The 113,042-nt window shown below is 68.0% G+C and carries 101 protein-coding genes, 2 tRNA genes, 1 pseudogene and 1 riboswitch (2 of these 105 cut by a window edge); of the genes and pseudogenes, 37 read left to right on the top strand and 67 right to left on the bottom strand.

Annotated elements, in window-relative coordinates:
• The 4 genes in view from ABIB26_RS10500 to ABIB26_RS10485 are tightly spaced (at most 55 nt apart) and all read right to left on the bottom strand, a layout consistent with a single transcriptional unit that may run on beyond the window.
• Positions 1 to 456 carry the 5' end (the start) of a carbohydrate ABC transporter permease gene (locus ABIB26_RS10500; protein ID WP_354242319.1) on the bottom strand. The gene continues 558 nt to the left of window position 1, outside the view, so the window shows 456 of its 1,014 coding nt (coding positions 1-456); the start codon lies at positions 454 to 456; its stop codon lies beyond the left edge, outside the window.
• Between the two features lie 55 nt (positions 457 to 511).
• The gene (locus ABIB26_RS10495) at positions 512 to 1,834 is read right to left on the bottom strand and encodes an ABC transporter substrate-binding protein (RefSeq protein ID WP_354242317.1); all 1,323 of its coding nucleotides are present in this window, start codon (positions 1,832 to 1,834) and stop codon (positions 512 to 514) included.
• A 50-nt stretch (positions 1,835 to 1,884) separates the two neighbouring features.
• Positions 1,885 to 3,030, bottom strand: coding sequence for a Gfo/Idh/MocA family protein (locus tag ABIB26_RS10490; RefSeq protein WP_354242314.1), 1,146 nt, complete (start codon positions 3,028 to 3,030; stop codon positions 1,885 to 1,887).
• Positions 3,027 to 3,767 carry a sugar phosphate isomerase/epimerase family protein gene (locus ABIB26_RS10485; RefSeq protein WP_354242311.1) on the bottom strand — a complete coding sequence of 247 codons (741 nt, stop codon included), beginning with the start codon at positions 3,765 to 3,767 and terminating at the stop codon, positions 3,027 to 3,029. Before ABIB26_RS10485 ends, ABIB26_RS10490 begins: the two co-directional genes overlap by 4 nt.
• 202 nt (positions 3,768 to 3,969) lie before the next feature.
• Between ABIB26_RS10485 and ABIB26_RS10480 the strand changes: the two genes are divergently transcribed.
• Positions 3,970 to 5,181, top strand: coding sequence for an ROK family transcriptional regulator (locus ABIB26_RS10480; RefSeq protein WP_354242308.1), 1,212 nt, complete (start codon positions 3,970 to 3,972; stop codon positions 5,179 to 5,181).
• Between the two features lie 107 nt (positions 5,182 to 5,288).
• Complete coding sequence (locus tag ABIB26_RS10475; RefSeq protein WP_354242306.1) at positions 5,289 to 6,482, top strand: MFS transporter; 1,194 nt, start codon at positions 5,289 to 5,291, stop codon at positions 6,480 to 6,482.
• Between the two features lie 121 nt (positions 6,483 to 6,603).
• Here the strand turns inward: ABIB26_RS10475 and aceB are convergent, their stop codons facing one another.
• Both aceB and aceA read right to left on the bottom strand, forming a co-directional pair.
• Entirely contained in the window at positions 6,604 to 8,268 is a 1,665-nt protein-coding gene (gene aceB, locus ABIB26_RS10470) for a malate synthase A (protein ID WP_354242303.1), read from the bottom strand.
• A gap of 225 nt (positions 8,269 to 8,493) precedes the next feature.
• Positions 8,494 to 9,825, bottom strand: coding sequence for an isocitrate lyase (aceA, locus tag ABIB26_RS10465; protein WP_354242301.1), 1,332 nt, complete (start codon positions 9,823 to 9,825; stop codon positions 8,494 to 8,496).
• 141 nt (positions 9,826 to 9,966) lie between these two features.
• On the opposite strand from aceA, the gene ABIB26_RS10460 reads away from it, so the two are divergent.
• The 3 genes from ABIB26_RS10460 to ABIB26_RS10450 all read left to right on the top strand — a co-directional run bounded on the left by ABIB26_RS10460 (position 9,967) and on the right by ABIB26_RS10450 (position 14,867).
• Positions 9,967 to 11,478 (top strand): helix-turn-helix domain-containing protein, encoded by a 1,512-nt coding sequence (locus ABIB26_RS10460; protein ID WP_354242298.1) that lies wholly within the window; start codon positions 9,967 to 9,969, stop codon positions 11,476 to 11,478.
• Positions 11,479 to 11,692: 214 nt separating this feature from the next.
• The gene (locus ABIB26_RS10455; RefSeq protein ID WP_354242296.1) at positions 11,693 to 13,441 is read left to right on the top strand and encodes a pyruvate dehydrogenase; all 1,749 of its coding nucleotides are present in this window, start codon (positions 11,693 to 11,695) and stop codon (positions 13,439 to 13,441) included.
• Between the two features lie 160 nt (positions 13,442 to 13,601).
• The gene (locus ABIB26_RS10450; protein WP_354242293.1) at positions 13,602 to 14,867 is read left to right on the top strand and encodes a serpin family protein; all 1,266 of its coding nucleotides are present in this window, start codon (positions 13,602 to 13,604) and stop codon (positions 14,865 to 14,867) included.
• A gap of 52 nt (positions 14,868 to 14,919) precedes the next feature.
• Here the strand turns inward: ABIB26_RS10450 and ABIB26_RS10445 are convergent, their stop codons facing one another.
• From ABIB26_RS10445 to ABIB26_RS10430, 4 genes and pseudogenes are all read right to left on the bottom strand, one after another.
• Positions 14,920 to 15,792 (bottom strand): hydroxymethylpyrimidine/phosphomethylpyrimidine kinase, encoded by an 873-nt coding sequence (locus ABIB26_RS10445; RefSeq protein ID WP_354242290.1) that lies wholly within the window; start codon positions 15,790 to 15,792, stop codon positions 14,920 to 14,922.
• A gap of 93 nt (positions 15,793 to 15,885) precedes the next feature.
• Entirely contained in the window at positions 15,886 to 16,908 is a 1,023-nt protein-coding gene (locus tag ABIB26_RS10440; protein ID WP_354242287.1) for a TAXI family TRAP transporter solute-binding subunit, read from the bottom strand.
• A pseudogene (locus tag ABIB26_RS10435) lies at positions 16,901 to 18,338 on the bottom strand (sensor histidine kinase). Before ABIB26_RS10435 ends, ABIB26_RS10440 begins: the two are co-directional and overlap by 8 nt.
• Complete coding sequence (locus tag ABIB26_RS10430; RefSeq protein ID WP_354242284.1) at positions 18,335 to 19,003, bottom strand: response regulator transcription factor; 669 nt, start codon at positions 19,001 to 19,003, stop codon at positions 18,335 to 18,337. The pseudogene ABIB26_RS10435 and the gene ABIB26_RS10430 overlap by 4 nt, the downstream one beginning before the upstream one ends.
• Positions 19,004 to 19,261: 258 nt before the next feature.
• On the opposite strand from ABIB26_RS10430, the gene ABIB26_RS10425 reads away from it, so the two are divergent.
• A complete protein-coding gene (locus tag ABIB26_RS10425; protein WP_354242281.1) occupies positions 19,262 to 20,689 on the top strand; it encodes an MFS transporter in 1,428 nt (475 codons plus the stop codon).
• 272 nt (positions 20,690 to 20,961) lie between these two features.
• On the top strand, positions 20,962 to 21,657 hold the full coding sequence (locus tag ABIB26_RS10420; protein ID WP_354242278.1) for a queuosine precursor transporter: 696 nt from the start codon (positions 20,962 to 20,964) through the stop codon (positions 21,655 to 21,657).
• Between the two features lie 159 nt (positions 21,658 to 21,816).
• Here ABIB26_RS10420 and ABIB26_RS10415 read toward each other — a convergent pair whose 3' ends face one another.
• Together ABIB26_RS10415 and ABIB26_RS10410 are read right to left on the bottom strand one after the other, a co-directional pair.
• Entirely contained in the window at positions 21,817 to 22,758 is a 942-nt protein-coding gene (locus ABIB26_RS10415) for a type IV toxin-antitoxin system AbiEi family antitoxin domain-containing protein (protein ID WP_354242276.1), read from the bottom strand.
• 153 nt (positions 22,759 to 22,911) lie between these two features.
• On the bottom strand, positions 22,912 to 23,925 hold the full coding sequence (locus tag ABIB26_RS10410; RefSeq protein WP_354242273.1) for a LacI family DNA-binding transcriptional regulator: 1,014 nt from the start codon (positions 23,923 to 23,925) through the stop codon (positions 22,912 to 22,914).
• Positions 23,926 to 24,079: 154 nt separating this feature from the next.
• Here ABIB26_RS10410 and ABIB26_RS10405 point away from each other — a divergent pair, with 154 nt between their 5' ends.
• Positions 24,080 to 25,258, top strand: coding sequence for a Gfo/Idh/MocA family protein (locus ABIB26_RS10405; RefSeq protein WP_354242270.1), 1,179 nt, complete (start codon positions 24,080 to 24,082; stop codon positions 25,256 to 25,258).
• Positions 25,255 to 26,274, top strand: coding sequence for a sugar phosphate isomerase/epimerase family protein (locus ABIB26_RS10400; RefSeq protein ID WP_354242267.1), 1,020 nt, complete (start codon positions 25,255 to 25,257; stop codon positions 26,272 to 26,274). Before ABIB26_RS10405 ends, ABIB26_RS10400 begins: the two co-directional genes overlap by 4 nt.
• A gap of 113 nt (positions 26,275 to 26,387) precedes the next feature.
• Here ABIB26_RS10400 and tgt read toward each other — a convergent pair whose 3' ends face one another.
• The 5 genes from tgt to ABIB26_RS10375 form a co-directional block, all read right to left on the bottom strand.
• Positions 26,388 to 27,692: a tRNA guanosine(34) transglycosylase Tgt gene (tgt, locus tag ABIB26_RS10395; RefSeq protein ID WP_354242264.1), complete on the bottom strand. Its 1,305-nt coding sequence runs from the start codon at positions 27,690 to 27,692 to the stop codon at positions 26,388 to 26,390.
• A 33-nt stretch (positions 27,693 to 27,725) separates the two neighbouring features.
• On the bottom strand, positions 27,726 to 28,451 hold the full coding sequence (locus ABIB26_RS10390; protein WP_354242261.1) for an SRPBCC family protein: 726 nt from the start codon (positions 28,449 to 28,451) through the stop codon (positions 27,726 to 27,728).
• Positions 28,452 to 28,500: 49 nt separating this feature from the next.
• The gene (locus ABIB26_RS10385) at positions 28,501 to 29,499 is read right to left on the bottom strand and encodes a DUF6707 family protein (protein ID WP_354242258.1); all 999 of its coding nucleotides are present in this window, start codon (positions 29,497 to 29,499) and stop codon (positions 28,501 to 28,503) included.
• 130 nt (positions 29,500 to 29,629) lie between these two features.
• Positions 29,630 to 30,169, bottom strand: a complete 540-nt coding sequence (locus tag ABIB26_RS10380) for an NUDIX hydrolase family protein (RefSeq protein ID WP_354242255.1) — start codon at positions 30,167 to 30,169, stop codon at positions 29,630 to 29,632.
• Positions 30,170 to 30,212: 43 nt separating this feature from the next.
• Positions 30,213 to 30,380: an RraA family protein gene (locus tag ABIB26_RS10375; protein WP_354242252.1), complete on the bottom strand. Its 168-nt coding sequence runs from the start codon at positions 30,378 to 30,380 to the stop codon at positions 30,213 to 30,215.
• Between ABIB26_RS10375 and ABIB26_RS10370 the strand changes: the two genes are divergently transcribed.
• On the top strand, positions 30,370 to 30,840 hold the full coding sequence (locus tag ABIB26_RS10370; protein WP_354242250.1) for a M20/M25/M40 family metallo-hydrolase: 471 nt from the start codon (positions 30,370 to 30,372) through the stop codon (positions 30,838 to 30,840). The genes ABIB26_RS10375 and ABIB26_RS10370 overlap by 11 nt on opposite strands.
• A gap of 7 nt (positions 30,841 to 30,847) precedes the next feature.
• Here the strand turns inward: ABIB26_RS10370 and ABIB26_RS10365 are convergent, their stop codons facing one another.
• On the bottom strand, positions 30,848 to 31,585 hold the full coding sequence (locus ABIB26_RS10365) for a VOC family protein (RefSeq protein WP_354242247.1): 738 nt from the start codon (positions 31,583 to 31,585) through the stop codon (positions 30,848 to 30,850).
• 90 nt (positions 31,586 to 31,675) lie between these two features.
• Between ABIB26_RS10365 and ABIB26_RS10360 the strand changes: the two genes are divergently transcribed.
• Together ABIB26_RS10360 and ABIB26_RS10355 are read left to right on the top strand one after the other, a co-directional pair.
• Positions 31,676 to 32,275 (top strand): YdeI/OmpD-associated family protein, encoded by a 600-nt coding sequence (locus ABIB26_RS10360; RefSeq protein WP_354242244.1) that lies wholly within the window; start codon positions 31,676 to 31,678, stop codon positions 32,273 to 32,275.
• 158 nt (positions 32,276 to 32,433) lie between these two features.
• A complete protein-coding gene (locus ABIB26_RS10355; protein ID WP_354242242.1) occupies positions 32,434 to 33,180 on the top strand; it encodes a phosphatase PAP2 family protein in 747 nt (248 codons plus the stop codon).
• A 3-nt stretch (positions 33,181 to 33,183) separates the two neighbouring features.
• On the opposite strand, the gene ABIB26_RS10350 is transcribed toward ABIB26_RS10355, so the two are convergent.
• From ABIB26_RS10350 to ABIB26_RS10335, 4 genes are all read right to left on the bottom strand, one after another.
• Positions 33,184 to 34,320, bottom strand: coding sequence for an ABC transporter ATP-binding protein (locus ABIB26_RS10350; RefSeq protein WP_354242428.1), 1,137 nt, complete (start codon positions 34,318 to 34,320; stop codon positions 33,184 to 33,186).
• 50 nt (positions 34,321 to 34,370) lie between these two features.
• Positions 34,371 to 35,963 carry an ABC transporter permease gene (locus ABIB26_RS10345; RefSeq protein ID WP_502913652.1) on the bottom strand — a complete coding sequence of 531 codons (1,593 nt, stop codon included), beginning with the start codon at positions 35,961 to 35,963 and terminating at the stop codon, positions 34,371 to 34,373.
• Between the two features lie 5 nt (positions 35,964 to 35,968).
• The gene (locus ABIB26_RS10340) at positions 35,969 to 37,021 is read right to left on the bottom strand and encodes an iron ABC transporter substrate-binding protein (RefSeq protein ID WP_354242240.1); all 1,053 of its coding nucleotides are present in this window, start codon (positions 37,019 to 37,021) and stop codon (positions 35,969 to 35,971) included.
• Between the two features lie 165 nt (positions 37,022 to 37,186).
• The gene (locus ABIB26_RS10335; RefSeq protein WP_354242237.1) at positions 37,187 to 38,446 is read right to left on the bottom strand and encodes a glycoside hydrolase family 76 protein; all 1,260 of its coding nucleotides are present in this window, start codon (positions 38,444 to 38,446) and stop codon (positions 37,187 to 37,189) included.
• A 184-nt stretch (positions 38,447 to 38,630) separates the two neighbouring features.
• On the opposite strand from ABIB26_RS10335, the gene ABIB26_RS10330 reads away from it, so the two are divergent.
• The gene (locus ABIB26_RS10330; protein ID WP_354242234.1) at positions 38,631 to 39,494 is read left to right on the top strand and encodes an SDR family NAD(P)-dependent oxidoreductase; all 864 of its coding nucleotides are present in this window, start codon (positions 38,631 to 38,633) and stop codon (positions 39,492 to 39,494) included.
• Positions 39,494 to 40,720 carry an acyl-CoA dehydrogenase family protein gene (locus ABIB26_RS10325; protein WP_354242423.1) on the top strand — a complete coding sequence of 409 codons (1,227 nt, stop codon included), beginning with the start codon at positions 39,494 to 39,496 and terminating at the stop codon, positions 40,718 to 40,720. The genes ABIB26_RS10330 and ABIB26_RS10325 overlap by 1 nt, the downstream gene beginning before the upstream one ends.
• Before the next feature lie 31 nt (positions 40,721 to 40,751).
• On the opposite strand, the gene ABIB26_RS10320 is transcribed toward ABIB26_RS10325, so the two are convergent.
• Together ABIB26_RS10320 and ABIB26_RS10315 are read right to left on the bottom strand one after the other, a co-directional pair.
• On the bottom strand, positions 40,752 to 41,582 hold the full coding sequence (locus tag ABIB26_RS10320; protein ID WP_354242231.1) for a DUF1684 domain-containing protein: 831 nt from the start codon (positions 41,580 to 41,582) through the stop codon (positions 40,752 to 40,754).
• Positions 41,583 to 41,667: 85 nt separating this feature from the next.
• Positions 41,668 to 42,315, bottom strand: coding sequence for a TetR/AcrR family transcriptional regulator (locus tag ABIB26_RS10315; protein ID WP_354242228.1), 648 nt, complete (start codon positions 42,313 to 42,315; stop codon positions 41,668 to 41,670).
• A 131-nt stretch (positions 42,316 to 42,446) separates the two neighbouring features.
• Between ABIB26_RS10315 and ABIB26_RS10310 the strand changes: the two genes are divergently transcribed.
• Positions 42,447 to 43,127: an NADPH-dependent F420 reductase gene (locus ABIB26_RS10310; RefSeq protein ID WP_354242225.1), complete on the top strand. Its 681-nt coding sequence runs from the start codon at positions 42,447 to 42,449 to the stop codon at positions 43,125 to 43,127.
• A gap of 196 nt (positions 43,128 to 43,323) precedes the next feature.
• On the top strand, positions 43,324 to 46,155 hold the full coding sequence (ppc, locus tag ABIB26_RS10305) for a phosphoenolpyruvate carboxylase (protein ID WP_354242223.1): 2,832 nt from the start codon (positions 43,324 to 43,326) through the stop codon (positions 46,153 to 46,155).
• Here ppc and ABIB26_RS10300 read toward each other — a convergent pair.
• The 3 genes from ABIB26_RS10300 to ABIB26_RS10290 are packed head-to-tail and all read right to left on the bottom strand — an operon-like array spanning position 46,152 to position 49,192.
• Positions 46,152 to 46,946, bottom strand: coding sequence for an ABC transporter ATP-binding protein (locus ABIB26_RS10300; protein ID WP_354242220.1), 795 nt, complete (start codon positions 46,944 to 46,946; stop codon positions 46,152 to 46,154). The two genes, ppc and ABIB26_RS10300, sit on opposite strands and share 4 nt — an antisense overlap.
• The gene (locus ABIB26_RS10295; RefSeq protein WP_354242217.1) at positions 46,939 to 48,048 is read right to left on the bottom strand and encodes a FecCD family ABC transporter permease; all 1,110 of its coding nucleotides are present in this window, start codon (positions 48,046 to 48,048) and stop codon (positions 46,939 to 46,941) included. Before ABIB26_RS10295 ends, ABIB26_RS10300 begins: the two co-directional genes overlap by 8 nt.
• The gene (locus ABIB26_RS10290; RefSeq protein ID WP_354242214.1) at positions 48,038 to 49,192 is read right to left on the bottom strand and encodes an ABC transporter substrate-binding protein; all 1,155 of its coding nucleotides are present in this window, start codon (positions 49,190 to 49,192) and stop codon (positions 48,038 to 48,040) included. The genes ABIB26_RS10295 and ABIB26_RS10290 overlap by 11 nt, the downstream gene beginning before the upstream one ends.
• A 142-nt stretch (positions 49,193 to 49,334) precedes the next feature.
• Here ABIB26_RS10290 and ABIB26_RS10285 point away from each other — a divergent pair, with 142 nt between their 5' ends.
• A complete protein-coding gene (locus tag ABIB26_RS10285) occupies positions 49,335 to 50,108 on the top strand; it encodes a DUF6390 family protein (protein ID WP_354242211.1) in 774 nt (257 codons plus the stop codon).
• A gap of 144 nt (positions 50,109 to 50,252) precedes the next feature.
• Positions 50,253 to 51,554: a macrolide family glycosyltransferase gene (locus tag ABIB26_RS10280; RefSeq protein ID WP_354242208.1), complete on the top strand. Its 1,302-nt coding sequence runs from the start codon at positions 50,253 to 50,255 to the stop codon at positions 51,552 to 51,554.
• A 153-nt stretch (positions 51,555 to 51,707) separates the two neighbouring features.
• Here the strand turns inward: ABIB26_RS10280 and ABIB26_RS10275 are convergent, their stop codons facing one another.
• The 14 genes from ABIB26_RS10275 to ABIB26_RS10215 all read right to left on the bottom strand — a co-directional run bounded on the left by ABIB26_RS10275 (position 51,708) and on the right by ABIB26_RS10215 (position 62,876).
• Positions 51,708 to 52,046, bottom strand: coding sequence for a hypothetical protein (locus ABIB26_RS10275; RefSeq protein ID WP_354242206.1), 339 nt, complete (start codon positions 52,044 to 52,046; stop codon positions 51,708 to 51,710).
• A gap of 111 nt (positions 52,047 to 52,157) precedes the next feature.
• On the bottom strand, positions 52,158 to 52,415 hold the full coding sequence (locus ABIB26_RS10270; protein WP_354242204.1) for a HypC/HybG/HupF family hydrogenase formation chaperone: 258 nt from the start codon (positions 52,413 to 52,415) through the stop codon (positions 52,158 to 52,160).
• Between the two features lie 52 nt (positions 52,416 to 52,467).
• Positions 52,468 to 53,052, bottom strand: coding sequence for a hydrogenase maturation protease (locus ABIB26_RS10265; protein WP_354242201.1), 585 nt, complete (start codon positions 53,050 to 53,052; stop codon positions 52,468 to 52,470).
• On the bottom strand, positions 53,049 to 53,168 hold the full coding sequence (locus tag ABIB26_RS23760) for a DUF6893 family small protein (RefSeq protein ID WP_502913651.1): 120 nt from the start codon (positions 53,166 to 53,168) through the stop codon (positions 53,049 to 53,051). Before ABIB26_RS23760 ends, ABIB26_RS10265 begins: the two co-directional genes overlap by 4 nt.
• Positions 53,165 to 54,553 (bottom strand): hypothetical protein, encoded by a 1,389-nt coding sequence (locus tag ABIB26_RS10260; RefSeq protein ID WP_354242198.1) that lies wholly within the window; start codon positions 54,551 to 54,553, stop codon positions 53,165 to 53,167. The genes ABIB26_RS23760 and ABIB26_RS10260 overlap by 4 nt, the downstream gene beginning before the upstream one ends.
• A complete protein-coding gene (locus ABIB26_RS10255; RefSeq protein ID WP_354242195.1) occupies positions 54,550 to 55,206 on the bottom strand; it encodes a DUF6084 family protein in 657 nt (218 codons plus the stop codon). Before ABIB26_RS10255 ends, ABIB26_RS10260 begins: the two co-directional genes overlap by 4 nt.
• Positions 55,203 to 55,910 carry a DUF5947 family protein gene (locus ABIB26_RS10250; protein WP_354242192.1) on the bottom strand — a complete coding sequence of 236 codons (708 nt, stop codon included), beginning with the start codon at positions 55,908 to 55,910 and terminating at the stop codon, positions 55,203 to 55,205. The genes ABIB26_RS10255 and ABIB26_RS10250 overlap by 4 nt, the downstream gene beginning before the upstream one ends.
• 1 nt (position 55,911) lies before the next feature.
• Positions 55,912 to 56,877, bottom strand: a complete 966-nt coding sequence (locus tag ABIB26_RS10245; protein WP_354242190.1) for a NifU family protein — start codon at positions 56,875 to 56,877, stop codon at positions 55,912 to 55,914.
• Between the two features lie 5 nt (positions 56,878 to 56,882).
• Positions 56,883 to 58,658: a nickel-dependent hydrogenase large subunit gene (locus ABIB26_RS10240; protein WP_354242188.1), complete on the bottom strand. Its 1,776-nt coding sequence runs from the start codon at positions 58,656 to 58,658 to the stop codon at positions 56,883 to 56,885.
• Positions 58,659 to 58,702: 44 nt separating this feature from the next.
• A complete protein-coding gene (locus tag ABIB26_RS10235; protein ID WP_354242185.1) occupies positions 58,703 to 59,761 on the bottom strand; it encodes an NADH-quinone oxidoreductase subunit B family protein in 1,059 nt (352 codons plus the stop codon).
• A 21-nt stretch (positions 59,762 to 59,782) separates the two neighbouring features.
• The gene (gene hypB / locus ABIB26_RS10230; RefSeq protein ID WP_354242183.1) at positions 59,783 to 60,652 is read right to left on the bottom strand and encodes a hydrogenase nickel incorporation protein HypB; all 870 of its coding nucleotides are present in this window, start codon (positions 60,650 to 60,652) and stop codon (positions 59,783 to 59,785) included.
• Between the two features lie 3 nt (positions 60,653 to 60,655).
• On the bottom strand, positions 60,656 to 60,985 hold the full coding sequence (locus ABIB26_RS10225) for a hydrogenase maturation nickel metallochaperone HypA/HybF (RefSeq protein WP_354242181.1): 330 nt from the start codon (positions 60,983 to 60,985) through the stop codon (positions 60,656 to 60,658).
• A gap of 124 nt (positions 60,986 to 61,109) precedes the next feature.
• A complete protein-coding gene (nicT, locus tag ABIB26_RS10220) occupies positions 61,110 to 62,201 on the bottom strand; it encodes a Nickel transporter NicT (protein WP_354242420.1) in 1,092 nt (363 codons plus the stop codon).
• Between the two features lie 156 nt (positions 62,202 to 62,357).
• Complete coding sequence (locus ABIB26_RS10215; protein ID WP_354242178.1) at positions 62,358 to 62,876, bottom strand: putative immunity protein; 519 nt, start codon at positions 62,874 to 62,876, stop codon at positions 62,358 to 62,360.
• Between the two features lie 203 nt (positions 62,877 to 63,079).
• Between ABIB26_RS10215 and ABIB26_RS10210 the strand changes: the two genes are divergently transcribed.
• Positions 63,080 to 63,385 (top strand): hypothetical protein, encoded by a 306-nt coding sequence (locus tag ABIB26_RS10210; RefSeq protein WP_354242175.1) that lies wholly within the window; start codon positions 63,080 to 63,082, stop codon positions 63,383 to 63,385.
• Between the two features lie 16 nt (positions 63,386 to 63,401).
• Here ABIB26_RS10210 and ABIB26_RS10205 read toward each other — a convergent pair whose 3' ends face one another.
• Both ABIB26_RS10205 and ABIB26_RS10200 read right to left on the bottom strand, forming a co-directional pair.
• Positions 63,402 to 64,028, bottom strand: a complete 627-nt coding sequence (locus ABIB26_RS10205; protein WP_354242173.1) for a DedA family protein — start codon at positions 64,026 to 64,028, stop codon at positions 63,402 to 63,404.
• Positions 64,029 to 64,118: 90 nt separating this feature from the next.
• Positions 64,119 to 65,090 (bottom strand): RluA family pseudouridine synthase, encoded by a 972-nt coding sequence (locus ABIB26_RS10200; protein WP_354242418.1) that lies wholly within the window; start codon positions 65,088 to 65,090, stop codon positions 64,119 to 64,121.
• A gap of 275 nt (positions 65,091 to 65,365) precedes the next feature.
• Between ABIB26_RS10200 and ABIB26_RS10195 the strand changes: the two genes are divergently transcribed.
• Both ABIB26_RS10195 and ABIB26_RS10190 read left to right on the top strand, forming a co-directional pair.
• Entirely contained in the window at positions 65,366 to 66,055 is a 690-nt protein-coding gene (locus ABIB26_RS10195) for a helix-turn-helix domain-containing protein (protein WP_354242170.1), read from the top strand.
• Positions 66,048 to 66,746, top strand: a complete 699-nt coding sequence (locus ABIB26_RS10190) for an SRPBCC domain-containing protein (protein WP_354242168.1) — start codon at positions 66,048 to 66,050, stop codon at positions 66,744 to 66,746. Before ABIB26_RS10195 ends, ABIB26_RS10190 begins: the two co-directional genes overlap by 8 nt.
• 160 nt (positions 66,747 to 66,906) lie before the next feature.
• On the opposite strand, the gene yczR is transcribed toward ABIB26_RS10190, so the two are convergent.
• A complete protein-coding gene (gene yczR / locus ABIB26_RS10185; protein WP_354242416.1) occupies positions 66,907 to 68,379 on the bottom strand; it encodes a MocR-like transcription factor YczR in 1,473 nt (490 codons plus the stop codon).
• 73 nt (positions 68,380 to 68,452) lie between these two features.
• Between yczR and yczE the strand changes: the two genes are divergently transcribed.
• The gene (gene yczE / locus ABIB26_RS10180) at positions 68,453 to 69,082 is read left to right on the top strand and encodes a membrane protein YczE (protein WP_354242165.1); all 630 of its coding nucleotides are present in this window, start codon (positions 68,453 to 68,455) and stop codon (positions 69,080 to 69,082) included.
• Positions 69,083 to 69,240: 158 nt separating this feature from the next.
• Here yczE and ABIB26_RS10175 read toward each other — a convergent pair whose 3' ends face one another.
• The 7 genes from ABIB26_RS10175 to ABIB26_RS10145 all read right to left on the bottom strand — a co-directional run bounded on the left by ABIB26_RS10175 (position 69,241) and on the right by ABIB26_RS10145 (position 81,399).
• Complete coding sequence (locus ABIB26_RS10175) at positions 69,241 to 70,191, bottom strand: Fpg/Nei family DNA glycosylase (RefSeq protein WP_354242163.1); 951 nt, start codon at positions 70,189 to 70,191, stop codon at positions 69,241 to 69,243.
• Complete coding sequence (locus tag ABIB26_RS10170; protein WP_354242160.1) at positions 70,184 to 75,211, bottom strand: Lhr family helicase; 5,028 nt, start codon at positions 75,209 to 75,211, stop codon at positions 70,184 to 70,186. Before ABIB26_RS10170 ends, ABIB26_RS10175 begins: the two co-directional genes overlap by 8 nt.
• A 96-nt stretch (positions 75,212 to 75,307) precedes the next feature.
• A complete protein-coding gene (locus ABIB26_RS10165; protein WP_354242158.1) occupies positions 75,308 to 75,961 on the bottom strand; it encodes a DUF4232 domain-containing protein in 654 nt (217 codons plus the stop codon).
• Positions 75,962 to 76,829: 868 nt separating this feature from the next.
• On the bottom strand, positions 76,830 to 77,075 hold the full coding sequence (locus ABIB26_RS10160) for a hypothetical protein (RefSeq protein WP_354242155.1): 246 nt from the start codon (positions 77,073 to 77,075) through the stop codon (positions 76,830 to 76,832).
• Between the two features lie 123 nt (positions 77,076 to 77,198).
• On the bottom strand, positions 77,199 to 77,750 hold the full coding sequence (locus ABIB26_RS10155) for an SRPBCC family protein (protein ID WP_354242153.1): 552 nt from the start codon (positions 77,748 to 77,750) through the stop codon (positions 77,199 to 77,201).
• A gap of 258 nt (positions 77,751 to 78,008) precedes the next feature.
• Complete coding sequence (gene ppsA, locus ABIB26_RS10150) at positions 78,009 to 80,429, bottom strand: phosphoenolpyruvate synthase (protein WP_354242151.1); 2,421 nt, start codon at positions 80,427 to 80,429, stop codon at positions 78,009 to 78,011.
• A 151-nt stretch (positions 80,430 to 80,580) separates the two neighbouring features.
• Entirely contained in the window at positions 80,581 to 81,399 is an 819-nt protein-coding gene (locus ABIB26_RS10145; protein WP_354242148.1) for a pyruvate, water dikinase regulatory protein, read from the bottom strand.
• A gap of 125 nt (positions 81,400 to 81,524) precedes the next feature.
• On the opposite strand from ABIB26_RS10145, the gene ABIB26_RS10140 reads away from it, so the two are divergent.
• Both ABIB26_RS10140 and ABIB26_RS10135 read left to right on the top strand, forming a co-directional pair.
• Positions 81,525 to 81,863, top strand: coding sequence for a hypothetical protein (locus ABIB26_RS10140; RefSeq protein WP_354242145.1), 339 nt, complete (start codon positions 81,525 to 81,527; stop codon positions 81,861 to 81,863).
• Positions 81,864 to 82,212: 349 nt separating this feature from the next.
• Positions 82,213 to 83,076 (top strand): endonuclease/exonuclease/phosphatase family protein, encoded by an 864-nt coding sequence (locus ABIB26_RS10135; protein ID WP_354242142.1) that lies wholly within the window; start codon positions 82,213 to 82,215, stop codon positions 83,074 to 83,076.
• Between the two features lie 101 nt (positions 83,077 to 83,177).
• On the opposite strand, the gene ABIB26_RS10130 is transcribed toward ABIB26_RS10135, so the two are convergent.
• A tRNA-Ser gene (locus tag ABIB26_RS10130) sits at positions 83,178 to 83,267 on the bottom strand.
• 139 nt (positions 83,268 to 83,406) lie between these two features.
• Here ABIB26_RS10130 and ABIB26_RS10125 point away from each other — a divergent pair.
• From ABIB26_RS10125 to ABIB26_RS10110, 4 genes are read left to right on the top strand one after another with little or no spacing between them, the layout of a single operon-like run.
• Positions 83,407 to 84,444, top strand: a complete 1,038-nt coding sequence (locus ABIB26_RS10125; RefSeq protein WP_354242141.1) for a dehydrogenase — start codon at positions 83,407 to 83,409, stop codon at positions 84,442 to 84,444.
• Positions 84,445 to 84,448: 4 nt separating this feature from the next.
• Positions 84,449 to 84,847: a 6-pyruvoyl trahydropterin synthase family protein gene (locus tag ABIB26_RS10120; RefSeq protein ID WP_354242139.1), complete on the top strand. Its 399-nt coding sequence runs from the start codon at positions 84,449 to 84,451 to the stop codon at positions 84,845 to 84,847.
• Positions 84,848 to 84,856: 9 nt separating this feature from the next.
• Positions 84,857 to 86,116 (top strand): glycosyltransferase, encoded by a 1,260-nt coding sequence (locus ABIB26_RS10115; RefSeq protein ID WP_354242136.1) that lies wholly within the window; start codon positions 84,857 to 84,859, stop codon positions 86,114 to 86,116.
• 4 nt (positions 86,117 to 86,120) lie between these two features.
• On the top strand, positions 86,121 to 87,428 hold the full coding sequence (locus ABIB26_RS10110; protein WP_354242133.1) for a DNA glycosylase AlkZ-like family protein: 1,308 nt from the start codon (positions 86,121 to 86,123) through the stop codon (positions 87,426 to 87,428).
• Between the two features lie 50 nt (positions 87,429 to 87,478).
• On the opposite strand, the gene ABIB26_RS10105 is transcribed toward ABIB26_RS10110, so the two are convergent.
• Complete coding sequence (locus tag ABIB26_RS10105) at positions 87,479 to 87,982, bottom strand: nucleoside deaminase (RefSeq protein WP_354242130.1); 504 nt, start codon at positions 87,980 to 87,982, stop codon at positions 87,479 to 87,481.
• Between the two features lie 61 nt (positions 87,983 to 88,043).
• On the opposite strand from ABIB26_RS10105, the gene ABIB26_RS10100 reads away from it, so the two are divergent.
• The 3 genes from ABIB26_RS10100 (at position 88,044) to ABIB26_RS10090 (ending at position 90,053) form a co-directional block, all read left to right on the top strand.
• Positions 88,044 to 88,907 carry a phosphatase PAP2 family protein gene (locus ABIB26_RS10100; protein ID WP_502913650.1) on the top strand — a complete coding sequence of 288 codons (864 nt, stop codon included), beginning with the start codon at positions 88,044 to 88,046 and terminating at the stop codon, positions 88,905 to 88,907.
• A gap of 24 nt (positions 88,908 to 88,931) precedes the next feature.
• On the top strand, positions 88,932 to 89,567 hold the full coding sequence (gene upp, locus ABIB26_RS10095) for a uracil phosphoribosyltransferase (protein ID WP_354242128.1): 636 nt from the start codon (positions 88,932 to 88,934) through the stop codon (positions 89,565 to 89,567).
• A 108-nt stretch (positions 89,568 to 89,675) separates the two neighbouring features.
• Entirely contained in the window at positions 89,676 to 90,053 is a 378-nt protein-coding gene (locus tag ABIB26_RS10090; RefSeq protein WP_354242125.1) for a glyoxalase superfamily protein, read from the top strand.
• 925 nt (positions 90,054 to 90,978) lie between these two features.
• Here ABIB26_RS10090 and ABIB26_RS10085 read toward each other — a convergent pair.
• The 3 genes from ABIB26_RS10085 to ABIB26_RS10075 form a co-directional block, all read right to left on the bottom strand.
• A complete protein-coding gene (locus tag ABIB26_RS10085; RefSeq protein WP_354242122.1) occupies positions 90,979 to 91,788 on the bottom strand; it encodes an aggregation-promoting factor C-terminal-like domain-containing protein in 810 nt (269 codons plus the stop codon).
• Positions 91,787 to 91,944, bottom strand: a riboswitch (cyclic di-AMP (ydaO/yuaA leader). It overlaps the preceding gene by 2 nt.
• A 156-nt stretch (positions 91,945 to 92,100) precedes the next feature.
• Complete coding sequence (locus ABIB26_RS10080; protein WP_502913655.1) at positions 92,101 to 93,576, bottom strand: HAMP domain-containing sensor histidine kinase; 1,476 nt, start codon at positions 93,574 to 93,576, stop codon at positions 92,101 to 92,103.
• 96 nt (positions 93,577 to 93,672) lie between these two features.
• Positions 93,673 to 94,413: a response regulator transcription factor gene (locus ABIB26_RS10075; RefSeq protein ID WP_354242116.1), complete on the bottom strand. Its 741-nt coding sequence runs from the start codon at positions 94,411 to 94,413 to the stop codon at positions 93,673 to 93,675.
• Between the two features lie 706 nt (positions 94,414 to 95,119).
• Between ABIB26_RS10075 and ABIB26_RS10070 the strand changes: the two genes are divergently transcribed.
• The 4 genes from ABIB26_RS10070 to ABIB26_RS10055 all read left to right on the top strand — a co-directional run bounded on the left by ABIB26_RS10070 (position 95,120) and on the right by ABIB26_RS10055 (position 98,280).
• On the top strand, positions 95,120 to 95,983 hold the full coding sequence (locus ABIB26_RS10070) for a winged helix-turn-helix domain-containing protein (RefSeq protein ID WP_354242115.1): 864 nt from the start codon (positions 95,120 to 95,122) through the stop codon (positions 95,981 to 95,983).
• Positions 95,984 to 96,126: 143 nt separating this feature from the next.
• A complete protein-coding gene (locus ABIB26_RS10065) occupies positions 96,127 to 96,654 on the top strand; it encodes a SixA phosphatase family protein (RefSeq protein ID WP_354242112.1) in 528 nt (175 codons plus the stop codon).
• Positions 96,655 to 96,768: 114 nt separating this feature from the next.
• Positions 96,769 to 97,266, top strand: a complete 498-nt coding sequence (locus ABIB26_RS10060; protein ID WP_354242109.1) for a hypothetical protein — start codon at positions 96,769 to 96,771, stop codon at positions 97,264 to 97,266.
• A gap of 99 nt (positions 97,267 to 97,365) precedes the next feature.
• Complete coding sequence (locus ABIB26_RS10055; protein WP_354242106.1) at positions 97,366 to 98,280, top strand: EamA family transporter; 915 nt, start codon at positions 97,366 to 97,368, stop codon at positions 98,278 to 98,280.
• On the opposite strand, the gene ABIB26_RS10050 is transcribed toward ABIB26_RS10055, so the two are convergent.
• The 6 genes from ABIB26_RS10050 to ABIB26_RS10025 all read right to left on the bottom strand — a co-directional run bounded on the left by ABIB26_RS10050 (position 98,277) and on the right by ABIB26_RS10025 (position 104,326).
• On the bottom strand, positions 98,277 to 99,050 hold the full coding sequence (locus ABIB26_RS10050) for a hypothetical protein (RefSeq protein ID WP_354242104.1): 774 nt from the start codon (positions 99,048 to 99,050) through the stop codon (positions 98,277 to 98,279). The two genes, ABIB26_RS10055 and ABIB26_RS10050, sit on opposite strands and share 4 nt — an antisense overlap.
• 25 nt (positions 99,051 to 99,075) lie before the next feature.
• Complete coding sequence (locus ABIB26_RS10045; RefSeq protein ID WP_354242101.1) at positions 99,076 to 99,738, bottom strand: TetR/AcrR family transcriptional regulator; 663 nt, start codon at positions 99,736 to 99,738, stop codon at positions 99,076 to 99,078.
• A complete protein-coding gene (locus ABIB26_RS10040) occupies positions 99,735 to 101,780 on the bottom strand; it encodes a YhgE/Pip family protein (protein ID WP_354242098.1) in 2,046 nt (681 codons plus the stop codon). Before ABIB26_RS10040 ends, ABIB26_RS10045 begins: the two co-directional genes overlap by 4 nt.
• Positions 101,777 to 102,520, bottom strand: a complete 744-nt coding sequence (locus ABIB26_RS10035; RefSeq protein WP_354242095.1) for an ABC transporter ATP-binding protein — start codon at positions 102,518 to 102,520, stop codon at positions 101,777 to 101,779. Before ABIB26_RS10035 ends, ABIB26_RS10040 begins: the two co-directional genes overlap by 4 nt.
• A 92-nt stretch (positions 102,521 to 102,612) precedes the next feature.
• Positions 102,613 to 104,070, bottom strand: a complete 1,458-nt coding sequence (locus tag ABIB26_RS10030) for a dihydrolipoyl dehydrogenase family protein (protein WP_354242092.1) — start codon at positions 104,068 to 104,070, stop codon at positions 102,613 to 102,615.
• 182 nt (positions 104,071 to 104,252) lie between these two features.
• A tRNA-Arg gene (locus tag ABIB26_RS10025) sits at positions 104,253 to 104,326 on the bottom strand.
• Positions 104,327 to 104,604: 278 nt separating this feature from the next.
• On the opposite strand from ABIB26_RS10025, the gene ABIB26_RS10020 reads away from it, so the two are divergent.
• Positions 104,605 to 106,431, top strand: coding sequence for a phosphoenolpyruvate carboxykinase (GTP) (locus tag ABIB26_RS10020; RefSeq protein ID WP_354242090.1), 1,827 nt, complete (start codon positions 104,605 to 104,607; stop codon positions 106,429 to 106,431).
• Between the two features lie 91 nt (positions 106,432 to 106,522).
• On the opposite strand, the gene ABIB26_RS10015 is transcribed toward ABIB26_RS10020, so the two are convergent.
• The 4 genes from ABIB26_RS10015 to ABIB26_RS10000 all read right to left on the bottom strand — a co-directional run bounded on the left by ABIB26_RS10015 (position 106,523) and on the right by ABIB26_RS10000 (position 110,303).
• Positions 106,523 to 107,683, bottom strand: coding sequence for a globin domain-containing protein (locus ABIB26_RS10015; RefSeq protein ID WP_354242087.1), 1,161 nt, complete (start codon positions 107,681 to 107,683; stop codon positions 106,523 to 106,525).
• A gap of 226 nt (positions 107,684 to 107,909) precedes the next feature.
• Complete coding sequence (locus tag ABIB26_RS10010; RefSeq protein ID WP_354242084.1) at positions 107,910 to 108,359, bottom strand: RrF2 family transcriptional regulator; 450 nt, start codon at positions 108,357 to 108,359, stop codon at positions 107,910 to 107,912.
• A gap of 20 nt (positions 108,360 to 108,379) precedes the next feature.
• Entirely contained in the window at positions 108,380 to 108,853 is a 474-nt protein-coding gene (locus ABIB26_RS10005) for a hypothetical protein (RefSeq protein WP_354242081.1), read from the bottom strand.
• Between the two features lie 37 nt (positions 108,854 to 108,890).
• Positions 108,891 to 110,303 (bottom strand): phosphomannomutase/phosphoglucomutase, encoded by a 1,413-nt coding sequence (locus ABIB26_RS10000; protein WP_502913654.1) that lies wholly within the window; start codon positions 110,301 to 110,303, stop codon positions 108,891 to 108,893.
• Positions 110,304 to 110,459: 156 nt separating this feature from the next.
• Here ABIB26_RS10000 and ABIB26_RS09995 point away from each other — a divergent pair, with 156 nt between their 5' ends.
• Entirely contained in the window at positions 110,460 to 112,661 is a 2,202-nt protein-coding gene (locus tag ABIB26_RS09995; protein WP_354242076.1) for a RecQ family ATP-dependent DNA helicase, read from the top strand.
• Here the strand turns inward: ABIB26_RS09995 and ABIB26_RS09990 are convergent.
• Positions 112,606 to 113,042 carry the 3' portion of an MFS transporter gene (locus tag ABIB26_RS09990; RefSeq protein ID WP_354242074.1) on the bottom strand. The gene runs 1,063 nt beyond the window's last position, so only the last 437 of its 1,500 coding nucleotides appear in the window; its start codon lies off the right edge, out of view; its stop codon occupies positions 112,606 to 112,608. The genes ABIB26_RS09995 and ABIB26_RS09990 overlap by 56 nt on opposite strands.

The following is a 113,042-nucleotide window of genomic DNA, read 5'->3' as shown; positions in this document are numbered from 1 at the left end:
GGGGACCAGGAAAAAGGTCCGCAGGATTGCGCGGCCCTTGAAATTGGATGAGAGGAACACGGCCCCGGCCATGCCCAGGACCCACGAAAATCCGACCACCGTGACGGTATAGAGCAGGGTCCGGCCGACGGTGCTGAAGAACGCCTGGCCGATGGTGCTTTCGGGGTTCAGGCCGTTGATGAAGTTCTGCAGGCCGACGAACGGGGCGTTGAGCCAGTTGGTGAGGTTGAGCTGGGTGAGCGAAATGAAGGCAATCCAGACGCCCAGCAGCATCGGGCCGATATGGATGAGCAGTTCGAGCAGGGCCGCGGGAAGTATCAGTCCGTAGGGGAGGACGTTCTTCCTCTTCTTGCGGACCGGAGTGGCTGCGACGTCGGAAGGCGGAGCGGGAACGGGTTGCGGGGCGGGATCTTCCCCGGGGACGGCTGGGCCGCGGTCCAATGCTGAGTGGGTCATGGAAGCTCCTTGGCCAGGGATGCGGGGGCACGGCCCCCGCATCCGTCAGGCATCGTTACTGGGCCGCAGCCATCTGGTTGTTGGCGTCCTTGAGGGCCGCCTGGACATCGGCTTCGGAGACTGTTCCGGTGGCCGCCTTGGCGTAAAGGTTCTTGATGGCCGTACCCGTGAGGGTTTCCATCTGACCCTCGTTGGCGATCAGCGGCATCGGCAGCGCGTGGTTGGCCAGGGCGTCGTTCTTGAGCTTGACCTCTTCAGTCTGGAACGCCGCGTCCGAGGAAGCGCCGGAAACCACGGGCAGCGAGCGGTAGGCCTTGTTCAGGGCGGCCTGTTCGGCGTCGTTGGTGAGCCAGCCGGCCAGCTTGATCGCGTTTTCCTTGTTCTTGCTGTTCTTGAACACGCTCAGGTTGATGCCGGCGACGTGGCTCTGCGTTCCCTCGGGGCCGCTCGCGCCGGCGGCCATCATCGGGACCGGGGCAACGGCCCAGTCCGTGAAGCCGCGGGCCTCGAAGGTCTTGACCGGACTCTGGTCGAACAGCATGGCAGCCTTGCCGTTGATCAGGTTTTCGACCTTCTGCGCGCCGTCCGAGATTTCAGCGTCCGACGGCGACATCACCTTGTCGGTGGCCATCAGGTCGATCCACTGCTTGACTCCCTTGACCTGGGCGGCGCTGTCGAAGGTCGGCTTGCCGTCCTTGTCGAAGAGCGAGCCGCCGTTCTGGAGTCCGCGGACGAAAGCCTGGTGCGAGTTTGCGGAGACCGAGGCGCCGGCCGCCGTGAAGCCCCACTGGTCCGGCTTGCCGTCGCCGTTAGTGTCCTTGGTGAGTTTTTTCGCATCCGCGACGAACTCATCCCACGTGACCGGCGGCTTCTCGATGCCGGCGGCCTTGAACATCGTCGGACTGTAGTACATGTTGTAGGCCAGTCCGTAGAGCGGGACCGACGTCGGGGTCTTGCCGTCGGCGCCGCCCGTGGACCAGCTGGTCTTCAGGAACCGGTCCTTGCCGCCGACGGCGTCGAGCAGGGCACCCTCCACCGGCTCGAACGCCCCGGTCTCCTGCAGGGTCACGGCCCAGGTGTTGCCGATGTTCAGCACGTCGGGGCCGTCGCCGCTCGTGACGGCGGTCAGGATGCGGTTGTACAGATCGTTCCAGCCAATCACCTCAAGCTTGACCTTCACGCCGGTCTTCTCGGTGAAGCGGTCCAGGCTGGGCTTGAGCTTTGCCGCGGTGTCCTCGAGGCTGTTGCCCTGGTTCGAGGCCCAGTACGTGATGGTGTCGGTGCTGGAGGCCTGGCCGCCGCCGCCGCAGGCGCTGAGGCCCAGGGCCATGGCCGCCGTGGCGGCTACTGCCGAGAGGACTTTCAAGGGGTTCTTCATGGTTGCTCCGGGTTTCTCGTCGTCGAGCTGGGGCTTTGGTGGGGGTGAAGCTAGGCGGACAGGGTGGCCGCCGTGGGATCCCAGTCCTCGGGCAGCGCCGGGACCTTGGTGGCGGAACTTTCGACATCCACGAAGGCGCGGGTGTCGATGGACTCGGAAATGGAGGCCATGGTGTCGAGGATGTGGAACGCCAGCTCGCCCTGGGCCCGGTGCGGCCGGCCTGCGCGGATGGCGCGTGCCATTTCCAGTACGCCGGCGCCGCGGCTTGCGGTGGAGCCCACGGACGGGACGGTGGTCCAGTCGTCGGAGCCGCGCGGGCAGATCCGGATGTCCCCGTCGAACATGTTCGGGTCCGGCAGGGCGATCGTGGCGTCGGAGCCCGTGATCTCCACGAATCCGGCGCGCTTGAACGGTGAGTCGAAGCTGAAGATGCTCTGGGCCGATTCGCCGCCTACAAACTCCAGGATGGAGCTGACATGCGTGGGGACGGTGACGGCGAACTCTTCGCCGGCCTTGGGCCCGGAACCGATGATGCGGGTCTCGCGGGACTTCGAGCCGAAGGCCGCCACCCGGCGGACGCTGCCGAAGGTCTGGACCAGGGTGGTGAGGTAGTACGGGCCGATGTCGAACAGCGGGCCGGCGCCGTCCTGGAAAAGGAACGCGGGGTTCGGGTGCCAGGATTCCGGGCCGGGGGACTGCATCAGTGTCAGGGCCGTCAGCGGGGTGCCGATGTCGCCGCGCTCGATCATCCGGCGGGCCGTCTGCAGGCCGGCACCCAGGAAGGTGTCCGGTGCGCAGCCGAGCCGGGCGCCGGCGGCGTCGGCTGCCTTGAGCAGGCCGAGTCCGCTTTCCCGGTCCAGGGAGAAGGGCTTCTCGCTCCAGACATGCTTCCCGGCGTTGACCGCCTGGGTGGCCACCTCAACATGGGCTGCGGGGATGGTCAGGTTGATGACGATCTCGACGTCGGGGTTCCCCAGCACGGCGCCGACGCCGCCGTGGTGGGCGATCCCGTACTCCGCGGCGCGGGCCGCGGCCACCTCCTCGAAGAGGTCTCCGATCGCGACGACGCGGACGTCCGGGAAGCTGGTGAGGTTGTCAAGGTACTGCTTGCTGATGACGCCCGCGCCGATGATGCCGATGCCGACCGGGCCGGAACCCAGCGGGGCCGCCTGGGTCCCTGCTGCTGGGTGGCTCATGCTGAGACCTTCCCTGCGCTCAGGTAGTTGTAGCTGTCCCGCACGGCGTCGAACATGTCGCCCTGGAAATCGTCGAGCTCGATCACTCCGGCTTCGAGGGAGCGGGCGGCGTCCAGCACGTCCCAGATGGGCATCTTGCCGTCGCCGACTGCCAGCTGGCTGGCGGGGTCCGAGCTGAGCGGGCCATCCTTGATGTGGATGAACTTCACCCGGTCGCCGAGGCGGGCGAGCAGTTCGGCCGGGTTCTGGCCTCCGACCGCCGCCCAGTAAGTGTCGAGTTCCAGCACGACCTCGGGGTTAAGGTGGTCGGCGAGGTGCTCGAGGGCGGTCTTGCCGTCGATGACGGACTCAACTTCCCACCAGTGGTTGTGGTAGCCCACCCGGACGCCGTAGCCGGCTCCCTTGGCGGCCGCGGCGTTGAGCTGCCCCGCGGTTTCCTTGATGTCTTCGATCGTGTTCCAGCGCTCGACGGGCACATGCGGGTCAATGACGGTGCCGATCCCCAGCTGCTGGGCGGCGGTGAAGATGGCGTCCTGATCGTCACTCAGCAGGGGAGCATGGCCGGACGGTGCGGTGAGGTTGTTCTCTGCCATGGCCTGCTTCAGTTCAGCGGCTTTGGCGACGAAACGGTACGGCTCAATCTTGGTGAAGCCGATTTCTGCCAGGCGCTGGATAGTTCCAGCGAGATCCTCTTCAAGAGCCTTACGGACCGTGTAGAGCTGGATCGAGTATGACACTGTCTCTCCTCGTCGTTGGGGTGCGAGCTGCAACCGCGGCTCCCTTTGGATGAACTTGTCATTCCCAGGTTCATGCCTGTGGGTGGGCTGGCTCACACCCAAAGCTAGAGGGGCTTTTGTCGAGCGTCAAGCAAAAGTTGAAAAGTTGGTTAAATCTTTCTGAAGCGTGACACGCATAAGAACTTCGTGCTATCACTTACTCATGAGCACGCCCACCGGCCCTGAACCCGCCGCCACCGAGTCCGCCGGCAGTCTGTCCCGTGCCGGGGACCTGTTCCAGCTCCTCCGCGACGGCAAGGCCCGGACCCGCGCCGAGCTGGCCCTGACCACCGGGCTGGCGCGCTCCACCGTCGCCTCCCGCATCGATGCGCTAATGCTCTCGGGGCTTGTCGGCCCCGCCGGTGAGGCGAGCTCCAGCGGTGGGCGGCCGCCGTCGCGCTTCGCCTTCAACCCGGCCGCCCGTGTGGTCCTGGCCGTGGATGTGGGCGCCACCCACGTCATCCTCGCCGTGACGGACCTGAGCGGAAAAGTACTCGCCGAATACCGGCTGGCGCAGGACGTGGCCGCCGGACCGGAAGCCGTGCTGGACCGCGTGGTGGCGGAAGGGATCAAGCTGCTCAGCCAGGCCCGGCGCGGCAAGGCGGACCTGGCGGGCATCGGGATCGGGCTCCCCGGGCCGGTGGAGCACGCCACCGGCACGCCGGTGAAGCCGCCGATCATGCCCGGCTGGGACGGGTTCGACGTCGTCCGGCACGTCCAGCGCTCGCTGCCGGTCCCGGTGCTGGTGGACAACGACGTGAACATCATGGCCCTGGGTGAACGGACCGCATATTGGCCCGAGCACGAGAACTTCCTCTTCATCAAGGTGGCCACCGGCATCGGCGCGGGCATCATCAGCAGCGGCCAGCTACAGCGCGGCGCCAATGGCACCGCCGGCGACCTCGGCCACGTCCGGGTTCCGCGCGGCGACGATGTGCTCTGCCGCTGCGGCAACTACGGCTGCCTCGAGGCACTGGCCTCCGGTCCCGCCGTCGCGCACTCACTGACCGAGCGGGGCCTCAATGCGGAGAACGGGGGCGACGTGCTGCGGCTCGTGGCCGAGGGCAATTTGCAGGCGATCCAGGCCCTGCGTCAGGCCGGCCGGGATCTCGGCGACGTGCTGACGACGGTGGTGAACCTGCTCAACCCCTCCACGATCGTGATCGGCGGAAGCCTGGGCCAGGCCGGGGAACACCTGATGGCAGGGGTCCGCGAGGTGGTCTACCGGCGCTCGCTTCCGCTGGCCACGACGCACCTACGGATCGGCCTGTCCATGGCGGGGGACCAGGCCGCGATCCTGGGCGCCAGCCAGATGGTCACCCAGTACGTGCTTTCGCCGGCAGTGATCGAGGCGACGCTGCAGGCCACAGGCTGAGCCCGTAATTTGCGTGGGAGTCATATTCGCGGCGCCCGTCGCGGGTGCGTGATAGCAATGGGACTGATGAAAGCATATTTCTGCCCGCTGGCCGGGCCGCGGTACCCATGACGGCGAATATTCTCTCCCGGGTGCCGCGCGGCTGGATCCTGCTGGCCGCGATCGGACTCATTGCCCTGAACATGCGCGGCCCGTTCGTGGCCGTGGCGCCGGTGGTCGGTCTGATGCAGCGGGAGCTCGGCTTCACACCGGTCGAACTGGGGTTCCTCACCGGCATCCCGGTGCTCTGCTTCGCCCTCGCCGCGCCGCTGGCCTCCCTCGCCGGCCGCAAACTCGGCGCCGAAGTCGCCATCACCCTGACCCTCCTGGGCGTGCTGCTGGGCGTGATGGTGCGGTCCGCGGGCGGTGGCGGCCTCGTCATGCTGGGTACGGTGATCCTCGGCATCGCCATCACGGTGGGAAACATCGCTGTCCCGCTGATCGTCCGGCGGGACTTTTCCCCGGCCCGGCAGGGCGCAGCCATGGGCATCTACACCGCAGCCTTCAACGTCGGCTCCTTTCTAACCTCCGTGGTGACCGCGCCGCTGGCCGAACTGCTGGGCTGGCGCCCGGCCATCGCCGCGTGCGGCGTCTTCGCGTTGGCGGCGGCCGTGGTCTGGGCGTTGGCCTTCGGCGGCCGGGCCTTCATCCCCGAGGCCGCCCCCGCTTCCGACCCGGCACGGGCGGCCCGCAAACCGGCGTCGCGCTGGATCACCGTCGGCCTGACCGCCGGGTTCGCCGGGCAGGCCTTTTCCTACTACGGCGTGACCGCCTGGCTGCCGAGCCTGCTCGCCGACGAACTCGGCATGGCGCCGGCCGCCGCTGGTGCGGGGTCATCACTGTTCCAGATCCTCGCCATCGCGGGCAGCCTAGGCGTTCCGTTAGCGGCCCGCTTTGCCAGTACGACGACGGTCGGCCTCGCCTTGGGGCTGTTGTGGCTGACGGTGCCCGTGGGCTTGCTGCTGGCCCCGGAGCTGTGGTGGCTGTGGTCCTCGTTCGGCGGGGTGGCCCAGGGCGGCGGCATCACCCTGATCTTCATCGCCATCATCCGGCTGGCCCGGGACCAGGCCTCGGCGGGGCGGATGTCCGCCGTCGTGCAGGGCGCCGGCTACTGCTTCGGAGCCCTGGCGCCGACCCTGCTGGGCTACGTGCACGGCGTCTCGGGCTCCTGGGCCGGCCCGCTGCTGATGGTGCTCGGCTCGGTGGGAGTCTTCATCCTCGGCACGGCGTCGTCCCTGCGCCACGTCCCCAAGGTCAACTGACTCGCCGCTCCGACGCGATTTGCACTGACCCCGGCGCGAACGGACACTTGAGGCCCGCGTTTGCGAGACGCGGGCCTCAAATGTCCGTTCGGCGCCCTTGTTGCTGACGTGGTGGGTCTTCCTAGGCCGCGACGAGGGCCGGGTCCCCGGTGGTGACGTCGCCGCCGTCGCGCGCTTCATGCAGGAAGCGGTCGTAGGCCGGCAGCGTCAGGAAGGCCGGGAACTCGGTGCTGAGCGTGACTTCCTCGAAGATGTCCCGCGCGTCGGCAAAGCGGTCCCCTTCGAAGCGTTCCAGTTTCGAGAACTCCTCGTCCAGCATGTCCTCCACCCACTCGCGGGTGATGACCTCGCCGGTGTCCGTGATGGCCCGGGCGAAGATCCACTGCCACAGCTGCGAGCGGGAGATCTCCGCGGTGGCGGCATCCTCCATCAGGTTGTGGATGGCGACGGCGCCGTTACCGCGCAGCCAGGACTCGATGTAGCGGATCCCCACTTCGATGTTGTTCCGGATGCCCTGCTCGGTGATGGTACCGGTGGTGGCGGCGATATCGAGCAATGCGCGGTCGTCGGGAGTGACGTCCTCGCGGAGGCGGTCCAGCTGGTTCGGGCGCTCGCCGAGGACGCCGTCGAACACCTCGCGGCACACCGGAACGAGGTCCGGGTGCGCCACCCAGGAGCCGTCGAAGCCGTCGGCGGCCTCGCGGGTCTTGTCCGCGCGGACCTTCTCGAAGGCGCTCGCGTTGGCTTCCGGGTCCTTGCGGTTCGGGACGGCCGCGGCCATCCCGCCGATCGCCATGGCGCCGCGCTTGTGGCAGGCCCGCACGAGCTGTTCGGTGTAGGCGCGCATGAACGGCTGGGTCATGGTGACCTGGCCGCGGTCCGGAAGCACGAACCGGGGCCCGCGGGTGCGGAAGTTCTTGATCAGCGAGAAGATGTAGTCCCAGCGGCCGGCGTTCAGGCCCGCGGCGTGGTCTTTGAGCTCGAAGAGGATCTCCTCCATTTCGAACGCGGCCGTGATGGTCTCGATCAGCACCGTGGCGCGGATGGTGCCTTGCGGGATGCCCAGCAGATCCTGCGCCTGGACGAAGATGTCGTTCCAGAGCCGGGCCTCGAGGTGGTTTTCGATCTTCGGCAGGTAGAAGTACGGGCCCTTGCCCTGGGCCATCAGGCGGCGGGCGTTGTGGAAGAAGTACAGCCCGAAGTCCACGATCCCGCCGGCAATCGGCACGCCGTCGATGAGCATGTGCTTTTCCGGCAGGTGCCAGCCGCGCGGCCGGACCACGATCGTCGGCAGGTCCTCGGCGGGGCGCAGCCTGTACTCCTTGCCCTCCGGGGAAGTGAAGTCGATCCGGCGTTCCAGCGCATCCGTGAGGTTCAGCTGGCCCTGGATCACGTTGCGCCAGGACGGGGTGGAGGAGTCCTCCATGTCCGCAAGCCACACCTTGGCGCCGGAATTCAGCGCGTTGATGGTCATCTTCTTATCCACCGGACCGGTGATTTCCACGCGGCGGTCCGCCAGGCCCGGGGCCGGGGGAGCGACCCGCCAGTTGGGATCGTTGCGGACGGACTCGGTCCCGCGCAGGAAACGCGGGTCCTGGCCCTTGGAGATCAGGTTGCGGCGCTCCTGCCGGGCCTGCAGCAGTTCCAGCCGCCGGCCCGCCGTGGCCCGGTGCAACGTGGCAACAAAGGCCAGCGCGTCCGGAGTAAGCACCTCGCGCTGCCGGCAAATCGGCTGCGCGGTCAACGTAACCCCGTTGATAGTGAAGTTGTCAGTGAAGCTGTTCATTTCGGTCTCCTTAAAGACGAAAAGGGGAGTTCGACGGCGGGTAGCGGCACTGCGGTGACTCAGGCACAAGACGGCGGTCCGGGCATCCGGCAGCCTGCGTAAAAGGGGCCCTGTGCCCGCCCCCGACCGAGTTCTACGAGGTCATGGGGCGGGCGTGGGGAATAGCAGGCAGAGGATCGTCCGGTCCGCCGGCGGACGCAAGCGCCGCCGTCGAACGGGAAGTTTCTAGTGGAACTGGCCTTCTTCGGTGGATCCCACGAGGGCCAAGGTGGATGCGTTCGGGTTGAGCGCGGTAGCGATCTGGTCGAAGTAGCCGGTACCGACTTCGCGCTGGTGCTTGGTCGCGGTGTAACCGCGGGACTCGGAGGCGAATTCCTTCTCCTGCAGCTCGACGTAGGCGCTCATGCCGTCCCGGGCGTAACCGTGGGCGAGGTCGAACATCGAGTAGTTGAGGGCGTGGAAGCCGGCCAGGGTGATGAACTGGAAGGTGAAGCCCATGGCGCCGAGTTCACGCTGGAATTTCGCGATGGTGGCGTCGTCCAGGTGCTTGCGCCAGTTGAACGACGGCGAGCAGTTGTAGGAGAGCATCTGGTCCGGGAACTCGGCCTTGACGGATTCGGCGAACTTGCGGGCCAGCTCCAGGTCCGGGGTTCCCGTCTCCATCCAGATGAGGTCCGAGTACGGGGCGTAGGCCTTGGCGCGGGCGATGCACGGTTCGATCCCGTTGCGGACCTTGTAGAAGCCTTCGGCGGTGCGGACCGGCTGGCCGCCTTCGCGGAGGATGAACTCCTGGTCCCGCGGGTCGACGTCGGAGGTGATCAGGGTGGCCGCCTCGGCGTCGGTGCGGGCGATGATGACCGAGGGGGTGCCGGCCACGTCGGCTGCCAGGCGGGCGGCGTTCAGGGTGCGGACGTGCTGCTGGCTGGGGATCAGGACCTTGCCGCCGAGGTGGCCGCACTTCTTTTCCGAGGCGAGCTGGTCTTCCCAGTGCACGCCCGAGGCGCCGGCCTGGATCATGGACTTCATCAGCTCGTAGGCGTTCAGCGGGCCGCCGAAGCCGGCCTCGGCGTCGGCCACGATCGGGACCATCCAGTCCTCGACCGTCTGGATGCCTTCGGAGAACTCGATCTGGTCGGCGCGGAGCAGGGCGTTGTTGATCCTGCGGACCACCGTCGGCACCGAGTTGGCCGGGTAGAGCGACTGGTCCGGGTAGGTGTGGCCGGAGTTGTTGGCATCGGCTGCGACCTGCCAGCCGGAGAGATAGATGGCGCGGAGCCCGGCCTTGACCTGCTGCACGGCCTGGTTGCCGGTCAGGGCGCCGAGGGCGTTGGTGTACGTGCCTTCCTGGTGCTCCTCGGTGAGCTGCTTCCACAGCTTCTCGGAGCCGCGGCGGGCCAGCGTGTGTTCTTCGGAGACGCGGCCGCGGAGGCGGACGACGTCGGAGGCCTTGTAATCCCGGGTGACACCTTCCCAGCGCGGGTTGGCAGCCCACTCGAGCTCCAGGGCGGCGGCCTGCTCTTCGGGCGTCTGCTGGGTGGGCTCAAATGCTGCAGTCATTGTTGTCTCCTTGGTTGCCCGGGGCCGGCCAGTCTGCGTCTCTGCAGATCCTGGCTGCTTGTTCCCGGATAGTGAATCTTTCCGTGAGATCTACTTTTCTGCACTTTCAAGAGGGTTACTAGATCAAAACTATGGAAAGAAATGCACTTCTTCGCGTATTCTCAAGAAATGCACTCAAGCAGCTGGAACCGACAAGCCACTTCACCCTCCGCCCCCGCAGCGCCGGAGGTGGATGTCATCAGCATGGGCCGGCGCGTCCGCCACCTGCGCAAGGCGGCAGGCCTCACCCTCGATGACCTGAGTGCCGCCGTCGGCACTGCCCCGAGCCAGCTGAGCCTGATCGAAAACGGCAAGCGCGAGCCCAAGCTCGGTCTGCTCCAGCAGCTCGCGGCCGCCCTCGGGGTCAGCATCAATGAGCTGCTCGGCGCGGAGCCGCCCAACCGCCGCGCGGCCCTGGAGATCGAGCTCGAACGCTACCAGCGCAGCGCGATCTACGAGTCCCTCAAACTGCCCAAGATCCGCATCAGCTCGCGGCTGCCGATGGATGTGCTGGAGTCGATGGTGGGCCTGCAGCATGAGCTGGAGCGGCGCTTAAACGAGCAGGTCGCGACGCCGGAAGAGGCCCGCCGCGCGAACGGGGAACTGCGTGCCATGATGCGCGAGCGTAACAACTACTTCCCGGAGTATGAGGCCGAGGCGCAGAAGGTCCTCGCCTCCGTGGGGCACACCAGCGGCCCGCTGTCCCATCACGTCATCGCGGACATCGCCGGGCACCTCGGTTTCAGCCTCCACCACGTGGGCGACCTGCCGCATTCCACCCGTTCGGTGACCGATCTTAAGAACCACCGGATTTATCTGACCCAGAATGTCCGCAGCGAACACGACCCCCGTTCGGTGCTGCTGCAGGCGCTGGGGCACTACGTCCTGGGCCACCAGACCCCCCACAACTACGGCGATTTCCTGATGCAGCGGGTGGCCACGAACTACTTCGCCGCGGCGCTGATGCTGCCGGAGCAGGCCACCGTGGAATTCCTGCAGAGGGCCAAGCAGGCCAAGGAAATCGCCGTCGAGGACATCCGGGACGCCTTCGCCGTGTCCTACGAGACCGCCGCGCACCGTTTCACCAACCTTGCCACCCAGCACCTGGACATCCGCACGCACTTCCAGAAGACGCACCAGAGCGGCATCATCTACAAGGCCTACGAGAACGACGGCGTGACGTTTCCGCAGGACCACACCGGCGCCATCGAGGGCCAGTTTTCGTGCCGGAACTGGACCAGCCGGGTGGTGTTCGATGTCGCCGACAAGTTCAGCGCGTACAACCAGTACACGGATACGCCGGCCGGGACGTACTGGTGCACGGCCCGGACGGAACGCTCCGCTAACGGGGAGTTCTCCCTGTCCGTGGGGGTGCCGTACGCCCAGGTGAAGTGGTTCAGGGGGCGTGACACCACGGAGCGGTCCAAGTCGACCTGCCCGGACGAGAACTGCTGCAAGCGGCCGCCGGCGGCTCTGGCCTCGGAGTGGGCCGGTAATGCCTGGCCTTCGGCGCGGGCGCATTCGCACCTGCTCGCCGCGATGCCGCCCGGCGCGTTCCCCGGCGTGGACGAGACCGAGGTGTACAGCTTCCTCCAGGCCCACTCCGGCAGCTGACCACTAACCCGACGCTCCCTCAGATCTTGCAGATTTCCTCGGGACGCTCCCTCACCTGATCTGAGGGAGCGTATGGGCGCAAGGGCGTGGAAAGTGAGGGAGCATCGGGGCTATGGGCGTGGAAGGTGAGGGAGCGTTTCCGGGCGCGGCCGGAAGCTGGGCGGACTATATTGGCCGTGTCAGCTACTGGATTCGATTGCGGGAGCGCCCAGCCATGGCCAAGGAACTTGCCACCCAGCTCGTTGAACAACTTCAGGCTGCCGGCGTGCAGCGGATCTACGGCATAGTCGGGGACAGCCTGAACCCCATTGTCGACGCCGTCCGGAAGATCGGCGGCGCTGCCAAGGGCGGCATTGACTGGATCCATGTGCGGCACGAGGAGGCGGCAGCCTTCGCGGCCTCGGCGGAAGCACAGCTGACCGGCCGCCTCGCGGTGTGCGCAGGCTCGTGCGGACCCGGGAACCTGCACCTGATCAACGGGCTCTACGATGCCAACCGCTCCGGGGCGCCGGTGCTGGCCATCGCCTCGCACATTCCGAGCAAACAGATCGGCAGCAGCTTCTTCCAGGAGACGCACCCGGACCGGCTCTTCACCGAATGCTCGGTGTACTCCGAACTGATCAGCACGGCCGAACAGGCTCCGCGGGTGATGCACAGCGCCATCCAGCACGCCGTCGCGCTCCGCGGAGTCGCCGTCGTCACCCTGCCGGGTGACATCGCCGGGCTGGAGGCAGCGGCTGAAACCCCTCTTCCCGCCGCGTTCGTCCCAGCCACCCTCACCCCGGCACCGGAGAGCGTCCGGCGGTTGGCCGATGCCATCAATGCGGCCGGCAAGGTCGCCATCTTTGCCGGGGCCGGGGTGCAGGGCGCCCACGACGAGGTCATTGCCCTGGCCGAGCTGATCAAGGCGCCGATCGGGCACTCTCTGCGAGGCAAAGATTTCATGCAGTACCAGAATCCCTATGACATCGGCATGACGGGCCTGTTGGGTTACGGTGCCGCGGCTGAAGGGATTGAGGATGCGGATCTGCTGATTCTGCTGGGAACTGACTTTCCCTACGACCAGTTCCTCCCCGCAACCCGGACCGTCCAAGTGGACCGTGCCGCGCAGAACCTGGGCCGGCGGACGGATGTCGACATCGCCGTTCATGGCGATGTCCTCGCCACGCTCGCTGCGCTGATGCCCTTGCTCCAGGCGAAGAAGAGCCGCCGCTTCCTCGGTGCGATGCTCAAGAAGCACGACAGGCTGATGAACAAGGCCGTGGGCGCTTACACCCGAAAAGTCGAAAAGACCGAGCCGATCCACCCCGAGTACGCCGCCTCACTGCTCGACCAGGTTGCAGCGACGGACGCAATCTTCACCGCCGACACCGGCATGTGCAACGTCTGGACCGCGCGATACATCAACCCGCTCGGCACCCGCAGATTGATCGGGTCGTACCTGCACGGGTCCATGGCCAACGCACTGCCCCACGCCATCGGCGCCCAGCTGGCGTATCCCGGCCGGCAGGTCATTTCGGTGTCGGGCGACGGCGGCCTGTCGATGCTGCTGGGGGAGCTGATCACCGTCGCCGCGCACCGGCTGCCTGTGAATGTTGTGGTGTTCAACAACTCAACGCTGGGCATGGTGAAGCTGGAAATGCTGGTGGACGGGCTCCCCGATTTCGGCGTGGACGTGCCCGACGCCAACTATGCCGCGGTGGCCCGGGCCCTGGGGTTCCACGCCGTCCGCGTGACTGACCCGTCCCGGATCGAGGAGGCATACCGGGAGGCCTTCGCGCATCCTGGCCCGTCGCTGGTGGAACTGATCACGGATCCCAACGCGCTTTCCATCCCGCCGAAAATCAAGGGCTCCCAGATCCTGGGTTTCGCGACCGCGATGTCCAAGGTTGTGCTCAACCGGGGTGCCGGCGAGGCGGTGAGCATGGCGCGGAGCAATCTGCGGAATATCCCGCGGCGGTGAGCCCCGCCCTGGGGTCGGGAAATGACGGAAAACCGTGACCTTGCTGCTATCGTCGCGCAACTCTTCGGCTGGTTGACTGTAAGTAGGCGGAATCCCGCCACTCCGAATGGCTGAGGACCCGCCTGACCGGCTGGCCGATCGGCTTTCCCAAGGGGCGGCAATGAAACGAAAGCTTGTGGCAGTGGCGGCCGCCGCCGCCGTAATGCTGACGGCATGCTCGACGTCGCCGCCGGCGTTGCTGAAGGCCGACGGCGTGCAGCGGGCCTCGGTGGAACGGTGCGCCTATGCGGACGAGTTGGCTCTGCTCCGGGCATCAACGCGGAAGCTTGGCGCCGCGCTCCTGGCAGACGGCGGTCAGGATGGCAACGGAAATGTCATTTCGTCACCGGGCAGCCTGCTGATCGCGTTGGCCATGCTCCGCGCGGGCGCCTCCGGGGGAACAGCCACAGAGATGGACCGGGCGCTGGGGCTCCCTGCGGAAAATCGCGACGAGTCCCTGAACGCGCTGCTCGCGTCCCTGGAAGAGTTCGACGGCGACCCCGCCTCGGTCGACGAAAAGAATCCCCCGCGCAAGCCTGTCATGCATACCGCTAATGGCCTGTTCGTGGACCAGGGCGTGCCCACTGGTGAAGGCTACCTGGACATTCTCGCGCGGCATTACGGGACGGGCGTGTACCCGGTGGACTTTCGTGACGAGGGTGTGACGAAGCCGGCCATCGACGCCTGGGTGGACCGCAACACGGGAGGCCGGATCAAGAAAGCTCCTGCGCAGTACGACCCTGAGAACACCTTCAGCCTTCTCAATGCGGTGTACTTCGCCTCGGCCTGGAACGTTCCCTTCGACCCCGCCGACACCTCCGATCTGCCGTTCACGACCCCGGACGGTCAGCAGGTATCCGTTCCCACGATGGCGACGGTTCAGGACGTTGCCTATGCCCACGGGGCAGGCTGGCAAGCCGTGGAAGTGCCCTACGCCGAGGGTTTTGTGATGCGGCTGGTGCTGCCGGATTCCGGGACTCCCGGGCCCGGAGCGCAAGGCCTCGCCGACGCTGCCGTCGCCCTTGGGGCGGCCGTGCCGACGACGATGCAGATCTACTTGCCGAGGTGGGATCAGAAGAGCAGCTTTGATCTGCGCAAGGTGTTTGCCGCCCTGGGACTGCAGGAAATGCTCCAAACGGAGTCCGACTTTAATGCCATCCAGCAGGGCATGGTGATCAAACAGGCGGCGCAGGCAGCGAACATCACCATGGCGGAGAAGGGCACAGTTGCCGCCGCGGTGACCCAGATCAACGCAGAGGCCGTAAGCGGAGTGGCCCAGCTGCTGAAGGTTATCCGCTTCGACCGGCCGTTCCAGTACGAGATTGTCCACGTCGAGAGCGGGCTGCCCCTCTTCATGGGGACGGTGGCCGACCCCCGCTCGCCGTAGGATCTGAAGGGAGACCGCGCCGCAGGGCATGCGGGAGTGGTGCGCCCTCGGTTTAGCGCGGGCCGCCCTGCCAGAGCGCGTCGAACGGTGCGCCCGAGGCCACCCGGTTGCGGATCCCGGCGGTGACAAACACCTTGGCAGTACGGGCAGCCTCCAGCGGGGTCGCGCCCTTGGCAAGCTCGGCCGTCACCGCCGCGGCCAGCGAGCAACCGGCACCGGAGACCGCCACTTCGCCCACCTTCGGGGCGGACAGGACCTCAAGCGTCACGCCGTCGTAGTAGACGTCGACGGCGTCGGGCCCGGCCAGGCGCACGCCGCCCTTGGCGAGCACCGCGGCGCCGCTGAGCTCGTGGATCCGGACGGCGGCAGCCTTGAGGGATTCAAGGTCGGTGATTTCCAGCCCGGAGAGTGACTCGGCCTCGAAGTGGTTCGGCGTGACAAAGGTCGCCAGCGGCAGGATCTGCGCCTTGAGTGCCTGATCGGTGTCCAGGGCGTGGCCCGGCTCCTGGCCCTTGCAGATCAGCACCGGATCCAGGACCACGTTGGCAAACCCGCCCGCCGCCAGCGCCGCGGCAACCGTCGAAATCGTCGCCGGGCTGCCCAGCATCCCGATCTTCACGGTGTCCAGCACCGATGGCGCGCCGGACGCGGCACCGTAGGCCGCCGTCGTCGCCTCCAGTTGATCGGCGATGACCTGCTGGCCGATCGGCACGAAACGGTGATTCCAGTTGTCCTGCGGATCGAAGGAAACGATGCAGGTCAGGTTCGCTATGCCGAAGACGCCGAGCTCCTGGAAGGTCTTCAGATCAGCCTGCGCGCCGGCGCCGCCGGTCGCCTCGGAACCGGCGATGGTCAGGGCGACGGCGGGAGCGGCCGTGGCATCGGAGGCCGCCAGGGCGGCGGAGTCAAAGGCGGTGGAAGTCATGGTCCCATCCTGCCATTCCCGGAAAACCGCGCGCATGTTGCCATGACCAATATGACGTCTGCGGATATGTGCATCGAGTCATTGACCTGTTCCTCACCCGTGCAGTTCCCTGTAAGCAGCAGCGGCCGCGGGATGCAGGCGTAAACCCGCGGTGTTGATGAGTGATTCCGGGCTCAGGAACTGGACCCCCAGGCTGGAGCGCGGGATGAGTTCCTCGGCGTGTCCCACCAACAGTGCGACAGTCCGCTTCACTGTTCGGTCATCCAGGTCGTTCCGGCACAGGAGCAGATTCGCCACGCCCACCGTCCAGACGGCCGGAATGCCCTCGTAGGCACCTTCCGGGATCAGCACCCGGTCGTAGAAAACGCCGTACTTGGCGCGCAACGCCGGCAGCAGCGGGGAGAGATCGAGGAATCCCAGCCCGACGTCGTGGTGCGCGGCGGCAATTGCCGCGGTAGGCACGCCGCCGGACCAGAACAGCGCGTCCACTGATTCATCCTGCAGAGCCGCGAGGCCCTCGTTGAGCCCGAGGTTCAGCACTGTAACAGCCTTTTCGGTCGCGGCAGCGGGGCCCGTACCGGAAGCAGTGGAGCTGAGCCCGGCAGCCTCGATCAGGCGGGGGGTGGTCAGCGACGTCCCCGAGCCAGGCTCGCCGACAGCCACGGTCCTGCCGGCAAGCCCGGCAATGTCCCGGATGCCGCTGTTCTTCCGGATGACGCAGTGGACGTAGTTTTCATACACCTTTCCGACGGCGGAAAGGTCGACGGCGGGCGGGCGTCCCGCTCCTGCGCGCTGGGACGCCGAGTCTGCCAGCGCGACGGCGAAGGTCGCTTTGCCGGTCAGCAGATATTCGAGATTGTCCAGGCTGCCGCCAGTGGTCAGCGCCGTGGCCTGGCCGGCCACACCATGTCGCTGGAGGGACTCCGCCAGCAGGGTGGCGAACTCCAGATAGAAGCCTCCGGGCTCACCGCCGGCGACGGTGACAGCGCCCGGACGGTCCGCGGGCGTGCATGCGCCAAGGACCGGCAGAAGCAGGCCGGACAACCCGGCGGCCAGGCCGGCTTGGAGGACTTTCCGCCGCGGGGGAAGGGCTCGCGCTCCGATCACGTCAGGCATGCGGAGCCGCCTGCCCGTGAACAGCCACGGCAGGTGGAAACTCGATGCGCGCGATCAGGCCATGCGGCGAGGCATCCGCGAGCAGCAGCCGGCCACCGTTGGCCCCCGCCAGCTTGTCCACAATGGTCATGCCCAGGCCGTTGCCGCGGATCTCCCGGTGCCGGGGGGACCGCCAGAACCGGCTTGTGGCCGCTGTCCGTTCCTCCGCGGAAAGCCCGGGACCATCGTCGGACACTTCGATGGCCACCGTGCCCGTGGCGCACGCGGGCAGCAACCGAGATGTGGGCACCAGCGGCGTATTTGATGGCGTTGTTGATGAGTTCTCCCACCATCTGGGCCAGTTCCGCGGCGTTGCAGGCGATGTGCACGGCCGGTTCGGGCGGGTTTTCCAGCAGGATCGATGCTCCGCTGCGCCGGGCGGCAGGCCCTGCCCGTTCGGCTTCTTCCTGCAGGATCGGGTAGGGGTCAAGGGGAGCCTGCACACCGCGCGAAGGGATGCCCAGCGGACCCCTGGCAGAGTCTTCAAACGCCCGGTGCTCAGCTGCCGCCAACCTCAATACTCCGTCCAGGATCTCTTCCACACGTTCGAGTTCGGCCAGCACCGCGGCTGCCGCGTCGTGTTCCCGGGCGGTCTGCAGTTCCAGCTGCAGCAAATCGAACCTCAGCCGCAATGCGCCGACGGGATTGCGCAGCTCGTGCGATGTGTCCGCTATCAGTTGCCGTTGGGAATCGATGCTGTCGCTGACGGTCCGCGCCATGGTGGTGAACGAACGGCTCAGTTCCCGCAGTTCCGGCGGCCCGTCCTCCGGAAGCTGACCAGTCCGGCCTGTTGCCTCAAGCTCCGTGACCGCCGAATTCAGGCGATGCACCGGGCGCAGCACCCACCGGGTTACGCGGGCAGCGCCCAGGAGGAGCACCGCAGCCAGGGCCGCGGCCGCCAACCCGACCACGAGCCACCGTTCCCGCAGTTTCTGCCGGGCCGCATCCAGGTTGACCTCGAGGACTGTCTCGCCAAGGACCTGGCTGGCGCTGCCGAAGGAGCGGGAGATCACCTCGGAACCGGTTCCGAACGGCTGCAGCGGGGTGAGGGTGGTGTCGCTGAGGTTCAGGTTCGCCCTGGCCACTGCATCGCGGACGTCTGCCCTGTCCTCGCTCAGGCCGCCGGAACGCAGGGTGCCCTGCTGGAGGCGGATCAGGATTCCCTCCCCGTACAACTCCGAGTATCTGTCCATCTCCGTCTGCAGTTGTGTGGATTCTCCGGCCGTCGCAGCGTCGAACGCCACCTGCGCGAGCCGGTTGAGCGAAGCAACGCGGTTGATCTGGAGTTCCTGGGTCAGTTCCCGGCCGGCGGACGTCAGGATGGCGTTGGAGACGATGATGACCATGAGAACGGCCAGCACACTCAGGATGCCGAGAACACGGAGTTTCACGCCGGGTCCGCCTCGATCCGGTAGCCGACACCGCGGACGTTGATGATGAAGCCTGGCAATTGGAGCTTTGCCCGCAGCCCCGTCAGGTGCACGTCAAGGGCCCGGGAGGAGGCGATGAAAGCATCCCCCCACAGCGCGTCCAGGATCTGTTCGCGGGTCACCACCGAACCAGCATGACTGGCCAAAAGCGAGAGCAGGTCGAACTCGGTGGCCGTCAAGGGCAGCACCTGAGATCGGAGGGCCGCCACCCGCCGCTCAAGGTCGATCTCAAGTTCCCCCAGCACGACGCTCCGCTGCCGCGTGCCGCTGTGACGGCCTGCACGCCTGGTGACGGCTTCGATGCGGGCAAGCAGCTCAACGAGTTTCACCGGCTTGACGAGGTAGTCGTCCGCTCCGGACCGCAGGCCAAGCACCACGCTGCGCTCGTCGTCGCGGGCGGTGAGGATGAGGATCGGAACGGGTGTGACTTGGCGGAGCTTCCGCAGTACGTCAAGGCCGTCAATGTCCGGCAGCCCCAGGTCCAGCAGGATCACCTCGAACTTCCGGTGGACCAGCAGGGCGTCAGCCCCGCGGGCAACCCTGGTGGCGTTGTGCCCCGCGGTCACGACGGCGGCGGCGAGGGCAGACGCCATGGCGTCGTCGTCCTCGACGATGAGCAACTCCATGGCTTGGTCCCTTTTCGCTGAGTGGGCACCTGCAATCTGCCCGATTTGGAGATTACCCATTCTCCCGGCGAAACCTAAGGAAGTGTTAGGAAATGCCCTCCCACGTTGGATGTGCCGTGGATCACGCATAGTTTGGATGTGGCCCTCGGCGTGTGAGGGGGACCGTCAACGTCGAGGAGGAACCATGGGCAATGTTGCCATGGACAGCAAGAAAGTAGGCCTGGAACCCGTGCTGCCGCAGCCCAGGAAGGTTCAGCGATGAGCACCCAGCAAGCCATGCCCCAGACTGAGGCAGCGCAGACCCGCAAGGCCGTCAGCAACATCCTCAAGGGATCTGCCGGCAACCTCGTGGAGTGGTACGACCTCTACGTCTACACAGTCTTCGCGGCATATTTCCAGTCGCACTTCTTCAACTCCAAGGACGAGCTCCAGGCGGGCCTCGAGGCTATGGCCGTCTTCTCGACGTCGTTCCTGATGCGGCCGGTCGGCGCCTGGTTCTTCGGCCGCTACGCCGACCGCAAGGGACGCAAGGCCGCGCTGACGCTCAGCGTGACGATGATGTCCGCCGGTTCGTTCGCCATCGCCTTGCTGCCGACGACGCAGCAGATCGGCGTCTGGGCGCTGATCCTGCTGATCTTTGTGCGGCTGGTCCAGGGCTTCTCCGTCGGCGGCGAGTACGGCACCAGCGCCACCTACATGTCCGAGGCCGCCACCTCCAAGCGCCGCGGCTTCTTCTCCAGCTTCCAGTACGTCACGCTGATCGGCGGCCAGATGCTGGCGCTGCTGGTCCTCGTCATCCTGCAGAACACCATGGACAAATCCACCCTGACCGAATGGGGCTGGCGCATCCCGTTCGCGATCGGCGGCGTGGCCGCGCTCGTGGTCCTGTGGCTGCGGCGCTCGATGGAAGAAACAGTGTCCGCGGAGCAAGTCGCGGCAGCCAAGATTCCCGCCGTCGCCGGCGTTGCCCAGCCGGGCACCATGAAGCTGCTGTTCACCCAGTACTGGAAGCCGCTGCTGATCTGCATCGGCGTCACCCTCGGCGGCACCGTCGCGTTCTACACCTACACCAACTTCATCCTGAAGTTCATGAACGATACCTCCGGCATCGCCAAGACCGACACCTCGGTGATCAACTTCTGGGCGCTGTTCATCTTCATGCTGCTCCAGCCGGTCTACGGCATCATCTCCGACAAGGTCGGGCGCAAGCCCCTCCTGCTCTGGTTCGGCATCACCGGTGTGCTGTTCACCTGGCCCCTGCTGTCCGCCCTGTCCGGGACCAAGGACCCGTTCACGGCGTTCCTGCTCATGATGGGTGGCCTGCTGATCGTGGGCGGCTACACCTCCATCAACGCGCTCGTGAAGGCCGAACTGTTCCCGGCATCGATCCGCGCCCTCGGCGTGGGCCTGGGTTACGCCATTGCCAACTCGCTCTTCGGCGGCACGGTTCCGCTGATTGGCGCTGCGCTGCAGAAGGCCGGCCAGGTGGACCTGTTCTTCACCTACGTCACCGTGGCCATCGCTATCTCGCTGGTGGTCTACATCTTCGCGCTGAAGAACAAGAAGTCCACGCACCTGGACCACGAACAGGGCCACGCCTGGGAGGCCGCTGCTGTTGATGGGGGCACGGCTGTTACTGGCCCCAAGGACGACGACAAGGATCTCGTCGACGCCTCGCGCCGCTAGATCCGCGGTCCGTTCGGCGGAGCGTACGACGGCGGGTTGCCGGCTACTGGACTTTGGTTCCGGGAGCCGGCGGCCCGCCGTCGTCGTTAGGGCCGGGTGTTGCTGCCGGTGATGCGCCGGGCCGCCGGTGTTCCTCCGAGTGAGAGAATGGAGGGCGGTTCCCGGCGGTCTGTTCGCGGGGGCCGACCAGTGCTAATACAGCCGGCCGCCGAGTGTGGTCCTTCCCAGGGCGGCGCCTTGGCCGCCGAGCGAACCACTATGAATGGAACCCCATGACCTCCGCCCAGACATTCCCGGCTTCAGCGCCGCCAAAGTTCGCCTCGATCGGCTCCCCGTACTTCGGCATCATGCTGGCCTTCATGGCCGTGGTGCTGATCCTGTCCAACATCGGGGCGTCCAAGGGCGTGGCGATCGGCCCGATCATCACCGACGGCGGCTTCTTCCTCTTCCCGCTGGCCTACATCCTGGGCGACGTCATCAGCGAGGTCTACGGCTTCAGGGTGGCGCGCAAGGCCATCGTCACGGCGTTCGCGCTGTCCGTGTTCGCATCGCTCTGCTACTGGATCATCATTGCCCTGCCCGGCTTCGACGACGAGTTCGGGGCCTCCAAGCAGGCCGCCCTGGAAGGTGCGCTGGGCCCGGTCCCGCAGATCGTGCTCGCCTCGCTGCTGGCGTTCCTGGCCGGCCAGACCATCAACTCCTGGATCCTCGTGAGGTTGAAGGCACGCACGGGCGAGAAGACCCTGTGGGCCCGGCTCATGGGATCCTCGGTGGCCGGCGAGTTCGTGGACACCCTGATTTTCTGCAGCATCGCCGCATCCGTGATCGGAATTACCGACGCCGGCACCTTCGTCAACTACGTCGTCGTGGGCTTCCTGTACAAGACCCTCGTGGAGTTCCTCTTCGTCCCGGTGACCGCGGCCGCGATCGGCTGGATCAAGAAGCGCGAACCGAGCTACGGGGCGTAGCCGGCTTCCCCCACGGCCGACTCCGACGCCGCCCCGCCCCGCCCCCACCGCCCCCCCGCCCGCCCCGCCCGCCCGGCCCAATTCGCCGGTCACCAGCGGGGGTCGCCGTATGGTCACGGCGAATCCGCGACTTTCCGGCGACTCCGACGACTTGGCGGCTCAGGGTCCGGGGCGGTCGGCTAACGCACGGAGCGGCCGGCTCTTGAATTCCTGCTCCCGGAAGAGGTGCTTCCACTCAATCCGGACGAACCGCCACCCCTCTTCAACCAGGGCCTTCTCCCGGCGCCGTTCCTCGAAGAGCACCTCCGCCGTGGACCTGTAGTCGAAGTACTTGGTCTTACCGTCGAACTCGAGGGCGACCTTCTCCTCTTTCCAGGCAAAGTCCAGCCTGTGGCGCCCGGCGCGGCTTGATACTTCCAGCTGCGGCTCGGGGCGCCTGATCCGAAGCCGCAGGATCAGCTCGCGGGTCAGGGTCTCGCCGGGAGATTCGGACCGGGGATCGGCCGTGGCGAGGACGCGGCGGAACGTGCGGATCCCCCGGCGGCCATCCAGCGCATCCGCCATCGTCTGCAGGACTGCCGGGTCCGCACCCAGACGAAGCGCATGGTCTGTGAGGATCAACGCCTGCCTGTAGTGCAGCATCATGGCGCAGTCGGCAGTGGTGCGCTCCAGAGAAGTCGTCCGAAGGCCGTTCACTACGGTGATGTCCTGTTCGGCGAAGGGACGTGTGTGGCAGCGGACGTCCTTGCCGTGGCGCTCGTTCGACGGGCGCACCTTCTGGAGGAGATGGATGGCGCCATCCACGTCCCACAGATAGAGCCGATGCAGCCGCGCTGCGGACGTGTGGCTGTAGAGGAAGCTGCCGGTCGACGTCGTGCGTGTTCCATGGGCGTGCGCGTAGATGAGCTGCCTGCTGCGGACGGCGGGGGACTGGGCATTCCAGAGGCTGGCGCGGAGGTAGCAGCCGTGACGCAGCCGGATCAAGGTACCGGAGTCCAGGAGCGAGCGGATGGCCCGAGAGCCGTAGCCGAGGTCGAGCAGTTGTTCAGTGCGCCAGAGGTTGCCCGTGGGCGGCAGCTCCAGCGAGCGGTTTTGCGGCATGCACCCAGCTTCCGCCGCCGTGGGAGCATGCGGGAGGCTCCGCCGTCGCTATGTGGAAAACGCGGGATCGCCGGAAAGCTGCCGAGGTCGCCGAAACCGTACGGCGACCAGGCACGCGTCCGGCGATTTCGGCGCAGGCCAGGGCGGTTTCGGTCAGCCGGACCTGCGGGCCGTGGTGCCGCGGACGATGAGGGCCGGTTCGATCAGCTTGCGCTCAGGCTCGAGGGTGGGATCCTGGATCCGCGCCAGCAAGGTGTTTGCGACATCGGCGCCGACAATGTCGCTGCGGTTGTCCACGGACGAGAGGTCCAGGTACCGCGACTTGGCCAGCTGGGAGTTGTCGTAGCCGATCACGGAGAGGTCGGTCGGGACGGACAGACCGCGAGCCTTGGCCGCGCCGAGTGCACCCAGGGCCATGGCGTCGTTGGCCGCGAAGAGGGCTGTTGTATCGGCGTGGTGGTCCAGAATCCAGCAGGCGGCCGCGTAACCGTCCTCCTCGGACGTCCCCTGGGACTCGCCGGCGATCCGGACCTCGACGCCGGCCTCCAGGATGCGGTTTCGGAAGCCTTCGCGCCGGTGGGAGGCGGCGCCTCCGGAGCCCGAAAGGTGTCCGATGCTGGTGTGGCCGAGCCCCAGCAGGTGGTCCGCGGCCATGCAGCCGCCCGCGTCGTCGTCATTCGTGATGAGGCCGGCCCCGGCAGGGACCCCGTCCCGCCAGCCCGCGACGACGGCGGGAACCCAGGTCCCGGCCATCATGGACTCACTGGGCTCGGCGGCGATGACAAGGCCCTCCACATGCATGGACAGCAGGCCGTCCGTCGCTTCCGTGATGCGGTTCTCACCCGGGCGGGAATCCGCGAGGGTGACCTGGTAGCCGTGCGGGGAGAGGGCGGATTCCAGGCCGCGGAGCAGGTCCACGAACCAGAGATTCCGGAAGTCGTCAATGACCAGGCCGATGCTTTTCGTCTGGCTGCTGGCGAGCGTCGTCGCTGCACGGCTGGGCCGGTATCCCAGCTCTGCCATGGCTGCCCGGACTGCCTCCCGGCGCTTCGCGCTGACCTTTGACGGGTTTTGAAGCACGAGCGAGACCAGCGACGGCGAGACGCCGGCGCTCTTGGCGACGTCGTAGATCGTCGGGCGGCGTGTCCTGGAGCCGTTCAGCGTCATCTGCAGAGCCTTTCGTGTCTCATCAGAGGATAACCGGTCAACCATTGACAGGACATATTCACATGGCTACGCTTTTGTTCAGCGCCAGTTTTTGTAGCGCTCCAATTTTGTAGGACCGGGCCGTTGGCCTGGCCGAATTTCAAAGGAGAAATCGATGGCTGACAGTCTGGGAGTCGCCGTAATCGGCGCAGGTATGGCAGGAAAGGCGCACGCCGCCGCTTACCGGACGGCCTCTGCGCTGTACAGCCCGGTTCTTCCGCCCATCCGGCTGGTCTCGATCGGCGATGTGAACGCCGAGTTCGGTTCCCTGGCCGCGAAGCGCTTTGGCTATGAGCGCAATGACACCTCGTGGCAGGCGATCGCCGAGGCCGATGACATCGACGTCGTGAGCGTCGTGATCGCAAACTCCCTCCACCGCGAAGTCGTGGAGGGCCTGCTGGCCGCCGGCAAGCACGTGCTGTGCGAAAAGCCGCTGAGCGACTCAATCGAGGACGCCCGCGCCATGGCGGAGGCGGCCCGCAACGCGAGCTCGATCGCCCGCATCGGGTTCACTTTCCGCCGCACGCCGGGCATCGCCTACATCCGCGACCTCATCCGCACCGGCGTCCTGGGCAACGTCCTGCACTTCAGCGGCCGCTACTGGACCGACTACGGGTTCAGCCCGTCGGCCCCCATGAGCTGGCGCTACAAGGGCAGCCCGGGTTCCGGGGCGCTGGCCGACGTCGGAAGCCACCTGACGTACGTCGCGGAATTCCTCTGCGGAGACATCAAGTCCATCAGCGGCGGGCGCCTCAGCACCGTCATCGACAAGCGGCCGCTGCCGCTCGGGGCCGTCATGGGCCACGACCACGCCGCGGTCAGCGACACCTTCGAGCCCGTCGAGAACGACGACTACGCGGTGTTCTCTGCCGAATTCGAGAACGGCGCCGGCGGCTTCGAGGTCTCGCGTGTCGCGGCCGGCCACGCCAACAGCCTGATCTTCGAAGTCTTCTGCGAGAACGGCGCCGCCCGGTTCGACCAGCGCCGCCCCTCGGAGATCGAGCTGTTCCTCAACGACGGCCCGGCCAACGAGAACGGCTACCGCCAGGTGATCCTCGGACCCGGACACCCCTACATCGCCGGCGGACTGGCCATGGACGCGCCAAGCGTCGGCTTCGGCCAGAACGACGCTTTCGCCTACCAGTCCCGGGCGTTCCTCGAGGAAGTCGCCGGCCTCAGCGAGGAATCCTCCCTGCCCCGCTGCGCCACGTTCGACGACGGCGTGCGCAACATGGAGCTGCTCGGCGCCGTCGCGGAATCCGCGCTCAACAACGGAAAGAAAATCACGCTATGAAACTCGGCGTCTACAACGCAATCCTGCACGACCGGCCGCTTCCCGAGGCGCTTAAGGTCATTGCCGACCTGGGGCTCACCGGCATCGAAATCAACACGGGCGGATTCCTGCCGGCCGTCCACGTCCCCACCATGGACCAGATCCTCGAAAGCGATGCGGCCCGCGACGACTATCTCGCGATTTTCGAGGGCACCGGCGTCTCGATCGCGGGCCTGAACTGCAACGGCAACCCGCTTCACCCCAAGCGTGAGATCGGCGAGAAGCACGCCGAGGACATCCGCCGCTCCATCCGGCTGGCGCAGCGGCTGGGACAGGACCGCGTGGTGACCATGTCCGGCCTGCCCGGCGGCGAGCCCGGGGCCACCACGGTCAACTGGGTGGTCAACGCCTGGAACTCGGCGGCCCTGGACGTGCTCGACTACCAGTGGGGCGTCGCGGCCGATTTCTGGAAGGAAACCGACCGCCTCGCCGCCGACCACGGCGTGAAGGTGGCCCTTGAGCTGCACCCGCAGAACATCGCGTTTAACACCGCCGACGTCCACAAGCTCATCGAGCTGACCGGCGCGACCCATGTCGGCGTCGAGCTCGACGCCTCGCACCTGTTCTGGCAGCAGATGGATCCGGTCGCGGTGGTCCGCGCACTCGGTCCGCTGGTGTTCCAGGCAGCCGCGAAGGACGTCCGCATCAACACCAGGAACGCCGCGCTCTACGGTGTCCTCGACAACAGCTTCCGCCGGCTGGCGCCGGAGGAGAACCGCACCAACCTCGGGGGCGACGAGTGGGCCAACGAATGGCCCAAGGACTCCGCGTGGGACTTCGTGGCGCTCGGGCGCGGGCACGGCACCGCCTACTGGGCCGAGTTCCTGCGTGCCCTGTACGAGGTGGACCCGGACATGCTCGTCAACATCGAGCACGAGGACGTGTCCCTGGGCCGGATCGAGGGCCTCCGGGTGGCGGCCAAGGTCCTGCGGGACGCTGACGCGGCCCTTTCGGCGTCGCTGCACCCGACGAACTGAGGGCCTGACGGCCTGACGGCCTGGAAAACGCCAGGTCGCCGGAAAGCTGCGGGGCTCGCCGGAACCTCCCGGCGATCTGGCACGGGCCCGGCGATTTCGACGGCGGGACGCCCCTACGAGTAGTACTTCGCCAGCGTCTCGGCCTTGAACTCGAAGAAGCTGCCGGATTCGATGGCCAGCCGGGCGTCATCGACCATCTTCACCACGAAGCGCTCGTTGTGGATCGAGATCAGCGTCGCCGAGACCATCTCCTTGGCCTTGAACAGGTGGTGGATGTACGCCCGCGAGTAGTTCAGGCAGGCATAGCAGTCGCAGCCTTCCTGCAGCGGGCCGAAGTCGCGCTTGTACTTGGCGCCGGAGAGGTTGTACCGCCCGGTGGGGGTGTAGAACGCCGAGTTGCGGGCCACCCGGGTGGGGGAGACGCAGTCGAACGTGTCCGCGCCGTTTTCGATTGCCGTGAAGATGTCGTCCGGTTCGGAGATGCCGAGCAGGTGCCGCGGCTTGTTCTCCGGCAGCTCCTCGTTGCACCAGCGCACGATTGTGCCGAGGTTCTCCTTCTCCAGCGCCCCGCCGATCCCGAATCCGTCGAAGTTCATGGCACCGAGGTCGCGGCAGGCCTTGCGGCGCAGGTCCTCGTACTGGGCGCCCTGGATGACCCCGAACAGGGCCTGGTACGGCTTGCCCGCACGCTCGGCGGTGAGCCGGAAATGCTCAGCCAGGCATCGAATAGCCCAGCGGCGAGTCCGTTCCAGGGATTCCTCCTGGTAGCCGCGGGAGTTCTGCAGCGTGGTCAGCTCGTCGAAGGCGAACATGATGTCCGCGCCGATCTGGTGCTGGACGTTCATGGAGATCTCGGGGCTGAAACGGTGCCGGTCCCCGTTGAGGTGGCTCTTGAACCACACGCCCTCCTCGTCCACGTGGGCCAGCCGCTCCTTGCCCGGGGCCACGGCGTCGTCCGGGAGGGCGGTATCCGCAACTGGCGCAGTTTTCATGTCGATGACCTTCTTGAAGCCCGAGCCCAGGCTCATCACCTGGAACCCGCCGGAATCCGTGAAGGTGGGGCCGGCCCAGTTCATGAAGGCGCCCAGCCCGCCGGCCTCGTCCAGGATGTCCGCGCCCGGCTGCAGGTACAGGTGGTAGGCGTTGGCCAGGACGGCCTGCGCCCCGAGCTCGGCGATGGACTCCGGCAACACTGACTTCACCGTGGCCTTGGTGCCGACGGCGATGAACGCGGGCGTCTGGATTTCACCGTGCGGGGTGCTGATGGTGCCCGTGCGGCCCAGAAACCCCCCGCCGTTCGCTGCCAGCTGGGCGCCCGACGGCGCGCAGCTTTCGCTCAGGCGCTTGCCCACGCGGAAGGAAAACTCGGATTGCCGGGCAGGCACGGACAAAGGATCGGAGACAGGTTTGGCTGACACCGTTCAAGTGTGCCAGCTGAATGCCTTCAACCTTTAGTGCAGCGGATCGGAGGTGGGGTAGTTCCCAGCCCGCCATTTGTCCCAGTAGTTGCGGACGGCCTCCAGCTGGTGTCCACTCAGGTCGTAGCTTGAGACGATCACCAGCGAGCCGCCGTCGGGCCGGACCTCGGGGATGGCCGGCTGGTCCGCGACGATCACGAGGCCCTCGCCGTGCTCGGCATAGTGGTGCACGGTCAGCCCCGCCTGGTGGTTGCTCCGGAACCATACCCTGCCGGAAATGTCCTCGCCGGTGGCCAGGGTCAGCGAATACGGTTCGCCCGGGGCCGGCAAACCGCTGAGTCCCAGCTTGTCGATGACGGAGCCCTCGGTGCCGGGCACCGAGAAGAAAAAGGTCCGGCGTCTGCCGTGGGGATGCCGTTCCAGGGCAAAGCGGAGTTGCTGAAGGAAAGTCAACCAGCCCTGGGTGATGTCCTCATCCCAGGCGGCCCACTCGGAGTTGTGGTCGATCGCGGCCCTTGTGACGCTGACTTCCGTGCCGGTGGGGACCGGTTTCAGCGTGAATACGTCCCCGCCGTCCACCACGAGGGAGGTGTGGTCCGCGCCCTCGATCACCTTGGGACTGAAGTAGATTTCAGTGATCTCGGCGGCCTGGTCATCAGCTTGCCAGCCGTGCCACTCCGCCACTTTGGACGGTTCGCGCAGCATTGTCCAAACCTGCTGCGCGTCGGAGTTGATCACAACGCTCAGATTGTTCGTCATGGGGCGAATCTACAACGCCGGGGCGCCACGGGGTAGGGGCAAACGGAAGTCAGGCGCGGACGGATTCGAGTTCGTTGCCGATCCGGCGCTCCAGTTCCGGGGCGCCGATGGTTTCCGAGCCGCCGTGGGCGCGCAGCACGAGCAGCGACTCCAGCCGCAGCAGCCGCCATTCCCGTTCCGCATCCAGGTTCGAGTTGTCGATGGCGCGGAAGATTTCCTTGTCATACAGGTTCGGTTCATTGAGCGAGCGCTGGCGCACCTTGGCGTTGATCCGGGCCTTGAACGGGTCCGTTTCCATGCCGTCCGGCGTCCGGAGGAACTTCTCGTAGACTGCGGCGCGTTCCTCCTGCCCGAGCTGGCGGCAGATGTAGCTGGAGAGTGCCAGTGCGGCCTCGACCGATGCCCATCGTCCACGGTTCCCGTCGAAGGGCAGGACGTTGAGCAGGTCGGCGACGGCGAGGGCGTGCTCGGCGTCCTTGCGGATGATGTACAGCTCCTGCGCCAGATCGCTGAGGTCCTTGAGGCAGCTGCCGGACTTGGTGTTGATGCCCTTGGCCAGCCGCTCGGTCAGCAGCAGCACCCCCACCGCGTCCGGGTACGCCTCGGCCACGGCTTCCACTACGGACTCCGGTGTGCCTTCAGCGGACGGGATCAGTGCCAGGTCCTCCTCACCGGGCCCGCCCGTTCCCGGCGGTGCGGGAGGCAGGGGAGGGACGACGACGGCGGGCGCCGTTGCGGGGCTGCCGGCAGTGTCAGGGGTGGTGTCCGCGGCCGTGGTCGCCTGGACGTCCCCGCGGCCGGCCCCGGCCTCCATCTCATCCGGGGTCTCGTCCACGATCCTGACCGCGGAGCCGGCTGCGATCCGCAGCATGCCGCCGCCGGTGAGCGTCGCCAGGACCATCGCGGGGGTGCCGAAATCGTCGGTTTCGACGTCGACGCGCTGGATTTCGGCGGAGCGTTCGCCGTCGGGAAGGAGCAGGTGGTGGCCGGTCTGCAGAGTTCCAGCCTGCTGTTCGCTGTAGTTCCGGGAGGCTGGGGGGTGGGTCATCTGGAGTCCTTAAATTCTCTTACGGTCCGCCCAACAGTCTACAAAGGGCACCTGTGAACTCGGGGACGCGGGGGAACCTCCGGGAGTCCCGGGGACGCAGCGGCTTATAACGTCGGCGCCCCGGCAGCGGTCAGTTGCCGACGCCCGCGAAGGCCAGCGCCTGGCGGATGAGCGCGCCGCGGCCGCCGCTGAATTCCAGCTGAACGTCCGAGCTCATGACTTCCTGGGGGGTCATCCAGGTCAGCTCGAGGGCGTCCTGCCGCGGGGTGCATTCTCCGGTGACCGGGATGATGTACGCCAGCGAGACGGCGTGCTGGCGGTCGTCGGTAAACCCCGTCTGGGACGGGGCGGGGAAGTATTCGGCCACCGTGAACGGCACCGGGCTGATGGGCAGCTGGGGGAACGCCAGGGGGCCGAGGTCCTTCTCCATATGGCGCAGCAGTGCGGCCCGGATGGTCTCGCGGTACAGCACCCGCCCGGAGACCAGGGAGCGGACCATGGTGCCGTCCTCATCGGCCTGCAACAGGGTGCCGACCTCGTTCACGAACCCCAGCGGATCCAGCCGCACCGGCACGGCCTCGACATAGACCATGGGCAGCCGGCCGCGCGCCTCGAACAGATCGTCGTCGGAGAGCCAGCCGGGGTTCGGGTCAGGAGTGCGAACGTTCATGGTTAAGTTCTACCCCATCCCTGACCCGTTCCCCGCCCGTCCGTCAGATCGCCAGCACCGATTCCAGCGGTACGCCGGACGCGATCTGTGCCAGCGGCGCCGGTTCGGCGGCGCCGGAGGCCAGTGCCTGCCCCAGGACATCGGCCGCCGCTTCCGGGGACAGGACGATCACGCCGTTGTGGTCCCCAAGCTTCCCCGGCGTGCTGCACACCTCCGTGGGGCAACCGAACGTCTACCCCAACTCGCCCGTCGTGGTGCCGTCCCGGGTGAGCCTGCTGCTGGACCTGCGCAGCGCCGATAAAGCAGTCCTTGCCGAGGCGGGCGCCCTGCTGCACGAGCGGATCGCCGGGATCGAACATCTGGCCAACGTCACCGTGGAGCGCAACCACGCCCACTCCTGGCCCGTGACCCCCTACCAGCCCGAGGGCGTGGAACTCGCAGCCAAGGTGGCGGCGGACCTGGGCCTGGCCAACAAGCAGGTCATGACCCTGGCCGGGCACGATTCGACCAACATGAAGGACCTTGTCCCGACGGTGATGCTGTTCGTGCCCAGCGTGGACGGGGTCTCCCACAACGAGCACGAATACACCACGGACGAGGACATCGTGGCCGGACTGAGCATGCTCACCGAGGTGGTCAACCGGCTCTGCAACGGCGTGCTGGAGGACTGACCCCGAGTCAGGCACCTGCCGGTATCGCCGAAATCCAGAGCGTCGCCCCGTTGGGGTTGTCCGGCAGCTCGGCCGCGTCGGGGTTGGCCACGTGCAGGCTCCGTCCGTACGCCTCTTCCGTCATGCTGACCCGGTGGCCCGCGGCCGCCAGGCGTTCCCGCAGGGCGGAGAGGTCGCCGGCGTATTCAAAGCCCAGGCCGGACCGGGCTGCGCCGCCGGCGGGCCGTACCATCAGCACGCCGCCGTTCTTCGCCGTGAAATCCGCGGTTTCGTCGTCGTCCGGCGCCGGACGCAGCCGGGCGCCCATGTTCCGTAAGGTTTGAGCGGCGGCGGCAGCATCCGGTGTGAACCAGACTTCGACGACGGCGAGGGCAGGGTCGGCGTCCGCACAGTTGGCGCCGTGGGCGGCCTTGTCGGCCAGGAAGCTGAAGCCGTCCTCGCCGGTGATGCGGCAGGATTCCCCGTGGTCCGCTTGGACGGGTTCAGCCGGGGCGTTTCCCGTTTCTGCGCCCGCCTGATTGGTGCGGCGGGCGAACTCCGTGAGGTCGCCAACTTCAACGCCGAAGGCAGTGGTGCCGTCATCGGCGGAGCCACCCGCGCTGCGGTGGAGTGCCAGGCGGCCCGAACCGGCGTCGAACTCCTGCCAGTCGCCGTCGTCAACGGTCATGACCATGCCCAGCGCGGTGAGAAGCCGCTCCCACTGATCCATGCGGGAGGTGAAGTGGATCGGGCGGACACGCAGCATCGGTTGCTCCTCTGGGTGGGCGGGTTCGGCTCCTAGGGACATGGTGCCACCAAAGGCACCTATTCGGTCGCCCTGGTGGAAAATGGTGCCATGGCTCTTGAACTTGAGGAACTGCTCGTCCGGGACGCCGCCGAATGGCGGGAATGGCTTCAGGCGCATCACGCGGACAGCCCGGGGGTGTGGCTGGTGCTGCACAAGAAGGGCGGCTCGGTGACGGAGCTGGACTACGAGGCGGCCCTGCAGGAAGCGCTGTGCTTCGGCTGGATCGACGGCCAGGGCCGGCGGCGCGACGCGGAAAGTTCCTTCCAGCGGATGACCCGGCGGAGCCCGCGGAGCGTATGGTCCGCGGGGAACGTGGACCGGATCGGACGCCTCGAAGCCGCGGGCAGGTTGGCTCCGGCGGGCCGCGCCGCCGTCGACGCCGCCAAGGCCGACGGGCGGTGGGAAGCCGCCTATTCCGGGGCCGCGACGGCAGAAATGCCCGAGGATCTCGGCGCGGCCATTGCGGCCGAGCCCCGGGCCCAGGCCATGTTCGACGTCCTCACATCGGTCAACCGCTACGCGCTGATCTACCGGACCAACGCGGTCAAGCAGGCCTCGACGCGGGAGAAAAAGATCGCCGGGTTCGTGGCGATGCTGGCCCGCCACGAGACGCCGTATCCGCAGTCCAAACGTCCGGCGGACTCGTGACACCGGACTCCTGACACCGGCGCACTCCTGACACCGCACTCCTTACACCGGCGCACTCTTGACGCCGTCCGCCCGGCCCATCCGACGGGCAGCCGGTCCCAAGCGAACTCCCAGCGGATGCCCGGGGTACGGGCAGGTCGGAGTGGCAGACTTGGCCGATGCCTACTGCCCCGCGACTGCCGCGCGCCTCGGACATCTCCCGCGCCCCCAGCGTCTCCACGGTGCCCTCGCGGCGCCGCCTGTTCTTCGGCGCCGCCGGTCTGCTGGTGGCCGGCGACGCCATCTTCTGGGCAATGTTGGCGGCAGTTCAATCGAACAGCGGGATCGCCGCCTGGGACGCGCCGGTGCATGACGGACTCGTGGCGTCCCGGAACCCGGCGGCCACTGCCGTCCTGACGGCCGTGACCACGGTGACGTCGCCGCTCTGGATGACGGTGATCGGGTTCGCGTTCGCCCTGGGCTGGGCCGCCTGGAAACGGGAGCTCTGGCGGCCCGCCCTGCTGATCGGTGCCATGGCGGCGACCTTCGCCCTGTCCACCCTGATCAAGCACCAGGTGGACCGCGCCCGGCCCGCTGCCGGTGACTTCCTGCTGGGCCCGGACGACGCGCTGTCCTTCCCCTCGGGCCATACCTTCGGCGCCGGGGTCTTCCTCCTGGTTCTCGCTTACCTGTTCGCGGCTGGCCGGGGGAGGCGTCCGACGTCGTTCCTCGCCTTCGCCGCGGCCGCCGCCGGCACGGTGCTGGTGGCCGTCAGCCGGCTCTACCTCGGCTACCACTGGCTGACGGACGTGCTCGCCTCGCTGGGACTGGCGGTGGCCGTCACCGGGATGGTCATCCTTGCAGACGGACTGCGCTCGGCCAGGACCACCCGGCGGTCGGCGGGAAGCGCCGCGCACCGCCCGTAAGGCTTACTCGTGCGCCGCGTCGTCCATCGGGAAGGCCACTGCCTCGCCCACCACGCGCAGGCACAGCTCGGCGCCGGGGCGGGCGATGGAGGCGTTCCAGTGCCGGATGGTGATGATCTCGCCGCCGCCGGGGTACCGGTGGTCGGCCACGGCGCCCTCGGCGAGGACCGGCGGGACGGCGAGCTTGAGCCGGACGGTGGTTTCCGGGCCGAAGTAGTCGGTGTCTACCACGACGCCGCGGATCGGCCCGTCCTCGGCGATCCGGATCTGTTCGGGGCGGAGCATCAGCTGGACCCGGCCCTGCGCCGGGGGCCGCCGGACCGGGATGCCGCCCAGCGAGCAGGTGGCCAGCGAGCCCTCCATCCAGGCGTCAAGGATGACGGCGTCGCCCAGGAATTCCGCAGTGGCGCGGTCCGCGGGGCGCGTGTAGACGACGAAGGGGTTGCCGATCTGCGCCAGCCTCCCGCCGCGCATCACCGCGACCTGGTCCGCGAAGGACAGCGCCTCGGCCTGGTCATGCGTGACGAGGATGGTGGTCACACCGGCGTCGTGCAGGACCTTGCCTACGGTCCGGCGGGTCGCGACCCGCAAGCCGGCGTCGAGGGCGGAGAAGGGTTCGTCCAGCAGCATGAGCTCGGGCTCGCGGGCCAGGGCCCGGGCCAGGGCGACGCGCTGCTGCTGCCCGCCGGAGAGCTGGTGCGGGCGGCGCTTGGCCATGGCCGCGTCGAGGGAGACCATTTCCAGCAGTTCTGCCACCCGGGTCTTGACGCCGCGGTGGCCGCCGGGGAGCTTGGCGGCGTCTAGGCCGAAGGAGATGTTCTGCCCCACCGTCAGGTGCGGGAACAGGGCGCCGTCCTGCGCCACATACCCGACGTGGCGCTTGTGGGCGGGGACCCAGGCGCCGTCGCCGGCCACCTTGCTGCCATTGAGCGAGATGGTGCCGGTGCCGGGGTGCTCGAAGCCGGCGATGAGGCGCAGCAGCGTGGTCTTGCCGGAGCCGGACGGCCCGACGATCGCCGTCGTCCCGCCCTTTGCCACCGAAAGGTTGACGCCCTTGAGGACGGCCTGGGAACCGAAGTTCTTGGTGACCGCGTCGATCTCCAGGTGGTTGTTGGTGCTGGGGGCCACGGAGGCGGCGATCCGGGGTTCCGGAAGCCGGGAGGGGGCATGGCGCACGGAGGAGGATTCGGTCACTGTCCCGCTACTTTCTTGGACTGCTGGAAGAGGAGATAGGTCATCGGGGCCGAGAGCAGGATCATCAGCAGCGCATATGGCGCGGCGCCGGAGTAGTCGATTTCGCTGCTCTTGCTCCAGAACTCGGTGGCCAGCGTGCGGGTTCCATTCGGGGACAGCAGCAGCGTTGCGGTCAGCTCGTTGACGATCCCGAGGAACACCAGCGCGGCGCCCCCGGCGGCGGCGGGGGCCGTGAGGCGCAGAGTCACGCGCAGGAAGGACAGCAGCGGAGGCTTCCCCAGCGACTGCGCGGCCTCATCGAGTTCCTTGGGCGCCTGGGACAGCCCGGAGCGGATATTGACCAGCGCGCGCGGCACGAACAGCAGCACGTAGGCGGCGATCAGGAGCCCCGTGGTCTGGTACATGCCCGGCACCAGCCGGATGCTGACCGTCACGAAGGCCAGGCCCACCACGATTCCCGGCATCGAGCTCGTGACGTAGTTGGACAGTTCCAGCGCCTTGCTGAACCAGCTGGGATGGCGCACCGCGAGGTAGGCCATGGGGAACGCCACCACAGTGGTGGCCACCGCCCCGGCGAGGCCGAACGCCAGCGTCTGCAGCAGGGCCGGCAGGAACTCATGCGCGGACCAGATGTCCGGACCGCCGGCGAAGATCCACCGCAGCACGAACGTCAGCGGCAGCCCGAAGGCCAGTGCGGTGAGGGCAAGCAGGGACAGCTGGGCGGGAATCTGGTAGGCGTGCAAGGGCAGGCGCAGCGCGCGGGCCTGGGCGCCCGAGCCGACCCTGGCGTAGCGGGCGTTGCCGCGGCCGCGGACCTCGAGCACCAGCAGGATCAGGCAGAAAAACACCAGCACGCTGGCGAGCATGTTCCCGGCCGTGCCGTTGAACGTGGACTGGTACTGGACCATGATCGCGGTGGTGAAGGTGTCGAAGCGGATCATCGCGAAGGCGCCGTATTCGGCCAGCAGGTGCAGGGACACCAGCAGCGCCCCGCCGGTCATGGCGATCCGCAGCTGCGGCAGCACCACGCGGAAGAAGGCACGCCACGCACCGAGGCCCAGGGACGCGGCGGACTGCTCAATCGCGGGGTCCAGCCTGCTGAGTGTCGCAGCGGCGGGGATGTACACGAGCGGGAAGTAGGACAGTGTGGCGATCAGGACGCCGGACCACAGCCCGCCGAGGGAGGGCACCGCGGAGACCCAGGCGTAGCTGTTGACGAAGGCGGGGATGGCCAGCGGCGCGGCGAGCAGCACGGCCCACCATTTGCGGCCCTTCAAGTGCGTGCGTTCCACCAGCCAGGCGCCCCCCACCCCGAGCACGAGGCACAGCGGCACGGTGATCAGCACCAGCAGCACCGTGTTCAGCAGCAGCTCGCCCACCCGGGCCCGGAAAATCAGCGCGACGGCGGTGTCCCACCCCGTGGCGGCGGTCATGGCGACGACGTAGCCCAGGGGGACTAGCGAGAACAGGGCGATCAGGACCGCCAGGAGGGCTACGACAGGAACGCCCAAGGGCGGGCGGGGGCGCTTGCCCCTGCCCGCCGTCGTCGTGTCCCCGGACGTGCCGGGCACCAACAGCTTGAATGCCACTATGGCTACAGCAGCCCTGCCTTGGTCATCATTTCGGTGACCTTGGCGGAATTGAGCTTGGCCGGATCCACGACGGGGGCCTGCAGTTCCTGCAGCGGCACGAGCTTCTCGTTGGCCGGAACATCGGAAGCGATGGCGTACTCGAAGGAGGTGCCTTTCTGCAGCACTTCCTGGCCCTTCTTGCCGGTAATGAACTTCAGGAAGGCCTGGGCGGCCGCCGCGTTCTTGGAGGACTTCAGCACCCCGCCGCCGGACACGGAGACGAACGCGCCCGGATCCTGGTTCTTGAAGTAGTACGGGGTGACGTTCTTGGAGTTCTCGCCCGTCTTGGCCTGGTCGCCGTAGTAGTAGTAGTGGTAGATCAGGGCGGCGTCCACTTCGCCGGCGTTGACGGCCTTCATCGCCGTGCTGTTCCCCTTGTAGGACTTGTAGTTCTCCTTCATGCCCTTGAGCCATTCCTCGGTGGCGGCCTCGCCCTTGAGCTCCAGCAGGGCGGAGACAACCGCCTGGAAGTCGGCGCCGGAGGGCGACGCTGCCCACTTGCCCTTCCACTCCGGCTTGGCCAGATCCAGCATGGACTTGGGCAGCTGGTCCTCGCTGAGCTTGGCCTTGTCATAGACCAGCACGGTGGAGCGGGCAGCGATGCCGGTCCACTTGTTGGTGGAGGGACGGAACTCCGCCGGCACCTGGTCCACGGTGGCCTTGTCCACGTCCGCGAACAGCCCGGCGTTTTCCACCTGGGCCATGGCCGGGGAATTCTCGGTCAGGAACACGTCGGCCGGGGAGGCCTGGCCTTCCTGGATGATCTGGTTGGACATCTCCGTGTCGTCGCCCTGGCGCAGCGTGACCTTGACGCCGGTTTCCGCCGTGAAGGCGTCCACCCATTCCTTGGTCAGGGATTCGTGCTGGGCGTTGTACACCGTGATTTCGCCTTTGCCGTCGGCAGCGGCGCTGCTGCTGCTGCCGGAGGGGGAAGGACCGGAGCCACAGGCTGCCAGGCCGAGCGCGGCGGTAGCAGCGAGTGCAATGCCGGCCAGCGCGTTGTTGCGGATCTTCATGGGGCTACTTTCTGCAAGGAATTCGTCAGGGAGCCCCAGCCCCCGTGAGCGGGGAACTTAGGGCATGCTCACTAACGAAAACTGTAGGTTAGCCAACCCTAAGCAACCAAGCCGAGACCGGCTTAAGTGATCAGGATCACATGAATTACGCAACTATTGTGTGACCTAATTCCCTTCCTTGCCTTCCTGGCCTTCCTTGCTTGGTGCGCCTGCTGCCGCTTCTTCCGCGGCCGGGGCTCCGGTCCTGCCGGCGATTGCCGCGGCGGCTTCCAGCACCATCCAGGCCTGGAGCTGGGTGGAGAGTTCGACGGCGGCGCCGGCCGGGTAGCTGCGGCGCGCCGGCAGTTCGGGCAGGGCCGAGAACACCAGCCGGCTGCCCTTGCGTGCCAAGGCTTCCTGGGCCGAGATGATGCGCCGGCCTTCCCAGAACGCCTCGGCGGTGTCATTCACCAGTACGGCGGCCGCGGCGCGGGTCCCGTCCGGAAGCCGCTCATCGAGGGCAGCCAGCGCCAGGTAGCGGGCCAGGATGCCGGCGAAGAGCCCTCCGTCGCCGCCTCCCTCGCAGCGCAGGACCGTGGCAGTGCGGGCCAACAGGGGAGCTGGCAGGGTGAGGCTGCGGGCCACCGATGCCACGAGGGCGGACGCGCGCGCCAGGTTCGCCTCGCCGCCGAGCTCCAGCAGCGCGCCGAGGACCGGCCCCTGGTTGTAGCTGTAGATGGTCCCTTCCAGCACCACCTCGCCGCCGGGCGCGATCCGGAGGCCATCCCGGTACATGCCCTGTTCCGGGTCGAAAAGCCGGGCGTCCAGCCAGTCCAGCAGGGCCTGGGCCTTGGCCGCCTGGCCGGTGCGGGCGTAGTAGAGGGCCACCGGAGCCGTGGCCGGGGTGTTCTTGAAATCCCGTTTCTTGCTCCAGAATGTGCCCCCGCCCAGGTCGTCGGTGGAGGCGGAGTCGAACTCCAGGGTGAGGCTCTTCAGGACCTTGGCGTTCCGCCGGCGACCGCCGGATGTGCGGAAGTCCTCCGCCAGGTTCTCCAGCCGCAGCGTGGCCAGGGCCAGCCAGGCCATGTCGTCGTAGTAGTTGTTGACGAAGGTGAGGAAATTGCGCAGCCGGATGCCGGTGACCAGCTCGGAGGCGAGCTGGCCTGCGCTTGGCCGGTTCTCGCCGTCGAACCGTGCTCCGGGCTGGCCGGCGCTGCCCAGTTCACGGCGGCCGGTGTCCACCAGGGCGTCCACGTAGTGCGCCTGCCACCAGTAGTGCCACGGCCGGGCGAGATTCTTCAGCCCGCCCGACGGCCGCACAATCGCGGCGATGTGGGTCCCCGGCAGGAAGAAGAGCCGCTGCCCGAAAAGCCTGGTCACCGAGCGGGCCGCTTCGTCGGCGCGAAAGGACCAGTTGGGGGCGGCGGAGGCATCTGCTGGGCTCATGGACCAAGCCTAGCGGCGGCGGTGCTGCCGGGGCGGGATCTTCGCAGGAGGTGCGGACGGGGCGAATTTCAGTTAACCTGAACTAACTAATTTTCCCCTGCCGCGGGTGATTGACGCGCGGGATCGCCGCGGGTGGGGGTGCCGCAGTCCGCGGCCGGGGCAGGTTCCACATCAAGGAGGATGCATGGACATCAAAGGTACTGTTGCGCTGGTCACCGGCGGGGCCTCGGGCCTGGGCGCGGCGACCGCGAGGCGGCTGTTCAACGCCGGTGCCTCGGTGGTGCTCGTGGACCTGCCGGGCTCGGCCGGGGCTGCGTTCGCCGCCGAGCTGAATGCGGGGGACACGGTGAGCGTCGGCTCCTCGGAAACCGGCTCCTCGGAAACCGGCTCCCCGGAAGCCGGCGATCCCATGGGACCCGCCCACAAGGCAGTCTTCGTCCCCGCGGATGTCACCAGCGAGGAACAGGTGCAGGCCGCCGTCGACGCCGCCGTCGTGCTGGGACCGCTGCGGATCGTGGTCAACTGTGCCGGAATCGCCACCCCCGGCAAGGTGCTGGGCCGCGACGGCGTGCTCCCGCTGGAGGCCTTCAATCGCGTCATCCAGATCAACCTCGTGGGCACCTTCAACGTCATCCGGCTGGCCGCGGCGGCGATGGTTGGCACCGAGCCGGCGGTGACCCGGCTCGGGGGGCCGGAACGGGGCGTCATCATCAACACCGCCTCAGTGGCCGCCTTTGACGGCCAGATCGGCCAGCCCGCGTATGCCGCCTCCAAGGGTGCCGTGGCCGCCATGACGCTGCCGATCGCCCGTGAGCTGGCACGCTCGCTGGTCCGCGTCGTCACGATAGCCCCGGGCATCTTCGAGACCCCCATGATGGCCGGCCTGCCGCAGGAGGCCCAGGACTCCCTGGGGTACCAGGTGCCGCACCCGTCCCGGCTGGGCCGCCCCGCCGAGTACGCGAACCTCGCCGCGCACATTGTGGACAACGCCATGCTCAACGGCGAGACCATCCGCCTCGACGGCGCCATCCGGATGGGGCCCAAGTGATGCAGACCGGGCTCGGCGATTCGTCCGGTGGGGCGGCCCCGTCCACGGCCGGGCTGCCTACCGCCGACTTCTTCGACTTCGAATCCCTGCTCAGCTCGGCGGAGCAGGCGAAACTGGCGGAGCTGCGGGAGTTCCTGGCCCGCGAGGTGGCGCCGTTCGCCACGGACTGGTGGAACAACGCCGAATTCCCCGCCCACATCCTGCCGAAGCTCGGCGCCCTCCAGCTCAGTGCCCCGGCGCAGCACGGCTACAGCAACCTGTTCGCCGGGCTGGTCATCGCCGAGATGACCCGGGTGGACACCTCCCTCGCGACGTTTTTCCTGGTCCACCACGACCTTTTCGTGGAGTCCCTCTACGGCTTCGGCTCCGAGGAACAGAAGGCCCGCCTGCTTGAGGACGCCGCCAGCCTCCGGACCACGGGCGCCTTCGCGCTCACCGAACCGGAGCACGGCTCGGACGTCGCCGGCGGGATGGAAACCAGGGCCCGGCGGGTGGCCGGGGGAGCGGCCGACGGCGGTGACTGCTGGGTGCTCAACGGCGCCAAGCGCTGGATCGGCAACGGGACGTTCTGCGACTACATGCTCGTGTGGGCCCGCGACGAGGCCGACGGCGGCATCCGCGGCTTCATCGTGGACGCGGCGCTGCCCGGCGTGACCCGGAGCAGGATTGAGAACAAGATCGCGCTGCGGACGGTGCAGAACGCGGACATCGTGTTCGAGGACGTCCGGGTGGCCGAGATGGACCGGTTCGCCGGCATCAACAGCTTCGAGGACACGAACGAGCTGCTCCGCGGCTCCAGGATCATGGTCGCGTGGCAGGGCGTCGGGCAGCAGCTGGCCGCGTTCGACGTCGCGCGGCAGTACGCCGTCGAGCGCCAGCAGTTCGGCCGGCCGCTTGCGAAGTTCCAGCTCGTGCAGCAGCAGCTCGTGACGATGCTCGGCAACGCCGTGGCCAGCATGGGCATGATGGTCCGGATCGCCCAGCTGCAGGAGCAGGGCGCCGCGGACATGCCGCAGGCGGCGCTGGCGAAGTCCTACGTGAGCGCCAGGATGCGCGAAACCGTGGCGATGGGCCGGTCCCTGCTGGGCGGCAACGGGATCGTCACCGACTACCGGATGGCCAAGATCTTCTCCGACGCCGAGGCGATCTACACCTACGAGGGCTCGTTCGAGATCAACACCCTGATCGTGGGCCGCGCCGTGACCGGGGTTTCCGCGATCGTGTAACGGGACGGCGAGCCGCCCCGTCCCCGGGCGGCTAGAAGATTGCGGGCTCTTTCTCGCCGGCTTCGATCCGGTAGTCCAGGCTGTTGTTCTTTACCGGCATGGGGCACGTGCCGTACGGGGTGAAGGCGCTGGGGTAGTTGATGGCGCGGTTGAAGTCCAGGATCACGGTGTTGTCCGGGCGGGGCCGGGCAGTCGACACTTTGCGCCACTCGTCGGTACTTTCCCCGTTCGTCTCGTCGTGGAACGTGACCGTGAGGGCTCCGAGCTTCTCTTCTTCGGCCTGCAGGTGGAACTCGTGGGCCTTGCCCGGTAGCCGGAACACCAGCTCGCCGACCGAGCGGTGCACCCCGTCGACCAGCGGGTTGGCGGTGCCGATCGGGACGTCCACAGGTTCCGGGTACGGCCGGAATTTCGCCTCGACCACGAGGTCCGGCCGGAAGTCGAAGGTGGGCACGCCGTCGAATTCGGTGAACACGGGCGACTCCGCATCCCGGGTGCGGATGGCGTACTTGCCGGCCCGCATCGCCAGCTCCACCACCACCCGGTGGCCGTCGTCGCCGCCGTACTGGGCCCACATCAGCGACTCCTCACCGGAAAGCGTCGCACTGACGGTTCCGTCCACGGGTTCGCCGGCCGCCACCAGCGTCAGTCCGTCGGACGCGGCAGCGGTGAGGGACGCCGTCGTGCCGTCCGTGGACCACAGTCCCGGGACGAGTTCGACGGCGGAGGGCTCGCCGTCCAGCCACTGGAAAGAAGTCAGCGTGAGCCAGCCGTGGTCGCTCGCGAGGGCGGTGTTGCGGCTGCTCCGAAAGCGCTGCCAGCGGGCAAGCTGCGGGTCAGGGGTGGTTGGGTCGGTGCTCAAGAAGGTCCTCCTATGCGGTCAGTGTGATCCCAACTAGATCGCAATTGTTGTCGTTTTCGCGGTTCAAAACGGCAACAACTGCGACTCAGTTGGGGGAGTGGGGGCGGTCGACGTCGGGCGTTTCCGGGGAGCTGTTCAGGCCCGCCGCCACGAGCTGGGCCGCGCTGGCGCGGGCAGCAGCGGCGGCTGCCGGGTCGGCGTCGAGGACGCCGCTGGCCAGGCCGCCGTCGAGCAACAGGGTGAGGCTGCGCGCGAGCTGGCCCGGATTGCGGGCGCCGGCCTCCTCAGCCATGCCGTGGATCCAGGACTGGATGTGGTGTTTGTGCGCCACCGTCCGCTCATGAACCCGGGTGCCGGAGGCGGACTCGGCGGCGGCGTTGATGAAGGCGCAGCCGCGGTAGCCATCACGACGGCAGGCGCTTTCCAGCGCATCGAACAGTCCCACGAGCCGGGCTGCGGGGTCCGGTCCGGCGGCGTCGGCGGCGGCGTGGAGCTGTCCGGTCCAGATGCCGTCCACCTTCTCCAGGTAGGCAAGGATCAGCTCATCCTTCGCGGGAAAATACTTGTAGAAGGTGGCCTTGGCGACGCCGGATTCGGCAATGATCGTATCGATGCCGGCCGCGCGAAGCCCCTGGGCGTAGAAAAGCCGGAAAGCCGTGGACAGGATCTTGTCCCGGGCGTGTCCGGCGGGAGTGCGGACAGCCTGCGCGGTTTTGGCTGCGGGCGGGGTCATGGCTCCATGGTACACAGACAAGTCTGTCCATCCTTGCCGCCGACAGGGCTGTCTGATAGCGTCTCGCTCAAAATAGTAGACGGGCTCGTCTACCCCGCCAGGAACCTGCATCCATCTCGAATGGGGACATCATGAAGATCGCAGTATTCGGAACCGGCACCGTCGGACCCACCGTCGCGGCCGCCCTGTCCACCCTCGGCCACAACGTCGTGATCGGTACCCGCGATCCGCAGGCGACGCTGGCCCGGACCGAACCCGGTGCCACCGGCGGCCCGGCGTTTGCCCAGTGGCACGAGACGCACGGCCAGATCGGAGTCGCGACCTTTGCCGATGCCGCGGCGGGCAGTGAGATCATCGTCAACGCAACCAATGGCGGCGGCTCCCTCGAGGCACTGACCGCAGCCGGTGCCGCAAACCTGGCCGGCAAGGTGGTCGTCGACATTGCGAACCCGCTGGATTTCTCCCAAGGGTTTCCGCCCTTCCTGGCTCCGGTGAATACCGACAGCCTCGGTGAGCAGCTCCAACGGGCATTCCCGGAAGCGCGGGTGGTCAAAACACTGAATACGATGACCGCCAGCGTGATGGTGGATCCGGTGGGCGTGGCCGGCGGAGACCACTCCGTGTTCGTCTCGGGAAACGACGCGGAGGCCAAGGAGACTGTGAAGGGACTCCTCACGGGCCTGGGCCACCGGGACATCATCGACCTGGGCGACATCACCACCGCCCGCGGCGCTGAAATGCTCCTGCCGCTCTGGCTCCGCGTCTGGGGCTCTCTCGGCACGGGGCACTTCAACTTCAAGGTCGCCCGCTAAGGGCATCTGCCGGCCCAACTGGCTGGCAGTTGTTGTCGTTCCCACGCCCCAAAACGACAACTACTGCGAGCTACTTGGGGGAGGCGGATTCCCGGCATGCGCGGGCTGCGGGTAACATCCCTTAGGAAGAAGTAACCGGGCTCACAGTATCCAGCGCAGTGTACGAGCCAAGTCGAACCCTCGAAAGATAGTTTCCATGGCTGACACTGCAATGAATTCCGGCACCGATCTCGCCGCCGAACTCCGCGCCGACGTGCGCCGGGTCTCCACCCTGCTCGGCGAATCCCTCGTCCGCCAGCACGGTCCCGAACTCCTGGCCCTGGTGGAGCAGGTCCGCCTGCTGACCAAGGAATCCAAGGAAGCCGCCCGCGGCGGCGCCGATGCCACCGGGCCGTGGAGCTCGTACGACGTCGTCGCCCAGGTCCGCGAACTGCTCGGCTCCCTGCCCCTGGAGCAGGCCACCGAGCTGGTCCGCGCCTTCGCGTTCTATTTCCATCTGGCCAACGCCGCCGAGCAGGTGCACCGGGTCCGCGGGCTGCGCACCCGCCAGGAAAAGGACGGCTGGCTCGCCAAGGCCGTCGCGGACATCGCCGGCCAGGCCGGCGCCTCGGTGCTGCAGGAGGTGGTGAACGAACTCGACGTCCGCCCGATCTTCACCGCCCACCCCACCGAAGCCTCCCGCCGCTCCGTCCTGGACAAGGTCCGCCAGCTCTCCGACATCCTCGCCGAGGCCACGGCGGAGGGCACGTCCGGGCGCCGCCGCCAGGACCGCCAGCTCGCCGAAGTGATCGACCAGATGTGGCAGACCGACGAGCTCCGCCAGGTCCGGCCCACCCCGGTGGACGAGGCCCGGAACGCCATCTACTACCTCACCGGCATCCTCACCGACGCCATGCCGGAAATGCTCTCCGACCTCTCTGAGCTCCTCGGCGAGCACGGTGTCACACTGCCAGCGGAGAAGGCGCCCATCCGCTTCGGCTCCTGGATCGGCGGGGACCGGGACGGCAACCCCAACGTCACCGCGGCCGTCACCCGCGAGATCCTGCAGATCCAGAACCAGCATGCAGTGCGGATCAGCATCGGCCTGATCGACGGGCTCATCTCCATCCTGTCCAACTCGACGGCGCTCGCCGGGGCGGACCAGGAGCTGCTGGACTCGATCGACGTCGACCTCGAGAACCTCCCGGGCCTGGACCGCAGGGTCCTCGAGCTCAACGCCCAGGAGCCCTACCGGCTCAAACTCACCTGCATCAAGGCCAAACTCCTCAACACCGCCCGGCGCGTGACGGCGGGCTCTTCGCACGAGCCGGGCCGCGACTACACCGCCACCGCGGAGCTCCTCGCCGAGCTGGGCCTGCTGGAGCGGTCCCTGCGGAACCACCACGCCGCGCTCGCAGCCGACGGCGCCCTGGCCCGGGTCCGCCGCGCCATCGCCTCCTTCGGCCTGCATCTGGCCACCCTCGACATCCGCGAACACGCCGACCACCACCACGACGCCGTCGGGCAGCTGATGGACCGACTCGGGGGCCCCGGCGTCCGGTACGCCGAGCTCAGCCGCCCGGAGCGGCTGGAGGTGCTCGGCTCGGAGCTGGCCTCCCGCCGCCCGTTGTCCGGCCATCCGATCAAGCTCGACGGCGTCGCGGACGGCACCTACGACGTCTTCCGTGAGATCCGCCGCGCCCTGCGCACGTACGGCCCTGACGTGATCGAGACGTACATCGTCTCCATGACCCGCGGCGCGGACGACGTCCTGGCCGCGGCCGTGCTGGCCCGCGAGGCCGGACTGGTGAATCTCTTCGGCGAGGCGCCGTATGCCAGGATCGGCTTCGCGCCGCTGCTGGAGACGGTGGAGGAGCTTCGCGCCTCGGCCGAGATCGTGGACCGGCTGCTCTCGGATTCGTCCTACCGGGAGCTGGTCCGGCTGCGCGGCGACGTGCAGGAAATCATGCTGGGCTACTCGGACTCCAACAAGGAATCCGGCGTGATGACCAGCCAGTGGGAAATCCACAAGACCCAGCGCAACCTCCGGGATGTCGCGGCCAAGCACGGCGTCCGGGTGCGCCTCTTCCACGGCCGCGGCGGATCCGTGGGCCGCGGCGGCGGCCCGACCTACGACGCCATCATGGCCCAGCCCAACGGCGTGCTGGAAGGCGAAATCAAGTTCACCGAGCAGGGCGAGGTCATCTCGGACAAGTACTCGCTGCCCGAGCTGGCCCGGGAGAACCTGGAACTCTCGCTGGCGGCGGTCATGCAGGGCTCCGCGCTGCACCGCACCCCGCGCACCTCCGAAGACCAGCGCGAACGCTACGGGGATGTCATGGAGACCATCTCGGACGCCGCCTTTGCGCGGTACCGGACGCTGATCGATGATCCGGACCTGCCCGCCTATTTCGTGGCTTCCACCCCGGTGGAGCAGCTGGGTTCCCTGAACATCGGCTCGCGGCCGTCCAAGCGGCCCGATTCCGGCGCCGGTCTGGAGGGGCTGCGGGCGATCCCCTGGGTGTTCGGGTGGACGCAGTCGCGGCAGATCGTGCCGGGCTGGTTCGGCGTGGGCTCCGGCCTCAAGGCCGCCCGCGAGGCCGGCCACCCGGCCCAGCTGGCCGAGATGATGGAGGGCTGGCACTTCTTCCGTTCGGTGCTGTCCAACGTGGAGATGACGCTGGCCAAGACGGACATGGACATCGCCGGCTACTACGTCTCCACCCTCGTTCCGGCGGAGCTGCACCACCTCTTCCGCGCCATCCGGGCCGAGTATGAGCTCACCGTCACCGAGATCCAGAACCTGACCGGCGAGCACGTCATCCTCGATGCCCAGCCGACCCTCAAACGTTCGCTCGAGATCCGTGACCAGTACCTGGACCCGATCAGCTACCTGCAGGTGGAGCTCCTGCGCCGGATCCGCGCCGGGTCAGCCACAGGGTCCGCCGCAGGGGAGGGCATGTCCGGTGCCGAGATCGACGAACGCCTCCAGCGGGCCATGCTGATCACCGTCAACGGAGTGGCGGCAGGCCTGCGCAACACCGGCTAACTCCCGGATGCTCCGTGCTGGACTTCTCCGTGCTGGACATCCCCGGGGAGGACCTCTCCGTAGGGCACCACGATGGTACGGCGGGTGGTGCCGCCGTCGGAATAGGGCAGCGTCCTGACCGGAACACCGTAGAGGGCCGTGAGCGCCGGGTCCGTGAGCAGTTCCTCGGCGGGCCCGGTCCGTGCGCCGCCGAGGCCCAGCAGGACGGCGCGATCGGCCAGGTACAGCGCGTGGTCCGGATGGTGGGTGCTCAGCAGCAGGGCCATGCCGTCGGCCATCAGTCCGCGCAGGAGCGACAGGACCCGCACCTGGTTCTTGAGATCGAGGCCCGTGGCGGGCTCGTCCAGCACCAGCATCGGGCAGCCGGTGGCGACGGCCCGGGCTATCAGGACCAGCTGTTGCTCGCCGCCGCTCAGGGTGGGGAAGCGGCGGTTCCGCAGCCCTTCGACGCCCACCTTCTCCATCGCCTCCAGGGCAGCGGCCCGGTCCGCGCCGCCCGGCGTCCGGAAGATTCCCACCTGCCGCGCTCTCCCCATCAGGACCATGTCCAGGGCACTGTAACCGAACGCGCTGCCGTGGGCCTGCGGCACGTAACCCGCGCCATCCGCCCGGCGCACCGTTCCTTCCGCCGGATCCAGCAGCCCGGCAGCGCAGCGGACCAGTGTGGTCTTGCCGCTGCCGTTGGGCCCCAGCACTGCGGTGGCTGTGCCGGGAAGCACCCGGAAGCTGACGTCCCGGAAGACCCACGGCTGCCGGGCATAGCCGAATCCCACCCCGTCCAGCTCAAGCACTTTCCCAGATCCTGTCACGGTTCCGGCGCAGCAGCAGGAAGAAAACCGGGGCACCAATAAGGGCTGTGAGGACGCCCAAGGGTATCTCCCCGGCGGTCGCGGTGCGGGCCACCGTGTCCACCAGGACTATGTAGGCCCCGCCGAGGAGGAAGGACACCGGCAGGAGCACGCGGTGGTCCGGGCCCACCCACATCCGCGCCAGGTGCGGCACCACCAGGCCCACCCAGCTGACCGCGCCGCTGACCGCGACCGCGCCGGCCACAATCAGTGCCACCGCAATCAGCACCACCCAGCGCAGCGGACGGGGTGCGACGCCCAGTGCCGCGGCGTCCTCGTCCCCCAGGGACAGCACGTTGATGCGCCAGCGCAACGCCACCAGCACCGCGGCTCCGCCCAGCACAGGGACCAGCGCGACCGCGACCTTTGCGAACGTTGCGGTGGCCACGCTGCCGAGCAGCCAAAAAACGATCGCCGGCAGGGTGGTATTCGGGTCCGCGATGTACGTGACCAGGGCCACCAGGGCTGAGAAGAACGAACCCGTGACCACACCGCCGAGCACAATCATCAGCATCGGCGCGCCCCCGCGGCCGGCCGTGATCAGGAGAAGGGTCCCGAGGGCCACCAGGCCAAAGACGAAGGAACCCGCGACCAGCAGGACGGGACCCAGCCCGAGCAGCAGGGCGACGGCGCCGCCGAAGGATGCGCCGGCGGAGACGCCGATGATCTCGGGGCTGACCAGCGGGTTGCGGAAGATCGCCTGCAGGGCCGCGCCGCCGATCGCCAGTCCGCCGCCCACCAGCAGCGCGAGCAGGACCCTCGGCAGCCGCACGAGCAGGACCACGCTCTGTTCGGTCTGGCTGGCCTCGAGCGGAAAGGGCGCCAGTTGGGCGGCGAGGATCTGGACAACGTGCCAGGGCGGCACACTGAACCGACCCAGGGCCAGGGAGAGCAGTCCGACGACGATCAGGACGCCAGCCGCCGTGGCGATGGGTCCGAGGACCGCCGGTCCGCTGCCCCGTTCGCGCGGTCCCCGCCGGGAGGCGTTTCCCTCAGTCCGTGAGCCGCGGCTGTTCAGCCGTGCCGAGCTGGCCTCATGCAGCATTGAATTGTTGATAGTTGGCGGACTCGGCGTTGGCCGCAGTCCACAGGATCCGGTTGAGCTCGTCCTCGGTGACCTCGTGATCGTAGAGGAACCGGAAGTACTCGCGGACTTTGCCGCGCAGCCCGGACCGCGCCTGGGGGAAGGCGATATCGCTGAGCCAATGCCACATGAGCGGTGATTCCTGGCCCGGGGGATCCCAGCGGTAGCCTCCGAGCGGGACCTTGTACACGCGCCGCTCACGGACGGCGGCAATGCGTTGCCACACCGGGTCCGAGTAGATGTCCTGGGGCATGGCCTGGTCGAAGTTACCCAGCAGGATGACCTCGGGGTCCCACTTCAGCACCTGCTCCACGTCCAGTCCCACCATGCCGGTTCCGGGCAGCGGGTCCTGGCCGGTGGCGGGGTTGGTGCCGCCGACAAGTTTGATATAGAAGTCGTTGTAAGTATTGGTTGCCGCGGCTTTGAGCCCGCCGGTGAACCGGTTGAAGTAGAGGATGCTGGGACCCGCGGACCCGCGGCCAGCCGCCACTGATTTGATGTCATCGAGCTCATGGTCGCTGCGGGCCTTGATCTCGATGGCCCGCTCAGGTTTGCCCAGCATGGCGGCGAACATCGTCACCCAGGCGTCCACGTCCTCCTGCTTGCCGTTGTTTGTAAGGCCGATCACCGTCAGCCCGGCGTTCTCGAGCGGCTCGATCAGCTGGGCGTCAGACCACTGGATGACGACGTCGGGGTTCAGGGCACGCACGCTCTCCACATTGGGGGTGAAGTCCTGCGTGGCGATGTCGTGGGGAAGTTCCAGCGCACGCGGAAACATGGTTCCCATGATGCCGTCACGCATCGCGACCCAGGACGCGTTATGCATCGCGCTCAGGTGTTCGGCACTGCGGTCGACGGCGACCAGCAGCGAGGCCGACGGCATGGGAATGGTCACCACCCTGGTGACCGGCTGGGCGAAGGTGACGGTCTTGCCCCGCTGGTCCGTGATGCTGATGCGGTCTGATGCCGCGGACCCGGTCCCGCTGACGGCAGGAGAGGCTGTTGGGGGAGGGCCGGATGCTCCGCACCCGGTGAGCAGGGCTGCGGATCCGCCCGCCACTAACGCCTGAAGCACCGTACGGCGGTTTAGATCGTCGACTCGCATGGCCTGACTCCCTGTGCGTAGGTTCTTCACAGGATCGCCCCGTTGGCAAAGGCTGTCAACGGGCACCGCGGTCCCGGCCCCCTTGTCGGGGTGCGGGGCCGGTGCTAGGTTCAGAGGACCTTGCGCAGAAGGTGGCCAGATCATGATTCTTGACGGTGCCCAGTTGTTTGTCCGCTATGCCTACCCGCCCAATTCGAGGGGCAGCTGCGGGCCGCCCGACAGTGATGCGTTGTTGCATTACGGCCAGTCCGGAGTGACAGACCAAGGTCTCCGTGAACTGGCAAAGGGCTTCGCCGGGGCGTGGCCGTACCTGGAGCTGATCGCGGCCTCCACCGGCATCAGCGATCCCCTCGATTTCCGCGTCGTGGAGGCCTACTGGGTGGGGAACAGCCTCCTGGACTCGGTCGGAATAACCAACATCGGCAATTCCATGGAGGACCGGTTCCGGGCCCGCACCGGACGGCAATTCCCGCACCTGGCGGAAGGCGTCCTGGCCGGCGGGGTTCCGCACCACAGTTTCCACGTCTTCGAGATCTACCCCTGGCTGGGCCTGCTCCACGACGACCGCCGCCATGCCACAGCCCTGAGCGTGCTCGACCGGTGCCGGATCCGCTGGGGCGAGGTGCTGGCGATCTCCGGCGACGACGCCGTGGTCCGGTCCCGGCCGCTGGTTTGGGACGGAACATCGCTGGGCGTGGGGGAGCCCGTGGTGGAGTCTGCGAAACACGCGGTGAACGGCACCGGGTTCGTGGCCGGGCTGGCAGTCGGGGACATGGTGTCGCTCCACTGGGACTGGGTCTGTGACCGGCTGTCCCCGCGTCAGCTGGAGCGGCTGAAGCACTTTACGGCGCGGCACCTGCGGATCGCCAACAACGGCGTCGAACACCGGGGCGCCGCGATAGCGCTTGAACACTAGCCAGATGTCCCCGTTGGAGCGGACCGTCTTGGCTGCCCCGGCGACGCCGTCGATGTCGACCTGGAGGTGTGAGGGTCCGCGTAGGGACGGGCTCGGCCGGTAGGGTGGCTGATCGGTGACAAGCCGCGGGTTCTCCAGCCTGCAATGCCGCCCCATCAAATAGCCCACCCTCACCGTGCGATCTGGAGGAACAGCGTCATGCATTTCGCTTCTATTTGTCTGCCGGCCGCGGGCCATGTGAATCCGACCTTGCCGGTCGTAGCCGAGCTTGTCCGGCGGGGCCACCGTGTCACGTACGCAACCGCGGCGAAGTACGCGGAGGCTGTTGAGTCCACCGGCGCCGTCTTCTTTGAGAGCGGGGAGGACCTGGCCGCGCAGTTTCCCCGGGTCAACACGTCAGCTGAAGACGGCCCCGCGGCCTCCCCACGGACGGGGATGCTGGCGGGACTCGGATCAGGGATGATGTCCGGTCTGCTAGAGCGGCTGCTTGAGAGGGCGAGAGACGAATTCCCCGCCCTGATGGCCCGGCTAACCACGGACCCGCCGGACGCAGTATGCTACGACGCCATGACCCTGGCAGGGAAGATGGCTGCCATGAAGCTTGCCCTGCCCGACATTGCGCTGCAGCCGACCTATGCCACCAACGAACATTTCTCGATGCGGGAGCTGATGCCGGCCCGTGCACCGGCGGAAATGCTCGCAGCGTGGAAACACGTCCGCCGGCTCATCGGTGATTTCGCTGCCGAACAGGGACTGGCCCATTTCAACTTCATGGAAGGCCCGCCCGCGTCGTTGAACATTTGCTTCATCCCCAAGGAATTCCAACCCGCGGGAGAGACCTTCGACGCCAGCTTCCACTTTGTCGGACCGAGCCTCGGCCAACGAACCACCGAGGAGCCCTGGCAGCCCCGCACGAAGGACAGCCCGCTGGTATTCATCTCGCTCGGCACCACACCCTTGAACGACCGCCCGGACTTTTTCCGGATGTGCCTGGAAGCATTCGCCGCCACCCCGTGGCAGGTGTCCATCGCCATCGGCGACCGCATCCAAGTATCCGAACTGGGCGATATACCGGACAACGCTGAGGTCCGCGCGTTCTTCCCGCAGCTGGATGTCCTGCGCCATGCCGATGTAATTCTCTCGCGCACGGGGATGAACTCAACCATGGAGGCGCTCTACTTCGAGGTCCCTTTGGTGGCCTTTCCGCTTCAGCCGGAACAGGAAGCAAACGCACGCCGCGTCCAGGACCTGGGACTCGGACGACGCCTTCCCGCAGAATCGCTCACGCCCGCACTTATCCGCGCGTTCATCACCGAAGTCAGTGACGACCAGGAAATCCGGCGGAACCTGGCAACGATGAGCCAACGCATCCGCGGAGCCGGCGGACCGGCAGCAGCCGCTGACGCCATCGAAGAGCACCTGTCGGCCTCGGAACACCCGGCGTAGGCAAGCGAAGAATCAGCCGGCCAGCAGACGTACAGAGGGAAACGCACACCACCACTCCACCGACCGGCTGACACCGGGAAGGCCGAATGCGCGGACCGCGGATGGCCGGAACGTCGCCGCACCGCCGCCGCCGGGACGCCCCGGCCGCGGACGTCACTGCGACTGCGCCGCGGCGCTGTCCGGGTCCGCCGGAGGGTTCACACCGGTGGAGTGGCGGGCTGACGATCCCCCGGCGGGCCGGCCGGCCGCGGAATCGTCCGCTCCGGCTTCCTCCCGCCCGGGCTCCTGTCCTTCCTGCTTGACGATGTCCTCACCGCGCCGCGTGGTGCTCTCGCCGACGCCTTCTGGCGCCATCGCCGCATCTTCGGGGGTGTCGTCGGGCCCGGGCTGTGCAGGCTCCTTGAGCGGCGGCTCGCTGCCGAAGGCGCGCGCTGTGCCGGGGGCGGTTCCCTCCGCGGGGTCCTGGGCATCGGACGGATTCGTCGGTGACATGATGTTCTCCTCGGTCTGATTGCGCTGATTGCGCTGATTGCGCTGATTGCGCTGATTGGGCTGGTCGCGCTGATTACGCTGATTGTGCTGATTGCCCGTCGGCTGCTGGTGCTAGCCGGCGTCGCCGTCGGCGTCCCTGGGACGGCCCATCAGCTCCAGTCCGCCCATGGCCCGTTCCGCGCCCTCGGAATCCACCCGTTCCAAGGCGAAACCCATATGGATGAGGACCCACGTTCCCGGCTCCAGCGGCCCCTCGTCCAGCAGGCCGATGTTGATCTTACGCCGCACGCCGGCCACGTCGACGAGGGCGAGCTGGTTGCCGTAGCCCTCGAGCAGCTCGACGACCTGGCCTGGTATTCCAAGGCACATGGTGGGCACTCCCTTGCTTTGCGCTGGACTTGGCTCTTAACCGGATTTGGTCCTAAACAGGCGTGTGTTGCGCGATCAGTTCTTCGACGGCGGCCACCGCCCGCGGTACGGCCGCCGCCACCGGGCCGGTGAGGCCGATTCCTTCGGTCACGTCCGCGGGGACGCAGCCCACCACATAGGTCAGGGGCAGCTCACCGCCCAGCGTACGAAGGCGCCCCAGCACCGCAACCGGATCCATGCCGTGGGGATCCAGGGGCGCGGCGCCGTCCAGGTCCTCCCGGCGCACCTGCAGCACCCGGATGCAGCCCGGGGCGGCGCCCGGGGCTGTGCCCCCCTCTGTGCCCCCCTCCGCGGACGCAGCCGCGGACGCGGCCGCATCCGGGGGCACGGTGTCCACCAGCACAAGGACGTCCACCCCGGCCAGCAGATCGTAGGCCAGATGCATGCCGCGGATTCCGTAGTCCACGGCCAGCACGCCGGGTGCCGCCCGGTGAGTTTCCGCGGCCAGCCGGCGGGCGACCTCCGGACCGAACCCGTCGTCGCGCAGGAACATGTTCCCCACTCCTGCCACGAGGATGCGGGAGTCGCCTTGCGCAGTCCCGGTGGCGGTGTTGCCGGGCTGGAGTCCTGGCGTCACATCCGCCGCACTTTCAGGTAGCGCTGGATGTCGGGGACCGAACGGATCCCCACATACGCGGCACCCAGCGCCAGCGCCACCAGCAGGCCCACCGTGGCTATTCCTACAGTTTTCATAGCGGGTTTCCCTCCCTATCCTCGAGCGGTTCAAGTTCTTCAGGCGCATAGTAGAAGGACCGGCCGTAGCCTTCGTGGAGGTCCGCGGCAGGGTCCTTTTCGAGTACCAGGCCCACGTGGGTGCTGCCGTCGACGTCGAAATGTACGCTGGTGACCCGCCCGGTCTGCCCTGCGAAGAAGAGGTCCTGCGCATCAGCGCGACGGCTCGGGTTGACCCTGACCCGGCTGCCGCGCGACACCGGAACGCCATTGATCAGAACGGCGTCCATGTGCGGCTGGACGAGGGCTTCCGATTCCGGCGTCCACCAGGCGGGCGGTTCTTCTTCGGTGCCGGCGAGGCTTCCGCGGGAGTCCTGGAATTCTACGGCGTGGGGACTGCGCAGGATCCCGTGCAGCTGCTGGAGCTCCTCCGGCGACATGGCTTCGCAGTGGTCGATGATCGCGGCCGCTCGGGGATCGGTGGCGCGGGCCTCGGATTTTTCCTCCTCGGTCAAGGTCAGCACCCGCAGGGTGAGGATCTCGTCAATTTCGGTGGAGTCATAGAGCGCCACCGGGCTTTCCGGGGCCACCGCGGGGTGGTCGTAGAGAATGATCGGCGAGACCAGCAGCACGTCCGTCTGTCCTTCGGGACCGGCGAGGACCGGCCAGCAGCGGTGCTGGACGCAGTCCGCGGCGGCGTCCTGGGCCCAGCCCGGCGGGTCCAGCAGGGAGAGGAAATCCGCGTCCCGCAGGCTCAGGAGCACGTGCGCGCCGATGAAGGACCCGGCGATCGCGTCCTGCCGGTTCCCCGGTTCCGCAAGGGGCTCCGCCTTGTTGGCCACGGAAACCCGTAACCGCTGGAGCCCGCGCGGGAGGTCAGTGGTGTCCAGCCTGATTTCGCCGCGGAGCGCGTGGCGGCGGCGCACCAGTCTGCCTGCCGTCCGGCCGGTGCTGTCGCAGAGTTCCTCCACCTCCTCGCCCGCCGGGACGTCCACCGGCAGCCGCAGGGCTTTCCGGGCGGCCAGTTGGGCCACCGGAAACGGCCCCAGGGTGATTTCCCGTGCAGTCGCCTCGTCCCAGCTCAGCCAGCGGGAGGCGCCGATGGCGAGTTCCGCCACCGGGCGGAAGCCGCCGCCGTCGTCCGCTTTTTCCGCGGTGCGGGTCTGCAACTGCAGGAAGCGCAGGTGGATTTCCAGCTCCGCCTGCGGTCCGGGGCTCAGCAGACAGTCGGCGAACATTCCCGCTTCCTCCCCGGCCCCGGCCTCCGCGGCCCCGGGCGGCCCCAGGATTCCAAACTGCCAGCGGGCCTGGTTCTTCTGTGCGGAGGCGCGGTAGGGGTACAGCAGGTAGCCCTCGTACAGGACGGCATCCGCGACCGCCCTGGCCAGGCTCAGGCTCATGTTCATGGGAGCCGCTCTCCGCCCACGCCCGTCGCGGCAGCGGCCAGCAGGGACTCGACCGTGGCCTCCCACGACGTCAGGCCGCGCGCCGACTTGTACTCGGACAGGGCGGCCAACGCATCCCGGTCCAGGCGGATCCAGCCCGCATTGGGGAAATACTGGTCCATCAGCCGGTGCCAGGCCGCTACCGGGAGCCGGTAGGACGCCTCGAGGTCCCACGGAACCTGCTCCACCCCGAATCCCGTCTGGCCCTTCGTGAAGACGGTGCCGGAGAACAGCAGCTCCAGCGGGATTTCGCCGTCCCGGAGGGCGTGCAGGTACTTGGACGCGGCGACGTCGAAGTCGAAGGTGCACGGCAGGGGCAGGTCCGCTTCGGTGCTGCCCGTGAAGCCTTGCACCATGGTGCTGCACTGCAGCCAGAGGAACGATTTGAGCGTGTTGGGCCAGCGGCCGCGCCCGCCGAAGAGGTCCAGGAGTCCGCGTTCCTCCTCGTCCGAATATCCCCGGCGCTGCGGCAGGATCCGCACCTGGCAGCGCAACGCGATGGCGTGGATGGTGGCTCCGGTGGACTCGGTCAGCCGGAGCCGGGCGGTCAGCTGCGGGGCCGCGGCGTAGGGCTCGGGCTGGATGTCGACGACGGCGAAGGTCAGTTCGGTCATGGGGTTCCTCCGGCCAGGGACTCGCTCTTGTCCTCCGGTACGGGCCGGCTGCGGCGCTCCAGCCGCGCGAAAAAGGCGGCGAGTTGCCCGCGGGCCTCCTGTCCGCCGTCGAACCCGCGCCAGAGGCGGCGAAGCTGCCCCACGAGTTCGTAGCAGGCGTCCACGGGGACGAGGTGGCAGTCGGCGCGGGAACGGTCCGGTCCGGGACCGCGGATCAGCAGCGCCTCCGTGTCCGGTGCCGCCAGTGCCAGCGCGGGGTTTTGTGCCAGCACCGCGCCCCAGGCGCCCAGCGGAAGCTCGGATTCGGTGGCGCCGGCGGGGCCGGGGTAGAAGGCGACGGTCCGGTCCAGTTTGGAACTGCGGAAGAAGAAGGCCAAGCCCACCGGAATTTCCAGCTCGTCCCACTGGCCCGGGCCCAGTTCGAAGTCCGGAAAGGAGAAGTATCTGTCGGGCACTGAACGGTAGCGCAGATGGGCGGTGGCTTCGGTGAAGAGCAGGTAGCACGGCCGGCACGTGCACATCATGGCGTGGCTCTCCAGGTCCACCACGTGCTGATGTTCCTCCGGGATGGGTTCCCCGCACATCTCGCAGCGCTCGCCGGCGGGCGGCGCGGGCGGGCTGGATGCGATCCGGCGCAACAGGGCCACCGGCAGCCCGCCGGGGCCGCGGGCCTGGCCGGTTTCGGTGCTGCGTCCCGGGTTCACTTCAGGCGTCCTGGCCCGAAACCACCGGCACGGCAACGGACATCACGCCGGCCCGGACCAGGAGCGGCAAGGGATCCAGGTGCAGGTTCCGGTCCTCGAGGCAGCTCCCGGCCTGCCGTACGTCGAAATGGGCGCGGCAGGTGGGGCAGCGCAGCAGGCCGCCGCCCACGGGTGCGGCGAGGGCACGCTGGAGTGTGGCGCCGGCCATCGAGGCCGTGCACCGGGGGCAATAGTCGCGGTAGGCATAGACGTCCTGCCCGGTCCGGCAGGCGAGCACCGGGTACCCGCCCACCAGGAAGCCGGCAACGTCGCCGGGCTCCAGCCCGGCAATCTCCGGTACGGGCTCCCAGGATCCGCCGGCGTGCTCCTGCCAGCCGCCGGTATCGCCCGGCCCGCGGCCTGCCGCGCCATCCGCCGGGTGGTTCAGCCGCACCAGGAGTGCGTCCACCGGGATCAGGGCCGGAACGGCCGGACGGGATTCCTCCTCCACCACCTCGATGGCCGTGACCTCCGGCGCCGCCGACTCGATCGCCTCCTCGACGGCGAACTTGAGCGTGACCGACGACGACGGGCAGCCCTGGCAGGTGCCGAGCAGCTTCAGCCGCACCACGCCGGCCGGGCTGATGTCCAGGAGCTCCACGTTGCCGCCGTGTGAACCGAGGTAGGGCCGGACACTGTCCAGCGCGGCAGCCACCCGCGTTTCCACGTCCTGGGGGTGCAGCCCGTGGATCACCAGCAGACTGGAGACCAGCTCGTCGGCGGTCAGCGCGTCCAGCGTTCCGCCGTCCAGTTGTCCGCGGTCGCCGAGGATTTCCAGGATCCGGGCCAGCCCGGAGCCGTACAATTCCGTCACCTGGCGCACCAGTTCCTCGGCGCGCCCGCGGGCCACCGCCCCGCCGGCTCCGAGGGCGTCGAGGAGACTTTCGATCCGGTCGCCGGCCTGCCGCGGCCGGTCCTCGCCAGGCATGGCGGTTATTCGCCGGTCATGGTCTGGGTGGGGGAGTGCAGCTTCTCCAGGGTCTGGCCGTTGCCCAGATACATGTGAACCCCGCAGGGCAGGCAGGGGTCGAAGCTGCGGACGGTGCGCATGATGTCGATGCCCTTGAAGTGCTCGCGATCGTTCTCCTCGAAAATCGGCTGTCCCTGGACGGCGTCCTCGTACGGACCGGAGATGCCGTCCGAATCCGTGGGGCTGGCATTCCACGGCGTGGGCGGATACGGATGGTAGTTGGCGATCTTCCCGTCGCGGATCACCATATGGTGGGACAGGACACCCCGCACGGCCTCCGTGAAGCCGCAGCTGATGGCTTCGTCCGGAACCTCGAAGGTCTCCCAGGTCTTGGTGCGCCCCGCACGGATCTCCTCGAGTGCCTTCTCCGCGAAGTGCAGCGCCGCGGCGGCGGCGTAGGCCTGGAAGTAGGTGCGGGCCCGGTTGCGTTCCAGGGTGTTGCTCCACTGCGGGATGTTCCACTCGAAGGAAACAGGACCCTTCAGCGCGGTCTTGGGCAGGTTGATCTGGACGCTCCGGCCGGTGGACTTGATGTAGCCGGTGTCCACCAGGCCGGCCAAGGCCGTCGACCAGAGCCGGGCCAGCGGGCCACCGCCGGTATCCAGGGCCAGGTTGTCCTGGCCGTCAAACCAGCGCGGGGACATCACCCAGCTGTACTTCTCCGCCAGGTCCCGTTTCTGCGGTTTGGGATTGGTGTGCTGGTTCCAGGGATGACGGCGGTCCACGGGATTGCCCAGCGGATCGTGGGTGACAAACATTTCCTGGTCTTCCCAGTCCTCGTAGTAGGAGGAGCCGAGCATGATCCGGATGCCCAGGTTGATCCGCACCAGGTCAGTGGTGACGAGCTTTCCGTCCACCACAACACCGGGGGTGACGAACATCTTCCGGCCCCACTCGGTCATGTCCTTGTACTCGAAGTTGCAGAAGTCAGGGTCCTGGAAGGACCCCCAGCAGCCCAGGAGCGTGCGGCGCAGCCCTACCTGTTCGTAGCCGGGCAGGGCCTCGTAGAAGAAGTCGAAGAGGTCGTCGTGCATGGGGACCACCTTCTTCATGAACTCCACGTACCGCATGAGCCGGGTGATGTAGTCCGTCATCAGCTGGATGGTGGCAACCGTTCCCACCCCGCCGGGATAGAGCGTGGACGGGTGGACGTGGCGGCCTTCCATGAGACAGAACATCTCGCGGGTGAGTCGGCTGACCTGCAGCGCCTCCCGGTAGAACTCCCCGGTGAACGGGTTGAGCGAGCGCATGATGTCAGCGATGGTCCGGTAGCCGTGGTCGCCCTCGTGCGGGGCGCGGGTGTTCTCCGCCTTGGCCAGCACTCCGGGGTTGGTTTCCGAGACCATCCTTTCGCAGTAGTCCACGCCGACGAGGTTTTCCTGGAAAATGTTGTGATCGAACATGTACTCGGCAGCTTCGCCCAGGTTCACGATCCATTCGCCCAGAGCCGGCGGCTTGACGCCGTAGGCCATGTTCTGGGCGTAGCAGGAGCACGTGGCGTGGTTGTCCCCGCAGATACCGCAGATACGGCTGGTGATGAAGTGCGCGTCCCGCGGGTCCTTGCCCTTCATGAAGATGGAGTATCCGCGGAAGATCGAGGAGGTGCTCTTGCACTCCACTACCTGCTTGTTCGCGAAGTCGATCTTGGTGTAGATGCCGAGGCTGCCGACGATCCTGGTAATGGGGTCCCACGCCATCTCCACCAGATTGTTGTCACCTGTTCCGCTTCCGGAAGGCATTGGAATCGTTGAGGTCATGTGCTTCACCTGTCTGGAAGTGGGTGTTACCAGGTGCGCTTGGCGCCGGTAAGGAGCTCAGTGCCGGGCCGGCGCCACTTGGGCTCCTGGTCCAGAGTGTGGGTGGTGATTCCACGCAACGCCCTGATGGCCGAGCCGTACGGGCGGATGGCGTTGGTTGAAAGCTTGCCGCCGGGCGGCTCATCCATGAAGGGCATGAACTTGTCCGGGAACCCCGGCATGGTGCAGCCGATGCAGATGCCGCCGACGTTCGGGCAGCCCCCGACGCCGTTCATCCAGCCGCGCTTGGGCACGTTGCACTTGACCACCGGGCCCCAGCAGCCGAGTTTGACGATGCACTTGGGGGAGCCGTACTCGGTGGCGAAGTCACCTTGTTCGTAGTACCCGGCCCGGTCGCAGCCCTCGTGGACGGTCTTGCCGAAAAGCCAGGTGGGCCGGAGCGCGTCGTCCAGCGGAATCATCGGAGCCTGGCCGGTGGCCTGATAGAGCAGGTAGGTCATCGTTTCGGAGAGGTTGTCCGGCTGGATGGGGCACCCCGGGACACACACAATGGGGATTCCCGCCTTGGACTTCCAGTTGTAGCCAAGGTAATCCGGCACCCCCATGGCCCCGGTGGGGTTTCCCGCCATCGCGTGGATGCCGCCGTAGGTGGCGCAGGTCCCCGCCGCGAGGATGGCGGTGGCCTTGGGGGCCAGACGGTCCAGCCATTCGCTGGTGGTGATCGGCTGGCCGGTCTCGAGGTCGTTCCCGAACCCGCACCAGTAGCCGCCGGGGTCGTGCAGCTTTTCGTTGGGGATGGATCCCTCCACCACCAGGACAAACGGTTCCAGTTCGCCGCGGTCCGCCTTGCGGAACCACTCCAGGAAGTCGTCGGCCCCTTCCTGCGGGCCGCACTCGAAGTCGATCAGGGGCCAATGCATGGCAATCCGCGGCAGGCCCGGCAAGGCGCCGAGGGCGATCTCCTCGACGCTGGGCTGGGTGGCCGCGGTCAGGGCCACAGAATCGCCGTCGCAGCTGAGCCCGGCGTTGATCCACAGCACATGGATAAGGGTTTCTTCGGCCTTCAGGGAAGTTTCAGTAGGCATCGTTGCCTCTTTCGGAGGCCCTTACGGGCTCAGTGTGTCCGTCAAAGATCCGGTCAAAGTGGATGACCGGGAACTGGTTCCGTCGAGCCAGTCGTACCAGCCGGCGAGGCCATCGCCGGTGGTGGCCGAAAGGACCAGGAAATCGGTGCGCGGATTGATCTGCCGGGCCCTGCGCCGGAACCCGTCGACGTCGAAATCAACGTAGGGGAGCAGATCCGACTTGTTGATGATCACCAGATCGGCTGCCCTGAACATGTGCGGGTATTTCTGTGGCTTGTCATCACCTTCCGTCACGGAAACGACTACTACTTTGGCTGCCTCGCCAAGGTCAAACAGCGCGGGGCAGACCAGGTTGCCGACATTTTCGATAAACACCGTGGACCCGGTCCCCGGATCCAGGGCGTCCAGCCCACGCCTGAGCATGTCGGCGTCCAGATGGCAGCCGGCTCCGGTGTTGATCTGGACGACGGGCCGTCCCACTGCACGGATGCGGTCCGCGTCCAGGGACGTCTCCTGGTCGCCTTCGACGACGCCGGCCTGCAGCCGCTCGCCCAGGTCCGCGAGGGTGCGGACCAGTAGGGTGGTCTTGCCCGCGCCGGGGGAGCTCATCACGTTCAGCGCCCGGATTCCCCGGCCTTCCAGCCAGCCCCGGTTCCTCGCCGCGAGCAGCTCATTCTTCGCGAGCAGGTTCTGCTCCAGCGGGATGGTTTCCGGATGGTGCGCGTGCGGATGGTCGTGGTCGTGGGGATGACCGTCCGCGTGCGGGTGCTCGTGGGGATGACCGTCCTCGTGCGGGTGCTCGTGGGGATGCTCATGCGGCAGTGCGGAGGGTTCCTGCAGGGTGGAAACCCTGATGTTCGACTCGTCCCCGCATCCGCATGTTGTACACACTTGCTAAGCCACCTCCACCGACGTCAGCATGAGTTCGCGGCCGCTAAGGACTTCGACGTCCGCACTTCCGCAGGGACACAGCAGGATCAGGTCAGCCACTTCGAATTCGTCGTCGCAGCTTCTACACCGGGCCAGACCCTGCGGTTCGTCGATCATCAGCCGTGCACCGGCCAGAGGCGTGCCGGCAGAGGCTACGTCAAAGCAGAAGCGCATGGCATCCGGCAGCACGCCGGACAAAGGCCCCACCCGGAGGTTGACCGCCGTAACTGTGCGCTCGCCGGTACGGTCGAGAACGGCTTCGATAAGGCTCTGTGTTATAGAGAGTTCGTGCATGGCGGCACTCCTTCCTGCCAAGATAGGCGCGAGCCGGACAAAACACAACCACCCAACGGCAGCGTCAGGAGAACGACCGCTGCCCGACCCTTCGGGGTCGATGGCGACGCCTACGGTGCGATCCTCAGCTGCTGTCCGGCGGGCTCCAGCGTTGCTCGATCCGGCCGAATTTCCAGACAGAGAGCGCAATCAGCCAAGTGACCACGAAGAGTCCCACGATGATATACCCGACGTTTTCCAGCTCCAGCGAGCCGATTGCGGCCGCCGGTCCTGACTCGATGCCCAGCTTGTCCACCAATAGCCCGAACAGCACGATGACACCGACGACTAGTGCCACAACAACCGAGAGAACCGTGATTGTCAGGTTATAGAACACTTTGCGGACGGGTTTGAGGAATGCCCACCCGTAGGCCCTGGACATGAACACGCCGTCTGCAGTGTCGAAGATGCTCATGCCGGCGGCGAAGAGCACCGGCAGGACCAGGATGGCGTACCAGGGCAAGGAGAAGGCGGCGGAACCAGCCGCAAGCAGGAGCAGGGCTATCTGGGATGCGGTGTCAAATCCAAGGCCCATCAGAAGGCCGACTGGATAGACGTGCCACGGCTTGGTGATCCGCCGGATTGCTCCGCCGAGCAGTCGGGCCAGGAAGCCCCGGTTGTTGAGCTGATGCTCAAGCTCGGCCTCGTTCAGCTCGCCGGTCCGCATCCCGCGGAAGACCCGGACGATGCCAATCACCGAGACCAGGTTCATCAGCCCTATCAGGATCAGAAAGGCTCCAGCCACCACGCTGCCGACCAGCCCCAGAGTCTGCATCAGGGCTGAGTTCTCGTTCTGCACGGTGCCGGCCATCGCCCTCACGCCGAGGGCCAGGAGCAGTGCCGCTCCGAAGACAACGGTCGAGTGGCCCAACGAGAACCAGAAGCCCACCCCCAGCGCGGTCTTTCCCTCGCCGACCAGCTTGCGGGTGGTGTTGTCGATGACGGCGATGTGGTCGGCGTCGAACGCATGCCGCACTCCGAGCAGAAACGCGGTAACGCCCAGGCCTACCCCGTAGACACCGGTGCTGCCCAGGGCGAAGTTCTGGGGAGCAACGGCCAGGGTTAGCACGCCCCAGCCGACCACATTGAGCAGGATGACAAAGCCGGTGATGCCGGCGAGATGGAACTTGTCCCGGCGGTCCCAGCGACTACCTGTTGGTCTGTCCGGCTGCGCCACAGGCAACAAGTTGCTCATAGTCCGTAAGGGTAGGCCCGGGAGCCGCTGCCGCCAAGACCTTGACTCACTGAAAAAGTTCGGGAACGGGTGGGCGAAATCTTCCATGAGGGATGCTATCGCTGATGAGGCGGAAGCGGATGAGTGGCAGGCAACAGATCAGTCGTCGAAGACGTGCCAGCAGATGGCGCTCCGATGTTGTTGATCGTCGAGAACGAGTTCACGGATAGCGGCAGGGAGGTGCACCTGTTGCCACTCCCGTTCCTTGGCCCGAGCCTGCGCAGCGTCGTCGGCTGGGACGCATGCACCGGCCGCCCTGATGGCGTACGCCGCGGCGCCCAGGTCATGGGCGGCGACGTGGGGCACCGCAGCCGCCTGGCCCGCCGACAGCGCCGCGAACTTCGCTGGATCGGGCATCCCGCGCGCCGCGGCATTCGCCTGGAAAGCCATCCGGCGTGCGTCACCCATCCGCACCTCGCCGCGGATCCAGGCCCGGCCGGCGTCGACGGCGTCGCGGGGCCGGCTGTCACCTGGTTGATGGTCCTCGAACAGGTGCAGCACGTGCTCGGCACACAGGAGGGCCCAGTCAGCCAACAGCCGGTGGTGTTCGTCCGTCAGAGTGCCCCCGCGACGGATGGTGATCAGCCGAGGATCACGCTCTTTCGGGAGGATCGGCACACTCCCATACTTACCATTCACGAAGCTCAATCGGTTAGGAGACACGCCTCGTTGCCTCAATCAAGTTGACACAAATCTGGGCTTTGATTCCGTCGCGGAGGTCAGCCTCCTGACTCTGGCAGGGGTGCAGCGGCTTCCGCCGGGATCGGCAACGAAGGTTGAGCAGGCGGCCGGCGGTACCCGATGCATCTAGGCTTGAGCCTATGCAGTCGTTCCAGAGCAGACTCAAGATCACCGGGCTCAAGCCGGGCAACCCGCCGGAGGCCGTGATGGCCGCGGCCGTGGAAGCGCTGGAAACGCGCCACCACGTGGAGTCGAACCAGCTGGAGCTGGCCGGCGGGGTCCCGCAGCTGAATCTGCGGTTCCTGGTCGAGGCCACGTCCTACAGTGGCGAGAACAGCCAGGCGCTCGCGTCGGCAGCCATGATGCGCGACGCCGTCGAACGGGTTGCCGTGACCGGAGCCCTGACGGTCCTCCGCCGCAACCGAGGCCGCTGGGCGCCCGTTTAGACGCAGGCCGACAGCCTCAGAAGTCCAGTTCCTCCTCGGGTCCGTCCACCACCGGGGAACGGTCTCCGCGGCGCCGCGTGACAATCACACCCACGACGGCGCCGATCACCAGCCCAACGCCGACGCCGATCAGGGAGCTTGCCCAGAACGGCAGCTTGGTGGCCGCGCCGGTGAAGTATCCGAGGCCCACCGACCAGATGGCCCAGAGCAGGCCGCCGAGGGCCGCGCAAAGGCTGAAGCCGCGGCTGGATACGTTGGCGATGCCGGCGGCGGCGGTTGTCGCCAAGCGTCCGCCGGGGATGAAGCGGATCCCGATGATGGCCCCGTAGGTGGAGGACCGGCCCGCCTGGGCAATGGCGCGGTGCACGGCCAGGTGGAACGAGCGGCCCCATTTCCAGCGGTCGAGCACATGGCTGAGCCGCCGCTTGAAGAGCTGGAACACGATGATGTCGCCGAGCCAGGATGCCATGGCGGCGAGGAGCACCACAAGGAAGGCGTTGGCGCGCCCGTCGGCGGAAAGCGCGCCGCCAGTGATGACGACCATTTCGGACGGGACGGGCGGGAAAATCGCATCGCCCATGACCACCGGGATGATCCAGAAATAGATCGCGTCCCCCCAGCTGTCCGCGGTGCCGAAGTCCATGGGCACAAGGTACCGCACTTCCGGCCGTACCGTCGCTCCTGACGGGGCCGGGAGCCGTCGCTGTTGCGCGATGGTCCGTGGCCGGCGGGCTTAGCGGGCTTCGCTGAGCTGCAGCCCGCTGCGGTATTCCACTGCCCTGCCGGAGATGGGGTCATCGAAACGGATCCCGCGGGCCAGCAGCTGCAGCGGCTTGGCGTAATCGTCCGGGGCCTTGTCCAGCAGCTCGGGATAGAACGCGTCGTTCACGATGCCCAGTCCGAGGGATGCCATATGCACGCGGAGTTGGTGGGTCTTCCCCGAGTGAGGCGCCAGCCGGTACAGCGCGCGGCGGCGGCTCCCACCGTCGGCCGCGTCGGCCCCGTCGTCAGCCGCATGTGCGGGCCCGGCGTCGAACGTCCGGAGCCGTTCGATGCTGGTCTCTGCGTTGGGTTCGCCGTCGATCACCTCGGCGAGCAGGTAGCTGCGCGACTTGGTCATCCGGTTGCGGACCACCACGGGGAAGTCGACGGCGGGGTGGCCGGCGGCGGGCTCGGCCGCGGCCACGCACTCGTATTCCTTCTGGACCTGGCGCTTTTCGAAGAGCACCTGGTATTTGCCCCGCGTCTGCGGGTTGGTGGAGAGCAGCAGGATGCCGGCCGTCATGCGGTCCAGCCGGTGCATGGGGATGAGATCCGGCAGCTCGAGCTGGTTGCGGAGCCGGACGAGGGCGGACTCCTGGATGTAGGTTCCGCCGGGTGTGGTGGGCAGGAAGTGCGGCTTGTCCACCACCAGGAGGTGCTCGTCCTGATGCAGGATGTCCAGTTCCACCGGGATCCGGGTCTCCGGCGGCAGGGTGCGGTAGTACCAGATGAAGGTGTGGTTCCGCAGCGGGGTGGCGCGGTCCAGTGCGATGCCCGCCTCACCCACGATCTCCCCGGCGTCGAACCGGTCCTCGATGCCCTGGGGGTCGATATGGCCCCAGCGGTGCATCATGTAGTCCATCGCGGTGTCCCAGGGCCCCTCATCCGGGAGGCGGAGACGGGTCGCATTGACGCCGTCGCGCACGGGAAGGGGGGATTGCATCACCGCTCCATTCTACTTTGCCGGGGTTGCACGGGTTGCACGGGTTGCACGGGTTGCACGGGTTGCACGGGGGTTGCACGGGTTGCCGGGGGTGCCGGGGCGGCCGCGCAGTCGGCCGCGAGGAGCGGACCTGGCCGCCAATTCGCCGGAGGTGTGCGGGTTCGCCGCGAGCCTCCGGCGAACCCGCAAGCGTTCGGCGATCTCGGCACAACGGCCACCGTCCGACGGTAAAAAAGTTCTTGACAAATAAAACTGTCGGTGGGCACACTGGATGCATGTTGGACATCGAAGTGATCGAGGACCCGGCGGCGGCAGAGGCCTCGCTGGACCCGATCCGCACGCGGATCCTGCTGGAGCTCGCCGAGCCCGGCTCCGCCACCCAGCTCGCCGCGAAAATGGGGCTGCCGCGGCAGAAGGTGAACTATCACCTCAAGGCGCTGGAACGGCACGGGCTCGTGGAGCTTGTGGAAGAACGCCCCAAGGGCAACGTCACGGAGCGCATCCTGCGGGCGACGGCGGCTTCGTACCTGATTTCCCCGGCGGCCCTGGCCTCGCTGGCGCCGGATCCGCACCGGTTCTCGGACCGATTCTCCGCCTTCTGGCTGCTCGCGCTCGCCGGCCGCATGGTCCAGGAGATGGGCCAGCTGATTGCCGGCGCTGCGGCGGCGAGGCAGAAACTCGCCACCTTCGCCATCGACGGCGAGATCACCTTCCGCACCGCGGCGGACCGGGCAGCCTTCGCCGAGGAGCTAGGCGTGGCCGTGACCCGGCTCGTGGACAAGTACCACGACGCCGGCAGCGGCGCCCGGGCCGGCACCGGCACTCCAGGCGGCACCGGCGCCGGCACGCCGTCGGGCAGCGGGCGAAAGCACCGTCTCGTCGTCGCGCTTCACCCGGCATTGAAGGCATCGGCACCCAAAGCATCACCCAAGATCACTCAGGCAAAGGAGCAGAACAATGACTGACAAGCGGAACTTCGAGATCGTCTACGACACCGATCTCCCGGGCACCCCGGAGCGCGTGTGGAACGCTGTAACCAAGGACACTCCGGCCTGGATGTTTCCCACGGATGAGTGGCCGGCCGTCAGGAAAGTCGACGAGCACCCCACGCATCTGGTGTCCCGGATGGACGGCCCCGACGGCTGGTTCAACCAGCTGGAGCACGTGCTGGAACCGCTCGACGGCGGCCGCGCCCGGCTGCACTACGTCCACAGCGGCATCTTCGCGGACAACTGGGACGAGCATTACGACGGCGCCAGCAAGCACACCGAGTTCTACCTGCACACCCTCGGCCAGTATCTGAAGTACTTCGACGGCAAGCCGGTGGTCTTCACCGACGTCCAGGCGCCTCCCGCGTCGCAGACCGCGGACGGTTTCGAGCGGCTCAAGAAGGCGATGGGCATGGCGGGCGTGGCGCCGGGTGGCGCCGTGGAGCTGGAGCTCGACGGCGTGGGGCGGCTCTCCGGCGAAGTGGACTTTGCCAACGAGCACTTCCTGGGCCTGCGGACGGCGGACACCCTGTACCGCTTCTTCGGCCGGAACGCCTTCGGGGCCCCGGTGGGCATGACGGTGCACGATTTCAGCGGCAGCGGGGACTCCGAGGCCACGACCAAGGTATGGGGCGGCTTCCTGGACACGGTCTACGGCCGGGACTGAGCCGGCGCCCAGCGACGCGCAGGCCGCCTGGCGCTACCCGGATGCGCTGGCGCTACGCAAATGCCCTGGCGACACCCGGATTCCCTGTGTGTCGCCAGGGCATTTGCGCGTCGCAGGAATGGGCGCGCGACGCCAGGGCTCTCGCCAGGCGTCGTCGCGCTCAGGCGATGGCGACGGCGGGCGGGCTGGTCAGATCCCGCCGCAGTTGGGGCGAGGCCTCCAGCCGGTCCTGGGCCGAGCGCAGCGCCAGTACCGCGGTCTCGAGCTGCGCGGGCGGCAGGGTGAACGGCACGCGGAGATAGTGCTCGAAGGCTCCGCCAAGGCCGAACCTGGGTCCGGCCGCGAGCCGGATGCCGAAGTCCGGGGCAATCACCGTCATTGCCGTACTCAGCGGAACCGGCAGCCGGGACCAGACGGACAGCCCGCCGTCGGGCCGCTCCGTTTGCCATGTCGGCAGGTGCTCGGCGATAAGCATCAGCAAAGTGTCCCGGTTGGCGCGGAGTGCGGCGAGCCGGGCCGGGAGCGGTTCCGTGAGGGCGTTGACCAGATGGGCTGCCGCAAGCTGCTCCACGATGGGCCCGCCCAGGTCCATGGTGGTGCGGGCTGCGGCGAAGCGCTGGATGAGGGGCTCGCCGGCCCGGATCCACCCGGTCCGCAGCCCGGCCCAGTGGGACTTGCTGAGCGAGCCGATGGAGACGACGGCGGGGCTGAAGGCCGCCAGCGGTGTGGAGGGCGCGCCGTCGAGGTTGAGCTCCCTCAAGGTCTCGTCGACCACCAGCACAGTGCCGGAGGCGGCAGCCGCCCGGACCAGCTGCCGGCGCTGGGAATCCGGCATCAGCCGGCCGGTGGGGTTGTGGAAGTCGGGGACCACATAGGCCATGGCGGGCCGCTGCTGTTTCAACGCGGTCTCCAGCGCATCGGTATCCCAGCCGGCCCCGCCGTCCAGTGCGGCCGGCGGCATGGCCACCGGAACCGGGCGGCAGCCGGCCGAGCGCATGGCGTCGAGGGCATTCGGGTAGCTGGGGTGCTCCACGAGCACTCTGGCGGAACGGCCGGCGAGGGTGCGCAGGATGATGTTCAGCGCGTGCTGGGCACCCGAGGTCACGAGGATCTGGCCGGCGGTGGTGGGCACGCCGGCGGCGGTGTAGCGGGCGGCGATGGCTTCGCGGAGCGGACCGACGCCGAGTGCGTCGTACCCGAACCCGGGCAGCAGCGCCGGCAGTTCCGTCAGGGCGGCGGCGAAGGCGCGGTGCACCACCTCGCCGCTGGCCGGCAGGGAGGCATAGGCAAGGTCCAGAAGCCCGTCCGGAACGGCGAGCCCGGGCGCGCCGCTGAGTTCCGGCGTGCCTGGCTGGGCTCCCCGCCGGCCGCGGTGCGGGATGCAGGTCCGGCCCCGGCTGCCTTGGCCGCTGCTGAGGAATCCCTGGTCCCGCAGCAGCGTGTACGCGGCGGTGACCGTGGTGCGGCTGAGACCGAGCGTCGCGGCCAGGGCCCGCTCGCTGGGCAGGGCGACGTCGAGCGGGACGCGGCCGTCCAGCACCAGCAGACGGACGACGTCGGCCAGTTCGCGGTAGGCGGGGGACGCCCCAGGGTTCCATTCGCCCAGGAGCCGGGCCAGCGTGGTGGGATTCAGGGAGCCGGACGTAGAGCCAGTATTTCAAACTGGATATGGAATGCAAGTCCAGTTCCCGGGGAGGATGGGTGACATGATGACCCGAAGGCTCCTTCAGCTCCTTATTGGCCTCGCCATGTATGGCGTATCGCTCGCGATGTTCATCCGGGCCGGACTGGGACTGGACCCCTGGGACGTCTTCCATCAGGGCATCGCGCTCAAGACCGGGCTGAGCATCGGCACCGTGGTGGTGATCGTCAGCTTCCTCGTGCTGCTCCTCTGGATTCCGCTGCGGCAGTGGCCGGGTGTGGGCACGCTGTGCAACGCCGTGCTGGTGGGGGTGTTTGCCGACGTCGGGCTGGCGCTGATTCCCGCGTTCTCGCACCTCGGCGGGCAGATCGGGATGCTCGCGGGCGCCATCCTGCTCAACGGCATCGCCTCGGCCTGCTACATCGGCGCCCGCCTCGGACCCGGCGCCCGTGATGGTCTCATGACCGGACTCGCCCGGCGGACCGGCTGGTCGGTGCGGGCCTCGCGGACCGGAGTCGAGGTTGTGGTGCTGGGCGCCGGCTGGCTGCTGGGCGGCTCCGTCGGCGTCGGGACCGTGCTGTATGCCGTGGCGATCGGACAGCTGGTGCAGCTCCTGCTGCCGCGGTTCACGGTGCCCGAACGGAAAGTACCCGAGGTCCCGGCCGCAGCCGGCACGGCAGTCACCGCACCCTGAGGACGCGGCCGCATGCCGCTTGCCGGCGACGCGGGCGCATGCTGGCGACGCGCAGATTCCCGCTCGACACCGGAATTCGGGCGTCCTTAGGTAATGGCGTCCTCAGGTAACTCAGCGCGGCACAGGCTCGTTGCCGCGTCAGGGATCTGATCTCGTGACTATTTCGGGCCTGGGCCGGACGTCGGCTGGCATTTCGGGCAGAAGTAGATGTCCCGCTCTTCGGTGCCGGACGCTTTCCCAAGCACCCCGCGGCGCACCGGCGTCCCGCACTTCAGGCACGGCTGGTGCTCGCGGCGGTAGACCCAATGGCCCGGGAACCCCGAAGTTGGGCCCACGGCAACACCGCGGGGGTTCAGCACGGTGGTCCGGCGGCCGGGGCCCAGATTCGCCTCCAGGAGGACCTTGGCACCGGTGATCAGGGCGGCCAGATCGGCCACCGCGGAGACGGGCGACGCGGGATGGATGCCGGCGAGGAAGCAGGCCTCGCAACGGTAGATGTTCCCGATCCCGGCGAGGTTCCGCTGGTCCAGCAGGGCGACGCCGATCGGGACGTCGGGGGCGGCGCGGATCCGCCGTTCGGCCTCGGCCGGGTCCCAGTCGGGGCCCAGGAGGTCCGGGCCCAGGTGCCCGACGATCGAGTCCTCCTCGGACGTGCGGATCACTTCGAGGAGGCCGAGGGAGAAGCCGACGGCGTCTGCCGCGGCGGTGCGCAGCACGCAGCGGGCGGTGAATCCGGGTTTTTTCCAGCGTCCTCCGGGCAGGTAGACCTGCCAGGTCCCTTCCATTTTGAGGTGGGAGTGGATGGTCAGCCGGTTCTGTTCCGCCCGGCTGCCTAGTCCCGGCCGGCTGCCTTGTTCCGGCCCGGATTCTTCCGACTGATCCGCCGGCCCCGGACCCCGGCCCGCACCCGGACCCGCACCCTGGTCAGCCGGACCCTGCAGCCGCATCAGCAGGTGCTTGCCGCGGGGCACCACCTCGATCACGGTCCAGCCGCCGAGCCTGAGCGTGGCGAAGCGGGGCACGCGGAAGTCGGAGGAGATCAGCTGCTGGCCGGCCAGGGCGGCGTGGAGCTGCGCGGCAGCGCGGAAGACCGAGTCGCCTTCAGGCACGGATTCTCAGTCCCTTCGGGGTGGAGTAAGCGCCGGCCTGGGCGAGGGCGGCGGCCACGGGGGTGTCCAGGATGCCGTGGCCGTTCACCTTTTCCATGATCAGCTTGTCGATTGCACCGCGGGTCACCACACTCACGAGGGCGGCGCCTGCCGCGGTCAGCATCCCGGTATCGTCACTGAATACCAGTAGGGTCTTGCCGCCGCGTTCCACGTAGAGCACCAGGGCGCCGTCCACCAGCACCACGAGGGCCCCCGCTTTCCGGCCCGGCCGGTGGCCTGTGCCGGCCTCGACGTTGAGCGCAGGCCAGGGCAGGGCTGCGCCGTAGGGGTTGGCCGGGTCCGTCGCGGCGAGGGCCAGCGCAGCCGGTTCGGGTTTGTGGAGCTGGGTGTCCTCGGCGTAGGAGCGGAGCCGGTCCACCGTGGCGGGCACGGCAAACTGGGCCGCGCCGAGATGCTCGATGAAGTAGCCGCGCCGGCACCGTCCGGCTTCTTCCAACCGGGCGAGCACCTTGTACATCAGCCCGAAGCCGCCCAGGATGTTCTCCGCCATGACCGAGCCGCGCGTGACCACCCCGTACCGGTCCAACAGCAGTTCGGCGGTGGCCCGGGCATGGATGGTGGGATCCAGTTCGGGGAACGGCAGCGCGGACCAGCGGCCCGCGGCCAGCGGGGGCGTGGGTGCGGAGCCGGTGACCGAACCGTATCGGCCGCCGGTCAGCCCGGGTGACCCCAGCAGCCCGGTGCCGTGGGAGCGGCCCAGCCTGCTCAGGCGCGGTGCGCGGGCCCGCGGCGCCCGGGACACCTGCCGGTGGGCGGTGTGGCCGCCGGCGATCAGCGCGCGGACGGGGGCAAAGGTGTCGCCGGTGATCCGTCCGGCCCAGGCAAGGTCCCAGAGGGCGGAGACCACGTCCTGGTCGCCCAGCACCGAGTCCATGCCGCCGGCTATCTCGGTCAGTTGCCGGAAGAAGTACCCGCCGCCGTTGTTCCTCAGGTGGTCCAGCAACCGCTGCTGCGCGTCGCCGGGCTGGAACTCCACGGCCGGGTTCAGGGTCAGCTCGGCTGAATCAGCAAGATGCAGGCTCACCCAGCCGTCATTGCCCGGCAGCGAACCCGCGCCGGACCAGAGGACTTCCCCGGCAGCCATGAGCTCGTCCAGCATGGCCGGCTGGTAGTCGGCCACCCTGCTGGCCAGGACCAGCGGTTCCCAGGCCGAGGCCGGAATGGGTACGCCGGAAAGCTGGTCGACGGCGGTGATGATGCCGTCCAGCCCGCGCAGCCCAGACTGGCCGCGCCGGCCGGGGGTGCGGACGTTCTGCCAGGCGGGCAGGAACCGCCCATAGGCGGCGGCGTCCACCGGCTCCACTTCGGCCCGGAGCGCGGCGAGGGACCGGCGGCGGAGCTTGCGCAGGACCTCGGCGTCGCACCACTCGCTGACGCCGGCCAACGAGGGGGCGATGGGAGGAGTGGTTTGTGGGGCCTCGGCGTCACCGCCGCCGCGGGCAGTCTCCGCGCCGTCCGTCTCCACGCCGTCCGTTTCCGTCGCTGCGGCCGGTTCCGGCGCCGTGGCGTGCGGGCGGAACTCGCCTTCCACGACGCGGCCGTCGGCGGCGAGCCGTTTCAGCGCCGTGCCGACGACGGCGATGCCGAGTCCCAGCCGGGCGGCCGCCTCGGCGGAGGTGAACGGCCCGTGCGTGCGGGCGTAGCGGGAGACGAGGTCGCCCAGCGGATCAGCGACGGGTTCGATGAAGGCGGACGGGACGCCCATCGGCAGGGGGACGCCGAGGGCATCGCGCAGCCGGGCGGCGTCCTCCACGGCGGCGAAGCGTTCGGCGCCGCCGACGTTGACCTTGATGGCGCGGTTGGCGCGCTGGAGGGCGGTCAGGTGCGCGACGGCGTCGGCGACCGGCAGTTCCGAGGCATCCTCCCGGGTCCCGGCAGGCTCAACCACCCCGGCAGTTTCAGCCGCTTCAGCAGGCCTGACGACGGGCGCAGCTTGGACAGACTCCACCGGCGGTTCCAGCCGCGCTGCGACTTCCTCCGGGGTGAGCGGGCCCAGCAGGCGGAGCAGGTCCGCGACCCCTTCCACACCGCGGACCCTCCGGTCCGGGGCGAGGCGCTGCAGCTCGCGTTCGGTGGCGTCGATGACCTTGGCGTCGAGCAGTTCGCGCAGCTCCACCCGGCCCAGGAGCTCGTTGAGCAGGGTGGAGTCCAGCGCCAGCGCGGCGGCCCGGCGCTCGGCGAGCGGGGAATCTCCCTCGTAGAGGAACTGTGCCACGTAGCCGAACAGCAGGGACTTGGCGAACGGCGATGGCTGCTGCGTGGTGGTCTGCACGATCCGCAGTTCGCGACGCTCAACCGAGGCAGCAATGTCCTTCAGGGCGGGGAGATCGTAGACGTCCTTCAGGCATTCGCGGACCGTTTCGAGCACGATCGGGAAGGTGGGGTACTTCCGGGCGACATCCAGAAGCTGGGCGGAGCGCTGCCGCTGTTGCCACAGCGGCTGCCGCTTGCCCGGGGTCTGCCGGGGCAGCAGCAGCGCGCGGGCGGCGCACTCGCGGAAGCGGGAGGCAAAGAGGGCGCTGCCGCCGACTTCCGCCGTCACGATCTGCTCGAGTTCCTCGGGGTCGAAGAGGAACAGTTCGGCTCCCGGCGGCTCGTCCTCCATCATCGGCACGCGCAGCACGATGCCGTCGTCGGCGGCCATGGCGGAGCCGTCCATCCCGTAGCGCTGCTGCAGGCGCTGCCCGACGGCCAGCGCCCAGGGTGCGTGGACCGGCATGCCGAAGGGACTGTGCAGCACCACGCGCCAGTCGCCGAGCTCGTCAAGGAAACGTTCCACCACAAGGGTCGTGTCGCTGGGAACCACCTCGGTGGCCAGTTTCTGTTCGGCGAGGTACCGGATCAGGTTGTTCGCGGCGAAGTCGTCCAGACCGCTGGCCTTGCAGCGTTCCGTGGCCGGTCCGACGTCGGACGCAGACAGTTCGCGCACGAACGCGCCGAGCGCGCGGCCCAGGTCCACCGGCCGGCCGAGGGAATCGCCCTTCCAGAACGGGAGTTTTCCGGGCTGGCCGAACGCGGGCGACACCAGGACCCGGTCGTGGGTGATGTCCTCGATCTTCCAGCTGGTGGCGCCCAGGGCGAAGACGTCGCCCACCCGGGATTCGTAGACCATCTCCTCGTCGAGTTCACCGACCCGGCGCCCGCCCTTGGCAGCGGCCGCGGCCGGGCTCGCGGCCCTGCCGTCCGCGCTGGCACCGCCGGAGGAACCCGAACCCTCCACTTCGGTGCCGATGATGTAGACGCCGAACAGCCCACGGTCCGGGATGGTGCCGCCGGAGGTGACGGCCAGCCGCTGGGCGCCGGGCCGGCCCTCGATGGTGCCGGCGTTGCGGTCCCAGACGATCCGGGGGCGCAGCTCCGCGAATTCGTCGGAGGGGTAGCGGCCGGCCAAGAGGTCCAGGGTGGCCTCGAAGGCGGAGCGGGGGAGCGAGGCGAAGGGCGCGGAGCGCCGGACCCTGGAGAACCATTCCTCCACGTCAATGGCGCCCAGTGCTGTCGCGGCGACGGTCTGCTGGGCCAGGATGTCCAGCGGGTTGGCCGGGACGCTGAGCCGTTCGATCTTGCCGCCGAGCATCCGCTCCACCGTGATGGCCGTGTGGACGAGGTCCGCACGGTGCTTCGGGAACAGCACGCCCTGGGAGATTTCGCCGACCTGGTGCCCGGCGCGGCCCACCCGCTGCAGCCCGCTGGCCACCGAGGGCGGGGACTCCACCTGGACCACGAGGTCCACGGCGCCCATGTCGATGCCGAGTTCCAAGGACGACGTGGCCACGACGCAGCGCAGCCGCCCGGACTTCAGGTCATCCTCGATCAGGGCGCGCTGGTCCTTGGAGACGGAGCCGTGGTGGGCGCGGGCCAGCACCGGATCGGCGCCAGCGGCGACGTCCGGCGCCTCGCCGTCCGCCGCCCCCGCGCCAATCCCGTCCCAGCCGCCGGCGGAGGCCATCAGCTGCCGTTCGGCGTAGATCTCGTTGAGCCGGGCGGTGAGCCGTTCGGCGAGCCGGCGGGAGTTGGCGAACACGATGGTGGACTGGTTGGCCAGCACCAGGTCCACGATCTTCTCCTCCACATGCGGCCAGATCGAGGCCTGCGGCTGGAGCCCGGACGCCGGACCGGAGTCGAATGCCGCGGCAGCCCCCCGCAGATCGGACATGTCCTCCACCGGGACGGAGACGGTCAGGTCCCAGTTCTTCTTCGACGGCGGGGCCACGATTTCCACCGGCGCGGCGCCCGCCAGGAACTGCGCGACGAGCTCCTTGGGCTCCACGGTGGCCGAGAGCCCGATCCGCTGGGCGGGTTTGGACAACAAGGCGTCGAGGCGTTCCAGTGATACCGCCAGATGCGCCCCGCGTTTGGTGCCCGCGACGGCGTGGACCTCGTCCACGATGATGGTGTCCACCTCGCTGAGCGTCTCCCGCGCCTTGGAGGTGAGCATCAGGAACAGCGATTCGGGCGTGGTGATGAGGATGTCCGGCGGGTGGCTGAGCAGCGTGCGGCGCTCCGACGCCGGCGTGTCCCCGGAACGGACGCCCACGGTGATCAGCGGCGCGGGGAGTCCCAGCCGTTTGGCGGTCTGGGTGATGCCGATCAGCGGGGCGCGCAGGTTCCGTTCGACGTCGACGCCCAGCGCCTTGAGCGGCGAAATGTACAGTACCCGGGTCGTCCGCTTCGGTGCCTTCGCCCGGGTGCCCTTCACGGCGCCAAGACCGGGCAGCAGTTCGGGCTCGGCGGGGGCGGAGACGAGCAGCCGGTCCAGCGCCCAGAGGAAGGCCGCAAGCGTCTTGCCGGAGCCCGTGGGTGCCACCACGAGGGCGTGCGAACCGGAGGAGATCGCGCCCCAGGCGCCGTTCTGGGCCGGGGTGGGCGCGGAAAAAGCGCCCAGGAACCAGTCCCGGGTCGGCCGGCTGAACTGGTCCATGGCATCCGCGAGTGTGCCGCCGGCGAGCTCCTGCCCCTTCATTCCTCCATCATGCCCTACGGCACCGACAGTATTTGGCGGTACCGTTCCGGGCTGGATTCCGGGCGCCGCGGAGGGCCGGAGGCCGGGCGCCGGATGCTACTTGGCTTTGGCTTGGAAAGCACCGATGGTCAGCAGATCGATGTCCGTATTGCTGCAGGCGTCCATGGGCTGGGCGAGGAACAGGGACTCGGTGTCGTCCGGCGGGTAGATCCGGAAGCCGGCCGCCGGCGTGCGGGTGCAGTCCGGGTAGTTGCCGGCCTGGGTATAGCGCAGCGTCGCGGTTCCCGCCTGGCCCGGCGCGAGCAGTACTTCGGTGACGGGGGTGGAATCGTCACGGGTCGCGGCAGCACCGATGGGCTCGCCGTTGGCGTCAGCGGCCAGGGAGACGCCGGCGAATCCCGCCAGCAGGCAGGGTTCGGCTCCGGAGTTCGTCAGGATCAGCTGCATGTAGACGCTGCCGGCCGCGCCGCCGCCGGTGGAATCGGTGGTGGCCGTCAGGCTGGCGGCCTTGCACAATGCGGCGCCGGACTCGGTGGGCGCCAACGCGGGTGGAGTCGACGTCGGCTGGGCCGTGCCGGTGCCGGCAGCGGCGGCGCTGCTGGGCGTGTCCGACGAGCTTGCCGTGGGGGCCACTGTTTCGCTGGCAGCCTGCGCTGGCGGCTTGCTGGCCCCGCAGCCGCTGAGCAGGAGCGCTGCTGCGGCAACCGCCGTCGTGAGTGCAAGTCCGTTCTTGGTTCGCTGAGCCGTCATGGCACCACCTTTGCGTTCCATGTTGGCTTAGTCAACGACGCCACGGCGGCGGAGCCGGATTGATGCCCCGATTGTGATTTCCGGGCGTCAACCCAAGGTCAACCAGTCCTGGGGCTGCTGCTAGTGGTCATTTTCGTAAATTCGTCGTGGTTTTAGACGGCCAGGACCTCTTCGCGCCCGGGGGGACATGTCCAGTCGTCGCGCCCGGGGGGACATGTCCAGTTTTCGCGCCCGGGACAGGGCATAGCCGGAATATGTCCATCCGCCGACCCCGGCGCGGGGCATGTCCTGATCCGGGGGCACGTGCAGTGACTCCGCTGCGGGCGTCGGGCCACTTCCCCGGGAGGACCGCCCAGTCTTCGCGCCCGGCACCGGCGACACCGTGACGTTCCCTGGCCGGAAGCCGGGCACGTGGACGCGGGCAGTCGGCGGGTCGCTCCTGCCCGGTTGCTTGCCGCCCGGCCGTCTGCCTGCCGTGGCGAACCCCGGATTCCCGCGGGCGGTTTGCGCGTGGCGCCGAAGCAACTGGAACGTCACGGCAGGGGTGCGTGGGGCGTTTCCGGTGGCCGGACCGGGCGCCGGGCTACTTCCCGGGAGGACATGCCCATTCCTCGCGCCCGGGACCGGGCACAACCGGAATATGCCCATCCGCCGACCCCGGCGCGGGGCAGGCCCTTGAGCCCGACCACCCCACTGCCTGGACCTGAACCCCCGGCGAACTAACGAAAATGCCTACTAGTCCGTCTCGGGCCCTGAGCAGTAGTGGCAATCCTCGGGGCATGAGTCGGTGACAGCGGGCCACGCCGTCGCACGGGCCGGCAGGCCGCGGGTGCTGTCCAGGGCCCCGGCGCCAGGCTGTCCGGTGGTGCTAGTTGTCCACATGGTGTGTTCCCTCCACAGCGATGGCGGTCAACTGGTAGCCATCGGCTGCGTGGAACAGTTGCCGGGTGCCACCCTCCGGCATCACCCACACGACGGCGCCGTCGGCGGTCCGGTTGTCCACCCGGCCGCTGAGCTCGAGGTGGCCTTCCCGCCGGAGCTGGACGCGGTCACCGATCTGGACGTCGTCCCAACGGTCTGGGCTGCGGGTGGCCCGGTTCTGCTGCAAAGTCACGATGCTTCCTGGAGGTCAGTGGTGGAGAATGCTGTTGTGACTTAGCTAACCCGGTGAGATGCCGGCGGTTCAATGGACCAACTCACGGCGGATTGGGTCTGTTGTTGTGCAGGCGTCCAGCCGCTAGGGATCGCGGCGGGGCGCCCGCCGGAACCTGGGGGGCGGAGGCGGCGGGACGGCCCCCGGCTGCGCGGCGTGCCGACGGCGGCGCAATTCCAGGGCGAGGCTCTCCTCGCCGCGGGCCATCGCCCAGCGGTGGTTCGCGGCGAACGCCGGTTTCAGCAGCCAGCTCAGGCGCCGCAGCAGCGGTTTTGCGGCACTGACGCGCCAGTCGTAGGTGATGACGGTTTCGGGGCCGTCCTGCTCGAAGGTCCAGCGGCCGGTTCCGTTCAGGTCTCCGCGGGTGGTGAGTGCGAAACCGCGGGCGGTGACCGGTTCGGTGACGGTCATCGTCCAGCGGAGTGTATAGGGCAGCCACCCCTTGGTGTGGAGAGCCACGGGCCCCGGGATGCCGGGTGCGGTGCTGATCCCCGCGCCGGGTGCAGCCTGGACGCCCAGATATACGGAAGGCCACCATTGGGGAAAGGTGGTGGCATCGCCGAGGACGTCCGCGACCTCCTCCGCCGTGCCGGCCACCCGCCACACGGACCGGAATTCGTAGTCGGCACGGCCCATCTGGGACTCCTGCCTGTTCTTGCGCGCGGATTGCCTCCGCCCGGATCGCCTCCGCACGGATCGCCTCCGACTGGGTTGTTTCCGGTCCGCCGGCGATCTGGTCCGTAGTACTAAGTTCAGGCTGACGTGGGTGTTTTGGCAAGACATGAATGCCTCAGGCTGCCAGGCAAAAGGAAACACCCCGGTCCGAAGACCGGGGTGTTTCCTTAGGTCGCGGGACAGGCCTGCGCCTTGTTCCGCGGCCTCAGCGGCGTGCCGTCAGTCCGCCGTGCCGCCGGCTGCCGCGCCGGCTGCTGCACCGCCCGCTGCCGCGCCCGCGAGCCGGAGCCAGGTGTCCACCACGGTGTCCGGGTTCAGGGAGACGGAGTCGATGCCTTCCTCGACCAGCCACTGGGCGAAGTCGGGGTGGTCGCTGGGTCCCTGGCCGCAGATGCCCACGTACTTGCCGCGCTCCTTGCAGGCCTTGATGGCCATGCTGAGGAGCTTCTTGACGGCAGGGTCGCGCTCGTCGAAGCTGCCGGCGACGATCGCGGAATCCCGGTCCAGGCCCAGGGTCAGCTGGGTCATGTCGTTCGAGCCGATCGAGAACCCGTCGAAGTAGTCGAGGAATTCGTCGGCCAGCAGGGCGTTGGACGGCAGTTCACACATCATGATGACCTCGAGGCCGTTTTCGCCACGGCGCAGTCCGTTTTCCGCCAGCAGTTCGATGACGCCACGGGCCTCGTCCAGGGTCCGCACGAAGGGGATCATCAGCTTGACGTTGGTCAGCCCCATCTCGTTGCGGACGAAGGACAGGGCCTCACACTCGAGGTCGAAGCAGTCCCGGAACGACGGTTCCAGGTACCGGGAGGCGCCGCGGAAGCCGATCATCGGGTTCTCTTCATGCGGCTCGTAGGCCGGTCCGCCAATCAAGTTGGCGTACTCGTTGGACTTGAAGTCGGACATGCGCACAATCACCGGCTCCGGCGCGAACGCGGCGGCGATGGTGGCCACTCCTTCGGCCAGGCGCTTGATGTAGTAATCACGAGGGCCGTCGTAGGCGGCAATCCGTTCCCGGATTTCCGCGGCCACCTCCGCCGGCTGATCGTCCAGGTTCAGCAGCGCCTTGGGGTGGATGCCGATCTGGCGGTTGATGATGAATTCCAGCCGGGCCAGGCCCACCCCGTGGTTGGGCAGCTGGGCGAAGGTGAAGGCCTGCTCCGGGGTGCCGACGTTCATCATGACCTTGACCGGGGCCTCGGGCAGCTGGGTGATCTCGGTTTCCTCGACGCTGAAGTCCAGGAGCCCTTCGTAGATGACGCCGGTCTCACCGTCGGCGCAGGAGACGGTCACCTCGAGGCCGTCGGAGAGGGCATCTGTGGCGTCCCCGGTGCCGACGACGGCGGGAATCCCCAGTTCCCGGGCGATGATGGCCGCGTGGCACGTGCGCCCGCCGCGGTTGGTGACGATGGCGGAGGCGCGCTTCATGATCGGTTCCCAGTCCGGGTCGGTCATGTCGGCAACGAGGACGTCGCCGGTCTGGAAGGCGGCCATCTGGTCGATCGCGGTGAGGATGCGGACGCTGCCGGCGCCGATGCGCTGGCCGATGGCGCGGCCTTCGGACAGCACCCGGCCGGTCCCGTTGAGGCGGAAGCGGCTCAGGCTGCCGGATGCCTTGCGGGACTGCACGGTCTCCGGGCGTGCCTGCAGGATGTACAGGCCGCCGTCGATCCCGTCCTTGCCCCATTCGATGTCCATCGGGCGGCCGTAGTGGTTCTCGATGGCGACGGCGTGGCGGGCGAGCTGCTCGACGTCGTCGTCCGTGAGGCTGAAGCAGTTCCGCAACGAAGCCTCAACCGGAACGAAGTCAATGGTGTGGCCGACTTCGCGGTTGCTCGTGTAGGTCATCTGGAGCGCCTTCTCGCCCAGCCCGCGCTTGAGGATGGCCGGGCGGCCTGCCTGCAGTGCGGGCTTGTAGACGTAGAACTCATCCGGGTTGACGGCGCCCTGGACCACGGCTTCGCCGAGGCCGTAGGAGGAGGTGACGAAGACGGCGTCGTTGAATCCGGATTCGGTGTCCATGGTGAACATCACGCCGGAAGCCCCGACGTCGGAGCGCACCATGCGCTGGATGCCCGCCGAGAGTGCCACCTCGGCGTGTTCGAACTTGTGGTGCACGCGGTAGGCGATGGCCCGGTCGTTGTAGAGGGACGCGAACACATCCTTGATGGCCAGCAGGATGTTCTCGATGCCGCGGACGTTCAGGAACGTTTCCTGCTGCCCGGCGAAGGAGGCGTCGGGGAGATCTTCCGCCGTCGCGCTCGAGCGGACGGCCCAGGAGAGGTCCTCGGAGCCGCCGTGCTTGTCCACCAGTTTCAGGTATGAGTCTCGGATCTGCGCTTCGAAGTCCGGCAGGAAGGGCGTCTGACGCATCAGGGACCGGATTTCCTGGCCCGCCGAGGCCAGCGCCGTCACGTCATCGGTATCCAGGCCCACAAGCCGGTCGGCGATCTTCTGGTCCAGGCCGGAGTCGGCCAGGAAGCTGCGGTAGGCGTCGGCTGTTGTGGCGAAGCCGTCCGGGACCTGGACGCCGGCGGAGGTCAGGTTCTGCACCATCTCGCCGAGTGAGGCGTTCTTGCCTCCCACTCGATCCAGATCCTTGAGTCCGAGTTCTGAGAACCACAGGATGTCTGTCGTCATGGTTGCTGCTCCTTTGCAGATGGTGGCATGCATGTGCGCCGCCCCTCGTGCGGGTTTACCGGTTGATGGGCGCTATTTCCTCTCCACAGTGACAGGTCTGGAGCCGTCTTTCCACATGAGTTACGCCACACAATGATTGTGAAAAATTTCCCTAATGCTTGAGCTTCATGCGCTGCAGGATGGTGGCAGCCATTTCCTCCACCGACACAGTGGCCGAATTCAGGTACGGAATCCCGTGGGAGACGTACAACTGCTCGGCGCTGCGCAGCTCAAAGCCGCACTGGCGCAGCGACGCATACGGTGAGCCGCGCCGGCGCTCGGTGCGGATCTGGCTCAGCCGCAGGGGGTTGGAAGAGAGGCCGAAACACTTCCCAACGAAAGGCCGCAGCGGCTTGGGGAGCCCCTCCCGCTCAAAGTCCTCATCCACCAGAGGGAAGTTCGCGGCGAAGATCCCGTGCTGCAGCGCCAGGTACATGGTGGTGGGTGTCTTGCCGCAGCGGGACGGGGCCACCAGGATGACCTGCGCCTTTTCCAGGGCGCGCAGGCTCTGGCCGTCGTCGTGTTCCATGGCGTATTCGACGGCGGCCATCCGGGACTGGTAGCGCTCCGCATTGCCCAAACCATGGGCCCGACCCGGTTCCCCGCTGGCCGTGGTGCCAAAGGCGCGCTCCAGCTGACCGACGTGCGCCCCGATCAGGTCCACGATGGTTCCCTTGCACGCCGCCAGGGTCTGGCGGATATCGCTGCCCACAGCGGTGGAAAAGACGATCGGCTGCAGGCCACTGGCGGCCAGTTCGTCGATGGTGCGGACGACGGACTTCGCCTGCTCCACAGTGGTGATGAAGGGGATCGTAATGCGGTCAAAATTGTTCGCGGGGAACTGCGTCAGCAAGGTGTTGCCGAGGGTCTCCGCGGTGATGCCGGTACTGTCCGAAAGGAAGTAGACAGGCCGAAGATCGTCATTGGTCATGAACGCATTCTCCACCAGGTCGGTCCCGGTCCGGTATCGGAGCCCCCGGCGCCGGGACCCTATCCGGCGTTCCGGCACGGACGTAGACTGCTGGCGTACAACGGCAACGACGTCGGGAGAAGGACATGAGCTATTCAGGGACCGGTAACGAGAAGGCCGTCGCGGCAAGCGATCTTAGCCGGACACACGTCGGACTGACCGTGAGCTTCCAGCCGGACGAATTCACGGTGGTATTCGGCCGGATCGGCGCGATTGCGCGCAAGGAGGGCGGAGTCACTATCGCGCTGGAAGGGGTGGACGGTGCGGGCGGTCTTCCAGCCCACTACAGCCTTCCTCCGACCCAGCAGGTCTACGTGCAGCCGGACATGCTCACCAACACTGAGTCAACCATCAAGGATTTGTTTGGCAAGGTGCAGGACAACCTGCGCGGACATAAGGGTGATCAGCGGCCCGACAACGTGTAAGGCCCCGCCGCGCCCCTCGGCGCGCGCAGCGCCCCCGGCGCCGGCCAGCGCCCCCTGGTTCCGGCACGGCCAGCGCCCCCGGCGCCGGCCAGGCAATGGTCCTTGGTGCCCTGGTAAACAAAGGGAACCAGGGGTCTTTCCGTTTCGCGTGGCGGCTTCCCCAGGCTTTGCTGATGCTCTGGATCTGGCTCCATCCGCGCCCTACACTTGAGCCCTCGGAGTTATCGAGAAACTCATCAGGACGGTTGAGGATGAGCGAACGGGGAACACGTTGCTATCTTTCCAGCAGAAAAATCCTGACCGCAGCAAATCCAGGACAACGAGGGCTGCCACCACCGCATCGGTCCTCATGCTTGCCATCGGAGCCTCCGTGCTCGGGGCCGCGCCGTCCAATGCGGCGGCCACCACAACCGTCACAGTCGCTTCGTACAACGTCGACTCGGCATGGCGCGAGGTGTCAGAGCCCAAAATCCCGCATTGGGATTCACGCGTTGTCGGCGTCAAGAATGTCATCAACGCGGTAAAGCCTGATGTGATCGGCATCCAGGAAGCGCCGAACATCACGATTGGGCCGCGCCAATACACGCAGGCATCAGACATTAAGCGGATGACGGGTTACGCCATGTACCAGCCTGCCAACGGCACGGCGGAACCGATCCCTATCATGTGGCGTGCGGGGTTGTTCAAACGGACTGCTTCCAGCTACAAAGTTTTCGAGTTCAGGCCGTATCCGGACTATGGCCGCGCGATGACCTGGGTCAAGCTGAAGTCCCGGGCGACAGGCAACGAGTTCTTCGTCTTCAACACCCACTTTGAGGTCGGCGTTGGCGGGCAGGCTGCCCGCAACTCCGAAGCAGTAAAGCTCGCCGCCGAGATCAGGCGGGTCAACCCCAGCGGGTTGCCAGCCTTCGTGACTGGAGACTTCAACGACCCTTCAGGCATCTCGGCCCCGCACGCAATCCAGCTCAGCGCTATCGGCTACGCCGACAGCTACGGGCTCACGGCTGCAAGGATGCACCCTGAATTCAGCACCTTCAACGACTACAGGCGTCCGGCTGTCGGTGACTACCGCATTGATCAGGTGTACGTCGGTGCTGCCAACGGCGTCATGGTTCAGTACTGGGAGAACTGGACGCCATCTGGCGATCAGCTCGTCGGTGGACGGCCGCCGTCCGACCACAACCTGATCTACACCACCGCCACGTTCCCGTAGCCGCACAGCGCTATGCGCTCAATGCGCGCCCACGGGACTGAATTGCAAGACAGAAGGCGCCTACTTCGCTGTGTTATCAACGATGTAGACGCCTTCTCACTTGGCGGTGACGGTGGGATTTGAACCCACGTTGGCTTTGACACCAAACAACATTTCGAGTGTTGCACCTTCGGCCGCTCGGACACGTCACCAACCTGTATAGGGTACCGGAGCAAGGCGCCCAACCCCAAAACGGCCGGCCTGCTGCGGCTCAGCCAAGTCCCGGAACCGCCCGCCGGCATGGGGACAGACTTCCCCGCACCCGGCCGGGGCACTAGATTCATCAGCAAGATGGGTACTTCTCAGCAGCACGCCACAGCAACCGCATACTGGACCGTCGGACCCGAAAAAGGTGAGCTCCGGCGCGAAGACCTTCCCGCCCCCGGGCCAGGCGAAGCCCTCGTGCGCACCCTGTACTCCGGCATCAGCAAGGGCACCGAACTCGTCGTCCACAACGCCCGCGTGCCGTTATGCGTCGCCGCGGAAATGGCCGCCCCCAACCAGGAAGGTTCCTTTCCCGGGCCGGTGAAGTTCGGCTACCTTTCCGTCGGCGTCGTCGAAGAAGGCCCGGCGGACTGGCTGGGCAGGACGGTCTTCTGCCTGTACCCGCACCAGGACCGCTATGTGGTCCCGGTCGGGTCGCTCACCGTCGTCCCCGACGGCGTTCCGGCCCGCCGCGCCGTCCTCACCGGAACCGTCGAGACCGCCGTCAACGGGCTCTGGGAGGCCGGTCCCCGGCTCGGCGACCGCGTCGCTGTGATCGGCGCCGGACTCGTGGGCGGCATGGTGGCCAAGCTCCTCAGCGCGTTCCCGCTCGGACGGCTGCAGCTGATCGACGTCCACCCCGCCAAGCGCGCGTTCGCGGAATCCCTCGGCGTCGAGTTCAGCCACCCCGACGACGCCCTGCCGGACTGCGACATCGTGATCCACTGCTCGGCCTCGCAGGAAGGGCTTGAACGGAGCCTGCAGCTCGTGGGCGACGAGGGCGACGTCATCGAGATGTCCTGGTATGCCGACCGGAAGATCACGCTGCCGCTGGGGGAGGACTTCCACGCCCGCCGGCTCTCCATCCGCGCCAGCCAGGTGGGCGTGGTGGCCCGCGCCCGCCGCCACCGCCGCACCCACGCGGACCGGCTCGAGCTCGCCGTCTCCTTGCTGAAGGACCCCGTCTTCGATGTGTTCCTCACCGGATCGTCCAGCTTCGAAGAGCTGCCCGACGTCGTCCGGCAGCTTTCCGAGGGCACCCTGGACGCGCTCTGCCACGTCATCGAATACCCCGCCCTCGAATCCCCCGTCATCGATTCCCCCAGCACAGAAGCCACGAGGTAACACCGTGTTCAGCCTGACCGTCCGCCGCAACTTCATGATCGCCCACAGCCTCCCGCGCCCCGCCTTCGGCCCTGCCCAGGGCATGCATGGAGCCACCTTCGTCACGGAGGTAACCTTCCGGCGTCGTGCGCTGAACGACGACTCGATCGTTCTGGACATCGGCGAGGCCGGCAACGTGCTGGATTCCGTCCTCGAGGGCCTCAACTTCAAGAACCTGGACGAGCACCCTGACTTTGCCGGAAAGCTCAGCACCACCGAGGCCCTGGCCCAGTACGTCGCCGACGCCGTGGCCGTGAAGATCCGCCAGGGACAGCACGGGCGGGAGCTGGCCGGGCTGGACGTCACCCTCCGCGAGACCCCCGACGCCTGGGCCAGCTACGCGCTCGACTTCGACGCCCGCTAGGCACCCGCCGTGCAGCCGTCAGACCTCCGCCTGCGCCTGGTGGTGCCCGGCAACGTCCGGCATAACTCCGGCGGCAACGTCTACAACGCCGCCCTCGCCCGGGAGCTGTCCGCGCTGGGGGCCGCGGTACAGACCTGCCCGCTCGACGGCGACTGGCCCGGCGGCAGCCCGGCGGACCGACGGCGGCTGGCCGCCCTCCTGCACGACTCCGGCGACGCGGGCGGCTCCGGCGACCCCGGCGGCACCGGCCGCGCCGGCGACTGCTCCGGCGACACCGGGCCGGAGAACTCCGGTGCGGACAACCGGATAACCCTCGTTGACGGACTGCTCGCCTGCGGGGCGCCGGAGGAACTCGCGGCCGCGGCGGCAGCCGGGCGGCCCGCCTGGATCCTGCTGCATATGCCGCTCGGCGGCCCCGGTCTAGAAGGAGCAGGGCTGGAACGCCGGGCGCTTCGGGAAGCGGCCGGCGTGATCTGCACCAGCAGATCGGCCGCCGCCGGGATCCGCGCCAGGCACGGACTGGAAGTCGTCACGGTGGCCCTCCCGGGCACCGAGCCCGCCCCGCTCGCCCGCGGCTCGGAACCCCCGCATCTCCTTGCGGTGGCCGCCCTCCTCCCGAACAAAGACCAGTCGCTGCTGCTCGCGGCGCTGGCCCGGCTCACCGGGCTGCCGTGGACGGCATCCCTGATCGGCTCCGACTCGGCGGACCCCGCCTACGCCGCGCAGCTCAGGGATACCGCCGCGCTGCTGGGGCTGCAGGACCGTGTCAGCATCCCGGGGGAACTCCGGGGCGAAGCGCTGGAGGCAGAATGGGCCGCCGCGGACCTCAGCCTTCTCATCTCCCGGGCCGAGACCTACGGGCTGGTGGTCACCGAGTCGATCGCCCGCGGCATCCCCGTGGTGGTGCGTGCCGGCACCGGAGCCGTGGAGGCGCTCGCGGCCGGCAGTGCGCCAAGGCAGAAGCTGGCTATCCCGCCGGGCACCGCGGCAGCCGAGGCCACCGCACTGCCGGGCACCGCCGTCGCACTCGGCACGGACCCTTCGGCGCTGGCCGAGGTCCTGCGGCGCTGGCTCACTGAGCCGGCGCTCCGCGCCCGGTGGCGGGCGGGCGCCGCCGCTGCGAGGCACCGCTTGCCCGGGTGGGAGACCACGGCCAGAACGGTGTTCGCAGCCCTGGCCACAGCTCCGCGCGTGCCGCGTCCGCGGGACAACCCGCCGGAATTGCCTGCGGCAGATGATTCCCCTGCCGCGCAGGCTGTTGGACAATGACCCCATGACGCCCGAGCCCCTTAGCACCGTGCCCCCGACCGTGAACGTCCCTCCGGCCAGGACGCTCACGCCCGACCGGCTCCGCGCCTGGGCCTGGCACCGGCAGGGCCTGGACGGTTCCCTCGCGGGCTGCACGGCGGAGCAGGTCTTCGCCCGCGCGGGCTGGGCACGGTCCGTAGGGGGCGCCAACCCGTACCTCACGCTCTTTGCCCGCGCCGGAATCCGCCGGGAACAGGTCGACGCCGACGTCCTCTCCCACCGGATCCTCGAATTGCCCACGGCCCGCGGCTGCACCTACGTGCTGGGACGCGACGACTTCGCCTGGGCCCTCAAGCTGGGCAAGGACGCCGCCGAGGCTTTCCGGGTGCTTGGCCGGCTCGGCGTCGACCGCGGGGAAATCACGCTCCTGGAGGAACAGGTCCTGCACACCCTCGCCGAAGCTGCCGCGCCGATGGACCCGCGGCAGCTCAAGGACGAGCTCGGCGACTCGGTGCGGAACCTCGGGGAGGAAGGCAAGAAGAAGGGCGCCACCACCACGCTGCCCACCGCCCTCGGTATCCTGCAGGCACAGGGAAGGATCCGCCGCGTCCCCGCCAACGGACGTCTCGACCAGCAGCGCTACGCCTACGAGCTCTGGAATCTCCCCGCCAGCCCCCTAGACGAGGACGAGGCCCGCACCGAACTGATCCGCCGCTACCTCGGCTGGACCGGCGGGGCCACGCTCAAGCAGTCGCAGTGGTTCACGGCTTTCACCGTGGCGCAGAGCAAGGCTGCGCTGACCGCCGTCGGCGCCGTCGAGGTGGCCACCCAGGTGACCACCGCCGGGGGCGGGGGCCTGTGGTTGCTGCCCGACGACGTCGAACGCCTGGCCGCGTTCGAGGAACCGGCCGAGGAGCAGATCCAGCTGCTCGCCGGCACGGATTCGCTGGTGCTGCTGCGGCGCAACGCGGCGGAGCTGCTCGCCGAGGACGGCCCGGAACGGGACAACATAGGCAGGGACGTCATTTCTTCGCTGGCGCTGCAGGCGGACCTGCCGGACCACCCGATCCTGGACCGCGGACGGATCATCGGGCTCTGGCAGTACGAGCCGGGCCGGGAGCGGATCGTGCCCTGGCTGTTCCACGGCCCGACGCCCGCGGTGACCCGGCGGATCGCCGAGGTGGAGGCCTGGATCCGGGAGGACCTGGGTGACTTCCGGGCCTTCAGCCTCGATTCACCGGCCACCCGGCAGAAGCGGATCGACGGCCTGGCGGCAGCCGCAACAGGCTCCGCCGCGGCGTCCGCCGTCGCAGCTTCCGCCGTCGGCAAGTAAGAAGCTGGCAGGACGGGATGCCACCGGGAGGGGGCCGCGATGTCCGAGGTTCAGCTGCCGCGGTGTCCGGCGAAGAAGCCCCGCAGCAGCGCCGCGCACTCCGGCGCCCGGACCCCCGCGTACACTTCCACCCAGTGGTTGAGCCGGCGCTCGCGGAGGATGTCGAACACGGAACCCGCGGCCCCGGCCTTCTCGTCCCAGGCGCCGAACACCACCCGGGGAATCCGGGCCAGCACCACCGCCCCGGCGCACATGGCGCAAGGCTCCAGCGTCACCACCAGGGTGCAGTCCTCCAGGCGCCAGCCATCATCGCGTTGCCCGTTCCGCGCGCGGCGCTCCCGCAGCCGGGCCGCGGCCTCGCGGATGGCCACCATCTCGGCGTGCGCCGTCGGGTCTCCGAGCGCTTCGCGTTCGTTGCGCCCGGAACCGAGCAGCGTGCCGTCGGGTCCGATCACGACGGCGCCGATTGGCACGTCCTCGGTGGCAAGCGCCCGGCGTGCTTCGGCGAGGGCAAGGCCCATCCATTCGGTATGGCGTGGCTCCGGGGAAGTCATGGCTCAATGATAGTTTCGACACTAAGCACGCTGTGCAACACCGGAACGTCAGGAGACAGCCGTGAAAACCAGGACTGAGAGCTGGTTGACGCACCGCTGGGGCAAATGGGTGGTGCCCTACGCGGCGCTGTGGGTCACGATGCTCATCGGCGGCGTGGTCGTGGTGGTCCTGGCGCTGTTGAGCGCCGAGGTCTATGACAACGTCGTGGACGACGTCGGCCTGGCGAACCTGGACAAGCCCACCCTGGCGTTTATGGAACGGCTACGGAGTCCAGGCCTGGACTCGTTCGTCACGGGGTTCACCAACATCGGCGGCGGGATCGGCATGCCGATCCTGGCCAGCATCCTGACGGCCTGGCTCATCTGGGCCAGCCGTACCTGGCGGCCGCTGATCCTGATCGGCGGCGCAGCCGCCGTCTCCGTGACCGCCACCACCCTGGGCAAGAAGCTGATCGGGCGGAACCGGCCAGACCACGCCGACGCCGTCCCGCCCTACGAAGACTCGCCGTCCTTCCCGAGCGGCCACACGCTCAACACGACGGTGGTGATCGGGCTAGTGGTGTACCTCGCCTGTCTGGAAGTCCAACGAGCTATCGCCCGGGTCGGCCTGATCACGGCGGGTGTGATCTTCATCGTCGCGATGGGCATGAGCAGGGTCTATCTGGGCCACCACTGGATGACCGATGTGATCATCGGGTGGGTACTGGGGCTCGGCTGGGTGGGGATTGTGATCCTGGCCCACCGGCTCTTCCATGTGCTGCGCCACCGGGAACAGGCGGGTCCCGCGCCCACGTTTGACCATCCCGCCCGCCTCCACGAGGGGGGCACGGAGGCCGGTAGCGGCGGCTCCGGTCGCGGTTCCGGCGGCGGCCGTCCCGCCGAGACTAACGACGCCGATACACCCGGCCCCTCGGGAAGGTCCTAGGCGACCGGGTGATAGTTTTGACCCATGCGCACTCTCGTTGTGGACCACCCGCTGGTCGCCCATAAGCTCACCGTTCTGCGGGACAAGAACACCCCGTCCCCGGTCTTCCGCCAGCTCACCGAGGAGCTCGTCACGCTCCTGGCGTATGAGGCCACCCGTGAGGTCCGCACCGAGCCCGTGACCATCGAGACCCCGGTCAGCACCACCATCGGCACCGCCTTCACCAAGCCCACTCCGCTGGTGGTCCCCATCCTCCGAGCCGGGCTCGGCATGCTCGAGGGCATGACCAAGCTGGTCCCCACCGCCGAGGTCGGCTTCCTGGGCATGGCCCGGGACGAGGAGACCCTGGACATCATCACCTACGCCGAGCGCCTCCCCGAGGACCTCACGGACCGGCAGATCTTCGTCCTGGACCCCATGCTGGCCACCGGCGGCACCCTGCGCGAGGCCATCAAGTTCCTCTTCAAGCGCGGCGCCTCCGACGTCACCTGCATCTGCCTGCTCGCCGCCCCCGAAGGCCTGGCCAGGCTGGAGGAGGAGCTCGCGGACGCCAACGTGACGATCGTCCTCGCCTCGATCGACGAGAAGCTCAACGAGAAGTCCTACATCGTGCCCGGCCTGGGCGACGCCGGCGACCGCCTCTACGGCATCGCGGGCTAGTACAGCCAGACAGCCGCGTTGAGGACCCGGCTGTTGAGGACCCGGCTATTGCCGGGTCCGGCACGCGTTCCCTTCCGGAATCCCGCAGGCCGCGCTAGCGTGTGGGCCATGGACTGGAAACTTGAACTCGTGTTTGTCCCCGTGTCCGATGTGGACCGCGCCAAGGACTTCTACGTCAACAAAGTCGGCTTCAACGCCGACTACGACGAGCGGCCCATGGACGGAATCCGCTTCGTCCAGCTGACCCCGCCGGGCTCCGGCTGCTCGATCGCGATCGGCGAGGGCCTCACCGACGCGCCGCCGGGCACCGCCCCCAGCCTGCAGCTCGTGGTCAGCGACATCCAGGCCGCGCACAAGCAGCTCAAGGATAACGGCGTGGACGTCAGCGACGTCGATGTCCAGGACTGGGGGCACTTCGTCCATTTTGCGGATCCCGACGGCAACAAATGGGCGGTCCAGTACATCCCCAACCGGCCCAACGGCTAGACGTCATTTTCGTTAATTCGTCGGGGGTTGAGGCCCGGTCGTCGCGCCGGGGGGGACATGCCCAGTCGTCGCGCCGGGGGGGACATGTCCAGTTTTCGCGCCCGAAACAGGGCATAGCCGGAATATGTCCATCCGCCGACCCCGGCGCGGGGCATGTCCTGATCCGGGGGCACGTACAGTGACTCCGCTGCGGGCGTCGGGCCACTTCCCCGGGAGGACCGCCCAGTCTTCGCGCCCGGCACCGGCGGCACCGTGACGTTCCCTGGCCGGAAGCCGGGCACGTGGACGCGGGCAGTCGGCGGGTCCCTCCTGCCCGGTTGCTTGCCGCCGAACCGCCTGCCTGCCGTGGTGAACCCCGGATTCCCGCGGGCGGTTTGCGCGTGGCGCCGAAGCAACCGGGGAGGAACGTCACGGCAGGGGTGCGTGGGGCGTTTCCGGTGGCCGGCGCCGGGCTACTTCCCGGGAGGACCGCCGAGTCCTCGCGCCCGGGACAGGGCATAGCCGGAGTATGTCCATCCGCCGACCCCGGCGCGGGGCATGTCCTGACCGGTGGTCATTTTCGCTGAGGCCGTCGGTGTCAGGCTGCCGGTGCGTGCTCGTACCTGCCCAGGCGTGGCAGCTGGCGGTCGAGGCCGGTGGTGTATTCCGGTCGACCGAGCCGGCTGGTCGAGGTCCTTGAAGCCGCCGCCCGTGATGGCCTGGCGCGGCACCGCCTGCGGCCTCCGCCTCAACCACCCCACCGCCTGGACCTGACCCCCGACGAACTAACGAAATTGCGCGCTGGACGCACCAGCGCACGGCTCCGCCCGCGGCCAGCACTCAGCACTCAGCACGAAAGAATGCCCCGAACCGCAGGGATTCGGGGCATTCTTGCTGAAACAGGTACGTCCTGAAGCAGGTACGTCCGGGGAAACTGCCGGCCGGCTTAGTACCAGTTGTTCGCGTAATGGAAGCTCAGGGCGCCGCTGGGGGAGCCGTAGCGTTCCTTGACGTAATTGAGACCCCAGTTGATCTGGGTCCGGTAGTTGGTCCGGTAGTCAGCGCCGGCGCTCGCCATTTTTTCGGCCGGCAGGGACTGGACCACACCGTAGGCGCCGCTGCTCGGGTTCGTGGCCGTGGTCTTCCAGTCGGACTCCTTGGTCCAGAGCTTCATCAGGCTCTGCATTTCGCCGGGCGCCCAGCCGTAGGATTCCAGCCGGGAGGCGGCGTAGGCCTGGGCCCCGGCGGGATCGTCAACGGCGACGGGCGCCGCCGCTTCGGGGGCCGGTGCCGGTGCGGGCGCCGGGGCCGGGGCAGGTGCCGGCGCGGGTGCCGGCGCCTCGGCGGGTGCCGGGGCCGGTGCCGCGGCAGAAGCCGGGGCAGGTGCTTCAGCGGGCTTCGCCGCCGCGGACGGGGCCTCAACGCTGGCGCCGGGGGGCACGAAGGCCTGGGCGTCGCGGACCCGTTCGAAGTTCAGGGGCGTCAGCGGGTCGGCGATGGTGGCGGACGCCTTGGAACTGCCGGCGGTGGAGTTGCGGCTGGACGTCTCGGCGGCCTGCCCGGCAGCGCCAACTCCGACCAGGACCGCGCAAACGGTGGCAACGACGGCGACGCGGCGGCCGGTGGAACCGATGCCCGCGGTAAACCGGGACAGGGCCGAGGCCGGCTTGGCTGACTCGGCGCGGTGGCGTGAATGCGTGGAGCCGAATTTTCCTGCGGCGCCTTCGCGGCGCGTTTGTACCTTGAATTTAGTCATGATGCCTCTCAACGCCTGCGGAGTTAGCTGTCGGGTTCGGATGAGAAATCCGGCCGCACGGAGCTTCACGTGTCGGCTTCACCCCAAGGGTGCATAAATGCAGATGCCCGGGAACTCTGGGTTCCCCGCCTCTGCCTGGTCTAGCGAATCCGGGAAGCGGCAGAGTTTGGCGTCCATCCGGATGCACGGCCCAGTGGCGGCCGCACTCTAAAAACCGTACAGGAGTTCCATCCGAGAGTCACATTTTGGTAACGGACATCACGACGGCGGAGTGTCGCCTTGCGCTCTTCCGCCCAGCCCTCCGCACCGTGGCTACGCCACCTGCGGGCTCGTGGGCAGGCGCACGGCGAACTCCGTCCTGCCTGGCCGGGAGGTGACCTCGACGGTGCCGCCGTGGGCCGCGACAATCGCCTGCACGATCGATAAGCCAAGCCCGCTGGTCCCCTCGGCAGTGGTTGCCGGGGCGACGGCGGGGGCCCAGTGGCTGCGGGGAATCCCCGGACGGGCAGCGGCCGCCGTCGTGACTGCCGGGTTCTTCCGTGCCGCGTCCGCGCGGGCGAAGCGTGAAAAGACCTTATTCATGAACTGAGCGGGGATTCCGTTGCCGTTGTCGGTCACCGTGACCACGGCGCTTCCATCGGCTGAACGCATCACTCCGGTCACCACGGTGGTCCCGGCCCTGGTGTGCTTGCGCGCGTTGGAGAGCAGGTTGGCCAGCACCTGATGGAGCTGCGCGGAGTCGCCGCGGACCACCACCGGCTCTTCCGGCAGTTCCAGCTGCCAGAGGTGATCCGGGGCCATGACCTTCTCGTCGCTGACCGTCTCGATTGCCAGCTGGGTGAGGTCCACCTCGCTGAGCTTGAGGGGCTGGCCCTCGTCCAGGCGGGCCAGCAGCAGCAGATCCTCAACCAAGGTGGTCATCCGTTCGGACTGGCTCTGCACCCGTGCGAGGGACTTCTCGCCGTCCGGCGTGAATTGCTCGGTCATCCGCATCAGCTCGGTGTAGCCGCGTATGGCGGTCAACGGGGTCCGCAGCTCATGCGAGGCATCGGCCACGAACTGGCGCACCCTCATTTCGCTGAGCTGCCGCGCCTCAAGCGCGTTGGAGACATTGTCCAGCATCTGGTTCAGCGCGTAGCCCACACTGCCCACTTCCGTGCCACGATGGGCGGCCGACGCCGGCACCCGGACTGCGAGTGCCACCTCGCCGGCGTCGAGGGGGAGCCGGGAGACCTTGGTGGCCACGTCGGAGAGCTGTTCGAGCGGCTTCATGGTCCGGCGGATCAGTGCCGTGCCGGCGAGACCGATCACGACGAGGCCGCCGGCAGACACCACCACCATGGTCCACACCAGCGAAGCCAGCGTGTTCTGCTTTTCCGCCAGCGGGAGCCCGGTGACGATCACGTCTCCATAGGGGGTCCGCACGGCAGTGAGCCGGTAGGCGCCGGCCGAGAGCGTCCGGTCAACCGGGAGGCCGTTGGGCGTGAGCTCGAGGAGGACGTGGTCGTCATCGGGGGAGAGGCTCTTCCGGGTGGCGTCCCCGGCGAGGAAGCCGGGGTTGCTGACGGCGCCGCCCAGGATCCGCGCGTTGAGCGTACCGATGCCCTGGCCGCGGGCCTCCAGCGGATCGGAGCGTCCGCCGGAATTACCGGGTGAGGGCCGTCCGAACAAGCTGGCGCGGTGGGACGCCTCATCCAGCTGCGTGTCGAGTTGCTTGGTGAGGACGACGTCCATGGAGGCGTAGCTGAAAAGTCCTACGGCGCCGCAGATCGCCACAAGCAGCGCCATGGTGACGAGGACCAGCCGGGTGCGCAGATGCCAGGTGGAGGGGTCGCGCCACTTTCGCCGGGGGGCAGGGGTCTCACCGGAGAGAGCGCGCACGGATCAGTCCGCCGGCTTCAGGACGTAGCCGGCGCCGCGCACGGTGTGGATCATGGGAGCGCGGCTGGCATCGATCTTTTTGCGGAGGTAGGAGATGTACAGTTCGACGATGTTGGCTTGTCCGCCGAAGTCGTAGTCCCACACCCGGTCCAGGATCTGCGCCTTGCTGATGACCCGTTTGGGGTTCTCCATGAGGTAGCGCAGCAACTCGAACTGCGTCGCGGTGAGGTGCAGTTCCTCGCCGGCCCGGGTGACTTCGCGGGTATCGATATTGAGGACGAGGTCACCGACCACGAGCTCCGCTGAGTCCATGGCGGCCGCGCCGGAGCGCTGCACGAGCCGGTGCAGGCGCAGCAGGACTTCCTCCATGCTGAAGGGCTTGGTGACATAGTCGTCCCCGCCGGCGGCGAGGCCGGTGATCCGGTCCTGGACGTCGTCCTTCGCGGTGAGAAACAGGGCAGGCACAACCGGAGCGAAGGCGCGGATCCTGCCGAGCACTTCGACGCCGTCGAACCCGGGGATCATGACATCGAGCACCAGCACGTCGGGGCGGAACTCCTTGGCGAGTTTGACCGCTTCGGGTCCGTCTGCCGCGACGGCGACGGACCAGCCTGCCATCCGCAGGCCCATGCTCATGAGCTCGGAGAGGCTGGGTTCGTCATCCACGACGAGGGCTCGGATGGGGGAGCCGTCCGGGTGGGTGAGCTGCGGAAGGTTGTTGGTCATGGAGTGCGAGGAGGCCATGGGACAACTCTCCGATCTGCCGGTTAGGCGGGGCTTTGGGGATCCTGTGCTGCACCTGTGAATCCCAGCGTAGCGAGCTGGAAGCCGCTGCGTCGGCGTGGAGAGGTCCGTCGCGGGCGTCGGCGCCGGCGTCTCGCCGGACCGAACGGCCGGCATGGGCGGCGGACCTTTCGAAAGCGTTCCACCGCCGGACAATTCGAGCCTGACGGAGTGACCACTCTGTGGGACGGTGGACATTGAATGATAAGTAGGCGAAGCTTCCGCCGGATTGCCCTCCCATGAATGATTCTTAGCAAACAGCCGTCCGAGGCGAACAATATTCGGCCAAACCCCTCGACTGACCAGTCGGTCAAGAAAACATCTGTTATTTTCTCGATGCCGCAGAATTGTGATCTGCACTACAATCCTGCATTTCGTCTCACTATGTGGAACTCGAATCCCTTTGTTACTTGCAAGTTGGCATTGTTACGTTGCACACTTCAATTGTGAACAAGAACTCAACAGCACCTGCAGCCGCAGCTTCCTGGATCAGCCCACCCGCTGACACCGAGATGCGCTGTTGTCGAATGTACGCCTAACTTTTACACCCCAAGAGTTTCTAGGCATTCGCCCCAGCCCAGCGTCGGGCGCCCCTCCCCAGTTTCATTGCGGGGAAAAGTAGCATTCGAGCCGCGATGACGGCCATTCACATTGAGGTAAGCATTCCATGTCAGTTGCATCCGGATACGTCCACATCTCCGTCCGTAACGCCGGCAAGCCCGGCCAGGCCTCCGGGATCCGCCAGGGCTTCGGCGGCCGCCAGGGATTCTCCCCCGCCGGGTCCGGCAACAGCTTCCCGGCCCCGGGTTACGCGGCACAGGGCTACAACCCCGATTCCTACGGCCAGCTCCGCGCCGTTCCGGCCGCCCCGGCCACGGCGCCCACTCCCGTCATTGGTCCGGCTAACGGCAGCGCGGTCCGCCCCGTCCCGGCCGAGAACGTCGCCCGCGGCTTCGTGCTCTACATGGGCATCGACGAGGAGACCGCCGCGGCTGCCGGCACGTCCATCGCCAAGCTCGCCCAGGAGATCCGGGCCTACGCCCAGTCACTGGTCGCGGGGGCGGAAAGCTACGCCGCCGTCGCCGTTGCGCCGGCCAGCGCCCCGGGTTCCGCGCTCGACGTCGTCCGCTCCACCTTCGGTGACCCCACCGTCGGCGCCCGGCAGCGTGCCGAGACCGCACGCCTCCAGCAGCCGCAGGACCCGCGCCCGTCCGGCGTTCTCATCGACCTTGCCCGCCGCGAGGTCCACCTCGACGGCGATTCCCTGAACCTCACGTTCAAGGAATTCGAGCTCCTGAACTACCTCGTGGAGAACGGTACCCGCACCGTGGGCCGCGACGAGCTGCTCGAGGGACTGTGGCGGAACGCCGAAGAGGTGCCGAACGAGCGCACCATCGACGTCCACATCCGCCGCCTGCGCTCCAAGCTCGGCCGGCTCGCCAACACCGTGCGCACGGTGCGCGGCCAGGGGTACCGCTTCTACGAGCACCCCGAGGTTGTTGTCTGGGCCGCGCCGGAATACTCGATCTAGTCTTAGCTTCACGCAGAGCGTCCGTCCCTGAACTGGGGCGGGCGCTTTTGCGTTTCCGGCCACCCATCTGACTCGCAGTTGTTGCCGTTTGGGGGTTCAGGACGGCAACAAATGCGAGCCAGTTGGGATAGTAGGGTGGGTGCATGAGCGCGCATCACATCAAACGGCTGGTGATCATGCGGCATGCCAAGGCCGACTGGCCCGGAGGCGTTGCGGATCACGACCGGCCGCTGGAGGAACGTGGCCACAGGGACGCGCCTATGGCCGGCAAATGGCTGCTCAAGCACGGTGTGGTCCCCGATTTCATCCTTTGCTCCAGTGCGCTCCGGACGCGGCAGACGTGCACGTGGGTGTGCAACGAACTCGGCGACAAGGCACCGACGCCGAAACTTGAGGACGGGCTCTACGCCGCCTCGGCCCTGCGGATGCTGACCGTCATTAACCATGTCCCGGACACCGTCACCACGCTGATGGTGATCTCGCACATGCCGGGGGTGCAGGACCTTGCCATGCACCTGGCTTCCCGTGATTCCAACCATGACGCGTACATGGACGCGGCCACCCGGTACCCCACGAGCGGCCTGACCGTGATGGAGACGGAGAAGTCCTGGTCCGAACTGGATGGCCAGGACGCGCGGCTCACACACTTCAAAGTGCCCCGGGCCAAATAGCGCCCGGCTGAGGGTTCCCCGTCGCCCTGAATCCATGGTCACGGGACCAATTCTGCGGTTTACTGATGCTGTTACTCGTCGGCTTCCGTGTTCGAGGGAAAAAGGTGGATCATCGTGGATTCAGGACAGATCATAGGGATCATTGTTGGCGTCATCGTCGTGCTGGTAATCATTGCAGTGGCAGTCATGCTCAACCGCAAGCGCAAGGTGGAGGCAAACCGCAGCCGGGCGGGCGAGATGCGTGAACAGGCCAAGACCGACGAGATCGGTGCGAGGGAGCGCGAGGCGAAGGGGGCGCGTGCCGAGGCAGATGCGAAGCAGGCCGAAGTTGAGGCCGAGCGCCTGCGTGAGGAAGCCCACGGCCGCCAGGCTGAGGCCCAGAACGTCCGCTCCGGCGCCCAGGAACAGCTGCGGAAGGCTGACGAACTGGACCCTGACGTGGTGACCAGCGAACGCGGCGACGCCGAGTCCCGGGACGAAGTGCCCCGCGACGGGACGAGCGGTGAGGAATTGCGCCGGGACCGCGGTGCGACGAACCCCGTCGAGGGCGACACCGGCACCCACCGGCCGGAGGATGACCAGCCCCGCGGCGACCGGCCACGGAATCTCTGACAGCAAGTCTCCCCGAATCCCGCCTGCCTGGGCCGGACTTTTCGGTACGTCGTCCTCGTGATAGGGGCGGAGCACACCTGAAACCGGCATAGTGGCACTGTGAACCCTCGCCATTCCGCCCTGGCCCTCCTCGTTGCCGTGCTGTGGGGCGTCAACTTTGTCGCGATCGATCTTGGCCTGCACCCGAATGGGGCGGAGATGCCGCCGCTGCTGTTCGTCGCCATGCGTTTCACCCTCGTGGTGATCCCGTGTATCTTCTTCATCCGGAAGCCGGACGTGAGCTGGAAGGCGATCGTCGGCGTCGGGCTCTTTATGAGCGCCGGCCAGTTCGGTCTCCTCTACCTGGCCATGGCCCTGGGCATGCCGGCCGGCCTCGCCTCCCTGGTCCTGCAGGCGCAGGTCCTCCTGACGGTGCTGCTGGCTGCCGGCTTGCTCGGTGAACGGCCCAGCCGGCGGCAGCTCGCCGGCGTCGTCCTGGGCGTGGCGGGCCTGGCCGTGGTGGCCGTCGGGCGCAGCCTGGTGGCCCCCGTGTTGCCGCTCATGATCGTGCTGGCGGCGGCCCTGTCCTGGGCTGCCGGAAACATCGTCGCCCGGAAGGCAAAGGCAGCCTCCGGGCTGGGTCTTGTGGTCTGGTCCGGGGCCGTGGTGCCGCTGCCGCTGCTGGGGCTTTCACTGCTGCTGGACGGTCCGGCCGCGGTGTCGGGGGCTCTCATGGAGGTGCAGCCCGTCACCCTGCTGAGCGCCCTGTACACCGCGGTCTTCGGCTCCCTCGTGGGCTACGGAATCTGGAACCGGCTTCTCAGTCTTTACCCGTCCTCCGCGGTGGTCCCGTTCACGCTGCTGGTCCCCGTGGTCGGCATGACCACGGCGTGGCTGGTCCTGGGCGAGATCCCCTCTCCCGCCGAAGCGGCCGGGGGCCTGCTGCTGCTGGGCGGGGTGGCGACGGCCGTGCTGCGACCGTGGCGTTTGCCGCGCACGCGTTCGACGCCGCGGGGTGTGGCACCGCACGCCTAGCGGCGCGTGGACGACCTTGCGGCAGGCCCGGCCGGGGACTTGGGCGGAGACTTGACGGAGGATGCTTTGGCCGCAGGCGCCTTGGCCGCGGGCGCCTTGACGGACGGCGCCTTGGCCGCGGCCCGTGGCGCGGCCCGGGGTGCTGCCGGCCTGGAGGCTGCCGTCCTGGAGGCAGAGTCCCGCGGTGCCGGACGCGGCGCGGACGTCCCGGAGGACGCGCCTCTCGTCGACGGAACCCGGCGGGACGGATCCCCGGCCGGCGCACCCGTGGAAGCGGCACCCCTGGAAGCCGCACCCCTGGAAGCCGGACCCCTGGCTGGGCCGCGGGAGGCCCACGGCGGACGGCGGCGCGGGGCGTAGTTGGCGCCACGCCGGGTCCCGCCCCTGCCGGGCAGGACGGTCCCGGCGAACAGCAACAGCAAGGTGACGGCGCCGGAGGCCGCCGCGAGGTAGAAGTACAGGTCCGGATGCTCGGAATCCACCGGGGTGGATAGGGCGTCCGGGTCCGAGTTGAAGGCCAGCCCCCATTGCCGCAGGAAGGCGATGCCGAACGCAATGAAGAGGATGCTGCCGATGCCGCTTGCCACCAGGGTCCTGTGCCGTCGGCGGACCACCACCTCGGCAACGCAAGCCACATACGCGGCGGTGGAAGCGGCCAGGAACCACACGAGTACCGTCTCGTGCAGGGTGACCCCGGTCAGCACCAGCAACGCGAGGGCAGCCAGAAACGCTCCGATGGCTGTCTTGCCGCTGTTACCCATGTGGCGCATGTGACCCATCATCCCTGAGCGGGGGCTACTTCACCACGTAGCCGCGCATGGATGCCATGATTGCGGCGACGCTTTGCTCGCGGGTCCGTTCCGGGTTGTAGGTCTGCCGGTCCAGGCCAACCACAAAGCAGGCACCGAAAATAGCGGTCTCCAGGCTGCCGCGGGAGACGGTGGGATCCACCGGGTAGACGGCGGCCACCCCATCGATTGCGGCTCCGATCACGGCGAGCAGGAGTCCGCGCAGTTCGGTGAAGGTGTCCTGCCACTCGCTCGGCGTCCGCCAGTTCTCACTGACCCATAGCCGGGCGAAGGAGGGGTAGTCCGCCATGAAGTCCATGGCCTGGCCGATCATCTCGTCCATGGCGGCGAGGGGATCGGCCGCGGTGTCCTTGACGCTCAGCAGCCGTGCCAGCAGGATGTCCACCCCGTGGCGCAGCAACTGGGCGATCAGGTCCGACTTGCTGCCGAAGTTGTAATACACGGTGCCCTTGGAGACCCCGGCGGCCGCCGCGATTTCATCGACGGTGACCCCCGCCGCGCCACGCTCGCCGATCAGCTCCATGGAGGCCTCGAACAGCTTCTGCTTGGTGGCGTTGGTGCGCGCCGGACGGAGCCTCTTCGCAGATTCACCTGGCGTCCCAGCGGCGCCGGAAGAGGGCGGGCTGCTGTCCGAAGGGCTGCTGCTCATAGGGCGATCTCCGGTTTCAAGGTCTTAAGGGTCCAGTACTTGTGCTTGCGAACGGCCACGGTGGACATTGCCGTACCCAGCAAAGTGTAGCCAAGCAGCCCCAGCATGGTGGGCAGGATGCTGGTGAGGTCGGCGCCGTAGATCAGGTGCCGCATCCCGCTGACCACGTACCCCATCGGCAGGAGCTGGTGCACCACATGCAGCGGCTCGGGAGTGGTCTGCCACGGGAAGGTGCCGCCGGAGGAGACCAGCTGGAGCACCAGCAGGATGAGGACCACGAGCTTGCCGGGAGATCCGAGCAGCGCCACCACGCCCTGGATTATCGCGCTGAACGCCATCGCCGCGGCCAGCATGAGGACCCACATCAGCACCGGATGTGCGGGGTTGAGCCCCAGCCCCAAGTCCACCACCAGGGTCAGCAGGCTCGCCTGGACGGCGGCGACCGCCAGGAACGGAAGCCAGCCCCCGACGGCGATTTTCCACGCCGGGGCGTTGGAGGCCAGTGCCCGCTGGGTGACGGGCCGCATCGCCTGGATCAGCATAAAGACACCGATCCACAGGGCCAGGGTGAGGAAGAACGGCGCGAGTCCCGCCCCGTAGGAACCGGCCTTCGCCTGTGAGACGTTGTTGACGGCGACCGGATCGGCCATCACCCGGGCGAGGCTGTCCTTCTGGGCGTCGTCGGGGTTGGGGACTTTCCCAGCACCGGCGGCGAGCTCGCCCGCAAGGGTTCGGGCGCCGTCGGACGCCGTGGCGGCTCCGCCCTCCAGCTGAGCCGCGCCCTCATCAAGTCTCGCCGCACCCTGGGAGAGTTTCCCGGCACCGTCCAGCGCGCTCTGCTGACCGGCGGCGAGGGTGGACGCGCCGCCCGCGAGCTGCCCGGCACCCGAAGCGGCCTTGCCGACGGCGCCGCTGAGGGCCGGTGATGCACCGGCAAGTTTTGCGGCCCCGGCGCTGACCGCCGCGGAGCCGTCCGCCAGTTGCTGTACCTGGGCGGTGGCCAGCTTCAGCTTGTCGGCAGACGCCGGCGCCGGCGGAGCCGGGGTGGCGTCGAAATCGGCCAGGATCCGGTCCGCCTGGTCCTGGCTGATAACGCCGGCGGCGATGAGCCTGCTGTTCGAAGCCAGCACCCGGCCGCGCTGCGCCTGGGCGGCGGCTTGGCCGGAGGCGGCCAGCTGGCCCGCCAGCCCCTGCACCTGGGTGTTGAGCGCGGCGTTGCCGGCGGCCACCTGCGCGGCACCGTCCGCGAGCCGCCGCGAATCGGCAGGCAGCGTGGCGGTCTTGTCCTGCAGCTGGGTGAGCCCGGCGCTGAGCTGGGACGCGCCCGTGCTGAGCGAGTTTGCCCCGTCCCGCAACTTGAGCTGGCCGTTGTAGAGGTCCGCGGCACCGTCCTTGAGTTCGCCGGTTCCCCGATGCAGGGTCACCGTCCCGTCGTGCACGGTGGCGACGCCGTCGGCCAGCTTTCCGGCGCCGTCGGAGGCCGTGAGCATCTGGGAATGGATGGTGCCGAAACCGGTGAGGAGCCGGTTGGCGGTTTCCTCGCCCACCTCGGTGGCAACCGTGGTGTGCACGGCGGTGGTGAGCTTGTCCACGATGGTGCTGAGCAGGTAGTTGTTCGCGTCGTTGGTGGTGACGTTGAGCATGGCCTGGTTGGCGGCGTCGAAACCGCCGGGGGAGACCAGGTTGGCCGAGAAGTCCTTGGGGATCTTCAGCGCGAAGGCGTACTTGCCCGTGCTCACGCCCTGGTCCGCTTCCTCCGATCCGGAAACGGTCTGCCAGTTGAAGACATGGCCGTCGGTCAGGCTCTCCGCCACCTTCTTGCCGGCCTCGAGGCGGGTGCCGTCCGCGGACGTGGCGCCGGAGTCCTCGACCACGAGCGCGGCGTCGATCTGGTTCAGCTTGCCGTAGGGATCCCAGTTGGCATAGAGGTACACGGCCCCGTAGAGCAGCGGGACCATGGCCAGCGCCAGGATGGTCAGCTTGGGAAGCAGGCCCCCGGTCATGCGCTTGAGTTCGGAGCGGGCCAGCCGCAGCACAGTCACTTTGCGCCCTCTTCCTGCAGCGTTTGAGTTTGCAGCGTTCGACCTTGCAGCGTCTGGGCCGGGTGTTCGTCCCCGGAAGGCGGTTCCGCCCGTTCAGGCCCGGGGAGGGCGTTGCCGATCGAGGCGGCGGGACCGGCCCACCCGGCCGGGAGGTTGGTGACCGTGGCGACGACGGCAAGCGGCCGCCCGGCGTCGTGCGCCAGCTCCTCAAGCCGCGGCAGCCAATCCGCGGGATCGCCGCTGTGGCGGTCGGGGGAGTCGACCACGAGGAGATCCGTCTTCGGGTTGGCGAGGGCCAGAGCCGTCAGCAGCTCGATCCGCCGGCCGGCGTCGAGCTGCTCGACCCACAGCCCGGCGATGTCCTCGAAGCGGTTGACCTTGAGCCAGGGTTTGCTGAGCAGGGCGCCGCGGTAGCGGCGGGGGACCAGGGCGAGGTCCTCCGTGACGAGATCCTGGACGCTCAGGTGCTGCTCGGGCTCGTTGACGCCGGGGGAGTCCACCACGGCGCTCGCCGCACGCAGCTGTTTGATCCTGGCGCCGCCGTCCCATTCCCTGCCGTCCCAGGCAAAGCGGCCGCCGGAGGGCTTCATGCGCCCGCTCAGCGTCAGCGCGAGGGCCGTGCGCTGGTCCTGCCGCGTTCCCGTCACCAGCAGGAGCCCGCCGCGCATGGCCTGGAGCGACGTGGCCGGAAGCAGGAGGTCCCGCCGGCCGTTCACGGAGAGCTGTTGCACGGAGAGCAAAGGGGGCCTTTCGCAGAGGAATGTCTGCTCCAAGCCTAACTAAACTGACTGGTGAGTTCAAATACAGCCCGTCCCCGGCAGCGGGCGCGTGCTCAGAGGCCGTATTCCTCGAGCAGCCGGAGCCAGACTTCGCTGATGGTCGGGTAGGACGGCACGGCGTGCCAGAGACGGTCCAGCGGCACCTCGCCCACAACGGCGATCGTGGCGGCGTGCAGCAGCTCGGCGACGTCCGGGCCGGCGAACGTCGCGCCCAGCAGTACCTTGCGGTCCTCGTCGATCACCAGCTGGGCCCAGCCCTCATACGGCTCGGAGTGCAGCGAGGATCCCGCCACCTGGATGGGCAGCTCCACGGAGGCGGCCCGGAAGCCATCCTTTTCCGCCTGCTGCACGGACCGCCCCACGTTGGCGAGTTCCGGGTCGGTGAACACCACATTGGGTATGGCATGGACGTCGGCGGTCTGGGCATAGCGGCTCCACGGCTCCGGCTCTCCGGTGAGTTCGCCCCTCGCGCGCGCCGCGATTGCGCCGCCGGTGGCCCGGGCCTCGTATTTTCCCTGGTGGGTGAGCATGACCTTTCCGGCCGCGTCGCCGACGGCGTAGAGCCACGGTCCGCCGTCGTCGTCTATTGCGCCGGTGACCAAACCGGTGGAGTCGGTGCCGAGCCTCAGCGCCTTGCCCTCCGCTGCGGCGAGCCCCACGCTCTCCAGGCCCAGTCCTTCGAGGGCCGGGTGCCGCCCGGTGGTGACGAGCAGCCTGTCCGCCGTGACTGTGCTGCCGCCCTCGAGCGCCAGGCTGAGGGAGCCGTCGTCGTTCTCACTGACGCCTTGCGTTCCGGTGTGCAGGCGGAGTTCGACGCCGTCGGCCCGCAGGCCCGCCGCCACCAGCCGCGACGCCTCCGCCGGGAACATGCCCAGCAGCCCGCCGCGGGCCACGAGGGTCACCGCCGATCCCAGGCGCGCGTAGGCCTGGGCGAGTTCGGTGCCGGCCACGCCGCCGCCGAGCACGGCCAGCCGCCCCGGAATCTGGTGGGCGGAGGTCGCTTCCCGCGTGGTCCAGTACTCGACGTCGTCCAGTCCTTCGACCGGAGGCAGATTGGGGGTGGACCCCGTCGCGACCACGACGGCGTGCCGCGCCGCGAGCGCGTAGCTGTTGCCGTCCAGCCCCGCAACCTCCACTTTCCGCGGCCCCGTGAGCCAGCCGTGGCCGCGGATCAGCTCGATTCCGGTTTCCTCGACCCATTTGACCTGGCTGTCGTCCTGCCAGTTGGCGGTGAAGAAATCGCGGCGTTTCAGCACTGCGGCGGCATCCAGGGTCCGGGCGACCGCCTGCCCGGCGCCGGGGACGGTCTGGGCTGCGTGCAGGGCGGTGCCGGGCCGCAGCAGCGCCTTGGAGGGCATGCAAGCCCAGTAGGAGCACTCACCGCCGACCAGTTCCGCCTCGACCAGCACCGCGGACAGCCCGCCCCGGACCACCCGCTCCGCTACGTTCTCGCCCACGGCCCCCGCGCCGATCACGATGACATCGAATTCCCGCTCAAGCTGTGCCGTCATGGCAAAAGCCTACGCCCGGACCATACGGCCATGGCGGGGTCCCAGCCGCCACTTCGAGGCAATCCGGCACCGACGCAATCCGGCTTCGACGCAATCCGGCGCCGGATCGGCGAGGGGATTGCGGAGCAGGGCTTAAACGAGAAAATCCGCACCGGGGGACCGGTGCGGATTTTCTTGTTCTGTGCGCCCAGAGGGATTCGAACCCCCGGCCTCCTGTTCCGTAGACAGGCGCTCTATCCAGCTGAGCTATGGGCGCATTCTCGGCTCTTGAAGCACTTCTCGCTCCCCGAACCTCGAATTACTTTACGCGAGGGGGTGCCGTAGTTACAAATCGAAACGGGTGTAATCTGCCCGACTAGACCGGTCTACGTGACCTTAGTCACAAACTGGGGCCTTGTGGAGGCGAGGGTTCGTTGAATTTCCGGGGTTTTTGATTTCCGGGCGCCCGGACATCCCATATCTGAACCACTTTTGAGGGGGTGATCTAGCCCTACATTTAGGAACACACCACTGAACCCGAGGAAGGGAACCGTAATGGGCGATCTGGCGCGACTGCCGTTGCTTGAAAAAGCACCCACCACACATGCTGGCCTGCTGGCATGGGTCGAAGAGGTAACTGAACTGACCCAGCCGGACCGGATCCACTGGGTTGACGGCTCCGAAGCGGAGAACGCCCGGCTCACGGACGAGCTCGTCGCCGCAGGCACGCTGACCCGGCTGAACCAGAAGCTGTTCCCCAAGTCCTTCGCGGCATTCTCCGATCCCGCCGATGTGGCCCGGGTCGAAGAGCAGACCTTCATCTGCTCCGAAAACGAACGCGATGCAGGCTTCACCAACAACTGGATGGCGCCGGCGGAAATGAAGCAGAAGCTGCGCGGTCTGTTCGCCGGCTCCATGCGCGGCCGCACCATGTACGTCATCCCGTTCGTCATGGGCCACCTCGATGCCGAGGATCCCAAGTTTGGCGTCGAGATCACGGACAGCGCCTACGTTGTCGCCTCCATGCGCATCATGGCCACGATCGGCACCGAGGTCCTGGACAAGATCACCGCCACGAACGCTTTCTTCGTCCCCGCCCTGCACTCCCTGGGCGCACCTCTGGCCCCCGGCCAGGCCGACGTCGCCTGGCCCTGCAACCCGGATAAGTGGATCGTTCACTTCCCCGAAGAGCGCTCCATCTGGTCCTACGGCTCCGGCTACGGCGGCAACGCCCTGCTGGGCAAGAAGTGCTACGCCCTGCGCATCGCGTCCGTGATGGCCCGCGACGAAGGCTGGCTGGCTGAGCACATGCTCATCCTCAAGCTGACCTCGCCGGAGCAGAAGAACTACTACGTCTCCGCGGCATTCCCCTCCGCCTGCGGCAAAACCAACCTCGCCCTGCTGGATCCGACGATCGAGGGCTGGAAGGTCGAAACCCTCGGTGACGACATCACCTGGATGCGGATCGGCAAGGAAGGCGAACTGCGCGCCACCAACCCCGAAGCCGGCCTGTTCGGTGTGGCCCCGGGCACCGGCTGGGGCACCAACCCTAACGCCATGCGCGCCATTGCCAAGGGCCACAGCATCTTTACCAACGTCGCCCTGACGGACGACGGCGGGGTCTGGTGGGAAGGGATGACGGAGGAGACTCCGGCGCACCTGACCGACTGGCAGGGCAACTCGTGGACGCCCGACTCGGACAAGCCGGCAGCCCACCCGAACTCCCGCTTCTGCACGCCGATCTCCCAGATCGACATGCTGGCGGAGGAATACTTCAGCCCGGACGGCGTCGAGTTGTCCGCGATCCTGTTCGGAGGCCGCCGCAAGACCACCGTCCCGCTGGTGACCCAGTCCCGCAGCTGGTCCAACGGCGTCTTCATGGGGTCCACGCTGTCCTCGGAGACCACGGCGGCCGCTGCCGGCCAGGTGGGCGTGCTGCGGCGCGATCCGATGGCCATGCTGCCGTTCATCGGCTACGACGCGGGGGACTACCTGAACCACTGGGTCAACCTGTCCGCCAAGGCCAACCAGGAACGCCTGCCCAAGATCTTCCTGGTCAACTGGTTCCGGCGCACCGCCGACGGCGGCTTCGCGTGGCCCGGTTTCGGCGACAACGCGCGCGTCCTGAAGTGGGCCATCGAGCGCATCGAAGGCAAGGCCGACGCCGTCGAGACCCCCATCGGCTACGTGCCGACCGGCGACTCACTGGACGTCACCGGCCTGGCCCTGACCCCGGCCGAGGTGGAAGACGCAGTCCGCGTCGACCCCGAGGAATGGGCAACCGAGCTGGCCTCCATCGAAGAGTGGTACGCCCGGTTCGGTGACTCCCTGCCCGAGGCCCTGCGCTCCGAGCTCGAAGGACTGAAGGCGCGCCTCAGCTAGTTTCGCCCGTATAGTACGACGGCGGCCCGGCACCTTGCGAAAGGTGCCGGGCCGCCGTCGTCTGCTTCCTCGGACCGGCCGGCGCGAGCGGCTAGCTGGCGAGCCAGATGTCCGGGCCGAAGACCTCGTAGTGGATCTTCGTGGCCGGGATGCCGGCGTTGATGGCCTCGTTGCGGATGCTCTTCATGAACGGCAGCGGTCCGCAGAGGTACAGCGAGGCGTTGGCGGGCAGATCCACTTCCCGCAGGGACATGAAGCCCTGCTTGGCCCCGGCTGACGGCTGCTCGAGCCAGAGCTGGAGGTCGGCTCCGTCGAGGCGTTCGACGTCGTCCGTCATCTGGCCGCGGAGGGCCCAGCTGTCCAGATCGCTTTCCGCGTGCAGGACCAGGACCTGGCGGTCCGAGCCGGACTGGGCGAGGGAGCGCAGGATGGACGCGGTGGGGGTGCAGCCGATGCCGGCGGAGGCCAGGACCACGGGGCCGTCGCCTTCCTTCAGTGTGATTTCGCCGTAGGGGTTGGAGATCTCGAGGATGTCGCCGAGCTCCACAGTGTTGTGCAGCACCGGGGAGACTTCGCCGCCGTCGTCCTTCTTGGTGGTGAAGCTGCGGCTGGTGCCGGCCTCGCCGGACAACGAGTACTGGCGGACCTGGCGCAGTCCGTCCGGGAGCTGGACCTTGACGCTGACGTACTGGCCCGGCAGGGCGGGGGTGATAGGTGTGTTGTCGGCCGGTTCCAGGGTGAAGGTCACGGAACCGGTGCCGGCGGGGGTCTTGGCGGCGACCCGCCACGGGCTCCACATCTCGCCGTTGGCCTGGGCGGCGTAGAGGCCCTTCTCCAGCTTGATCAGCGCGTCCGCCATGAGCCAGTAGACCTCGGTCCAGGCTTCGGCGATTTCCGGAGTGATGACCTCGGCCAGGTCTTCGGCGATGGCGGCGAACAGGTGCTCGTAGACCACCTGGTACTGCGGTTCGGTGATGCCGAGGGAGGCGTGGCGGTGGGCGATGCGGGCGAGGACGGTCTCCGGCAGGGTGCCGGGGTTGTTCACCAGGTGGGTGGCGAAAGCGGCGATGCTTCCGGCCAGGGCCTGCTGCTGATTGCCGTTGCGCTGGTTCGAGCGGCTGAAGAGCCCGTCCAGCAGTTCGGGGTGGGCGGCGAAGAGGCGGGCATAGAACTTGGGCGTGATCTCCCCGATCCGGGATCCAACCAGCGGGAGGGTGGCCTGGATGACGGGGAATGACTTGTCCGAGAGCATGTTGACTCCTGAGATAGTGGCCCGGGGGTCTTCAGCCGGACCGTGATGAATACCTGCATTTGAAATACGAGTATTTATAGTTCAGTTCTACACGGCGTAGAAAACAACGACAAATCGGCGGGATTCCCGGGCGTGGCGGGTGGCATGGGCCGGTGGAATCCCAGCAGATTGCCAGGGCGAGCCGGGGTGAGCGGGGGCCAGGCGGCGCCTGGGCCGGTGCGGCCTGTCAGAGCCCGGGGCGCAGGCCGATTGCCTGGAACACGGGGTTCATCTGCCGCGAGGTGGGCAGCGAGGCGACCACGACGCCGTCGAGCTCCCGGTAGAACGCCTCGCGGGCCCGGGCCAGGGCGCCGCGGAGCCGGCACTCATTGATGAGGGGACAGGTGCCGGTGGCCACGACGCAGTCGGCCGGGTCGGTCCGGGTGTCGAGCTGGCGCAGGAGCTGGCCGACGGTGGCGGCCCGGCCTGCGCTGCTCAGCCGCGACCCGCCGCGGCGGCCGCGTTCGACGTCGATCAGGCCCAGTTCGCGCAGCTTTGCCATCGCCTTGCTGACGTGGTTGTACGGCGTGCCGACGGCGTCGGCGACGCTTTGGGTGGTCATCAGGCCGCCGTCGGGAGCGGCCGCGAGCACCATCATGGCGCGCAGGCTCACGTCCGCGAAGGCGTTGATCTTCATGGCACCAGCTTACGCGTGGTCTAGTCCACCCAGACGGCGGGTTCGTTGGTGTCGGCGGCGAGCTGGCCGAATTCGAGGTCATGCGTGTCGGGGTTCGCGGTGTACGGGAGGACCGCGGCGAACAGCGAGCCGTCCTGGTGCTCGGCGGCAACGTGGATGGCGTCCGAGTCCTCTTCGAGCAGGGTGATGTCGCAGACCACGGCGGCGGCACGGAACTCATCCCGGTGCTGCCGCAGCAACTCCTTGAGGTCGCTGATCATCGAATCCGCGTCGAAGTCCGCGTCCGTGCCGTCGGCGGCGTCGGCGGGCGTCACGGCTACCAGGCGGACCTCGCCGTCGTTCTCGACGACGAGGGCGAAGGGAAGGAAGCCGCCGTTGCGTTCCAGCTGCTCCTGCGCCGCACCGACGCCGGTGCCCAGCAGGTTTTCCAGGTCCGTGGCACTTGCCTCGGGCACCGAGTCACGCCAGGAGCCGGCGGGAATTGCTGACGGCATTTCTGAGGGCATTTCTGAGGGCATATCCAGCACGGGCCTAGCCCCGGACCTGGGCCAGGACACGGTCGCGGATGCGCTCCATGGTGTCTTTGTCCGTGGCCTCGACGTTCAGCCGGAGGAACGGCTCGGTGTTGGAGGGGCGCAGATTGAACCAGTAGCTGCCGTCCGTGGCGATGAAGGTGCTGCCGTCAAGGTGGTCCAGCTCGACGTCCTCGGATTGGAAGTCGCGGCGGACCCGTTCCACGGCGCCGGCCTTGTCGTCGATCTCGGAGTTGATTTCGCCGGAGGAGACGTAGGGCTCGTATTCGCGGGCCAACTCGGACAGCGGACCGTCCTGTTCGCCCAGGGCGGCCAGGACGTGCATGGCGGCCAGCATGCCGGTGTCCGCATTCCAGAAGTCCCGGAAGTAGAAGTGGGCCGAGTGCTCGCCGCCGAAGATGGCGCCTTCCGCGGCCATGTCGGCCTTGATGAAGGAGTGGCCCACCCGGGTGCGGACGGCCCGGCCGCCGTGCCTCTCCACCAGTTCGGGAACGGCGCGGGAGGTCAGGAGATTGTGGATGACGGTGGGGTTGGCCTCGCCCAGGCCCTGCGCGCGGGCGATCTCCCGGCGGGCCACCATTCCGGTGATGGCCGAGGGCGAGACGGGCTCACCGAGCTCGTCGATGACGAAGCAGCGGTCGGCGTCGCCGTCGAAGGCCAGGCCGATGTCTGCGCCGTGTTCGACGACGGCGGCCTGCAGGTCCCGCAGGTTTTCCGGCTCCAGCGGGTTGGCGGGGTGGTTCGGGAACGAGCCGTCGAGCTCGAAATACAGGGGGACGATCTCCAGCGGAAGCTTGGGCAGCAGGGCAGCGCCGAGCACCGCGGGGGTGGTCAGGCCGGCCATGCCGTTGCCGGCATCCACCACGACTTTCAGGGGCCGCGAGCCGCAGAGGTCCACGAGGCTGCGCAGGTATGCGGCGTAGTCCTTGAGGACGTCCTGCACGCCGATCAGGCCACGGCGGGCGGCCTCGGGGATGGCGCCGGAGTTGAGGTACTGCTCGGCGAGGGCCTGGATTTCCTTAAGCCCGGTTTCGGAGGAGATCGGCACGGCACCGGCTTTGGCCATCTTGATGCCGTTGTATTCGGCCGGGTTGTGGCTCGCGGTGAACGTGGCGCCGGCTGCGTTGAGAGCGCCGCAGGCGTAGTAGAGCTCATCGGTGGAGATCAGGTCAAGCAGCTGGACGCTGGCTCCGCGCCTGGCGGCGCCGTTGGCAAAGGCCTTGCTGAACTCGGGGGAGGAGGGCCGCATGTCGCCGCCCACGAGTACGGTCTGCCCGTCCAGTTCCAGCACGTCGACAAACGCCGCACCCACGGCCTCGACGATTTCCGCGGTGATGGATTCGCCCACAATTCCGCGCACGTCGTAGGCCTTGAAGGAGGCCGAGAGGTCAAAAGTCTTTGTCTTAGGCATAGTCACGCGTCCAATCTTACGGGGAAGCCGTATTGCACTGTGGAGGAGCAGTGGCGGAGCCGCGGAGTAGCAGCGGCGGTGCCGCGCCGATGTGATTGTCCACATGTCGGGGCCCCGGGCTTCGCGGCTGTCGAACGGGGCTGGGATACTGGAGCAATGGCCAATAACCAGAACGCTGCAGTCCTCTCCGCCTCCAACCCCGCTCATGCCTCCGGTTCCAATGGAGTTGCCGGGACGCGGGAACAGGCCCAGGAAGTGCTGCGCGAGCTGGTCGGGCACCCGGCCGCGGAGTTCCATGACGGCCAGTTTGAGGCCATCGAGGCGCTGGTCGACGGCGGCCGGCGGGCCCTCGTCGTGCAGCGCACCGGCTGGGGAAAGTCGGCCGTGTACTTCGTGTCCTCGCTGCTGCTGCGCCGGCGCGGCGCCGGGCCCACCCTGATCGTTTCCCCGTTGCTGGCGCTGATGCGCGACCAGGTTGCGGCCGCAGCCCGGGCCGGGGTCCGCGCCGTTGCCATCAACTCCGCCAACCAGCTGGAGTGGGACACCGTCCGTGAGCAGCTGGCGGCCGACGAGGTGGACGTGCTGCTGGTGTCCCCGGAACGGCTGACGAACCCGTCCTTCCGCGAGAACCAGCTGCCCGAGCTGATCCGCCGCACGGGGCTCCTGGTCATCGACGAGGCGCACTGTATCTCCGACTGGGGCCACGACTTCCGGCCCGACTACCGGCGCATCGCGGACTTGATCACACAGCTGCCGGATTCCGTTCCGGTCCTGGCCACCACCGCCACCGCCAACTCCCGGGTGGTCCACGACATCGAGGAGCAGCTCGGCGCCGGCGTGCTGACCATCCGCGGCGCCCTGGGGCGCGAGTCGCTCCGGCTGGGCGTGCTGCGCCTGCCGGACTCCCGCGACCGGCTGGGCTGGCTGCTGACGCACCTGTTGGACCTGCCCGGCAGCGGCATCATCTACACGCTCACGGTGTCCGCGGCCGAGGACACCGCACGCCTGCTGGCCGAAGCCGGGCACGAGGTGCTCGCCTACACCGGCCGCACCGACCCCGCGGACCGGGAACGGGCGGAACAGCTCCTCAAGGACAACCAGGTCAAGGCCCTCGTGGCCACCTCCGCACTCGGCATGGGCTTCGACAAACCGGACCTGGGCTTTGTGGTGCACCTGGGCGCGCCGTCCTCCCCGGTGGCGTACTACCAGCAGGTGGGCCGCGCCGGGCGTGGCGCCGCGAACGCCGATGTCCTGCTGCTGCCCGGCTCCGAGGACCGCGACATCTGGCAGTACTTCGCCACGGCGTCGATGCCCTCGGAGGAAAAGGCCGCCGCCGTCCTCACCGCCCTGGCCGAAGCGGGGACCGCCGTGTCCACCGTGGCGCTGGAGGCCCGGGTGGATCTCCGCCGGACGCCGCTGGAACTCCTGCTGAAGGTTCTGGCCGTGGACGGCGCCGTGGAACGCGTGGGCGGCGGCTGGCGCTCCACCGGACAGCCCTGGGTGTACGACGCCGAGCGGTACAGCCGGATCGCCGAGGCCCGCGTGGACGAGCAGGATTCCATGGTCATCTACCAGGACACCGCCGGGTGCCGGATGGAATACATCACCTCGGTCCTGGACGACGAGACCGCCCACGCCTGCGGCCGGTGCGACAACTGCGCAGGCCAGTGGTTCCCGGCAGACATTGCCGCCTCCGCCACGGAAGCCGCGGGCCAGACGCTGAGCCGCGCCGGCGTGCCGCTGGAACCGAGGCTGCAGTGGCCCAGCGGCATGGACCGCCTCGGCGTGATGGTGAAGGGCAAGATCAAACCCGAGGAAAGCGTGGCCAGCGGCCGGGCGCTGGCCCGGCTTACGGACCTGGGCTGGGGCGGCGCCCTGCGCGAGACCTTCGCCGCCGGAGCGCCCGACCGCACGGTGGACTCCGGCATGCTGCAGGCCTGCGTCCAGGTGCTGCGGGAGTGGGGAACCGGAGACGCGCGCACCCCGGGGTGGAGCGGTGCCGGCCGGCCCGCCGCGATCATCAGCGTCCCGTCCCGCAGCAAACCGGCACTCGTTGATTCGCTGGCCCGTGGCATTTCGGAGATAGGCCGCATCCCGTACCTCGGCCAGCTGGACCTCGAACACGGCGGCCCCACGGGCGGCCGCGGCGGCAACAGCGCCTACCGGCTCGCCGGGGTCTGGGACCGCCTCGTGGTGGGGCCGGAACTGGAAGGGGCGCTCACCGGGCTGCAGGGCCAGAGCGTGATGCTCATTGACGACCTCATGGACAGCCGCTGGACCGTGACCGTCGCCGGACGGGCTCTCAGGCTCGCGGGCGCCGGCGCGGTGCTGCCGCTGGTGCTTGGCCAGGCCGGCTGACCTCAGCCCCCGCATGACGGGGCAGCGTCAGGCTGTCCAGGGTGCTCAGGAGCATGACGGCGGCAATCGCCAGGAACGCTGCCCGGTACGGTGCTGCCGGATCCCCGCCGGCAGCAACGGCCCCGCCCAGCAGCGGGCCGCTGGCCTCGGAAACGCGGATCAGCAGCGCCCCGACGGCGATCCCGGCGGCCGTTGCCAGCTGCACGAGGGTTGCGGAGACGGCGTTGGCGGACGGCAGCTGGGCTTGAACGACGTCGGCGTACTGCACCGAGGCGTAGGCCGAGAAACCGATGGACCGGAAGGCTCCGCTGGCTACGAGCAGTGCGAAGATCAGCGGTTCCGGGGTGCCGGCGTCGAGCAGGGCACACAGCGCAAACGTGG

The organism is Arthrobacter sp. UYEF20 (assembly GCF_040546335.1).
Lineage (GTDB): Bacteria > Actinomycetota > Actinomycetes > Actinomycetales > Micrococcaceae > Arthrobacter.
The sequence above is the reverse complement of the archived record's forward strand: the minus strand, read 5'-3'. Positions and strand labels throughout refer to the sequence as shown.

Coding starts and splice junctions, on each gene's coding strand:
- ABIB26_RS10495 (WP_354242317.1), bottom strand. CDS start 1,834: ATGAAGAACCCCTTGAAAGTCCTCTCGGCAGTAGCCGCCACGGCGGCC.
- ABIB26_RS10490 (WP_354242314.1), bottom strand. CDS start 3,030: ATGAGCCACCCAGCAGCAGGGACCCAGGCGGCCCCGCTGGGTTCCGGC.
- ABIB26_RS10480 (WP_354242308.1), top strand. CDS start 3,970: ATGAGCACGCCCACCGGCCCTGAACCCGCCGCCACCGAGTCCGCCGGC.
- ABIB26_RS10475 (WP_354242306.1), top strand. CDS start 5,289: ATGACGGCGAATATTCTCTCCCGGGTGCCGCGCGGCTGGATCCTGCTG.
- aceB (WP_354242303.1), bottom strand. CDS start 8,268: ATGAACAGCTTCACTGACAACTTCACTATCAACGGGGTTACGTTGACC.
- aceA (WP_354242301.1), bottom strand. CDS start 9,825: ATGACTGCAGCATTTGAGCCCACCCAGCAGACGCCCGAAGAGCAGGCC.
- ABIB26_RS10460 (WP_354242298.1), top strand. CDS start 9,967: ATGCACTTCTTCGCGTATTCTCAAGAAATGCACTCAAGCAGCTGGAAC.
- ABIB26_RS10455 (WP_354242296.1), top strand. CDS start 11,693: ATGGCCAAGGAACTTGCCACCCAGCTCGTTGAACAACTTCAGGCTGCC.
- ABIB26_RS10450 (WP_354242293.1), top strand. CDS start 13,602: ATGAAACGAAAGCTTGTGGCAGTGGCGGCCGCCGCCGCCGTAATGCTG.
- ABIB26_RS10445 (WP_354242290.1), bottom strand. CDS start 15,792: ATGACTTCCACCGCCTTTGACTCCGCCGCCCTGGCGGCCTCCGATGCC.
- ABIB26_RS10440 (WP_354242287.1), bottom strand. CDS start 16,908: ATGCCTGACGTGATCGGAGCGCGAGCCCTTCCCCCGCGGCGGAAAGTC.
- ABIB26_RS10430 (WP_354242284.1), bottom strand. CDS start 19,003: ATGGAGTTGCTCATCGTCGAGGACGACGACGCCATGGCGTCTGCCCTC.
- ABIB26_RS10425 (WP_354242281.1), top strand. CDS start 19,262: ATGAGCACCCAGCAAGCCATGCCCCAGACTGAGGCAGCGCAGACCCGC.
- ABIB26_RS10420 (WP_354242278.1), top strand. CDS start 20,962: ATGACCTCCGCCCAGACATTCCCGGCTTCAGCGCCGCCAAAGTTCGCC.
- ABIB26_RS10415 (WP_354242276.1), bottom strand. CDS start 22,758: ATGCCGCAAAACCGCTCGCTGGAGCTGCCGCCCACGGGCAACCTCTGG.
- ABIB26_RS10410 (WP_354242273.1), bottom strand. CDS start 23,925: ATGACGCTGAACGGCTCCAGGACACGCCGCCCGACGATCTACGACGTC.
- ABIB26_RS10405 (WP_354242270.1), top strand. CDS start 24,080: ATGGCTGACAGTCTGGGAGTCGCCGTAATCGGCGCAGGTATGGCAGGA.
- ABIB26_RS10400 (WP_354242267.1), top strand. CDS start 25,255: ATGAAACTCGGCGTCTACAACGCAATCCTGCACGACCGGCCGCTTCCC.
- ABIB26_RS10390 (WP_354242261.1), bottom strand. CDS start 28,451: ATGACGAACAATCTGAGCGTTGTGATCAACTCCGACGCGCAGCAGGTT.
- ABIB26_RS10385 (WP_354242258.1), bottom strand. CDS start 29,499: ATGACCCACCCCCCAGCCTCCCGGAACTACAGCGAACAGCAGGCTGGA.
- ABIB26_RS10380 (WP_354242255.1), bottom strand. CDS start 30,169: ATGAACGTTCGCACTCCTGACCCGAACCCCGGCTGGCTCTCCGACGAC.
- ABIB26_RS10365 (WP_354242247.1), bottom strand. CDS start 31,585: ATGCTGCGTGTCCGCCCGATCCACTTCACCTCCCGCATGGATCAGTGG.
- ABIB26_RS10360 (WP_354242244.1), top strand. CDS start 31,676: ATGGCTCTTGAACTTGAGGAACTGCTCGTCCGGGACGCCGCCGAATGG.
- ABIB26_RS10355 (WP_354242242.1), top strand. CDS start 32,434: ATGCCTACTGCCCCGCGACTGCCGCGCGCCTCGGACATCTCCCGCGCC.
- ABIB26_RS10340 (WP_354242240.1), bottom strand. CDS start 37,021: ATGAAGATCCGCAACAACGCGCTGGCCGGCATTGCACTCGCTGCTACC.
- ABIB26_RS10335 (WP_354242237.1), bottom strand. CDS start 38,446: ATGAGCCCAGCAGATGCCTCCGCCGCCCCCAACTGGTCCTTTCGCGCC.
- ABIB26_RS10330 (WP_354242234.1), top strand. CDS start 38,631: ATGGACATCAAAGGTACTGTTGCGCTGGTCACCGGCGGGGCCTCGGGC.
- ABIB26_RS10325 (WP_354242423.1), top strand. CDS start 39,494: ATGCAGACCGGGCTCGGCGATTCGTCCGGTGGGGCGGCCCCGTCCACG.
- ABIB26_RS10315 (WP_354242228.1), bottom strand. CDS start 42,315: ATGACCCCGCCCGCAGCCAAAACCGCGCAGGCTGTCCGCACTCCCGCC.
- ABIB26_RS10310 (WP_354242225.1), top strand. CDS start 42,447: ATGAAGATCGCAGTATTCGGAACCGGCACCGTCGGACCCACCGTCGCG.
- ppc (WP_354242223.1), top strand. CDS start 43,324: ATGGCTGACACTGCAATGAATTCCGGCACCGATCTCGCCGCCGAACTC.
- ABIB26_RS10295 (WP_354242217.1), bottom strand. CDS start 48,048: ATGCTGCATGAGGCCAGCTCGGCACGGCTGAACAGCCGCGGCTCACGG.
- ABIB26_RS10290 (WP_354242214.1), bottom strand. CDS start 49,192: ATGCGAGTCGACGATCTAAACCGCCGTACGGTGCTTCAGGCGTTAGTG.
- ABIB26_RS10285 (WP_354242211.1), top strand. CDS start 49,335: ATGATTCTTGACGGTGCCCAGTTGTTTGTCCGCTATGCCTACCCGCCC.
- ABIB26_RS10280 (WP_354242208.1), top strand. CDS start 50,253: ATGCCGCCCCATCAAATAGCCCACCCTCACCGTGCGATCTGGAGGAAC.
- ABIB26_RS10275 (WP_354242206.1), bottom strand. CDS start 52,046: ATGTCACCGACGAATCCGTCCGATGCCCAGGACCCCGCGGAGGGAACC.
- ABIB26_RS10270 (WP_354242204.1), bottom strand. CDS start 52,415: ATGTGCCTTGGAATACCAGGCCAGGTCGTCGAGCTGCTCGAGGGCTAC.
- ABIB26_RS23760 (WP_502913651.1), bottom strand. CDS start 53,168: ATGAAAACTGTAGGAATAGCCACGGTGGGCCTGCTGGTGGCGCTGGCG.
- ABIB26_RS10260 (WP_354242198.1), bottom strand. CDS start 54,553: ATGAACATGAGCCTGAGCCTGGCCAGGGCGGTCGCGGATGCCGTCCTG.
- ABIB26_RS10255 (WP_354242195.1), bottom strand. CDS start 55,206: ATGACCGAACTGACCTTCGCCGTCGTCGACATCCAGCCCGAGCCCTAC.
- ABIB26_RS10245 (WP_354242190.1), bottom strand. CDS start 56,877: ATGCCTGGCGAGGACCGGCCGCGGCAGGCCGGCGACCGGATCGAAAGT.
- ABIB26_RS10240 (WP_354242188.1), bottom strand. CDS start 58,658: ATGCCTTCCGGAAGCGGAACAGGTGACAACAATCTGGTGGAGATGGCG.
- ABIB26_RS10235 (WP_354242185.1), bottom strand. CDS start 59,761: ATGCCTACTGAAACTTCCCTGAAGGCCGAAGAAACCCTTATCCATGTG.
- ABIB26_RS10225 (WP_354242181.1), bottom strand. CDS start 60,985: ATGCACGAACTCTCTATAACACAGAGCCTTATCGAAGCCGTTCTCGAC.
- ABIB26_RS10210 (WP_354242175.1), top strand. CDS start 63,080: ATGCAGTCGTTCCAGAGCAGACTCAAGATCACCGGGCTCAAGCCGGGC.
- ABIB26_RS10205 (WP_354242173.1), bottom strand. CDS start 64,028: ATGGACTTCGGCACCGCGGACAGCTGGGGGGACGCGATCTATTTCTGG.
- ABIB26_RS10200 (WP_354242418.1), bottom strand. CDS start 65,090: ATGCAATCCCCCCTTCCCGTGCGCGACGGCGTCAATGCGACCCGTCTC.
- ABIB26_RS10195 (WP_354242170.1), top strand. CDS start 65,366: ATGTTGGACATCGAAGTGATCGAGGACCCGGCGGCGGCAGAGGCCTCG.
- ABIB26_RS10190 (WP_354242168.1), top strand. CDS start 66,048: ATGACTGACAAGCGGAACTTCGAGATCGTCTACGACACCGATCTCCCG.
- yczE (WP_354242165.1), top strand. CDS start 68,453: ATGATGACCCGAAGGCTCCTTCAGCTCCTTATTGGCCTCGCCATGTAT.
- ABIB26_RS10170 (WP_354242160.1), bottom strand. CDS start 75,211: ATGAAGGGGCAGGAGCTCGCCGGCGGCACACTCGCGGATGCCATGGAC.
- ABIB26_RS10165 (WP_354242158.1), bottom strand. CDS start 75,961: ATGACGGCTCAGCGAACCAAGAACGGACTTGCACTCACGACGGCGGTT.
- ABIB26_RS10155 (WP_354242153.1), bottom strand. CDS start 77,750: ATGGGCCGTGCCGACTACGAATTCCGGTCCGTGTGGCGGGTGGCCGGC.
- ppsA (WP_354242151.1), bottom strand. CDS start 80,429: ATGACGACAGACATCCTGTGGTTCTCAGAACTCGGACTCAAGGATCTG.
- ABIB26_RS10145 (WP_354242148.1), bottom strand. CDS start 81,399: ATGACCAATGACGATCTTCGGCCTGTCTACTTCCTTTCGGACAGTACC.
- ABIB26_RS10140 (WP_354242145.1), top strand. CDS start 81,525: ATGAGCTATTCAGGGACCGGTAACGAGAAGGCCGTCGCGGCAAGCGAT.
- ABIB26_RS10135 (WP_354242142.1), top strand. CDS start 82,213: ATGCTTGCCATCGGAGCCTCCGTGCTCGGGGCCGCGCCGTCCAATGCG.
- ABIB26_RS10125 (WP_354242141.1), top strand. CDS start 83,407: ATGGGTACTTCTCAGCAGCACGCCACAGCAACCGCATACTGGACCGTC.
- ABIB26_RS10110 (WP_354242133.1), top strand. CDS start 86,121: ATGACGCCCGAGCCCCTTAGCACCGTGCCCCCGACCGTGAACGTCCCT.
- ABIB26_RS10105 (WP_354242130.1), bottom strand. CDS start 87,982: ATGACTTCCCCGGAGCCACGCCATACCGAATGGATGGGCCTTGCCCTC.
- upp (WP_354242128.1), top strand. CDS start 88,932: ATGCGCACTCTCGTTGTGGACCACCCGCTGGTCGCCCATAAGCTCACC.
- ABIB26_RS10090 (WP_354242125.1), top strand. CDS start 89,676: ATGGACTGGAAACTTGAACTCGTGTTTGTCCCCGTGTCCGATGTGGAC.
- ABIB26_RS10085 (WP_354242122.1), bottom strand. CDS start 91,788: ATGACTAAATTCAAGGTACAAACGCGCCGCGAAGGCGCCGCAGGAAAA.
- ABIB26_RS10080 (WP_502913655.1), bottom strand. CDS start 93,576: ATGGCGCTGCTTGTGGCGATCTGCGGCGCCGTAGGACTTTTCAGCTAC.
- ABIB26_RS10075 (WP_354242116.1), bottom strand. CDS start 94,413: ATGGCCTCCTCGCACTCCATGACCAACAACCTTCCGCAGCTCACCCAC.
- ABIB26_RS10070 (WP_354242115.1), top strand. CDS start 95,120: ATGTCAGTTGCATCCGGATACGTCCACATCTCCGTCCGTAACGCCGGC.
- ABIB26_RS10065 (WP_354242112.1), top strand. CDS start 96,127: ATGAGCGCGCATCACATCAAACGGCTGGTGATCATGCGGCATGCCAAG.
- ABIB26_RS10050 (WP_354242104.1), bottom strand. CDS start 99,050: ATGCGCCACATGGGTAACAGCGGCAAGACAGCCATCGGAGCGTTTCTG.
- ABIB26_RS10045 (WP_354242101.1), bottom strand. CDS start 99,738: ATGAGCAGCAGCCCTTCGGACAGCAGCCCGCCCTCTTCCGGCGCCGCT.
- ABIB26_RS10030 (WP_354242092.1), bottom strand. CDS start 104,070: ATGACGGCACAGCTTGAGCGGGAATTCGATGTCATCGTGATCGGCGCG.
- ABIB26_RS10020 (WP_354242090.1), top strand. CDS start 104,605: ATGGGCGATCTGGCGCGACTGCCGTTGCTTGAAAAAGCACCCACCACA.
- ABIB26_RS10015 (WP_354242087.1), bottom strand. CDS start 107,683: ATGCTCTCGGACAAGTCATTCCCCGTCATCCAGGCCACCCTCCCGCTG.
- ABIB26_RS10010 (WP_354242084.1), bottom strand. CDS start 108,359: ATGAAGATCAACGCCTTCGCGGACGTGAGCCTGCGCGCCATGATGGTG.
- ABIB26_RS10005 (WP_354242081.1), bottom strand. CDS start 108,853: ATGCCGTCAGCAATTCCCGCCGGCTCCTGGCGTGACTCGGTGCCCGAG.
- ABIB26_RS10000 (WP_502913654.1), bottom strand. CDS start 110,303: ATGCCTAAGACAAAGACTTTTGACCTCTCGGCCTCCTTCAAGGCCTAC.
- ABIB26_RS09995 (WP_354242076.1), top strand. CDS start 110,460: ATGGCCAATAACCAGAACGCTGCAGTCCTCTCCGCCTCCAACCCCGCT.